A 114199-nucleotide genomic window follows, 5' to 3' on the forward strand; every position below is an offset into this window, starting at 1 on the left:
CCACCTTATACCAAAGTAAGACCTAACCCATCGCTTTTAAAACTTGTGAAGGTTTTGAACAAGGCTTTCAGGAAGCTAAAGCTTGGCCTGGTGATTAGCCCTATAGATACCACTGTAGACATGAATACAATTGAACAGCGAATCAATTACTATCATCTACTGAATACGGTAATACAGAATGGTATAGCGGGTGATGTGGTGGAATTGGGGTGTTTTTCCGGACAGTGCGCGCTGCTTTTTGGGAAAGTTATTGAACAGAACCATTCTGATAAAAAGCTCCACCTTTATGACTCCTTTGAAATTAAGTTTGCGGAGAAAAGAAATGTAGAAGATGTTTTGAAGGAAGGTTTTAGCCAGGCTAAACTCAGACTACCTGAACTGCACAAGGGTTATTTTGAACAGACTTTACCAGACCAACTACCCGAAAAGATAGCTTTTGCACATATTGATTGCGGCCATGGCGGCGATAAGCTGCAGCATAAGGAAATTATGTTATTCTGCCTCGGTCAGATTTACCCTAAAATGTCGCCAGGATCGATATGCGTACTGATGGACTATAACGACCCCAAAATCAACGGCCCGGGGCACGATGCCAACCCTGGAGTTAAACTGGCATGGGATGAGTTTTTTAAAGGTAGGCCGGAGCAAATTGTACCTTTATATGGCAACCAGTATTTTCATGCCTATTTCACAAAACAATAAATAAGGTGTGTATTTCTTCCCCAATTTTGGTGGTGAAAAATATAACAGACAAGCAATTCCTTTTTTTTTGTAAATAACTGTGTTTTAAATCGATACAAGCTTATTATTTCAGTGGTTCCTTTGTATTATTTTTGCGGGAACTAACATTGATCATGATTCTCGTCTATATGTTAGAGGACCCTACGGCTTTAATCACCAGCAAGCTTTAATGAACACTTAATTCACTTATGAGCTCATAAAATCATCCTACCACAAGCTGTCTGATGGTCCAAAGAACAGCCTACGGTAAATTAATTGATAAGAAGATTAAAGCAAAAGAAGAGCAGCAAATATCCAAACAGAAAACCTCTCAACAAGAGATGATCGGCATTCAGTAATTAATTGTATTGATGCCATCATTTCAGATTTTTATTAGGTGAGAACAAAAGCAACAGAGAATTACGAACCAATATTCTGCAAATATTTTCGTGATTTTTATGCAGGTGTGTGCACTTTGCAAAATAATGAGTACTATTTTGCAAATCCGTATCTTTACATCATCAAGTACCAGCTAACTACCATTCACAACCCCTTTGATAAACTCCTTCAGCGTGGTCTTTCCCTTTACCGGGTTGACAGGCATCTTATAATCCTGTTCCAGCGTCAGCTTGGTCATCGTCGCCATAGACTCCGCTGCTTCCAAAGAAAAACCACCCTTTTGCAAATACGATACCCACTCTGCCTCAGGAACAACCGCAACCTCCACCGGTTTACGCAATGCCTCAGCAAAAGCCTCGGCCACATCACCAGGTGAATATGCTTCGGGCCCCTCAATGTAATAACTATCCGTTTTTTCCAAAGGTTCCAACATCAGACCAACTCCAAACTCCCCAATGTCTGCAGGCGACACCATCGGCAATTTAAAATCCGCCGGGTAAAAACTATATAACTTTCCCGTTTCCCGAGCCTGATCCGTCGAAAAAATCCAATTGCTCATATAATAAGCCCCATGCATCACGCTCGCAGGAATACCGATCCTACTTAATGACTGCTCCATCTCATATAACACCCCCAGATCTCCAATCCCTTTACCCGGCTGGGCCCCATACGTAGATTCCGCGACCACCTTCTGAATTTTAGATCCCTGCAAAGCAGCAAGGATCGCCGTTACAGTTTTCTCCTCCTCTTTAACCGTGTCGGTAGAAGGATCAGCAGGCGGGTTCAATAAAAACAAACGTTCCCCGGTATCAAACACCTTCCGCAATTTATCCACCTCCAGCACATTGACCACCGCCACCTGCGCTCCTTTATCCTCCCATTTTTTTTTCTTTTTCTCATCATGAGAAACAATCGTCACTTTTTCTCCCCGTTCCAACAGCCTGGCAGCCAAAACAGATCCGATATTTCCGGTACCTCCTAAAATGATATGCATAAATCTCGTTTTTAAATGAACACTCTCGAAAAAACAAAGCATCCCATTAGAAGGTTTATATTTACGATAGGCAAAAAGAAAAAATGACCATGGCCAAACCGAAAACCTCCATAGCAGCCGTCTACGATAAGGTTGCCAAAAAATATGCCGTTCAGTTCAAAGATGAGTTGCAAGAAAAGCCACTGGACAGATTACTGCTGGAAGCCTTTGCCAAAGAAAACAAAAGAAAAGGCACCCTGATCGATCTCGGATGTGGGCCGGGACAAACCACCAGGTTTCTAAAAGACGCCGGGCAAACCGAAATTACCGGGCTAGACCTCAGCCCGGAAATGATCAGCCAGGCCAAAAAACTGCACCCGGACATCGACTTCCAAACCGGAGACCTGCTGACCCTCACTCTACCCGAAAACACCTACGGATCCGCCATCGCGTTTTATGCCATCGTCCATTTCTATCCGGATCAGCTGCCACAGGTATTCACGCAAGTCCATAAAATCCTCAAACCAAAGGCTCAATTTCTCCTGTCCTTCCATTGCGGGGATAAGTTCATTCACCTGGACGAATGGTTCGACGAAAAAGTAGACATCGACTTCTATATGTTTGACCCGGACCAGGTCATCCAAAGCCTGAAAGATGCCGGATTTGAAATCAAAGATGCGCTCGTGCGTTATCCCTATCCGAGTGAACACCAGACCCAAAGGGCTTATATCAAATGCGTGAAAAGCCGAAAATAACAAGAAAAAATACTATGAAAATCATTCCCCCTCCTACTGACCAGCAGCTACTCAAAGAGGAACCGCCCCTAGCCAGGCTCATACCCGATCACGATCTGTTCCATCATCTGCAAGAAAACATCAAAAAGACCTTTGCCCAGCTACAATATTTAACCGAAGCGCAGCTTCTTTTCCGCTATGCGTCCGGCAAATACAGCATCAAGGAAACCCTGCTGCACATGACCGATATGGAACGCACATACAGCTACCGGATCCTACGCACCGCAAGAAATGATCAGACTCCGATGGAAGGATTCGACGCAGAAGTCTATGTAAAGACATCCGGCGCCGACAGCAGAAACATCAAAGACCTGCTGAACGAATTCGCCAGCCAGAGAAAAGCCACCATAAGCCTACTCCAAAGCATGCCCGAGAAAAGTTTAACCTATACCGGATTACTTTACGGAATCCCAGTCACCATCAGCGCCCTGGCCTACCATATCGCAGGCCATGAACTTCATCACCTGGAGATCATACGTACCCGCTACCTGAATAACCATCGTTAATTAGAAAAAGATATACTTATGAAATCCCTGACACTGCTCAACCCCGCCCAACTCGGCCAAACGATAACCGAAGATTACAGCAACCTGCCAATCAGTCTGGTAAACGACCATGTGGTGCGACTGAGCATCATGACCCAGCCTTATTACTGGCACTTTCATCCTAATTCGGATGAAAGTTTCCTTGGGGTAGAAGGAATATTGGTTATAGAACTGGAAGACCAGATAATTGAACTCTATCCCGGTCAGCTTTTTACCATACCCAGGAACACCCTTCACCAAACACGTCCGAAAGCAGAGCGATCTGTCAATCTCACCTTCGAGCACCAGGACATGGAAACAGTCAAAAAAGAATCTGATCCCAAAAGCGATAATTCTTGAATTACCTCAGGGATAAAATTTGAGCAGGATTCTGCACCAAAACAAAAAATTACCCGTAATATGCAGCAACCTGGCATACCAACCCCTGCCCGTTAAAAGTCATCACCTCTGCTGTTTTTTTACCTGAACCAGTATTCAGGTAGTATAAAGTCAGTCCATCGGTACCGACTAAAACATCCAGTAGCTCAAAATGCAGGTCTGGCATTTTCTCCAGTGCACGGATCCAGTAAGCCCTGACAGCTTCCTTTCCCGAAACGACACCATCCTGCAGATCCAACAGACGGGCTGCCACTGGAGATTTAATGACAAAATCCGCTGAGTAATGACTTAACACCCTTTCCAGGTCATGCGCGTTAAAAGCACTGATCCATTCCTGCGCAAATTCCAGCGCGAATTCTTCTGTTATTTTCATAAAGTATAGTTTAAAAAACCTGCTTAATTTAAAAAATTAAACCAGTCCTTAATAGAAAGTTTGTTAGGTCGGTTAACTCCTGCCTTTTAGTATAGGTATCACAGTCCACTTTTGGTTCGAAATTTCCTCGATGTATTTGTAGTGATTGAAGTGACCACAAAAACCTTCTCTGGAATTAGCCCGTTATGGGCGAACGCATTTTCCATTGAAAGGTAGCTTGGTCCAAGTATGTGGCAAGCAGTGCGCTTTCAGGTCGTCCAGAACCTAGGTACCTACCTGCAATATAAAGTCTTTTTTGACCGGTTCGATCAGACCGTCTGCTTAAAAAAACAATATCTTATCATTTGGTCGTTTATAGTCTTTCAAAAGACCTACCAGGAGCTGATGAGTCAGCGCTGGTTAGATAGTGCGCTTAACGCTGCTTGAATATCCATTGTAAAATATCAATAAGATAAACGATTTAATTTCGTTTATCCTCTTTTATTTTAACAAACCTATCGAATGGTGAAAGTCTAATGTCATAAAGCAATATTTCTATATAAATTACCCGCCCACATGCGCCTTTGTTGGGAATCACCATTATTGTCATCTTACCATTGATCTCGCAGAGGAATGGGATCATAATAAAAAAATTAAAGCAATAATAGTTTATCCTGACATAAGTTCGGAAATCCTGAAATAATTTGTTGCAGGCCCGGAACAACATTGGTCATTCTTCGCAAAATCACGTGTACAAAGAAGATCGTTAATTACCATGTAATTTGACAAATAAAAACTTACTTTACAGGCATGAACGAGCTCAGGAATGGTTATTACGAATTTGACATAGATATTTACCAGGAATGGAAAAGAACAGGCTATCACTATGTGGCTATCATTACCATTAATGCAGACATGTATGAGTACTTGGACGAATCAGCATTTGAAATTATCCCACATGCCAACAGACCAGAAATGGTTGAACAGGTATACGCAATGGACTCGGAGTATCTTTTATCTTGTGCCAATCAAAAGCTTCTGGCAACAACCTTCATCGTACATAAGCGTTACTTATGATTTTTCAATATCTGGTTGTGAAGTCTGTTACTTTAAAACTATTTACGATTGGTTACAGTCCCAGGCAATCAAATGCCTAAATTATACAAGTGCTACACGGGAAGCCTAATTTGGCTACACAACATAAAAGACATTAGGCCAGGGAAGCGGCTGGAAGTGTCAATCCGACTTTTACAGAATATTTTTTCAGCTTTAATAAAGACAGCAACAACGAAATCATTCCAAAACCAGTCAGCGTAACTCCAGGAAGATTTAATTAATTTTCATGGATTGCCTTAAATTACAAAATTACGAATTGAAACAGGTTTACCTGTACCTTTCCGGTTGCCTGATTACATTTCTTACTATATACATTAAATCCTTAACAATATCTCTGAATCTGGTAGATGTCCCATTGTGTTCGAAGGTATGATAGAGTTCTTTGACAGGGTCATAAATGGTAAACAGATGTCGATTCTTTTTAGGTTGATAATAAGCCTCATATCCGTCAAAGGGCTGATAGGCTACTAGATGAGTGGGTTTAGCCTTTGATCTTTTAATGAATTTAAAATTGTGCGTATCCATAATATAAACATGAATTGACTATACCTAATTTACTAAATCCCTGCGAAATTAGCGATCAAACCCTAACAAATGTGCTGACCCCGAGTTTTAACGGCTAATCTTTCAAAGTCGGTCCATGCACCATTAACCTACCATCTTTGGCAACCTCCATTTTGTCAATGAATACCAGTCTTTGATGTCCTGTGGCCTCAGTACGCCCATGATACACGCAAAGCATCTGCTTGCCGTCAGGCGTATAGGTTATGCTGTTGTGCCCGGTTCCGCTTACCTTTCCACTTCTCTGTAAAACAGGATTGTTATCCGCCTTTTTAAATGGTCCTAAAGGACTTTTTGAGGTAGCATAACCTATGGCATAATTCTGCCCGTCAAAGTTATTTGCCGAGTACATCATGTAATAAATTTTATCTTTTTTAAAGATGTAAGAGCCTTCCGTCCATCTTCGGTTTACTTCCTTTGCAGTTACCGAACGGCTTTCCCACTCCTCTTTGATGCTCCCCATTTTAACTGGTGGACGCAGCAGCAGCACAGGCGCCCCTATGGTGCCCGAAAAATCCGTTTTCAGCTCTACCCCATACACCCAGCTTTCTTCCACCTCATTATACCATCCCCTTTTTTTCGCCCACTGCGCGACCTCACTATCCACCGGGTGCTTATAGCAGCATCTGGAATAGTATAAATAGATTTTACCATTTTCAACCAGCAAATTGGCATCGATAATCGGGTACCCCGGATCAAAGATGGGGCGGTCATTCAGGTCGATAAAAGGGCCGGTCGGTTTATCTGAAACGGCCACTCCTATCTTGAAATTTTCTTTTTCCTGATTGGGATTTTGCTTCCACTGGGCGCTATATAACATATAATACTTACCACCTTTCTTGTACACCTCAGGCGCCCAAAAGGAATGTATGCCCCAGCCATTGGGATTATCGTGATGATAAACCTGTCCTTCAAATTTCCATTCTTTTAAATTACTCGATGAATAGGCGCCAAATCCGTTTTTTACGTCGCCTCCAGTGCCGTACATATAGTATTTCCCCTGGTCATACATTACATAAGGATCTCCAAAAGGAATGGGCAAAGGGTTTGCGATAAACTGCGCTTTTGCACCGCCAACAGCCATCAGCAGAGATAACAGGCCAATCCAGATCTTTCTCATCATCTTATTTAAGTTAAATTCGGAAATTTAATATGGGGATATTTTCCCGGATTTTCATCCCTGATCGCATTTTATTGTAATCAGCTTGTCTGATTTGAGATAAAAAAGCAAATTTTAGCTGACGGATGGCACCACTTCAAAGCGGCACGCTTCAATCCTACTTTTAAATTGGTTAAGTATACTTTTTAAAATTTTGCTATTCGCCTTTTGGAACCGGCATGTTATATTTTTTCCTGATACATTTACTATTGTGGCGAATAACCTCACCAAGCACATTTTTTAGTATCTTCAAAGTTTGCCTGACTTTTATAACCATTTATTAAGATCAACCAACAGAAATAATATGGCAGGAATCGTCAGAACGCTCCTAACACTATTTTTTTTACTGGCAGCTTTACATTCCCAGGCACAAGATCCGACTATAGAAAAACGGACACAAAAGCAATTTGAAGGGCTTTGGGAAAATAAAAAAAATACCAGACGCCTGAAAATATCATTCCGACAGGGTTATGCAATGATTACCGACTGGACAGACAGATTCCAAAAGCCGGAAAGCGGCGACATTTATAAAGCATTCTTAAAGAACGGGAAACTCATCATGCCCGAAGAAACCGATCACCGTGCACCATACAGCGAAATCATCTTTAAGAACAACAGACTGATTTACCTCACCAAATCTATACTCCCCCAAACCTGGAACAAAGAAATTTTCACAAGATAACATCAAAGCAGCGGCATCGAAGGTAAAAAACCCACCCTAAACTTGCTGTACTGATCACTAATCACTGGACCTGGCTTTACGCACACACCAGGTAGTCATACTTCTCAGGTTCTGAACATTGGTAGTTTTTATGGGTTCGTGAAGCTCCCCACCAATTTGGCTGGTCAATCTAAGCAGCATCTGCTGATTGACCAGGAAGCGTTCCGATCCGTCGGGAAGAATATACCTCCCATTCCCGATGAACCTGACCAATGATTCGATGCCAATTTCTGAGGCCAGCCGACAGAAAAAATACCCGCCGGGTTTAAGCACCCTCCACATTGACCTGAGCATACGATCAAACTGACCCTGGTTTTCTGCAAAATGTAATACGGCGCTGCTGATGACCAGATCAAAGGTTTCACTTTCGAAGGGTAGCTCTTCTACCGATGCCACCAAAAAGTGTTCATCCGGGTTGACCTGCGGAAATGAGCCAGTAATACTTCTTAGCTGCGCGATCGCATCCGGGTTCCGATCGACACCAAAAACCACTGCACCTGTACTTAAGGCATAAAAGATGTTTCTACCTGTTCCGCAACCAGCATCTAAAATCATCTCACATTCGTCATAGGTACCTTTAAGCATCTGGTCAAATAAATAGATATCTATGTTTCCGAAAGTATCTCGAATGTGCTGGTTTCTCATCGTCAGGCAAAGATAATTACATTATTTCAATTCAGATGTTAATCCTCATCGGCGACACCGGTATCAAATCTAATGCACCCGCTGTTATACTTTTCTCAACTTTTCTATTATGCTCTTTTTTTCCATTTAAACTCTCCATCAGCTGAGCATATAAGTCCTCTTGCTTCTCTTGATGTGGCTTAGGTTTTTTGATGGTTGGGCACTTACCTTTAGCTCAGATACGTTTACCATTACCTGTCCCAGCAGCGAATAACCGGCATTGGAGTACTTAAACTCAGCACCCTGTTTAGTGTTAATTTTCTTTATCTTTAATTCTGAAAGAAGACGTTATCTCTTTAATGATAGCGTTTCGATTGGACTGCCACTAGCGGAGGCTATATTTGCTTTACCGTAATGAAAACTAACTGAATAAAAGACAATCTCTAACCTATGAAAAATCAAATTTGTTTAGCTGGGATGCTCGCAATTTTCACATTAAATCTATTTGGCCAGACCAAGAAGCCGGCAGCTGCAAATTTCACAAAATACGTTGATCCATATATAGGCACAGGTTTTCACGGACATGTCTTTGTGGGTGCCAGTGTACCGTTTGGGGCCGTACAATTGGGGCCGACCAATCTGTCTGAGGGCTGGGACTGGTCGTCTGGTTACCACATATCCGATTCCACCATCATCGGCTTTCAGCACACCCACCTGAGTGGCACGGGTATCGGCGACCTGGGCGACATATCCTTTATGCCCACCACAGGCGCAATTAAAGTGGTCAAAGGTACGATCGAAAATCTTAAAAACGGTTACACCTCCCTTTTTAGCCATGAGGATGAGGTTGTAAAGCCTGGTTATTATAAAGTTAAGCTCAAACGGTATGACATTGGTGTAGAACTGACGGCTAGTACCCGGGTAGGAATGCACAAATACACTTTTCCGGCATCGAAAGAAGCGCACGTGGTCATCGATTTGAAAGAAGGGATCGGCTGGGACGAATCTTCAGAAACTTATATCAAGCAAGTTGATCAGCACACCATTGAGGGCTATCGTTTCTCTAACGGCTGGGCTGAATCCCAGCGGATTTATTTTACTGCAGTCTTTTCAAAACCGATCAAGTCCTTTACTGTCTACGATGATTCTACACAGAAGTTGGGTAACGAACTTAAAGGTAAAAAAGTGAAAGGTGTGTTGAGCTTTCAAACTTTCAAAGAAGAAATCGTATATGTTAAAGTGGGTATCTCTCCTGTCAGTACCGCTAATGCCCTGTTGAATATTAAAGCCGAGATCCCCAAGTGGGACTTTAATAAGGTGATTCAGGATGCTGATCAAGCCTGGAACAAGCAACTGGCTAAGATTGACATCAAAACGGATTCATTAACACAAATGAAGAAATTTTATACGGCATTTTACCACACCATGATCGCTCCTTCCATTTTCAATGATGTCAATGGAGAATATTGGGGAACGGACAAAAAGGTTCATAAAAATACTCGTTTTAATAACGTGACTACATTTTCGTTGTGGGATACCTACAGGGCAAACAATCCGCTGTTTACCATTATCCAGCCTAATCATGTCCATGACATGATCAATTCAATGCTGGCGATTTATCAGCAGCAGGGGACCCTGCCTGTTTGGCATCTCATGGCCAATGAAACCAACACAATGCCTGGAAACAGCGCACTGCCCGTTGTTGCCGACGCATTGCTAAAAGGTTACAAGGGTTTCGACACCAAGCTCGCTTACGAAGCCTTGAAAGCCACCGCTATGAACGATTCCCGGGGCCTCAAGTTTGTAAAAAGCCTCGGATATATTCCGGCCGACAGTGTTGCTGAATCAGTTTCAAAGGGATTGGAATACGCTATCGATGACTGGTGTGTCGCACAAGTAGCGAAAAAGATGGGCAAACAGGATGATTATACCTATTTTAGCAAACGAGCTGAAAACTATAAAAATTATTACGATCCGCAAACAGGTTTTATGCGTGGCCGCCTTTCGGCAAATCAGTGGCGTGCTCCTTACAGCCCTTTCATTTCTATACATGAGCACGGTGATTTCAGCGAAGGTAACGGTTGGCAATATACCTTTATGGTGCCACATGATGTGGAGGGTTTAATTGAGTTATTGGGGGGTCAAGACAAGTTCAATAAAAAGCTTGATTCATTGTTCACTGCAGAAGGTGATATGGGTGAATCCAAATCGGCGGATATATCTGGTTTAATAGGCCAATATGCACATGGTAACGAGCCGGGACATTCCATGGCTTATTTATATGACTACTCGGGCAAGCCTTGGAAAACAGCCGAAAAGGTGCGGTTCATTTTAGATAATTTCTACACGGATAAAGTCGATGGCATTATTGGAAATGAAGATGTTGGTCAGATGTCAGCCTGGTACGTCTTATCGGCCTTAGGCTTTTTCCCGGTAAACCCGGCAAATGGCATGTACGTTTTTGGAAGTCCGACGATTAGCGAAGCTACACTGGCGCTAAACGGAAACAAAAAGTTCCACATAACTGTGAAAAACAACGGTCCGAAAAACAAGTATATCAATGCCATGAAACTTAATGGTGTTGACTTTACAAAAACGTACTTTAAACACACTGACATCATGAACGGTGGCGAACTGGAAATAACTATGGGTAGCAAACCGGGATCTGTTTGGGGCGTGGGGGATGCCAATAAAGCGGTATCTGTTTTATAGTCCTTGTGATCGGGATGAGCCGAGTCTAAAGCACGAATTTCACAAGCTGACTTGGCAGATATGACATAACTTTACCTTTATGATACCACGATAATAAAACCGCTATGAGAAAGATAATATTACTGATGCACGTTTCCCTTGATGGATTTGTTGCAGGACCTAACGGAGCGATGGACTGGATCCGTGTAAGCGAGGAAATGTTCGATACGGTTGGCAAACTTACCGACAATGCAGACGCTGCATTGTATGGCAGAAAGACTTACCAAATGATGGACATTTACTGGCCAACAGCAGCAGATCAGCCCAATGCATCAAAACATGACATTGAGCACTCACAATGGTACAAAAAGGTTGAGAAATTGGTAATCTCGAATTCATTGAAAGATACCAATGCGGCTAATACCCGGTTTATCGGAAATGATGTCGCATCGGAAATCAAGCAGATCAAAGGGCAACCCGGAGGTACTATTCTAATGATAGGAAGCCCCTCTACTTATCATGAACTTGCAGCACATAATCTGGTTGATGAATTCTGGTTATTTTTAAATCCAATATTGATTGGAACCGGGATACCATTATTTAACAATATTAACCACAAAATTGATTTGAAGCTTTTACAAACAAATTCTTTGCCTTCAGGGGTCATCGGCCTGCACTACGAAAAGGTATAGTCATTAAGCAGCGCCTGGCCAGCACTTTGGGGAGGCCTGTGGTCTCGAGGAAAATATCGCGTATTCCGAAGAAAATCAAGGCTGGTTGACTGCAGACTTTTTACCTATGATCACCCTAAATCAACACAAATTTTTAATACGAAAAGGTATCGCGACCAACAATTTGGTGGTCAGCCATCTTCCACGAAAAGTGGAAAGCAGCAGAAACAATCCGATCTACGCGAATCCCAAAGTCGATTGTAAAAGAAACTACGGCTAATCTAGCCTATCACTTTTTAAATTAAGGTAGGCATTGAACACTAACCAAACGGGAAGATTGATTTCCAGCGAATCCAGGCAAGACCGCAAAGTCCAGCCTGAATAAACCAAAAAAAAGGCAGTTAGATTAACCTGCCTTCAAGGTCAAAAATTCCATGAGGTGCTGTTCCAGCAACTCGGTATTGTAAGTGCCATCTGTAGTATGGTCTATAATCTCAAGGTTATTGTCACCGACTGTAATTGTGTACGCATTTCCGTCAATAATTTCCGGGAAGCTAATATTCACAATATCAGCCACGTGGGCAAATTCCACAGCCAGATTGCTACCAAGCTGCTCATTCACGTAAGCAGGAAATTCCGTTTTTAAAAGCTCAAATAAACTTTCAGGGCTTAAAGGTTGTACATTGTCAATTGCTATCATAGGTTTTCCTATAAGCTTCCAATAATGGTGCCCAGAAATCATAAACCCTCCATCAGTGACCAAAGGCAGATAATAGACAACGGCTTTCAAAAAAGTGTACGATCTGGACTAACTATTTCAGCTGGCAGTTGTTTAACTTATAAACCATCACAGGTCATGCAGGAAGAAGAAGAAATTTTTAACGTATCGGTAGCGATCAATACCGGTCTTGAACCCTTAACATTCACGATCACCATGTACTATCCGCCCTCTGACCCAAATCATGAAAGGAACTACCGTGTTGCTCGTGACAACGAAACACTAGGCGTCCTTCATCAAAGTGCAGATGATTGTTGGCATTTACTGGAAGGCAATCTGGAACAGGAAGAAATCCAGGCGATCGGACAGGCAATTGACGCACATTAAGCCTATAAGCAGTCCCCACCTCCAGATGTTTCCTCATCATGATGTCCGTCTGCCCGTCAACTCCTATTTTTAAGGTATGTGTATCAAAAGCCACAAAACCATTTTTCTCGTAAAAGCCGATGGCCCGCGGATTCGTTTCTCAAAAGCGTAGCCAAACCGATAATTTTCCAAGACTGGAAGCAACTTCCAGCATTTGCTCATACAACATTTGACCTAATTTCTTTCCATGGTACGCATTCAGCATATAAATCCATTCAATCTCCAACTTGAAATTCTCTTTTTACTTGGGTCAGGGCTTGTCTAATATCCTCAGCATCAAGTTCTATATACGTGATGATCTGTTCATTTGCTTTGCATAAACCATCATTTTACCCCAAATTATGCATGGATAAATAAAACGTCCCGGCATAATTTCAGCATACTTTAAGAATAATCCACCCGCCACCGTAGAAGAAATTGACCGAAAACGAAAATTCAGCCAAAAAAAAAAACACCCGCTAAAAGCAGGTGATTAATCAATTATGAAGGAAATCTAATTAGCTGATTTTAACATTAATTGCATTCAAGCCTTTTTTACCTTGCTCGATGTCATAGCTTACAGAATCATTCTCACGAATGTTGTCCATTAAACCAGAAGAATGAACAAAGATTTCGCTATCACCATTAGCTGGCACGATAAATCCAAAACCTTTTGTCTCATTGAAAAATTTTACTGTTCCTTGTTGCATTGTATTATATATTAATTGTATCCAAAGATACAAAAATAGTTGAAATATAAAATTTTATTTCGATATAAAACAATAATTAGAATTATATTTCACGTGAAAATTATCTGTCAAAATATTTTTCCGAGATCAAATTTATAGCTAAATCTCTAAATTCAGACGTTTAAAGACCTCTTTGGTAATCAGCCGTACATTCGCTGAGAGCTGCTCATAACTACAATGCCGCAGTCTCTGAGGGAAAGGCACCCCACCCTCCCACTTTACCAGATCCATAGTAATTACCGAATCAACAGAGACCTCATGTTCTGCAAGCAGGGAAGCGTAAAGCCTCCGGGCAAAAGCCTCATCATTACCAAGGTGAAAACAACCATAAGTTTCGATGCCTTTAAGTGTTTTCATGTTCAGAGATATTTCATAACTCGTTTCCATAACAATAAACAAAATGAAATAAAAGAGCCTCTTCCAATAATTTGATAATTTAAGCCTATTATTTCTGAATTTGGTTAATTATAAAGTATTTTGGCTAGGCAAAATTAAATTGAATGAAACTGATTTTCCATTTTATAATTCTGCTTGGTTTGTTCTCGTCATGTAATAGTCATTCTTATATCTATAGAAAACCGGTTATCGGATTGGTATATGATAAAATACCTTTAGCTGATGCTTCAGTTGCTTATGATTCATCTGATGCATTAAGCCCGCAAAATATTATAGCCAATAATGAAGGACAGTTTATTTTACCGAAAATTGAAATAGACAACTATGCGAACTTTATTCGTTCTGTAAAAGGGATAAATTCAGTAATACTCATAAAAAAGAAGGGATAAGCGCTTAAAAAAAATTGATTAAAAAAAATATGATACAAGTAAGGATACAAATAGGGTGGGAAAAATTCATTTAACAAGGAAATTAAGGATGATTGATGATGATCACCGAACTTAGCTACTTAGACAGAACAGAGGATTAAATTAATATTTTAAGACAATAGCATGAAAACAACGAACATCTTATTTTCTCTGGCATTCCTGCTGTTTTCCTGTGGGGCAAAGCATGGTGATAAGCAACTTGATAAAACGAATACCACTGATTCTGTTAAACAAAATAAGATAAGCTCTAAGCCTCCTGAAATAAGTACGCTTGAAAAACTGGCCGATAATATGGTTGCTTCCAGAGAAAGTTATTTAAATAATGGAAATACGGAGGCGGAAAAAATATTCATTAAAGCACTTATAGAGACATTAAAGCAGCCTGCTAGCTTTTATGATGATTTTGTCAACCTAAGAAAATATGAGATTAACCTATTAAGTGCCAACGATCATAAACTTAGGGTATTTTATTGGCTTTCACCATATTCAGGTTCCATGTGGCACGTGCAGAATATTGTTCAGTACCAAGATGAAAATAAGGCAGTAACTGCGATTTCATTTAATGATCTCTATGAGGATAAAGCCGATGAAGGCAGCCCAACTCCTTTTTTTCAACATATATACACCTTAAATACTTCCCCTCAAAAAACATATCTGCTTACAGGTTATGGGCAAATGAGCGGTACTGAGCCTTATAGTGTAAGCCACACATTAGTGATCGATCATTCAGAATTCAGCATCAACAAACCCCTGTTTAAATTGGGAAAATGGTCTAAAAATCAATTATTTGCTTCCGCGACTCTTAAGGAAGATCAAAGCAAAGAAAAACTCACCGCACAGTTAGCAATAATCTATAACGCTCAAGATAAGACCATTAGCTATCCGGAGGTTAGCGAGACTAAAAACGGATCCATTTTTAATGGAAAAAGGAACGTTTTAACCTTTCGGGGCGGAATGTTCAAGTAATAACCAAATTATTGCTGATACTACGAGGATGTATCTGGAAAACTCCATCAACCTTAGACAAGTTCAATAGACCGAATCAATCAATAATGATCATTAAATCCGGTTGTTTATGCGTTTGATGTTAGCGGTAATCTTTATTCAGGTACTTTGTCGTAAATGGTCATGTTTACTGGGATTTTTACTTCTCGTTTAAGTCTTCCAAAAATATTTCCGGGCATTTCAAATTCGATGGTAATGTATCCTTTCAGTCTCTCATAAGTTTTATTAAGCTCTATATCAATCGCTAGATTTTCACATAGAACATTATTGTGTTCCCACAGACCACCTTCTCGCAAGTAGACAGCTCTACCCTTATCTACAAATTGTAGTTTTTCATTTTTTTCATTTACCAAGTTATAGCCTTTAAATATATAAGTGGCAAAATCGGAAATGTCGTTGTCTTTATTTTTTAATGAATGATTATTCTTATTATACTCATCAAGTTTTTCCTTTGATAAAGGATACCTTGTTACTATATATAATTCATCTGTTGGCTGCTTTTCAATTTCTGTAATATTTCCGATTGTCACTTTTGCGTTTTTTACAATTTCATCTAAGAACTGGTTGGTTTCCTGTTTAGTGTATTTGTAAGCGGGTTTACCGCTTCCATCACAACCGATAAGAACAACGGACGAGATGATAAAAAGTAATAGTCGATATATCTTCATTCTTTGGTTATATACTCGGTTTATAAATTTAGTTTACTGTTAAAAGCGCTGAATGTATTTATTTTTGGCAATGGTTTTACAATGTTTTTTTTAATCGTCTTTTTAAGAATTTTCTCCGAGCCAAGTGCTTTTGTAATCTCAATTCTTTTTCCTGTGAGAAGATTAAATTCGGTTTCGGTTGTTAAATTTTTACCATCCCAAGCTACTGAGGATATATTTTGTAGTTCAAAATTCCCATTATTGAATTTAAACTTATGAATAAGGTGATTTTCTTTGACTTCAGAAATCATATACAAGCAGTTATCTTTAATATCAAAATTTGGTATTTGATTTCCGCAATATTTCCCATTTGGATATTGCGGTTCTATTAATTTTTCAGTAGATACGTTAAGTAAATATTTTCCATTTGGTTTTAAAAAAAATATTTGTAATCTCAAAGGCTGAGTTTTACTAATGGTATCCATTGTTACTATAATTTTATCAGTTAAACCATCGCTATTTAAATCGCCTTTTTCAGTTCTAACTGGGTAAGTAAAATTACCTTTTAATTTTTGTGCATGTAAATAGATACTAATTTGAACGAGTGCAAAAATCAATAAAAATATTTTTTTCATCTTTTGATTAGGTTTTTATCTCTTCATCAAACCAGGTACTCAGCAAGCCTTCTCGCTTGAGCTGGCTCATGTGCACTTCCAAGCGATAAACTACCTGTGCAGCAGAATGACTATAAGAAATAAATGCGTGTGCCATATTAAATTTTAATAGAATAAATAAACATAGGTATTTTTTTCAAGCTCCGCATGATTCGACAGTGAGGCTTCTGCGATAGCTCGGCTTGCATCCTGCCTCGTGTCTGAATCTAAAATATGGGTCTTATGAACCGTGATATAATTTAAGGGGTTATTATTCGAACCGCCTTAAATAACCATCCGGTTTCAACAGGTTTTCTCAAAGTATCCGCGTAAAAAACAGTAATTCAAGGAATTGATCACTTGAGAGCGACTTAATAAACACCATTAAGATTACTACTTTAAAAATCCAGTCTTCACTAAATTAAGGTAGAAACACACCTTTTTTTTGTCGTAAATTCCCCCTGGAAATTTACCTAGTAACAACCATATTTACAGGTAGATTAGTCAATTGTATAACCAGAATATTGCGTCATGAATACCCAACCTTCAACCAAACTCGACATTTATATCAACTACCCCGGACATTGTGAGAAAGCATTTCAGTTTTACGAGCAGCATTTAGGGGGAAAAATACATATGATACTGCCTCACCAACTACCACCGCCTAATTTTCCGAAAGAATGGAAGAACCCGATCCTCCATGCAATCATCGAAATAGGCGGCACTAACGTGAGGGGTGCGGACATCCCTCATGCCGAACCGATGCGCAGTGCTTACCTAACACTAGTTCTTGAGACAGCGGAAGAAGCAGAACACATTTATAGGTTATTGTCCAGTGAAGGAGAAGTGTTTATGAAAATGGAGAAAACTCCTTTCGCAAACCGCTTTGCGATGCTCCGCGATAAATTCGGAACCTCCTGGATGCTCCTCAATGAGAATTAAGTATGATGATATATAGAAATGCAAAAAACAAGAAACCTGCATAAAATCCTGGTTTTGATCCTATTTTGATTTACTTTCTAAAAGTAACGCCAATAGCCAGGAAAGAAGTTATAAAATTTCGTATAAGCCAAAATCCAACGAATAGAGATAGTCTTTTTTCGCAATCCTTATTGTTTTTGGATAGGCCATATCCGTACACTTAAATTTCAAGCCATCAAGCTGGTAGTAAGAAAGATAAGCGGGCGTAGGTAATTTACCATTTCTCCAGGCAATCAAAAGATCATCATCAAATTTTGGGATATCTTTTTTAGGCTTTAGGAAATCGACTTTAAACAACTCACTTTGCCTTACAACTAAGGCGTCATTTCTAATCTCAAAAACATTACAGCTTTCTGTATTTACCACCTGGTATTCACAGGGCACTAAGCCATAAGGCTTTAAAAGGTTTTTCTCATACTCCTCAACAGCTTTTGCCCGCAGGCTATCACTTAAATGACTCAAATCTGCCCATTTATTATCAATGCTGTCTTGAAAAACGACAGTTTTAAATTCCTGCATCTTTTTATACAATGGATGAAAATATTTCTTCTGGTTGATATATAGATCGCCGTGGTCATCAATATAAAAAGGAATCTCCCAATCATATTTAGCTTTAAAAATTAGCTTATTTTCGACATCGATTATCTTAAATTCAAGGTTGCTGTTATCAGGCTTCAACAGCACCCGGCCATCTTTTAAGACAATGATTTCGCTTAGAGCGGTCAGATCCATAACCTTCCTGAATTTTGTTTTGTCTTTCAACAAATCGCCAATCATCGGAACCTCTGGATGCGCATCTTTTTTAGGGAAAGGATTACATCCGAATAAAAACAGCAGACTTAAATACAGAAGTGTCAATATATTACTTTTCATAATAATTCATTAAGCTACCTAATTGGGCTTGACAAGCTACTGCTTGTTTTGGATGATTAACCGTTCTAGTTCATCATCCAAGCTTTTGGTTTTTCCGCCACATACATTGAGAATCACTTTTCCATCAGGCCCAATCAATATCTTAGATGGCGTACAAACGACATTTTCCTTCAGCTTGATTTCCTTATTCATCGCTTCAGTATTATCAATTTGTTTAAATTGTAATCTCGACTCCTTGAACAGCTTTTGCGTTGCCTCCTCATCGTCAGAAAAACCTTCGGCGATGCCAATTATCGGAAATTTGTCTCCAAACCGCTGAAAAGTCTCATTTAAATCTGCTACCATATCATAGCCTTCTGATTTTTTAAGTCCCTCTATTTGGTAGACAAAGACGATCCAATATTTACCTTTATTTACTTCAGAGTTAAATATACTCCCATCACTGGTCTTTACAGAAAAATATTTCGGTCTACTCCCTATATTAAAGTCTATGTCCGCTTTGTTAGCAGCGATGAATTGCTTCAAGCGCTCTTCTTTATTTTGCCCGTTGCAACTTAACAAAACAAGGAAGAGTAAAACTGGCATAAAAAGGGCTTTCATTTTCATTTCTGGTCGACAGTTGTGGCTGCTGTAATAAATAACCGGGCCCTAAAATCCGATAATATGATCGCTTGTATACCAAAGGCTGATTCCACTGAGAAGATCATAAATAAGACCAAACTAATGACCGGTTTTTAAGCGCTGTTCGCGCTTATCATTTAGCTTTATCCAAGATAGAGATTTTATTTGAAGATCGAAATATCCATACAGATTACGCTTTAGGAAAGTTTTTCTACTATGCGATTTTATTGACAGCTGAAATGTGTAATTTGTAAAAACTAATTATGATATAAAACATGGTGTTGGTAAAATCAGATGGCTTATGAATAATAAAATTCACATACTCTTCGCATTATTCATTCTTGCATCTTGCCATTCTCAAGACAATAAAATTGTTGATCTAGCAAAAATATCTAATGATTTTGATGCCTCAGAATTTTATCGAAACAAGATTAAAAAGACCAATGAGATCATTTCGAAAGACCCTAAGCGTATGGACAAGAAAGAAGCCTTAAATCTTTTGGACAATGCTTTTTTCGTAAAAGATACTTTAGGTTATTATAAAACGGATGGGAGATTCCCTACAGACCTGTCTTTAGAGCCAACCAATGACTGGATGGTAAGAGATAAAAAACCGACCGAAATATTTGGCTATGGTTACAACGCGGTAGCGTATGATCCTGAAAAAGACAAGATAGCTATTTTAAATGCAGTAGCATTTCCTAAAATGGACATGGTAGAAGACCGTAAAGGCAACTTAATGTATCTTGAAGTGGGAAAGACTTCAAAAAATACAGATGATTTCAATAAGATCAAAGCATACCTCAGTAAAAACTGTAAGCGGGTTGCTGTTGATGATAACGACCCCAAAGCTTCTTATTGGGAAGGTGAATTTTTCTATTATTATCTTTTTAAAGACGATCGAAAAGAAGAGGAGGTCTCTTTTGATTCACAGGGAAATAGAAAATCCAGATCGGTACACAACACAGAAATTAGATTAACGATGTTCGAAAAGTCTTACATTAAAAAAATGGAAGAACTGGGGATTTATTCGGCGGGATATAAATTTTGGAAAAAAACGTTTTGATGCAAACGAATTCATCAAACATAGGTGAAGATAATTATCATTATAATCAGTAATGCTTTTCTATTTCTCTTATAAACTATATTTTTTGTATTTTGACTTGGTGTCACTTCATGAGCATTAAACGATACCAAAGCAACACCATATAACATCATCCTTAACGAAAACAAATTCATATGAAATTTAAAACATTGTTTTTAACGGCAGCAATTGCAGGAGCATTATCAACAGCGAGCTCCTGCTCAAATTTTGAAAGTGGAAAAAACCGTGAAAAAGGAACGCCAGTCGAATCGTCAAAGACGGCAGTACAAAAAATTTTGGCTGACAAAGAGGCTAACGAAGGCAAACGTTTCTCTATTACCGGCTATCTGAATTATTCGGCAGGAATGACGGTTTATGTTGACAGGCCCCAATCGGTATATGTAAATACAGCACCTGGGGATGAGGGAGAAACGATTACTCCCCTGGAGATGAAGTGGGCACAAAATGGTTATAACAGCGTTTTTGTTCCTGAAAATGCGGGACGTGGATCTGATAAAACGATATTTTATGACAATGAAGGCAAACCACTCACAACGAATGATAAGGTAGAAGTTTCATTTGAAGTTGGGAAAGCGTCAATTTACCCTTTTGAAGTGCGAATAGACAAAATAAAATAATACAAAATTGTGGTTTATAGGGTCAATCCGATATCAATAAATTTAACATTATTATATGCAGGTCAATTATTTTATACTCTTATTTACGGGTCTTTTCTTAATAGGCACATACATCAACTATAGGTACACTCAAAAGAAAGGGATGGTATTCAGGTACAAACCTATTGCTTTAATCATTATAGCTGTTTTATTTTTGATTTCATGTTATGGAATTATTGTTGGAAAACCATTTAATGAAATTCTACCTTTTATAGGGTAAAATAATTTTGCGAATTTGTTATTTAAAATTAACCGTTACCCACGGTGGCCTATCTCCTTTTATAAAATACTGCCAACCCGTACATTCGCCATTGTTGTGGTCTCATACCCCTATAGGTTGACAGTTTTGGAATAAAACCTATTCCAAATGAAAGGAAACATGCTGGAGCAGTTTAGACGAGTTTAATGAAAACTGGTATTGTTATTCATGTATCATAATCAATCGGTAAAGAAATAGCCAAAAGTTATAAATTGCTGAATACTTCTATTTTGACTAATTGAATTATTGTCAGTTTAAATGCGGAAAGAGTGACCATTATGGTCGAAAAATCCAATTTAGACCGCTTAGAGATTAATCGATTAAGAAATCCTTCCAACATCAAAAAACCCTTAAAAAGACCTGCTGACATAAGGATTCCCAATACATTATAGTCCACAGTAAAAATAAATTCCCTCCTTCCCAGGTAAAAATCTCAAAATTCCTGACAGTTCTTATATATTGTTGTCCTCCTTTTGTAATTTCAATCGTCATCAGCAGAAAAAACAATTAATTATGAAAGAGTTCGCATTAATTTTCAGACTAAACAATACCACAGACTTCAAACCTTCGCCCGAACAAATGCAGGAGAGAATGAACTGGCTTGCCGGCATTGCCTCACAAAACAAACTGGCAGACAAAGGAAATACCCTTTTGCCAACGCTTGCAGGTGCCAAAACAGTCAGACCTAACAATGTGATATCGGACGGGCCTTATACCGAAATCAAGGAATTTATAAGTGGCTACATTGTGATCAGAACCGACACCATTGAAGAAGCTGTAGAAATCGCAAAATCTAATCCCATTTTCAAAATTGGCGGAAACATTGAAGTGAGAGAAGTTTTAAAACGTGATTAATGAAGCCCATCGTAAAATCGTCTGAGGAACTTTTACCGCACCTATTCCGGCAGGAATATGCTAAAATGACGGCAGTATTGTGCCGTCATTTTGGTTTAGCCCATATTGAACTGGCCGAAGATATTGCTAGTGAAACCTTTTTAAAAGCTTCGGAAAACTGGCCCATTAACGGAATACCGCAAAACCCAACGGCCTGGCTTTATACGGTTGCTAAAAACAAGCTCAAAGACTACTTTAAACACACAGCTATTTTTGAATCGCAGGTCAAAAAACAAATCATTGCATCTCCAATTTCAGACCAGCAAGATTTTGAATTCGATCCTAAAATTATAGCAGATAGCCAGCTAGCCATGATCTTTGCAGTATGCAACCCCGGTAATCCAATGGAAAATCAGATCTGTTTAGCCTTGCAAATACTCTGTGGTTTTAGTGTGGGAGAAATTGCAAATGCCTTTCTAACCAAAACCGAAACCATCAAGAAACGCCTGCTAAGGGCGAGAAACCAGCTTCGAAAAGACCATTTTCGAATCAAAGAGCTGAATGAAAAAGAAATCAGACAACGCCTGGAAACCGTATTGCGAACCTTATACCTGCTTTTTAATGAAGGGTATTTTTCAAAAACCAACAATCAGTTGATCAGAAAAGACCTTTGTTCAGAAGCCACCAGACTTGCCCTGGTGCTGACCGATAACCCGCTGACTAAAACCGCTCAAACTTATGCCTTACTTTCTTTAATGTGTTTTCAGAGCTCAAGACTGGAAGCAAGGACAAACCCTGAGGGAGAAGCCATTCTCTTTGAAGACCAGGACAAAAGTTTATGGGACAATGCATTGATAGAAAAGGGCAATTATTATTTAATCCATGCCTGTAGCGGGGCTGAAGTTACAAAATATCACCTGGAAGCGGGTATTGCTTATTGGCACACCACACCAACGGACCAAAAAAAATGGGAGCATATTTTACAGCTGTATGATCAGCTCATCCTTATAGAAAATTCACCTGTCACTGCGTTGAACCGGCTGTTCGCGTTGGCCAAAGTCTATGGCAATGAAAAAGCGATAACTGAAGCGGAAAAAGTAAATGACAATCATAGCAATTCTTACCATGCATTGCTGGGCTATTTACATGCAGAGCGCAACATTGATACTGCAATCGAACATTATCAGCAAGCAATCAATCTGACAAAATCCGGCACAGAAAAAAAAACCTTGATAAAGGAGATTAAAAGGTTGACCAAAAAGAAAACACACAATAAGATCATCTGACCCCCTGGCCTTGTCCCCATCCGGCCTGCCCGATCGTCATTAGCCCAGATTCACTTAAAACTTAAAAAATGAAAATGAAATCTTTAAACTATTGGCTATATACAGGCCTAATGTCCGCTTTTATGATCTTCGCTGCATGGTATGCCGAGACACATCAGGCAGAGTTTACCAGACGCCTGGGCTTTCCGGCTTACTTTCGGATAGAACTGACCATAGCCAAATTAATCGGTGCCTTAGTACTACTAATACCCCAGGTACCTCAAAGGATCAAAGAATGGGTATATATTGGTTTCTGCATCTGTATGGTCTCTGCTTTTATTGCAAAATGTAATAGCGGTTACGGATTTATTGAAGCCGCACAGCCTGCGTTTTCTTTGATCTTCTACCTGACACTTATCTTGCTCCTCTATAAGCTACCCAAAAAAGAAACTATCCGGACAGCATAGGAAGCTAAGCGGGATTATTCGATAGGAGGCCACCTATATTCGTATAATGTGACCTCCTAGTACGGCCAGGTTGATCAGTCGATTTCGCTTTGAAAGGGGTAATTTTGAAAGTATTATACATCTAAAGCACCGAACGCTTAAAAAGGGATATCATTTTCAAGTCTAATTTTACAGGATTGCATTTGCAGTTATAAAAACAGAGATGGCGGTGAGTAATTTGGTGAGTTGAATTTCCCAGGTCCACTCAGACACTAAACAAGACGGTTTTTAAGCTTAGGTACAAATTCCCCACTCTGCACCAAAAAGGTATCAGAACCGACAAAAAGCCTGCAAATCGCACGAATAGCAGGCATTTTCCTTTTTAGAACATACTATTTAGTGAAAATGCGTAATTTTATCATATGACCTTTTACAAGAAATGTGTTTTGCAGTAAACAAATCACCAATTCTGCCCACAGGATTAACGCGTCTTTAAATATCAATATGGAATCCATAACTATAAAAAGATCAACTCAGCCCTACAGAAGTCTTGTGTGGTTATTTGTGACGTTGATACCAGTTGTCTTGTTTTCCTATGCAATGTTCGAAGCCCATGGAAACAATGATCGTATTGTATTTGGAATTATTGCAATGGTCTTTTTACTTCCTGCGATCGTTGACTTTATTGCAAACAAACTGATTCGGTTAAAAGCAGCAATTATGATATCAGAGCAGGGGCTGATGTTGTCCTCCAGCAAAGGTTTATACGACAGCTTTGCTTTTCTGCAAATATTTCAGTTCCAACGCAAAAAGCTAATTCAATGGCAGAATATCACTGGATTTAGATTATTAGTTCATTATAAGTATCTTACTTCTTATCCAAACGAAGGTGAAGGTACAGCTTCAACAACCTATTCGGTAGCCCAGTATCAGCTCTGTGCTGAAAGTGAAACCAGGAATGAAGACGTCATTTTTTCTGTCCATAATTTAGACAGAACTCCCGATGAAATTCTCATGCATTGTAATGAATTTTTAAAAAAGTATAGGGATAAGATTTGAGGTCACATCAGCTCAGGGGTGTAAATTGTCTATTTCACCAAAGGTGACCAAGAACCATTATCGCCGAAAATACACTAAAGCCCATGCACGGACTGCACTCAATAAAAGCAAAATTACTACATGTATCTGTGATCTCATTTTTTTAATGTTTTACTAAAATTCGGATAAAATTTTGTACTTAAACCGTTCCCCAGAAATTTCGCACTTTTCTTAGGTATCGTTTTTTGAGTTAATTTCGTTGTGATCAAATAGGCAACGAGCAGATTTGGTATCCACGACAACCAGGCTACAATTATATAGGACGTGTCGTAGATACCGATAACTAAAATCAAAATAGGCAGCCAGATTCTTAGTGTAACAGCAGCAAAACAAGCCGCATAACTGTAGATCATCAGTAATTGATGTTTTCCGATTTGTTGTTTCCTGACGGTTAAGTATGCTATTAAGGTGGTACAAAACCAGATTATGCCTAAACAGCTAAATCCAAGTGATGCCCAGAAACCTCCATCCGAAAAAAGCGCTATGTAGAAACCGGAAAGGGAACTGAATAAAGCCGAAACAACATATATTTTTCCAGTAAGCCTGTGTACTTTGATATTTCTGGACCTAAGTTTTGAGCTAAACTGGAGCCATCCCACAAGTAATGCAACCCCTCCAAAAATAATATGTATATAAAAAGCAATATACCAGACGAGGTTGTTTAAAAGCCACTCTGGTTTGTCATTCATTATTCCAACCTTTCCATTTATTAAAAAATATTTAAGTGGATAAAGTCCAATAATAATTGAAAAAAAGCCAAATAAAACCCACAGGATTTTCTTTTTCATATCAGCGTACTATGTTGAAACTAATGGGTGCTGCAGGTACAGCATCTTCCCAAACATTATGCAACAAAAATGTATACTAGCGGGCAAAAAATGGTTCCACTTTGTAAGGTGGCACCTATTATTGTTTAGATTGTAGCTTGCAGACTTATTTTCTGCTGTTTTAAATAGGTTGTTGGCGACACTCCTATCTTCTTTTTGAAGTTTCTATTAAAGGAAGTTTTAGAATTAAAGCCAACCTCATATGCTAAAGCTAATAAGGTGAATTTATGATTTCCGGGCTGCTTCGAAATGAGTTTAAATTCTTCAATTCTAAGTCCATTGACATAATCATAGAAGTTTTTATCTTCCAGTGTATTGATTACCTGAGATAAAGCATTTGGATGGATGTTCAGTCGTTCCGCAAGTTCATTCAAGCTCAGTTCAGGATCTTTAAACAACTTTTCCTGCTGCATTAACTGCGTAACTTGCAAATGTATTTCTGACAAGAGCGTGTACCCCATTGTCGATTTTTGATATTTTACCTTTGCAGTTATTGAAGATTCATCTTCAATGACACCTAATAATCCCATCTCCAAATGGTTAGCAGGTAAAGTAATGACGTTATTGTTGAAAATCCCAACTTGTTTGATGCCAAAATAGCCAATAGACAAGATAAACAGGTCTACTAACGTAAAGGTAGAGATGTCATTGCCCAAGAGAATAGATAACCAGATCAGGGACATGCCGATCATCAGATTTTTTAACCAGTTCAGATTGATCTTTTCCAGATGAGAAACGAGGTTTGAAATATTTTTGCGGTGTCTTTCTATCAGATAAAGCGACATTATGATATAAGCAATACCAGAAGGTAAAATTGCGAAATGGACGATTTTTAATAAGCCCAAATAACCAATGCCATTGTTTTCGTAAATAAATATCTTCTCGCCTGTGGCCAACAAAAAGAACTTCGACAAAGCAATATATGCTAACACTGTAGGAAGAAAATGAAAAGAACAGTACAATTTCCCGATCTTCTTTCCAGTTAACAAAGTAGCATACAAATACAAAAATGGGCCATGAAGCAGTGGCATGGGAATCTCAAGACCCAAAAAGTACGGATATTTCAGAAATTTATCTGATGCAATTAAGTAATAGCAAAGCAGGTGAATAGAGATCAAAAATAGCCAGAAGGCCAATACCAGATCTGCCCTAGATTTACCTTTTTTTGTAAAAAGCAGTATGGAAAGAAATAAAGAAATGACAACTCCAACAATATGTATCATGGCCTATACTAAGTATGGGCTAAATATAAAAGAAAACGGTAGATTTTGAATTATCATCTCTCTTATCTAATCATTCAAATAGTTAATTCATTCATTGTTAGGCACCCGTGCAATTAGAATAAAAAGCGATGGTTTGGACAGCACCCCTTTATATGATTTCATAGAACACAAGGAGGAATTTGATATTTTAAAAGCTGCAGAATGGGTTTCCGTTCACCAGCTGGTCCCGCATGACATCTTGACGTTGATTTAGTATAGCGCAGCAGCTGGCACAAAGACAAATCAGGGCAAAAGGTCTATAAAATAAAAGGCGCCAATCACGTTTATGACGCCTCCCATCCTTATACTTCTGACCGCCTGCCTAATCATTTACAGCAGGCAGGCGAAAAACGTTAAATTTTATTTTACAGTAAACGGCACTGAAATATTGCCCCATTCTAAAACAACCTTACCTGATTTATCGATGGTAAAAGTCATTTTTTCCACGAAGCTTTTTGCTTTTCCAGTTTTGGCATTTACGCGAATGACGTCAGCTGCTTCCTTGTATTCATAAGGACCCGCCGGGTTTGCGGTCTTGTTAAAAATCCACACCCAGTCCTGCGCGCCAGGAATCGAGTGCAATGAGTACTTTCCGGCTGGCAAAGCTTTTCCGTCAATGGTCACATCTTTACCCACTTCAAAAATAGTGGCCTCGTTTGCTCCGGTTCGCCAAACTTTACCGTCAAATGGTGCGATTTCTTTACCTACAGTACGGCCTTTTACCGAAGGTGCGCTGTAATCGATCGTGATTGCTGTGCCTGATTTAGTTGTTCCTTTAGCGATTGCAGGCGGACTCGGGCGTTTACTTTTATCTTCTTTTGGTTTGTCCTGAGCAAATAAAGTTGCTGAAGTAAACAAAGTCACAATTAGAGACAGTACAAATATTTTTTTCATAACATTTAATTTTTTGATTGCTACTAATATAACAAATTTTCATTCGACTGTCATTTGTCCTAAATACACCTTCAATTAACCTAATCATGGAAAAACAAAAAACCCGGCATAGACTGAGTATTATTCCATATGAGGCCACCTCTTTCGCAGAACGCGGCCTCATCTGACAGTCCAAAATTGGGAAAGAACCATATTATGACCTCAGGAATGCTGATTTGATCTACATACTGGAGAAACTCGTGAAAAGCCTTTTAGTGATTGAGAGAAGCTTGTTTTTAAGCCCGACGAAATGCTATGCTCAGGGATGTCAGATATAAATAAAATTCGTCGCCTATATTTGTAATTCGACCACGCAATTTTTGGTAACGCCCGGCAGTCGCTCAGGCGACAATTTTGACCCGAAATGAATGATTTATAAAAAAGTGTTAAAAAACCTCCTACATATTTTCTTGTCGAAAAACTCAGACACGAAATAAGACGTTTTTTTTGCGCTTAGGTACAAATCCCCCACTCTAGGATTTCTGTAATAATATGCTGTTAGCGTATATCCAATTCTTACGGGATAACCATCATGCTCCTTTCTGCAGACTAAAAGATTTTCTTCCGGATTTTTAACTCTTCAAATCCCTCGATTTCTACAAGTATATGCTTCCTATGTATCCGCTTCTTCAGTTTCATCGGCACAGATCTGCTGGTCAACCGTCTGGCAATCCTTTGCATTATAGGCATGTCAAATGAAAGCTGCCGGAACTTTGGATGTAGTCAGTTATTCGAAACTTTCTTACCGTAAAGGTGTTAACTAATTAAACAATCAACAGATGAAATTACTAAACAATGATCAAGCGCCGGCTCCAGGAGCTGGTGTACTTTCAGTATCTTTAAAGGAAACAGAAGATGAACAGTTTGACTCGATTAAAAATCCAGTAAATGAACATGATCTTTGGGAGCTGATCAACCAAGAACTCGTCAGCGATGGTTCACCTGTATGGCGGATGTGGTGCTAACTGGAAAAACTTCCAGGAAATGAGAGTTACCGGGGCAAGCAACAAATTAACTAAGCCTTAAACTATACTGTTTTTCCGGGCTTTTCTGGGATGCTATATAGGCTTGTTCTGCAGGTAATTTTCGATTTGCTCTCCAAGTTGCTCGAGTAAAGCTTCAACAGCCATTCCTTCACCGCACCAGCTTTTGCCACTTCCACCCAACTCCTGCCACATCACACCCAGGGTGGTATGCTGGTCGAAAATGGCATATTTAGGCTCTTCCAAATCAGGAACTACAAGTAGTGGTCTCAGCTCCCCTTCAATGATCACCTGAACCTCAAATGGCTCTCATCCTTCTTCAATATTTCCCATTTAATTAAGTTTTTTCATCACAAAATATAGATACTTGATATTCAGATCATGGCAATAGCAATCGTGGATTGCTATTGCCCCGAATCTTCGAACAGATTTACCAGCTGTCGGCGTAAACGACAAATAATTTTATCATCACACTGAAGCGCTATTTCCTTGAGCCTGGCTCACCCATACGTCTGAACGGAGCAAGTGCATCAGCTGGTGGGCTATCGTCATCCGTATCTGTTTTCGATTCGCTAGGGTTGTTAACTTTACTGTCTTCAAAGTCAGATAAACCTTGTTTTTTACGTTTCTCTTCCAGCTCCTTTGACTGCTGATCTCGAATTTGCTTTTCCATAATAAATAGCTATTAATTAGAATCCTATAAATCGATAACACCTAAATGTTTTTAGAATTGTAAGCCCCATTTTCCCGATCGCTTTTATAGTTCATGGCATCGTCTTCTTTGCCATTCTCCTGCACGCCTGTCTGATCTTTCAGTTGGTCTGCTTTGTCTTTCTGTCCTTCTTCCTGCATTCGAGATATGCTCATCTTAGCATTAATATTATGCTTACGCTTGTTATCCCTGGTTTTCAGTGGCTGTACGGAAGAGGATTTAAGGCTCGCATGAGCGGCATCATTATTAACGTTAGCGTCCTGACTATTTTTGAGGTTTTCCTGGATATTCATAGTGAAAATGTTTAGGTGTAAATACAACAATCTTAAACACTTATGGTTTTAATATTTCAGGAGCCATTGATTCTGCGTTTTATTTTATGCTTTGATGCCCACTTGAGCTGATGAGAGGAAAATCTACTGGACTGCAAAGCGGAAACCTATCGAAATTACAAAATGAAAAAAAATAGGTCAGTATTTCTAGCAAAACGGTAATTTTGGGTAATGTCTTCCAAATTCCAAATCCTTTATTTTTTTGAAAATGCCCGCCTAATGATTGCGGAGATCAAGCGTTTGGATCTTCCAGAAAACGCAAGCTATACTGAAACTTGTCATTGGCTTTATTTCGATAAACAAACGGGCGCACTGATGAAGCTTTGGTTCCATACGATGGATTCCTCTGGAGAAATCGAAGAAAGGTATTTTGAGCAGGGATTTTTGAAATTCAATGGCACCCAGGCCACCTTTATTGAAAAGTACAACTCAGCTCAACATACTCTGGACAGACGTAGTACAAAAGAAGCATCACCTGAACTCATATTGGTGCTGGAAAGCTATTTTAAACACCCGGAAGGGAAAAAAGATTGATTATTTTGCTGAGGCACTGTTGGGGACATTGCCATTGCCTTGTGCATTACCTTAATTTCCTGCTGTCGGCGCTGAACAGGTCGCGGAATTGCTCTTTCCCATGAACCCCAAATTAATAATAGGCATCAGGTTAAGACCTGTCCAAAGATCCACTATCGAAAGTTTCGTATAGCGATGTATGCTTCATCAAAAAAACATCATTACCTTACCTGATCTTGCCAAAACTTTGGGCAATGATAGCAATATGTTCTTTTATTTTTACTTTCTGAAGATGCTCCACTTTTTCCGGCCCACCTAAACTAAGCAAAGGCACATACCCAAAACATTCGTCGTATTGCAGGGCTCCATGGTTTTCCTTGGCGGTGAGGTAATTATGGTCGTTCAAATTAGCCCTTAAAAAGCCCTCATCCGCTAAATCCATATCAAAAAACCATTCCATGTCATCCCCACTTTCTATAATGGAATCCTTGCCATTTCTAAAATATACTGCCCGGATCGCATCACCTGTCCAGGTCAGGAAATCTCCAAGGGCAGTAACCCCAAAAACGATTTCGACATCCGTATTGTCATAGGCTTCATCAAACACAGCTTGAAACTCTAACGGATTAACCAACTTCAGATAGCCATTCATAAAGATTCCAAACCCATAGCTATTCCAAAAGTCAATAAGCTGAGGAGGCAATTTGCCCTCGTACTTATCCGATACATCGCCTGTTGCCTTTAGTACAATCGAATAGTTCGGGTATTTTTCAAAAAATATATCAAACATAGGCCGAAGGGTTGCTTTAATCAGATAAACCATTCCAACAAGAGGTTTACTACTAAAGAAGGGAAATAACAAACATCGCTTTCAACAAATATTCTGAAAACTTCATGAAATATCAAGGGTTATGCTTAAAAACGTTTTGCAGGGCAGCTAAGGCGGAGTACGGGAAAGATAAACCCATCCAGGGTAACAATACTAAGGATGGTACGACAAATGTGTGCACGCCTTACGCTGACTAAACGAATAAATGATTCGCTAAACATTTTTTATAAAGCACGATGAATCCAGCGTTGGTAAGTCAATTCAAATTTAGTTTCGCCATTGGAATAGCTTCCGACCTGAGTCCAGCCTTGAAGCGGATAGAATCGTTCTGCACGTGTATTCGGTGCTGTCCCTAAAACTACCTTGTCCTTAGTCTGCTGAAAATACCAATCGATCATTAGTCGATGCAATTCCTTTCCAATCCCTTTTTCTGCAAACTCCGGATCTACAAACAATGCCCAGACACTCTTTTCCAACAGGTCAATAATTGAAAAACCCACAACCCTACCATCCACCTCACAAACCCACCCCTTACCTCTTTCGGAAATGTAATACGCCACATCTTTATCAGGAACAAGATCGGGATTGCTCAAAGTATTCTCTTTCACCAGATGCCGTACTACCTGCATCTGTTTAATATCTGAAAGTTTCGCGGTTCTAAAAATCATAAAGCAGGTTTTCAATTACAGGTCAAAAATTTTTACTACGCCTTTTTACATGACCTGTCTCATCAGGTAGTCAACCAGCGTATCCCTTTCATGAATTTTGTCATTTAAGGTGGTTTTTATATTTATTTTCCGGTGTTGCCGGAGAATTATGAAATCCGGCTGCGTACATTATAAATATGGATAAGATGTTCGCTGCAAATATAAAAAACAGCGGTGTTCCTTTCAAATATTTTTGGACAGTCTATTCGTTTCTTGTTGAATGCACAGGGTATTTAACTTGTAGTGACAAGTCAAATACCCTGTGTTATTAGTGGAGATTTTGTTTCCTTAATTTTTGTGTGTCTAATCCTATTTTATTGCAACGAAATCAAAATTTCTTATCCTACATCAACTCAATGGCCACAAAAATTTTAGAGCTTTGATTTATCAACGAAAAGCACAACTTAAAAACTAAAATTATGGCTAAGATTATCACAAAAGACGGAACTGAAATTTATTACAAAGATTGGGGAACAGGTCAACCACTGGTATTCCATCATGGCTGGCCACTATCAGGCGACGACTGGGACGCGCAGATGATGTTCTTTCTGCAAAAAGGATACAGAGTAATCGCCCATGACCGCAGGGGGCATGGGAGATCAAGTCAGGTTTCCGGTGGACACGATATGGATACTTATGCAGCAGATGTCGCAGCCCTTAGCGAGGCGCTCGATTTGAGAGATGCTATACATATCGGCCACTCAACAGGCGGCGGCGAAGCGATTCATTACGCTGCAAACCTGGGAAAAAACCGCGTCGCTAAAGTTGTACTTATCAGCGCGGTAACACCATTAATGTTGCAGACAGAAAACAATCCCGATGGTGTACCGATGGCTGTATTTGACGAAATACGTCAGGGTACCGCATTTAACAGGGCACAATATTTCCAGGACTTCACCATCCCCTTCTACGGCTATAACCGTGAAGGTGCCAAAATATCGCAGGGCATCAGGGATAATTGGTGGAGACAGGGAATGATGGGAAGCGTAAAAGCACATCATGATGGTATTAAGGCATTTTCAGAAACAGACTTCACAGAGGACCTTAAAAGTGTGGATATTCCGGTACTGGTTTTGCATGGAGAAGATGACCAGATCGTTCCATTTCCTATCTCGGGAGCAAAAGCCATCAAATTACTAAAAAACGGGAAATTAATTTCATATCCTGGTTTCCCTCATGGCATGCCGGCTACTGAGGCACCCACTATCAACAAAGATCTTCTGGCTTTTATTCAATCTTAAACAGATTTCAATAACTGGAAATTAGCACATTCCGCAACCCAGAAAAGCTGTCATAACTTAATTTGACAGCTTTTTTTTATTGGTAATGAGCCGATTGTTAAAGCAACACTCATGAATAAGATTAACTTTCCCTACCAGATGAGATTTTCAAAATAGCCAAGTGTGTTACTGTCCTGGTTATTAAAACAATTCTAAAGTGTGATCGTTATATAACTGAAGGCTAATGTATCAAGCTTAATTTATTAACCTAAATTTAGAACAATGAAGAACAGACAAGATGCAAGGCATAGCAGTTCGGAACAGGGCAAACCTACCTCAGATCGAATGTATCACAATGCCAAAGACGACAAAAAGCAACAGGGAATTACCAATGGCGGAGGTCAGAGGTCAGACCAGACTTCCAATAAAGACAATCAACGTAAACGAGAAGGTCATTAAAGTGCCTTTTGCGTTTTCGGGTAAATATTCTATTAGCTGTAAAAAGGTGTTCAGGTCAGAACACCTTTTTTGTCTTCTTAGACTTTCAGCGTTTTTAAACATGGAAGCTGAAAATAAGTTAAGAGCGATTTTCCATGAACCAACTGGCGATTAAGCAATTTGAAAAAAACAGGAGCCGGCCGGTGCTTAAACGTACTGGAGCTTCTCCGGGTTTTTAATATTAAAAGCGGCTTAATTGTGGGTAGGAAACGCGAGTTGAACTAAATAAGAATATAAGCAAGATTAGATTGTTATTTTAACAGAAACAGATTTTTTCAATAAAGAACGCTTGGGTCAAGACGCGAACCCCGAACCACCCTGGCCACTGTTATATAGAGATAAACGCTGGTTGACACCAGTGCTTATTAATCTCCTGGCGATGAAAAGTACAGATTTTTCAGGATTCACTTAAGGGAAATGCTATTCAGCAAGAGAAATAGGTAATATTCATTTATATCAATTCTGTTTGAGAAGAACAAACCATTAGCATCATTCGTTTTACGCTGTCAAAAACCGGGAACAACAAAATCTAAAACATTCTGTATTAACCATTGTAGTTATTAAACAGAAAACTAACGTTGAACATTAAAACAATAATCATGGGACAATTAAGCAATCGAACCATAGCCGTTTTATCGGAAAACGGTTTTGAAGAAACAGAATTGACAAGCCCTGTTGAAAGGTTAAAAGAAGAAGGTGCCACAGTTCATATCATCTCGTCTAAATCAGGCAAGATACAGGCAATGAAGGGCGACCATCAGTGGACAATTGAAGTGGATGTAGACAAGACAATCAATGAAGCTAATGCTGATGACTATCATGCATTAGTAATTCCCGGTGGGGTATTAAATCCCGACGCATTAAGAAAGAATGAGGATGCCGTCGACTTTGTAAAAGCTTTTTTTGACCTTGGAAAACCAGTAGCAGCGATCTGTCACGGCCCGCAAGTGCTGATTACAGCTGAAGTTGTAGAAGGTAGAAAGTTGACTTCAACAAAAACCATAAAAATTGACCTGTTGAATGCTGGTGCTGAATGGTATGACCAGGAAGTTGTAGTTGACGCGGGTTTGGTCACCAGCCGAAGCCCAAGAGATCTCCCTGCTTTTAATGACAAGATGGTAGAAGAATTTGCAGAGGGTGTCCATGAAGGGCAACATTCCTAACCCATAAAATTAAGCGGGTATCTAAAAGGTCCCGCTTTGTGTTATTACTGGAAATATCACTCTATACTATTTACCATGACAAAACTTAAAATAGCAGTTCTGGTGGGCAGCCTTCGCAAGGAATCCTGGAACAGAAAAACAGCCAATGCACTCATTGCACTTGCTCCTGACTTACTTACATTGGAGATTATCAGTATCGGCGATCTGCCGCTTTACAACGAAGACCTGGAAACAGCTCCACCTTCGCAATGGACAACCTTCCGTAAACACCTGGCAACTTTTGACGCAGTACTTTTTGTCACTCCAGAATATAACAGGTCTGTTCCCGCAGTACTCAAAAATGCCCTTGATGTCGGCTCTCGTCCATATGGGAAAAGCTGTTGGGATGGAAAACCTGGTGCGGTGATCAGCGTATCTCCTGGCAACATTGGGGCCTTTGGGGCAAATCATCACCTGCGCCAGTCCCTTGTATTTCTGAACGTTCCTGCTATGGCTCAGCCGGAGGCCTATATCGGGGGTGCCGCTAGCTTATTTGACGATAAGGGTATACTCACCAATGAATCTACCAGGGCATTGTTAAAGAAATTTATGGACAGTTTCCAGCTCTGGATCACTAGCAATGTAAAAAAGTAAGAAGATTTTTGTTGCTCCTTCATATTACGCCCATGAGGAATATAGACAAAGGTAAATTCCCCTCTTATGCTATAAGCTTATTTTACATTACCTTCAAACTTTAATTTTTCAAACACATCATGCCCGAAACCCATTAAATTAATCACAATCAATCCTTATCTATGAATGCGCTAATTATTATCGATGTGCAGTATGATTTTTTACCCGGAGGTGCTTTAGCTGTTAACCATGGTGACGAAATCGTCCAAACCATTAACGACTTACAGTCAGAATATGATCTGGTAGTAGCCACGCAAGATTGGCATCCAAGGGGTCATAAAAGTTTCTTTACTTCCCACCCAAATAAAATACCATTTGAAGAAATATCTTTAAACGGATTAAATCAGGTACTATGGCCTGAGCATTGCATACAGGGAACAAAGGGCGCAGAACTGGTTCCAGAACTTTTAACGAATGCTGTTGAGGCTATTTTTAGAAAAGGGATGGATAAAGAAATTGACAGTTACAGCGGCTTTTTTGACAATGGCAGAAAAAAATCTACAGGCATGGCCGATTACCTTAAAGGAAGAGGGGTTACTGAAGTAGCCGTTTGCGGAGTGGCCGCTGATTTTTGTGTGTATTATACTGCAAATGACGCGTTAGACTTAGGTTTTAAATCAAGTATTATAACGCGCGCCGCTAAACCGATAGATCGGGAAAGATATGAACGTGTTAAAAAAGACTTTCAGCTAAAGGGGGGAACTGTTATTTGATCACCCGAACGATCATGCCTGCCGATTGTTAACAGAGCAGTAAATTATTTGACGACAATGACAAAAGAAAATCATTCTGCCACCAATCTAAAAAATCTTGCACGGATAATCTTGGGCCTATTTATGATATTGGCAGGTTTGGGGCATCTAAGTTTTCAGCGGGAAGAATTTCAGGCACAGGTACCAAACTGGATCCCAATGAACCAAGACCTGGTCGTCCTGCTTTCAGGAATTGTGGAGATTTTACTGGGAGTGGCAATGATCTTTTGGCGCAAACAAAGAATTAAAGTCGGCATAGCACTTGCCATCTTTTATATACTGGTTTTCCCTGGCAACATTGCCCAGTACGCTGAACATCGCAACGCATTCGGGCTGGATACCGACACCAAGCGTCTGGCACGGCTTTTCTTCCAGCCTGTGCTCATCATTTGGGCACTATGGTCCAGTGGTGGTCTCAAACGACAAACCGCACCCGAGCGGGAAAACTAATCGTTGCTGCAACCTAAAACCAGACAGAGACCTGAACTACACCTTCAATTAAACAATTTTTCATCTATTCTTTGAAGAAAAGCGCAGTCTTTTTGAGCTTTGCCAATGTTCATGTTCCCTTAATTTTCTGCAAACACGCGAGGTGTAAGAGACTTTGCCACACCCTGTCTCTCCACTCAGCCAATCGACCTTTTAGAATTATTGGCAATTAAATTAGCAATGCTAATGCAGATAAGTTAGATTATTTTGGCATAAACCAGGCCATATCTAATTGCGCTGGATGAGAACCTTGAAAACCACGATGTCATCCATAAATTAAAATCCAATGACAAACCTTTTCAATACGCGTATGTTATTTGATTATGTGCCACTAATTTTTAAACATGAAGTCTAAAGCAAAAGAACGTAGTACCTTTGATTCAGTCAAAAACCCTCCTATAAGCAAGCACACTCATTATTTTCATGCTGATGAAGATTTTAGAGAAGACCGGGACTGGGGGAAAACGGAAACAATTGAGTTCCCCGACAAACAGGATACCTTAAAAATCCATAAAAAAAGAGCATAGTTAAAGTGCTTATTTAGCATCTGAAACCTGAATTTCTGATCAGGTCTTATCCCTATATGGCAGGGTTTATGAGCCATCTGACTGCCCCCCACATCTCAACAAGGAATCAGGATAACTATTGCTATTCAGCAAATTTTACCCTAATTTGAAAAGAAATTAGACGATGAAGCAGCATAACCTGGAAAGATATATTACAGCACAAAAATCGGTCTTTCAAACCGCTCTGACTGAAATTCAAAACGGCAGGAAAAGCAGTCATTGGATGTGGTATGTATTTCCTCAAATCCAGGGGCTTGGTTATACGGAGATTTCGAGATTTTATGCCATTCGAGACATTGATGAGGCCAAAGAATATCTGCAGCATCGGACATTAGGACCTAGACTCATTTTAATGTGCAATAGCTTACTGGAACTTAAAACCAATGACGCACATCGAGTATTTGGCAGTCCGGATGACCTGAAACTAAAATCATGCATGACCCTATTTGCCTCGGTTTCACCTACAGATCCGGTCTTCGAAAAAGTACTTGATAAATTCTATAACGGCTTAAAGGACCACATCACACTGAAAATATTAAACCTGCAACTAAGGAAGTAAGCATCGTCTCTATTTTTAAAAAATCGCAGAAATGACAGGGATGATGCCTCATTCTCCGCCAAAGTATCAAAACCTGTATAAAGCCTGCAAATCAATAATTAGCAGGCTTTATTGTTTATCAAGTTTCCCCTCCCTGATTTATGGAACAACAATTGTTTTACGCTGAACGGTATGGGCACTAAAAAAGCCTAATGCCCCACCATTGATATTAGTAACCGGATTTGCTGGTGCAGCCCCATCGGATGAACCGTTGGCATTGGAGAGGCTAAACATATAAGTGTATACAGAAGCATCAATACAATGCATTTCCGCTGTTAAACGATCTCCTTTAACAATATTTTTGCCATGATCTTTGGTTGTGTTTTCAAAGACCAGATACTCATTTATTTCCTGTCCACTGGTAAATTCATCATTGAGCACTTTATATTCACGTTGAATTTTATCATTGATATATTGCTGGAACCAATAGTAGTTTGCCACCCCGGGCGTATCTTTGAATTTCACCATCGGCGTGGTACGGGTTGAATCGTAATCCTTTGGTTTAAGTGTAAAATCCAGGAAAGGTACGTGCTCAGGCATCGTGCTGGATGCGGTGAACATTTCGCCCTGAATGGTTACAGACAGAAAATAGGTTTGACCAGGAGTACCATTAATCGCGGTTGTGGTATAAATCCCCTTACTGATCTCGTTCAACAATACTGAGGTGCCATTATTCTCAACCTTAACAATAGCTCCGCTGATGCCGTTAAACTGGTTGTCATCACCAAAATTCTTTGTTTGACTCACATTCACCTGACATACACCTGGTTCGTTGGTAATCATACCCTCAATTACGTACTTTGGGGTATTGTCCTTAAGTTTCAGCTCTATGGCATCTTCACAGGACCAAAGCAACACCATCATAGAAAGTAACAGAAAACGATATATAGAATTCATAGGTTAAAATTTAAAATTGTAAGATACGGATGGAATAAAGCGGAATAAGGTGGTTCTTATTGCCTCGGTACGATTGGGGTCTGACTCACTATCCTGGAAGGTAATGCGGAATGGATTTTTCCTGCCATAGGCATTGTACAAGCTAAAGCTCAGTTCAGATGAGAATTTCTTGTTCTGTTTCAAGATTCGCGTAGCACCCAGGTCTAATCGGTGATAAGCAGGCATACGATCTGCATTGCGTTCAGAGAAATAAAAATAGCTTTGACCAAGTAATCGGTATTTTCCATTTGGAAAAGTAACAGCATTTCCAGTAGAATACACCCAATTTGCAGAAACACTCCATTTTTGGCTCAGTTTATATACGCTGACAACAGAAACATCATGAGTTTTATCCTGACGGGCATTATACCATTGATTGTTGTTGATGCCATCGATTTTTCTTTCGGTTTTTGACAGTGTGTAACCTAACCAACCGCTAAGCCTGCCCGCCTTCTTTTTCAACAGCAGCTCCATACCATAAGCACGCCCCTTGCCAAACAGCAACTGCGTTTCAATTGGTCTGTTTGTAAATATATCAGCACCATTGCGGTAATCAATCTGATTTTTCAGCGTCTTATAGTACGTTTCGACCGTTAGCTCATAAGCAGAGCCAATGTTCCGATAGTAACCCAATGACACCTGGTCACTCAATTCAGGTTTAATAATGTTGGTACTGGCCACCCACCTATCGGTCGGAGAAGCGGCGTTAGAATTAGAAATCAAGTGCAGGTTTTGAACATTCCTCACATAAGATGCTTTAACCGATGCCCACTCCCCGACTTGCAGTGCAGCGGCTAAACGCGGTTCTAAATTAACATAAGTTTTTACCAGTTCTCCTCTTTTGTAAGCCGTTGAGCCGATTATATCTCCTGCCTGGTTGATGCTGTAATAGTCACCAGGGCCCAATATGGTGAAAGCTGATACTCTCAATCCATAAGTAAGGGTAAGCGCACTACTGGCCTTCCAGGTATTACTCACATAGACTGCGTTTTCCAATGAGTATCTATTTTGAAGGTTCTGTGAAATGAAACCGGAATTTCCTGTGGCCTGCACTTCTCCAGGTTTTATGGTATGGAATATTGAGTTCAAACCAAAGCTAATCGTATTCTGCTCATTAGCATACCACTGGATATCCTCCTTAACATTCCAATCACGAATCTGCGAGAAGAGTGTCAGTGAATTTTCGTCCGTATTAGCCTGCACCTTATAATTGTAGTTGCTAAAAATTACCGAGGTATTGGAAAATAGTTTATTGTTAAAAACATGATTCCAGCGCATGGTTGCGGTAGCATTACCCCAGTTGATTCCAGAAAGGTTATCCGAGGCCAATACATCCTTTCCAAAATAGCCGGATAAAAACAAACGGTCTTTATCCCCTAATATATAATTGGCCTTGGCATTAACATCATAAAAATAAAGCTGTGTATTGTTGATCGAAGTATCGCTGGAGAGTTTTAGGAACATGTCTGCATAAGTCCTGCGGGCAGAGATGAGAAACGATGACTTATCCTTTTGAATTGGCCCTTCTACATTTAATCGTGCAGCAATAAGGCCAATTCCCCCGCTTACCCCCAACTTTTGATTGTTTCCGTCATTCATTTTAACATCCAGAACTGATGACAGACCACCACCATATTGAGCCGGCATTCCACTTTTATACAGCGTTACATTTTTAATTGCATCAGAATTAAAGGTCGAAAAGAAGCCCAGCAAATGGGAGGCGTTGTATACTGGCGCTTCATCTAATAAGATCATATTCTGGTCTGCCGTTCCGCCGCGCACAAACATGCCACCATTTCCCTCTCCGGCAGTTTTCACGCCAGGTAATAGCTGCAAGGTTTTGATTAAATCCGGCTCTCCCATGAGTACAGGGACCAATTTAGTTTCGCTGATGCTCAATCGTTCCATTCCCATTTGCGGATTTCCGATATTTCGTTGTGCGGAAGTACTATTGATTGTAACCGTTTCCAATAAATTCTGATCATCAGTTAAGGTAGCATTCAGATTCGTATTTTCTTTCAAATCAATCCGGACTCTGTAGGTTTTTGAGCCGACAGCGCTAATCTCCAGATCATAGCTACCCTTTATCAGGGTAATGGAATAAAAGCCATATTCATTGCTGGCTGTAGCTAAATTAGCGCCCACGATCCTTATGGTTGCGGCAATTAAAGTTTCGCCTGTACTTTGCGATTTAACTGTTCCGCTTAGTGTATACTTTTCTTTGCTTTGTGCCGGATTTGCCGCCGGACCGGCCTCGTCCTTTTTTGTTTTTTCGGGATCAAGGCGAATGAATACTTCTTTATCCAGTATACTGAATTGCAGCGGCTTGTCAGCAAAAGCCAATGTCAGAATCTCTTTCAGGCTTTTATCCCGGGCGGTAATGCTGATCTTAATAGAACTGCTTGCAATCTGTTCATTAAAGGTGAATTTTGTACCGGAAATGGAAGTTATTTTATCTAGTGCTTTTTTAAGTTGTTCGTTTTTTAAGCTTATACTTAACTTTTTATCCAATGGACTTTGGGCATGTGCCCGCGACTGTAGGACTATCAGAAATAATAAGACAACGGCAATAAAGGTTAGGAACCCAACAGGTTCTAGTTTTTTCATTGATATGTTTGTTTGACAGTTATGGATTCATAACTTTATAATTAAATATTGATTTCTTATGTCCTGTAGTTCTCAAGGCTCGGACATTTTAAATTAGTTCAGATACTTGCCTGGTTCTGTATAACAGAATCGGGCATTTATTTTAGGATCACATAATGCCCTCCCTCTTTTCGCCATTTAGCTTCCACAACGGTACTTAGCTTGTTTAATGTTTCATCCAGCGGAGCTGACATGTTCAGATTCCCATAAAATATTGCTTCAGATAACTGCTTATCTAATTTAATTTTTATGTTATACTGATTTTCAAGATCTCTGCTGACTTCCTGAATTTCTGCTCCTTTGTATTCATATAAACCTAATCGTTTATTCATAAAGGTAGCAGCGTCAGGATAGTCCACTTTTGAAATACGCGAGGAAATTTTATCAAACACGATGCGCTGATTAGCCAATATCGTGTCTCGTTTGCTGCTGTTTGAACCATTAAGTGAAACAGTTACTCTCCCGGTCACAAGGGTCACATTTATTATGTGTTGTTCTTTGTAGGCCGTTACATTAAATGCAGTGCCAAGTACCGTAGTATTGATTTGGCCACTTTTAATGATAAATGGATGTTTGACATCATGTGCTACTTCAAAAAAAGCCTCCCCTTCCAATGATACTTTACGTTCAGTTCCTTCAAATCTGTCGGAATAACTAAGCTTACTATTGGGACTTAGCCACACTTTGGTGCCATCTGACAAATCAAATTGTTTACGCTCGGTTGATGTTGTGATTGATTTGGATTCCTGCGGAGGATTAAATATCCGAGACACATCGGACCAGTAAAAGCAAATTCCTATTACAATTAACAACGTTGCAGCAATACCTGCAAGCCTCTGCATGCCAAAACTGTTGCGACTTGATATCAGTCGATGTGTGGTCTTTTTATCAGGAAATGGAGGGGTTAACCCTTTCTCTGGACTAATGGCAGTTTGATCCCATGTTGCCGACATTAGCGTCATTACCTGTTCATCATCTTTACTTTTCTCAAGCAACCTGAAAAACAATTTCAGCTCTTCTGCTGTACACTGATTGTTCAGGTACTGATGATACAAATATTCAAATTGAACTTTTTCTTCCACAGTTTAAAAATTTACCGGAGGCTGCTTACCCGGCCGGTTTATTATAATACAACTGAAAAAGATGATAGGACTAGTTGGAACGAAAATAATTTGAGGCAATCAGAAAACAAACGATACTTCCATGTTTGCTGACATAGCTGCGAATAAACTTCGTAGCAACAACCATATGATTTTTAACCGTGTTTTTTGAAATATTCAGCCTTTCGGCAATCTGTTCATGAGTCATCTCTTCATTACGGCTCATTTGATAGATCAATTTCTTTTGTGCCGGCAAAAGTGCAATGGCTTCATCATAGGTTTTGAGTAACTCTTTCTCCAGGAGGCTGTCGTCAGTTGAGTGGCGAATAGCATCCATATAATTTAACACCTCTTCCTGCAGCACCTTGTCGCGTGCTATTTTTTTGAGGTGGTTAAGCACATGGTTTAGTGTAATTTTTCTGATGTAGGCATCAAAATTGAGTTCAGGGTTGATCTGGTCTTTTTTCTGCCAGATCCTGATGAAAACTTCCTGCACAACTTCCTCTGCCGTCTCCGCAGACTTACAAAGGTTGCAGGCATAAAGGTATATTTTACTTCTGTACAGGTTATAGATTTGCGCAAAAGCCAACTGATCACCTTCTCTGAGCTTTTTCAGTAGTTCAATGTCCTCAGTGATATCCGGCAGATGTGTAGGCATAAAAATCTATTGCGCCCAATGTTAGATAAAAATTCTTAGAATTGGAAACAATCGGGTCAACTGTAAAACTTTCCGATCATATGGTCAATACAAATGACAAACCACTTTAAAACCCTTTTGCATATTTTTTGTCTCTTTTGACCAGTTGGGAGCTTTTCTGATAAGACACCTAAATTTTACCTTAAAAAACCATTAAAAGTCAGATCAATAGTTCTCAAAAAGAACAGAATCAAGGGTAGAGAATTTGTTACAAAGAATTAACCCAATAATAACCTAAAGTTGGTATTAATCAAAACCAGCATTCCTAATATTACCCAGACTTTAAATTACTGGAGTCACAAAATAATTCTAGTTCAAAACAAATGAAAAAAATCCTGCTTTTTACAATCCTTCAATTGCTGATCATCAAGGGCATCGCCCAAACGATTAATACCGTAAATTCCGGGGACCCATTTGGTATGACCTCAACTCAGCCATTCCTATTTTCCATAAACACCCTTACCCCTCAAAATACCAAATGGAATATCCATTATTCAGGAAGTTATGGGCAACGGACGACAGGACAGTTCGGATACGATGGTCTGGGGCAGCAGTTTGGCGTAAAAGGCTATTTGGGTAACCGTTTCACTTTATATGCCACTGCGGCAATCGGTTTCGCAAACCGTGGCGGGATAACCTCTGCCGAGCAAGCTGAAGTAATTAGGGATTTAATTGGCGGCACACAACTCAGTGGTTTTAGACTCGGCGCTGGGTTGGGGGTAAGTCGGGATTGGTCAAACGTAAAATCAGCCATCAGTAGGATAACCGCCTCATTTGATCAAATCAATTGGCGTTTGCTGGGTAATTTAAGGTTTGAAAAAGCATTCGACAGTAATAGAGATAAACTGGATTTTATTACCAGTCTGGGTTACCAGCATCGCATTTCTGGCGGACTATATGTGGGTTTTGAAGCCGTAGGTCAGGATCTGGAAGGATTCTGGGAAAAAGATGAAGCAGAAGGAGGTGCCAAAGTATTAGTCGGTCCTGCGATAAACCTTGAACCCGCCCATTCAAAACTATCGTTCTCGCTTTCCGGTGGACCGGTATTTTATGCAACCAGAAGCCAGGTAATCCCATCAGAAGCCATTCGCGATATTGGCACGGTAGCATCAGGAAACGGATATACCATCAGAGCTTTGATCAACTTCAACTTGCGCAATCATTAAAACCTTATTCAATAGTAGTATGAAAAAATTCATTATATTTTTTGCATTTGCATTTGTGATCAACCAGACTCAGGCACAATGGCCGGGAAAGATTGAAAAAACAAGTCAGATCTTATTGCCGAATGGCTGGAAATTAAGTCCTGCAGGCCGCTCGATCAATTTAGGAGATCTGCCACTGAACATGCAACTAAGTTCAACAGGTAAATTCCTTGCAGTCACTAATAACGGGCAAAGCATACAGTCGCTACAGCTAATTGATCCTAAAACTGAAATCATACTTGACGAACAGGTATTGGCCAAATCCTGGTATGGACTCGCTTTCAGTAAAGATGAGCAACATTTGTATGTATCCGGAGGAAACGATAACTGGATTCTGGACTTTCGGATCGAAAACAATAAACTGGGGAAAAGCGATACCATTAAGCTTGGCCCAGTTTGGCCGAAGGGAAAAATAAGCCCTGCAGGTATTGCCGTAAATAAAGCAAATACGCGGCTATATACCGTAACCAAAGAAGACAGCACCCTTTACATCATCAATCCTAATGAAAAAAAGGTGTTGAAAAAAGTGCAGTTACCGGCAATTGCATATAGCTGCCTCCTCTCTCCAGACGGCAGTAAGTTATACATCTCTTTATGGGGCGGGCGGGCTGTAGCGATCGTCAGCACTGCATCAGAAGAAATTGTTCAGCAGGTCCCGGTCGGAGATCATCCAAATGAATTGCTTTTAAATAAAAAAGGTAACTTTTTATTTGTTGCCAATGCGAATGACAATACCGTTTCGGTGATCAATACCCTAACCAATAAGGCAAGTGAAACCATTGCGACAACCCTTTATGCCACCCAGTTAACAGGCTCCACAACCAATGGACTAGCCTTAAGCACCAACGAGAAAACACTTTATATTGCCAATGCCGATAACAATTGCCTTGCAGTTTTTGATGTCAGTCGTCCAGGCAGCAGTCAGAGCCTGGGCTTTATACCCGTAGGATGGTACCCGACCAATGTAAAAACCCTGGGGTCAAAGATCCTGGTTACAAATGGCAAAGGTAATACCTCGCTAGCCAATCCCGAAGGTCCACAGCCCATATCAAAAGCGGACAACAGTGGCTATCAGATGGGCAGTACAGCTAATAATAAACTCCAGTACATCGCCGGTCTGTTTAAAGGAACCTTATCTTTTATTGATGTACCTAAAGCAGAGCAATTAAAATCTTATACAGCTCAAGTTTACGCAAATACGCCATTTAGCGACAAACGAACAATATTGGCCGATGGAGAGGCCGGAAATCCTATTCCGCGAAAACAGGGGCAGAAATCCCCCATAAAGCACGTGTTTTATATCATTAAGGAAAACCGAACCTATGATCAGGTTTTGGGCGATCTCCCTCAGGGTAACGGCGATTCTTCCTTAACACTTTTTGGCAAAAAGATTACGCCTAATCAGCATGCGCTTGCAGAAGACTATGTGCTACTGGACAATTTCTATGTAGATGCCGAAGTAAGTGCCGACGGGCACAACTGGAGTATGGCCGCTTATGCTACTGATGTTATTGAGAAATCCTGGCCAACCGGGTATGGAGGCCGGGGAGGTACGGGGAATTATGAGGGTGGCCGTCCGGTAACGTATCCTAAGGATGGATTTATATGGGATTACTGTCAGCGCGCGGGTATTACCTACCGTAGCTATGGAGAGTTTGGGGATTATGCCAAAGCGAATATCAAATCACTTCAAGGGCATATGTGCCCTGCATCTCCCGGTTTTGATATGGACATTACCGACCAGGTGAGAGCTGATGCCTGGCAGCATGACTTTGATTCTTTATTAAATGTCGGTGCAGTTCCGCAGTTCAGTACCCTAAGGATTTCAAACGACCACACCAGTGGACAGAAAAAAGGCAAGGTATCTCCTCAGGCCGCTGTTGCAGATAATGACCTTGGAGTTGGGCGCATCTTAGAACACCTATCTCACAGTCCGATCTGGAAAGAATCAGTTGTTTTCATTTTAGAGGACGATGCGCAAAATGGACCCGACCATGTAGACGCCCATCGCTCACCGGCTTACGTGGTAGGACCTTATGTAAAACGAAATACAGCAGTACATACCATGTATTCTACTTCGGGCTTTTTAAGAACCATGGAACTGATTTTAGGCCTGCCACCAATGAGCCAGTATGATGCCGCAGCGGTTCCATTATTCGAATGCTTTACAAGTACACCTGATTTTAAACCGTATACGGTAAAGCAGCCTTTAATAGATTTGGACACCCGCAATGTAGCCAACAACGAAAGCAGCCGACGTTCTGAGCAGTTTAATTTTGCAAAAGAAGATGCTGCTCCTGATCTTGATCTGAATGAGGTGGTCTGGAAATCTGTAAAGGGTGAGCATTCAGTGATGCCAGCTCCCAAAAGAAGTGCTTTTGTAATCCTCGAAAAAAAGAAAAAGGATGATGATGACTAAAAACTAGCGAGCTATTTACTTTTCAAGATAGCTAACGGGTTTAACTCGAATTACATCACGATCTTGAATTCTGTCCATTCACCAATAGTTTGCAAAGAAAATTTAAAATTGTGGTTATAAAGGATTTCCCTTGTCAACATCAATCCAATACCTTGTCCATTTTTGGTCGTGCTAAAAAAGGGAGAGAAAAGCTGACGGCTGACCTCATTTGGGATTCCAGGTCCGGTGTTCGAAATGGAAATCATTTGATCTGGTGAAGCAGTTTTGATGCGTATGGTTCCCGAATAGTCCACAGCTTCAATCGCATTTTTCAGAATATTTATGAAGACCTGTTCCAATTGCTGGTAATCAGCAAAGGTTTCAAGCACCAATGCATCCAGGTCCCACTGCCAGCTGACATTTTTTTTTCTGGCAGTAGGTTCCATAAGGAGCACAACTGAGCGAAGCAATGCGATCAGGTCAACAATATGCTTAACGGGTTCAGGAACACGCACAACCCTGGCAAAATTCGACATCAGATCACTCAGGCTATGGTTGCGGCCTATGGAAGTATTTAGGGCCGCATCATAATCTTCCTGATCAGCTTCATCCAGTTGATGTTTGTAATTTAGGCAGCTGTTAAGAATTGAATTGATGGCACCGATAGAATTGTTCACCTCATGAGACATCATCTTAATCACCTTCTCATAAGCATTTTTTTCCTTCAGGTAGATCTCGCGACTAAGTTCTTCAATCGTAATAAAAGTCCGTGAATACCCAAGATCTGTGAAGGTCGATTTGTGGCATTTGTAGGATTTTATTCCATTCAGATTAATTACTTTAGCATCATTCACTTTTACCAGTACCAGTTCTTCAGCAAGTCGTCCGCCAATTTGGCTCAATGATTTACCTAAAATCTCACCACGCTGCAGACCTAATATTTCTGTAGCGGCAGGATTCACTGCCCCAATAATTCCGTTAAACTCAAATATAATGATCCCCGAAGGAGAGGCTTCAATAAGTTTTCCTAAGAAGGAACTTTTCTCCGCCTGAAGCAGGCGCTCATGTCTTAATTGTCCGATCATCATGTTATACACATCGATCAATTCATCCATCTCGGGATGTCCAATCTGGTTCAATCTGGCACTAAAATCCTTGTCTTTCAGCGTTTCTATTCCCGAGGAGATCGTATCAAACGTCTGGCTGATCGAACGATACAACCAATAAGAAAAGATCAGCGAAACAAAAAGCATGCCCTCCCCGATCAGGAAAGCAGTTCTGCTTGCCGCATATAGTTCCGTAAGCAGGTAGATAAATACCGCATGAACAACAAGTGCCACCAATAAAACTTTAGTTTTGAGCTTCATAAGGGATGTTGTATTTCTCCAGTTTGCGGTATAGCGTGCCCCTGCTTAAACCCAGTGCTTTGGCCACTCTGCTAATATTATTTTGATGAAAAGCCATTGCATTCCTGATCATGGAAAGTTCCATTTCATCAATTGATAAAGTTCCCACAGCAGGTAACGTCAGCGAGGCATTTGGTAATCGTTGGGCTTCCAGGTGTTGCTCAAAATCTTTTATATACAAGTAATCCCCTTCGCTGAGCAATACAGTACGTTCAATCAGGTTTTTAAGTTCTCGGATATTACCCGGCAACGGAAGTGATTTTAACCAGTTATAGGTTTTTCTATCTATCTGAAGCTTCGGCCGCTGATAAATTTCTTTAAGGTTTTTCAAGAAATAATTGGCCAAAATCGGAATATCTTCTGTACGTTCCCGAAGCGGTGGCAAACGGATAATGATCAGGTTGATGCGGTAATACAAGTCCTCCCTAAATTTTGCAGCAGAGATCATTTCCCTTAGATCGCGGTTGGTGGCACAGACTACCCTAAGGTCAACGGACCGGGTCCTGCTGTCACCCAACACCTCATACTTGCGGTCCTGTAATACTCTCAGCAGCTTTACCTGGCTGTTTAAATCCAGGTCACCTATTTCATCTAAGAAAATGGTGCCTTTATCGGCCAGTTCAAACCGACCTACTCTGTCGGTGCGCGCATCCGTAAAGGCGCCACGTTTATGACCAAACATCTCACTTTCAAATAAGCTGGAAGAAATTCCTCCAAGATTTACTTTTACAAATGCTTTATTTCTGCGGGAACTGTTTTCATGAATGGCTTCCGCTACGAGTTCTTTCCCAGTGCCACTCTCTCCAATAATGAGTACTGAGGCATCAGTGCTACTGACCCTTGCAATGGTCTGTAATACCTCCAAAAGTTGTGGATCTTCACCAACAATATTCTCAAAACCATATTTTTCATTCAGCTTCTTACGCGTCATTGCCCCTGGCGTATCCAATTCAATTGATAAATCCAGTGCTGTTCTTAATGCCCGCATTAAATGTTCGTTGTCCCAGGGTTTATTGATAAAATCTGCTGCCCCGGCTTTCATGCCCTCCACTGCTAGTTTAATCGATCCCCATCCGGTCATTAAAATAACTGGCAGCAGTGGTCTTGATTTTTTGATCTGCTGCAGCATAGCCAGCCCATCTTCCCCTGTAGTTTCCATAGAAAAGTTCATATCCAACAATACCGCATCTACTGGCTTTTCTTTAAGGTGCTTGAGTGCCTCTTCGGGACCATTTGCCTTGATGGATTTAAACCCATTCTGTTTTAACAACAGGTTTAGGGAAGCACATACAGCAATATCATCATCAATAATCAAAATCATAGGAACAAATTAAATTAGTTTATTCTTCATGTAATGCATCCGAAGGATTCAGCCTGGCTGCTTTTAAACTTGGATAGAAAGCGCAACTCAACATCAGCAAATACAAAAACAATGCAGCCCCCAAAATACTTAAAGTTCCATAATAGGCGTCTAAATATTGCATAATTAACATCTGAATCGCAATTAGCAAGCCCGGTAAAATACCTAAGGTAGTCAGCACTATGGATTCCAGGAGAAATTGCTGCAATATATCAGCCGGGCTTGCCCCCATGGTCACCCGCAGGCCAACTTCTGCTTTGCGTTTTGACAGGTTATAACTAAATACGCCAGAGATTCCCAGGAAAACATTGATCAGCAAAAATGCAAATACCAGCAAGGTAATACTCAACTGAATGTAATCTGTTTTCTGTGCATATTTTTTGACCAGCGTTAAAGAAATATTCTGCCTGATCAGAATTTCCGAAATGCCAACCGAGTTGATGGTTTTCCTGATCTGATCCTCCAGCAACTGGAAATTATCCGTGTTTTTTGATTTAAACAAATAACTTGTTGCAGCAGTTTTCAATGGGATAAAAAATCCCGGGTTCAGATCAGCTCCGGTGTTCTCTCTGACCGCTTCCGATACCCCGACGATCAGGGCCGGCCTGTCGCCAATCAGGATCGTTTTTCCGATCGGGCTCCCCTGTTTGAAATCCCGTTCCGCTAAATCTTCAGTGAGGACCACCGGAATGGCATTTAACACATAGTCTTTTGCCGTAAACCATCGACCTTCGACTAGTTTAATGCCGAGTACCGTTGAATAATTCTCATCTACCTCAAATCCCAGAGCCTTGCTGGTTTGTTTGTTATAGGTGATCTTTTCTTCATTACCCCATTGTTGAAAAGGAATTACCTGAGTGGCACTTACCAACTCGATTTCTTTAACAGCCTGAAGCTTCTGCTGGATTAGCCTGCTGAACTCCAATTTCTTTTCCTCCGGCAGGTGTTGAAAATCGAGTACCACCAACCAGGAATCTTCGTACTGATAACCCAATGGTCTGAAATAGTTACCTAATTTTTTCAAATTCAAACCCAAACAAAGAAAAAGCGCGGTAAAGGTGACAAATAGTTGTAGTAACAGGAAGAAATTCGCTTTTTTCCTGTTCATTATCATTTTAAACAAATGCAAAATCATAAGCTGTTTCCTCCTTTCAATGCGTAAACAACATCCATTCGCGACATTTTCCAGGCGGGATAAATCCCCGAGACCAATCCAAGTAACAGACAGCTAAAAAGACAGAAACCAAACACCCGCCAGCTGATGATAAAACTATCGGTCGGCATTTTGAATAGCGGATCAAAGGTGTTGATAAACTGTACCAGCAACTGTGAGGCGTAAATGGATAAGCCTAGGCCGATCAATCCACCAATTAAGGTAATGATGATGTTTTCTGTTACCAGTTGCCCCACAAGGGTACCGGAAGTTGCACCGAACGACTTACGGATACCGATTTCCTCTGCCCGTTCTCCAATCCTGGTGACATTAATATTCACCAGACTGATTGCCGGGATCAGCATAAAAAGGATCAGCACAATACTAATTACAATCGCGGTTTTCCCATATTCAGGTTCATCATCGTTAAAGGAGCTGCTTTTCGCAAATTGTTCCAAAGCGGTGAATGCATGCACTTTTACCGAATCTGCACCCGAAACCAGATTCGCTTTTTTTAGAATCCCTCTTAGCTCGGCACGCACCTTTTTCAGGTCGTTCGTCTTTGCTAACAGCAGCGCATTATAAGTGCCTTCCAGCGCTTTTTCTGTTCGCTGGGTATTCACATCAGTGGTGTAAGGAACATAAACATCGGAATAAATTCTGCTGAAGGGCGTTGCGGGCTTTACTACACCAATCACTTGGTAAGCTATTCCTTGTATCGGAAAGGTCTTCCCCAGGGCAGCGCCGTCCTTAAAAAAGTATGCTTTTGTTTTTTCACTGATCACGGCAACCCGGGCACCTTTTCTGACCTCGATAATATTAAAAGGTTTTCCTTCCAAAAATTCAAAATCCGTGATCTTCCAGAAATTTTCATCGGTAAACTTAAGGATATGACCCGCAGTTTTTCCATTTAGGAACGAAATAAACTCTCTGGTCGTAAAGTAGGAAATGGTCTCAGTGCTTTGCAAAGCTCGTATATTTTTTTGAAGGAAGCTGATGCTAGGTGCCGCATCTGTCTTTTTATCCCCCTTATAAACAGATACTTTATCAAGGATCAGCGTTCTTTCCCGATGAATTTCCGGCGGATTCGCACTCACAATCTGATCCAGAAAGGATGCGAATACCGTGATGACCATAAGGGTCAGGCTAATGCCCACGAGGGTCAGCGCGGTATAATACTTCTTGCGAAGCATAACTTTAAAAGTGAGTTTTATATAATTTTTTAACATGATTTCTAGGTTATACAGATTAACTGACTTGCTGGCCGTCAAAAAAGTGAATGATCCGCTGTGTTTTTTTTGCCATCTGCTCATCGTGAGTGACCATAACGATTGTTGTACCATCAATTTTATTCAGATGAAGCATTAAGTTCATCACCTCTTCTCCCATAGCACTGTCGAGGTTCCCGGTTGGCTCATCTGCAAGCAGGATTTCGGGATCCCCAATAATAGCACGGGCAATGGCCACGCGCTGACGCTGTCCACCTGAAAGCTGATTGGGGTAGTGCTTGGTGCGGGCACTTAATCCTACTTTCTCCAAAGCGACTAAAGCTCTTTTGCGCCTTTCAGTACCTGAAATACCCTTGCGGTATAAAAGTGGTAGCTCCACATTGTCTATAACCGAAAGGTCATTGATCAGGTGATAACTCTGAAAAATAAAACCCAGCTTAAGATTTCGGAAGGTTGCCAGGCGTTTGCGGCTGAGAGAAGTGACAGGCTGATTGGCAATTGCAATGGATCCGGCAGTGGGCGTATCCAATAGTCCCATTATGTTGAGTAAAGTACTTTTGCCGCAGCCAGAAGGGCCCATAATGGCTACAAATTCCCCTTTGTTAATGTTAAGATTAATGTGGTTCAGGGCAGTGGTTTCGATAGTTTTGGTACGGTAAACTTTTTCTATGTTTGATAATTGTATCATTTCGATTTGAGTTAATAATTGTTATTATAGGATTTTACATTCCGTGACGAGAAATTGAAGCTCCGCTCCTGGTGGTCTAAAAGTTACCACTAATTTTCCATTTTCACCCTTCAAAATAAGTATCAATTGGTCTTGGGGTCATCTGGCATTTTATTGGCAAAGGAATTAAGTTTTTCATATGATTTTGTGGTTTTATGGTGTCATTTATTGATTAGAAGGCTTATATTTTTTTATTGGTGGTAAAATCATAAAGCGTCAGCTGCCGAAGGTTGAAGTAAGCACTCCAAAAGCTTCTTAAGGCAAAGATATAATCACGGCGTGCCTGATCCTTTTCCTGCAAAGCGATGTTCAGATCGGTAATGCTCAAGTCGTTCAGCAGGTATCTTTTCTGCGCGATTTCATAGCGCTGGGTTGCAGTGAGATCTGCTTCTGCGTTGGTTTGCATTTGTTCTTTGATCATCGCAAACTGTCTCAGAATGGTATAGATCTCTTGCTCAAAGTTTATTTGTGCCTGCCTAACGGTTGCGGCTATCAACTTGCGATTGGACTGTGCCGTTTTAATTCTCGAAGCCGAACGTCCCCAGTCCAGAATAGGGATCTGAAAACCCAATCTTATTTCCTGCTGGTCCTTAGCACGGCTATATATTCCCGGAAGCCGATCCGCTACATTGGTCAATCCAAATGTTCCAAAGAGGTTTACTTTCAGGCCGTTTTCTCCCCGTGCTTTGGCAACGTCCTTATCCGCTTCAAGCAAAGCCCGTTTAAACTCTATGGATTTCTGACGGTTATCTTTTGCCTGCTGGACAGCAATTGCAGGATCTACCTCAAAAGTCAGCAGATGTTCAGGAAGGATAAGCTTAATCTGGTTATCCGCAGAAAAACCAATAAAGGATTTTAACTGAAGGTCAGCCGTTTCTGCATCCACATTGGCCTGAGCCACAGCTTTCCTTGCGTTCAACACCCCCAGTTTTAATCGTAGCAGTTCGTCTTTGGACAACCGACCCAGGGCTGCTTTGCCTTCACCGATTTTGTAAATGGTCTCATTGTTCGAGAGATTTTTAACGGCGATATCCTTGTTGATCTGGGCAATCAGCAAACCAAAAAACAGTTCTGAGGCATCTCGGCCCACCACTTCCATGTCTTCTTTGTACTTTTTCTGTGATTCTTCATAACGCAAAGGTTCGATCTTCTGATCCCACAATAGAGAATTGAAGGCAAACAACGGCTGATTCAGGCCGATGATCAATGGATTCCCATTGTAACGGGTTTGTTTGCGGTCGAAATCTGAGAACCTCAATACATTGGAGCCAAGGAATACTTGTCCGCCGGTTAAACTGATATTTTGTGTGAGGCCAAGGTTGATTTGAGAATTATCGTTAATCACGGGCTTAAATTCTACTGTTCCATCTGGCTGGATCACCGGGATATTGGTTTTACTAAATTGTGGCAAAGTCCCATCCAGCGTAAGTTGTGGATTATAATTTGATTTAAATGTTCTATACTGCCAATACTGATTTTCACGAATGGTCTCGGCCTGTACAGCTGCTGTAGAATGCATTTTGGCGATACCGATAACATCGTTCAACTTTAATTTTACGGTATCACTATCCCCCTGACCTTTCCCGAGAATGGGCGTGAGAATCGCTGAAAATAATAGGATGGTTTTGAACATGATTTTGTGTGTCATTTGTTTTAGCTATTTGATCTTAACTTTACTGAGATGAATAAAGTCCTGCATCTCTGAGGTGATGACTTTTTCCCCTGCTTTAAGACCTGAAAGAATTTCCACATAATCGCTATTGCTTTCGCCAACTTTCACCTGGCGGGACACCGCATTGTCGCCCTCAATCACAAATACCTTTTGTTGTTCGGATCCATTAAACGCAGCGCCATTCTTAACTCTTATGGTATGCTCCTTGTAAGAGGTGACGACAAAAACATCAACCTTCAGGTTAGAGCGGAGCAGCTTTGAACTTTTATTGCTTAAGTTAATTGAAAATTTCACGGTTCCATCCTCCACAGCTGGCTGTACATTGCTAATATTCCCGAGCAAGTCCGTTTTAGCGATCCTGACTACAGCCGTTCTACCTGATTTAACCTCATCAGCATACGTATCAGAGATGCTGGCTTCAACCTTAAAACTGCTCAGGTCTGCAATACGCACCAACTCTTCGCCTTCATTGATTTCTGCACCGATCTTACTATTGACCCAGGTGATTACCCCGTTTCTTGGCGAAGAAATGGACGCATTTTTCAGTTTATCACTGATTCCTTTGATGTCCTTCTCCCGAATGTTGATTTCATACCCCAGGCTTTTCAGATCGGCCTGCATTGTTGCCTTCTGATTATCCATTTGGTTTTTGATCTGCTTCAGTTCGAGTTGTGCCACATTTAAGGTTAGGCGGGCCTGTTTGACATTTTCATCCGTACTCCCGCCAATCGCCAAGAGTGATTGTTCGTGATCCAGTGCCGTTTCCAGACTACTGATTTTCATTTGTTTAATGGAATACTGAGTCTTTAACTCATCGAGGGTTTTCTGCAGGCCCAGAGACAATTGGTTTATTTTGTTACGATTGACATGCTGCTCCTCATTCAGTTTTTCAAAGGAGAGCAACGCTGACTCCTTGTTCAGGCGCAAAATGGATTGGCCGGCAAGTACCTTTTCGCCAGCATTAAACATTACCTGCTCAATCCTTGCATCTACCGGTGAGCTGATGGTGAATTCATATTCGGGAGTAATAATCCCTGACGCAGGCACGGTCGCCTCCATCCTGCCTACCTCTGCAACTGAGGTACTGAGCGCACTTCCTTTTACTGCAGGCTCAACGATACTGCTAAATTGAATAAACCCAAAAGCGATTGCCAGGGCAACAACACTACCGATAATGTATATCCTGGTTCTTCGCCTGGCTTGTTCTTTGGATGAAATTTCACGGTCCATATGTATACTAATTTGAACCCTATGTTCCAATAGAAATGCCAGAAGTAACAAGCTAAAAATAAGCAAATTACAATTAAGCTATAAAATTCAACTGTCTCATTGTGGACAGTATGTCTTAAAATGAACAGGAAATGGGCGATTTATAGGAAATTCAAATGGACGCGTCGAGGTAGACATGTCAGACACTACGCTTGCTTTTTTTTTCATCCAATTGCTGAAGGAATTTCTGAAAGCGGCTGATTTGGCTATTCAAATTATGCAGAATTACTTCCTGTTGTTGATTTAATTCGGTTAAATCAACGATCTTACCTTTCAGTTGTTTGATCGTCTCCACATTCAAAGCGATATCCAGTTCTTCAGGATCCAGGTACTGAAAAAAATTTCTTTTAAGCACCCCGGAAATCTGCACCAGGAGATATACATCAATCTTTTCGCTTTTAAATACCTGACTAAGCTTAAGGCCAGGTACATCAAGTTTCTCGGTCAGTTGTAACTGAGTATACCCCTGTGTTTTCATTTCCTTCCAGATGAGATTAGCGATTTTCGAATACATTTGATTGTGTAGCGATTATTTTTATTGTCTATAGATGCAGCCCTACCCATAGTAAAACTAACATTGAATTTAGGAGAAATTCTGAAGTTGGATTTGAAGCCTATTTTCCGTTGACCTGGAAAAATCAAGACAGAATAAGATTTAGGCTAAGGCTATCGGAAAACAATGGCTTATAACTATATTTAACATCAAAGCATAAAATATGTGGTGGATATATGCATTACTTTCTGCATTTTTTGCAGCGCTGACAGCTGTCCTGGCAAAAATTGGAATAAAAGGTATCGATTCAAATCTGGCTACAGCAATCAGAACCGTTGTCATACTGTTATTGGCCTGGGCAATTGTTTTCTTTAAAGGTGGACAGACCGGCATTTCCGGCCTGACCAAACAAAACTGGGTATTTCTGATCCTCTCAGGTCTGGCAACAGGACTGTCCTGGATATTTTATTTTAAGGCCCTTCAAATGGGCAAGGTCTCTCAAGTAGCCCCTGTAGATAAGGCCAGTGTTGCGATCGCCTTAATCTTATCGGTTATCTTTCTTGGGGAGCCATTGACATACAAAACTATAATTGCGGTACTCATGATCATTGGCGGCACAATCATCCTCATTTTTCAATAGCAAAAATTGATCTTTTTCTGGAAATGCCGGATTGATCCAGAGTGCTCTTAGGAACTAAAACTTATAACTGTAACCCAGCCTAAAAACCTGGGTTTCCAGATAGTCGGTGCTGATGAGGCTAAACCCATTGCCCCTCACTTCTCTCCTTGGGTTAAGCGTATTGAACAGATCGGTACCATTTAAAAATAATTCACCCCTGCCATTTTGAACCTGCTTTTTCACACCCATATCAACTGAAAATCTCGACCCTATTTTTCCCTGAGGAATGATATCAGGCGCCAAGTAAACGGCGGAAAATTGCAATTCTGTTTTTTTAGGTAATTTAAACATCCCATTCAGCTTTGAATTCCATGAGGTAATGCTCTCCCTTGGCATGGTATATTGTGTGGGAACAGGGTATCTGTTGTTTATTGTAAATGCATCTATCGTGTTTCGGTATAGGGATACACCCGTATTGAACGAGAACCAGGTGGCCACTTCCTGCTGATAAGTAATCTCCCCACCAGTATTCCGGCTTTCACCTGCATTTTGAAAAATATTGTAGATTAAGGTATTACCAGGCACCACTGTGGCAATCCTGGTAATAGTTGCATCAATCATCTTATGATAAATTGCAGAGTATACACTCCCCTTATTCCATGTTAGTTTATGCCCCAGTTCTATACTTTTGGTAAACTGCGGACGCAAGGTGGGATTGCCTACCTTAATCACCTCTGGTTCATCGTACTTAGGGAAGATCCGGATATCTACTTCATTTGGACGGTCGACCCTTTCATTGTAAAATACCGAAATCTTATTTTTATCGCTCAGTTTATAAGATAATCTCAGATTGGGAAAGGGACGTGTATAGTCATATCCATCACTGCTATATGTATTATGATTTGGGTTCACGTCATACTCGACCTTTACATATTCAAATCTCAGGCCTGCTTCCAGCTCAAAACGATTGCTCTCAAATACATAATTACCATACACTGCAGGAATGGTTTCCTTATAATCGGCCCATCCACCCGCATTTACGTCTAAAGGAGAATTCAGACCAGGAAAGAACTGCATATCCGTGGGGATGGTCCTTCTTCTAAATTTGATTCCGGCTTCCAGCCGGCCATGTTTCAAAGGCCTGATATAATCCAGATTTAAATCTGCTACATGTTCGTCAGAAAGCAGCTTAAAGGAATCCTCACCTGTGAAGCTGGGCATGATATTCGTAAAGAAATACTTTTCATCTTCCCTGTGAAACGTATAGTTGAAACCAGCATTCAGTAAATGCCCTGGCTGAACAAATTTGTGCTGGTACAAAGCTGAGGCTGTCGCGGTATATTTTACCTCGTCTTCGAGGAACTGCCAAAGGCGGTTCCTTACTGAGAAATCACCATTAAAGTAGGGAACATCTCCCCTGTCCAGAATCTTCTCCCTGTTCAGATAAGCTGAAAGTGTGAAGGTATTTCTATCATCCGGGTTCCAGTCCATTCCGGTCTTAATCGTAGAAAATGTAGTGGTCCTGTTCCGCTTCACTTGCTGATTGATTACCGTTCCGTCATCGTAAACACGCTGAGCGAAATCATTTCGGTTCAATGTCTGGGTGTACAACCAGTCGCCCTGCAAAAAAGTATTCATTTTATTTTTACGATAATTGAGTGAGACTGATGGGTTCAGCTTTGGGGTTGCCTGGTATTGCGGACGTATGGTAGGCAGGTTTTCCTTCCTGATCCATAAGGCACCCAGCCCGGTGGTCAGACCTATTTTCCCATTAAACCCTTCCTGTCTGTTCTTTTTATAGATGATGTTAATGATTCCTGCATTCCCATTGGCATCATACCTGGCTGAAGGGTTATTGATAATTTCAATGCTTTCGATTGCAGATGCAGGGATATTGTCTAAACCCGTCTGACTGCCGAAACCTGTTACCGCATTTTGTTTCCCGTCAATCAATACGGCCACCTTATCATTTCCCCTGAGCTGCACTTTTCCATCCTGAATAGTAACCCCGGGAATATTTTGCATCGCCTGCAATACTGAACCTCCGGTTTGTGTTGCATTATTGGCCAGAGTAAAAGTCTTTTTATTCATTCTAGCGGAGACCCCATCGGATTGCCCGGCAACGATTTTTACCTCATTCAGGACCTTGGCATCTTCTTCCAGTTCAATTAAACCAAGATCCAGGAAATTGCTCAATGTGCCCGCTGTAAAGGGCTGTCTGATCGTCTTAAAACTCACCATCGATATTTCCAAGATGTAATTTCCGTTTTTTACGCCGGCCAGGCTGAACCGACCTTCATCGTTTGTAACCGTACCAACTACAAAGCTGCTGTCCTTAGCTGCTTTAAAAACCACATTCAAATACGGAATGGCAATTTTATTGCCATCTCTGATCATTCCAGATACGGTAACGCCTGAACTGGTCTGCGCACTGACAAAGAAAGGAAGTATTAAAAGCAAAAGGGAAATAAATCTATACACGATTATCTTTTTACCCAAAGCTGCATCTCAAATCTGAAGAAATGTTGAACCACATCTTTTTTGTTTTACTTTAGGAATTCTTCTTTTTCCTGAGACTCGAGAATAGCAATATTTTGCGGATCGAGACCATATTTTGGCATGATAATATCGTTTTCGATGCGTATCCAATATTACTTCTCAACTTTTGTTTTCAGGCTAACTGTTATAAAAAAGTTGTATTTCAACGGATTAAGCATTTATATATTCCCCATATTAATTTAATATGAAATATATGTGAATCTTAGTTTGTAGAATCAATTTGAGTTTGTACTTTTGCGCCGGAGAGCTGGCAGAGTGGTCGAATGCGGCAGTCTTGAAAACTGTTGACTGTCATAGGTCCGGGGGTTCGAATCCCTCGCTCTCCGCTAAAAAGGTGTCAAAACCAACAAAAAGCCTGCAAATCGTATGATTAGCAGGCTTTTTGCTTTTTAGGACATACCAAAATATGCATCAATTCACACCTCACTGGTGAGTGATTCGGTGAGTAATTTGGAAATTAAAAATGACTCACCAAATCGACCACATCAAGCTGATAATCAACATGTTCTGACAATGGACATCTTGTAAAAAAGTACCTGTAAAGCTAAATTTGTTAACCATTAATGTAATGCATTATGAAAATCAATTTCAGCTTACTCTTCTATATGAAGAAACAAAAGAATTATCAATCAGGCAAAGCCCCTATTTATCTTCGGATTACCGTTGATGGAAAACGTTGTGAAGTAACCACATGCCGATGCTGTGATCCTGCACAATGGAACCCAACTTCAGGCCGCTGCAATGGCAAAAAAGAGGAGACAAAATCCTTGAATGCTTACCTGGACGATCTCCAGAACAAAGTATTCGAGGCCCATCGGCAATTAACCGAAAAAGATGACGCCATCACCGCCGAGAAATTAAGAGATCAGTTTCAGGGCAAGGTAGCGAAGCAACGTACCTTAATTGACATTTTTAAAGACCACAACCAAAAGATGGAAGCACTTGTAGGAAGAGAGTTCTCTAAAGGAACAGCTGAGCGTTACAGGACATCTTTAAAACATACTGTTGAGTTCTTACAATGGAAATACAAGATTAACGACATCGACATCAGAAAAGTTAACTACGCTTTTATAACTGAGTACGATTTTTATTTGCGATCAGTCCGAAAATGCGCTAACAATTCAACTGTGAAATACTTGAAAAACTTCGGTAAGATTATTCGCATCTGCCTGTCTAACGGATGGCTTACTATTGATCCATTTGCAAGATATAAAAACAAGATTAAAAAGGTTGAGCGCGTTTACCTAACTGAACAGGAAATAGAAACCATAGCCAACAAGCAACTGGCTTCGGAGAGACTGGAACAGATAAGAGACATCTTTTTATTTTGTTGCTTTACCGGCCTCGCCTATATAGATGTTAAAAATCTAAAAAGTTGTAATGTTGTAACTGGCGTTGATGGCGACAAATGGATCTCCATAAAAAGGCAAAAAACCAATACCCCATCTCGCATACCCTTACTGCCAATAGCCTCCGCTCTTCTAAATTCATATCGGGATAACCCGATCTGCTTAAATACCGGAATGCTATTTCCAGTTTCAAGCAATCAGAAAATGAACAGTTACCTTAAAGAAATTGCAGACTTCTGCGGCATCAAGAAACCAATTACCTTCCACATTGCCAGGCATACATTTGCAACAACCGTCACCCTTTTAAATGGAATCCCCATAGAAAGTGTTTCAAAAATGTTGGGACATACTAATATTCAGACCACACAACATTATGCCAAGATACTTGACATTAAAGTTGGTGCTGATATGGCTCTTATAAAGGAGAAATACTTATCCTTATAAAAGTGCCTATATCTTTATTTGATTAGAAAGGGATGCGCATGCGACATCCCTTTCTTTGTTTCCATAGAAATAAATACATGTTATCCAATAAATTATAAATAAAAATCAGATAGGTAGTTTTATAATTCTATTAATTTGATACTGCATAATTCATCGTCACCATAGCACAGGTATTTCGAAGTCTACCGTTCTGGCGCCATTTTCTATTTCTCTTCCTTTCAAACTCATATAGGTTTTTCCAGTCTTTTCCAGTTTTCCTAAAATGAGCTTATACTGTTTCATTTTTAAATTGTTTAAATCTTTAAGTTTATCCGGGTCGAAATCTTTCGGTTCCTCTAAAACCCAACTATAGCCTGTCCACTTGCTTTTTAAAGCATTTTTCTCTGATGTTATATCTAAATTATCTCCAAATGGTAGCTTTAAACGACCAAACAATACAATATTGTTCTTCAAATCTATCTTCAATGAATCCAACAAAGACAGCTTACCCCTTGATTTAAAATGTATCACATCATCTTTGGTCTGTATTGAAATTTCTTCGGCTCCTGTAGAAACAACTTCGATATTATCCATGTAGCCCATAAGTTCGGCATATTCCTCTTTTGTTAGGCCCAAGTTTACATGGTAAGGCATTGGTTGTCCTTGTGGAACAGTTTTCATATAATCCACAAACCATACATAATTCTGTTTTACGGAAGATTGAAGTTTTTTGGATAATTCTACCTGTCTAGGATCTTGACGAACACCGTCCATGATATCTACCTCAATTGTTCCATTCGGCAGAAGAAGCTTCAAATCACTTTTTAAATTTCCTGTGAGCTTGTCGTGTAAGGTACTTGTTTGAGAATGTCCACAACTAGTTAAAAACATCAATAGCAGAATTAAGTAAGGTATGCGTTTCATATACAGATTTTTATAGGTATGCGCTTTAGTTAGTAAATCCCATGTACTTAATTAGCTAATTAAGAAAGATATCAACCACCAATAAATATATCAAAAATCTATTATGATAACTAGTTGTTTGATTTAGGCTCAATTTGATAAACATCACACCCTTGCAATGAAGTCAGCGCTCTAAGTAGTTCTTGCTATCCTCCAATGTAAGATACATCAGAATCATAATTAGTCACAATACACCATTCTTTTGTATCAGGAAATATAGCGGATGGATTATCTCTGATATCTTCTTGAATCCAAAGTTCCTCGAGTTCTGATAATTTTCCTCGATATAAAATCTCATCATTAAACCAGTCTGTAGTCTTTAAAAGACAATAATAATAACACACTTCTATATCGCCATATAGATTAACAATTACGTCTCTAATTCTCTGTAGCTGTGTATCCTCCATGTCTCCTTCTGCAGGAAAAGAAATATGTGATGGCCAGTATTGATCCTTCAATAGCAGTAACCTAATTCCTTCTTGCACTTCGACAGCACTGTATAAATCAAATTCTTCTTTATATAACTTAAAGAAGTGAGGCCAAGTGATTGGTTTATAATCGAACTCTTTGTCACTCGGTTGAAGATTATTATTAGATAGATATTTTTCAGACTTAATCCAAAATGGATGAAAGACTACCGCATAACTTTCAAATAATAAAGGACAAAACAAAGTTAGCAGATACCATAGTCTCTCATTTGAAGCGTACTCAACCCCTACACCTGGCTTAACATGATCCCCTAGTGATGCATGTGTAGCTATCCATTCAGGTAATACAGAACTAATCTTCCTCATTCTCTTTCGCTAAAAATTCTAAACTAACGTTTCTTTTCATCTTTTTTGCATCCATTTATCATGGCAAAACCACATTCTAGTCGAGATGGACAGTTTGAATCTACTGATGAGAATCTACCATTCGCTTTCCAGTTTCTTATCAATCGTCCATGGTATTTTTGCTTCAAACTCCACCTGAACAAGGTTCTCATTGTCATTAAAGTACGCTAGATCACTGGCAATCCTAAAACCAACACTAAATGACTCGTTTATATCGGTCATAGAAAACGTGCCATTCCTGCCATCAGATGTAACAAAGCAATCTTTGCCCTCAAAACTCCCTTTGAAGTGAACGAATCCACTGTAGATATGTACTCCATCTTTATGCTTACACATTCGCCATACTTCGCTTTCCTTTCTATAGTCCACGCCTAACTGATCGAAGGATATGACTACAGTCCGTACTCGGAATTGAGATCTAAAAGATAGTGTCCAGTTATCTCGTAACTGTTCAAATCAACGACTACTGCAACATATTGGTTTGACTTAGAACCTGAAAGCAGTACATGGTCAAATGTTGATGAACCAGTGCGATAAACATATTCAACCTGTTCATCATTAAGAATAGAGTCGGCAATGATACCTTGTTCATTGAGCTGTTTCACATATGGCCAGATATCTAAAACAGGTTCAGCTGATTCAGTTACATCGATCATCCTATTACCAAATGTACTTTTAAATTCTTCTTCAGTTAACTCAGTTGTCATCGTGTACCCAGATAGCTGTTTGCCTTCATTGTTCCATATCCATTTATTATTGTAAAAGCTATTGCTAATAGGGTAAGTCCAGATTACAAATACTTAGTCCCGATGCTGTTCTGACAAACATGGTTCAGCATAATCTATCGTATCTGTACTAACTAGCTCTTCAAGTTTTGACCTTATGAGCTGATAATCTAATTCTACAGGGACATCAATAACAAAGTACCCCTCATTAAACTTTTCAGTAACACATCCTAAAGCATGGAGGGCATCTCTAACATCGTTAGTTGCAACAGATTTATCTATAATGACAACCTGCACTGTAGAATTACCAGAGAAGGCTATTGTTTCCTTGTAAGTTAGCATTTCTTCATCAGGGTTATAAGTTGCTAGTATGGTATCACCAGATGCAACATTTGGAGCGTAGAACGGTACACTATCGAGCTTATAAATCCCTTTACCTTCATCAACGACTTCTGCCCACATTGTTTCTACTGCCTGTTCACCAAGTACATTGCTGTAGAAGTTGAATAAGACCTTTACATAGTTTTCTTTACTTACCATTTCGTCGGATTTAGGTATATTCATATCCATAAAGGTATCAATAATCTATTGTTAAGAGGGCGAGTACGGATTGTGGATATTAATGATCTTTTTACTAAATTTCATTCTCATCATAGATTCTCGTGTAATTTGCAAATTCAGTTCCTATTAGGTTTTCCTCTATTAAACGCGCTGCAATGTCGAAATCAATTACAAAACAGCATACTTCCATTGTGCCACTACCTATACTTCCCCCATCGCAATGACCGAGTCCATTCCAACCTAAAAAGTCATTCATTCTATCTTGCAGCCTGGTTCGTTTTTCTACGTCTTCCGGTGTACCCATTCCATCAACCAGGAACTCAATTAGTAATGTATAATGATCCTCAATCTCAACTTCTTCATAACCGTTTTCAAAGACTCCATCAACTTCTTTTTGTATTTTCTCCCTGAAGGACTCTAGAATGCTTGACTGGACTTCACGATATTCCCCAACTTCTCCTACTATGCCTCGATTTACAGCTCCAGTGTCACTATCAATATCCCAAGTCTCCCAGAATAGGATTTCATCTTCACCCCTTTTATATAACTTCATAGCAATTAATTTGATTTCAATATAGCAATTTACTAATGCTTTCCACATCCACTTTCAGCTAAAAAAGCTACTGCTTATGCAACTATGGAGATACTTTCTTTTAACACTCAAAGGCTTTGCGAAGTTGGTGGCGTAAGATAATCTGCTTAAAACTGTAACGGTTGAAATGTTTCCTCATAACTACTCTTACTTATATAAAGCGCATCAGTGTAACCCGCGCCATTGTTACCCTCCGGCTTTGTGTATAAATCCGGATCTTTTCAATAATTTTATTCGTTTTAGGATCAGACTCCAACATAGATAGTATTTTATTAAAATCTCTTTTTGCCTCTATTAGCTCACTTAAAAATCTACCTGCCAAACTTTCATTGAAATATACAAGTTTGGGCTGAAATGGAGTGTGTACTATCTTCGAAATACATAGTTAAAGGTCGAATAGGTATTCTTCCGATTATTTGGTTTACGTTAAAACAAATCAATGAATCAAAATAGATAGGTTTAATGGAGAAGATTCTATATTTAACAACCATAAACAATTTTAAACGATCACTGTGAAAACACTAATTACCCTTATATTATTATTTCTAACATCTTTTCAAACGTTCGCTCAATTCGACTATGAAATATACGAAGCTTTGACATCGAAGGAACGCCTAGGCCTAAATAGAAAGACTAAACAGATAATAGAATTCCAATCCGAAAAAGGTGGAAAGAAAACTAAAATTTCTACACACCAATTTTTAAAAAATAGTTTTCCTGAAGAGATTATACAGTTTGACAAGCAAGGAATGATTTCAGCAAAGAAGAATTTTGTATATACCTCAGCGGGGAGTTTAAAAAGTATAGAGACCTTTAAAATTGTCACACCCATGAAGCATCAACCGAGTTCATGGTAAACCAAACTGAAAATATTGTAAACTATATTGAATACGGGTATAGTTCTTATGATGGTGACAAAATACTTCTAAGGAAGACTTTTTTAGATTACAATCCAAACGGAACTTTGAAAGAAATAGTTAAGTTTGAAGAACAAGGAAATACAAGTGAAGTAAATTTTTATGACCAATCCGGTTCCCTGATAAAAACACTTTATAACATGCCTGGTTTACGGGAAACAAAAATTGAATATTTGTACAGTAAAGACAGTACAAGAATGTTGGAAAAACACTATGAAGATGAAAAAAAGGTTTATTCGACAATAACACATCGGTATAAAGATAAAAAGGAGGTAGAAAGAGTTGACACATCGACCTCAGAAAAGCCTTTTTACTGGAAATATGATAAAAATGGAAAAGTAATAGAGACAAACGAGAACTTTTTCAACATACTCTATTTCAAATACGATTCCGAAGGACGTTTGACTAATAAAATAGTAGAGGTACATTTTTCTGATTCAGATGAAAAAGATCTTCCAAAAAATAGATTTCTTTTATGAGTATGATGCCTTCTGAAATTAAAAGCAGAAGTGGTGTGAATTAGGGCCAGCTTTGAGAATTAGCTAACAAGATCAATATACGCAGACGTTTCGTGGCGGCAACATATGAAATAATCCCCAGGTAATTTATATCTTGTTGAATATACTACCAATCGAGCATCTCTTTACTATCATTTAACAGTTTAAGAAAATGAATTTGGCCGAGAAAGCGCAATTTTCAAAAGATTTGTCTGGATAGAAAAATATAAAAAATAATACTGAGCTTTACTGCTCAAAAATGAATTTCAAAATCTCCATAGTATATATTGTCATAGTTATAACTTTGATTCAACTAAGTTGTTCAGATGCTTCTAAGGAAATGATACCTGGCAGATATAGCATGAATGGAAATAGTATAGATTCTATTTTTATTTATAATAACGGCACATATAAACAGAAGTATATTGCATCGGATGCAAACATTTTTTATAATAGTGGTAGTTGGAGATTTAACGTCACAAGAATTGTCTTTGACGATTTTATTTTTTTTAATGACCAAGGGCCGAAAAATAGACGAGGTGGGTATTGGGATTCTGAAGTGCGGTTAGCAAACAAAAAAGAAGTGAGACTAATTTATTCTTCTGAGGATGACATCTATTATTACAAAGACGAAAAATAAAGATTGGCTTATTTACTGCCAGAAATATAGTGGCGAAGAACTAAATTCGGTCCCAATATGGAACCAGGTTCTGCGAAAGTGGTGGCCACATACGGAATAATCCTCAGGGAAGTGTGATAAAACAAATTCTGTTTAAATTAGCACAAAAAACCGACAACCACAAAACAGATCAGTTATTAAAAATCAAAATCAATGCTCCTCAAGTCAAAAATTATTTTGATCTTATTATGGGTGCTCAGTTTAGCCAATATAAACTGTAAAAAATCTGATGTACCAAAAAACGGCAGAACACCTTCGGTTGAAGAACCTTAACATAGAACTATGGTTGTCATTGCACCCTCTTATCTCTGCATTTTCTTTATACTTTCATTTCGTTTAACACCTTATTTAACGAGTTTGATATTCGATACTTTGATTGGGGGAAATACCGATTGAATATTTTCCATCTCCTAGATCATTGGCCGTCCAAACGAGCCAAGATGAGCCGGTTTTTTTAATTTTTACCATTACGATATCCTCTAGATCGATGAATATCAGGTTTGTGTTTGGCCAAGATTCCTTTTCGTCAAACATTCGCAGAAATGTACCTTTCCCTGATGAATAGAAAAAGGCACCAAAGAATTTCCCTTTTAGTAGTTGATTGAGCTTGTCCGAACTCGTTTCAATACTATAAATCTTTACAATACCATCAAAAGCTGTTTCATTTTCCAATTTCCGTTTAAATGTAATACCGTTAATTTCTGCAAATGAGTTGTATTTTTCAGACTTGTAGTTGAATTGCATATCTTAAAATAAATTAGGCATGATTCGCAATTGATTCGATTTAATTTTCAATAGTATTTGCTAATAATCCTAGTTGGTAAGTCCATTCAATAATTATATCCTTGTGATTCTCCAGCTCTTCATCTGTCAAATTTGGATCTGCCTCACTCAGTTCAAAATCAATTGTATCTGTCATATAGGTGCTAATGTTGAATATATGACTAACATCTCCATCGCATAGATATTCAAGCAATTCATAAACAGCACAAGAAGCATTTAGCGCATAGCTCCCATCAAAATCACCAAAGTCATCCATATCTGGAATATTTGGTTCTACTTTATCAAGGTAATTTTGAATCTCAAAATTATTTTGATCAAATCCTTTACTTCTTTTACAAAAGTCAATAGAGTTCTTTAATACTTCAACATCGCCCCAACTATGATTTTTCGAAAACGATGCATATTTTGGTAACAGCCGTTCGCAAATGTCCAGGCCAAAATCTATAAGCGCATCTGAACTTGCTTTATCTACTTCTACATTAAATAATGTTATAAATTCTGGACGTGTCATTGTTTTTGCTTCTACTTGTATATTTCGGTAAAAGTGGTTCTTTCCCACTTTTGGTGGTCAATGTGGTGTCAATATTAATCTTTTTCGGAGTAATTCAAAGCTTGCTCTTCCAAAAGCCCAGAAATCAATGACAAATTTTCTTGGTTATCCTGTTTTTGCTATTAAAGATAAAAAACTGGCCTCAGCTTCAAAGCAGCTTCATTGTCAGTCTCAGTCATAAATAAACTCGCGGAATTCATACTCCTGTTTTCCATACAAACTGACCAGTTCATCAAATTTGTCATCCTTTTTGGAGCTCCCCATCCTGCAACAAACCCTTTTTACATTTGGATTTTCCAGTACCGGTATTAAATTCTCTGGCTCCTGATTTTGTGCCAGCACATATGTAAATTCTTCCAGTGCAGGAGCAGATCTTAAACTAAAAAGATCTTTTAGCCCCTTTAAGTTTTCGAGGTATATTCTTCTTAAAGCGGTCAGGTTTTTGAGCTCTGGAACCCTCTCCACCTGAGGTAATGCCTGAACAAATAAATTCTGCAATCCATTTAATTCTGAAATAAAGGAAAGGTCAGCCAGGCCCCTGATTTGCCATAATTCCAGGTACTTCAGATTTGGGAGATTTTTTAAGGCATTAAAGTTTTTGATGCCACCAAGTTTAATGTCGACCGACCATAGTTCCTTAAGGTCACTTAAAACCTCCAGGTTTGGGACAGAGATTGAACGCAAAACAATTCGCTCTAACTTTTTGAGATGGCTTATGGCTTCTATTCCTTTCTGTTGCCCTTCCAGATACAAATATTCTAAATCTTCGAACCTTGCGATGCTATCTATTCTGGGCTTCTTGGACTTGCTTTGCTGAAGGATCAACTCCCTTACAGATGGGGGAATGTCATTCAAAAAATCAAAACTTTCCAGATTAAAAATCCCAACAGAAAGACTGGTCAGATTTTTCAGTTCAGTTACCGCCTCTATCCCTGTCGCCTGATATAAGCAATCGGCGGTAACCTTAGCCAAGGACGGCATATTTACCAGAAACCTCAGGTCACATCCCTCAATATAATGACCATATACCCTTAAGGTGATATCCTTTCTTTTAGAGAAGACCAGAAGTTCTAAGTTTTCTATATCCTTTTCAGCAAGAGGTTTTGAAAATTGGATTACATTGGTATTAGGGTTTTCAACAAGTGCTATCAGATCACTTTCTTTAATTCCCTTCTCAATTTCATATCTGCCACTGATTTCATCTACAGTTCGTATGCTCATTTGATTGCGTTAATTTATTGCAATGTATAAGAAAAATATATAAATACAACGCAGTCATTAAGAATCACCAGTGGCATCTGACTAAACCTTTGATGTACCTGAGAATGCCGCACACCTGCTTACCAGGATGTATTTACCAGAATAATTTTAATACTTTAGATCGTCTCAGCACTAAAATTAACGCCCGCATATTGTTTTCGGTTCATACATATAGAAGAGGTTATATGAGCCCCTCATCAATCAGTGGTTTTACCTCTTCAGGAAATAATTCATGCAGAAGCTTCGCCTTCAGTATTGTCTAATTGTGCTAATGATTTCATGATTTTGGGCATTGTTGTTAATGCAGATTACCATTTAATCTGATAACTTTGATATCGCTTATCATCCCATTGAGGAACACCGACTTAAGTTTTTTCCTTAAAAAACAGTCCAGGTTAATTGGCAAATCATTTTGAACCAACGAATTGTCATACTTTAACTTAAAGCCAAGTAGATCACCATCTAATTCCAAGCAAGAATCTGCTTCAGGAAGCTCTTTTTTTGAGAACTGGTCAAGCCAATTAGATTTCGTATCAGGTAATTCTTTTGACTCTATTAACTTACCATTAGATAGCTTATAAATGGATATTTTTTTTTCAGAATAAGACCAAACAAAAGAGACCGAAATGTTAGTAGACTTTATATAAAAAGCATTACCATTACTTTTATACAAACGCTCAAATAGTCTTCTATTTTCGTTATTATACAAATTACCTGTCATACTGCAAGACAGCATAACCAGCATATGAAGAATTCCAAAAATACAACACACTTTTACTTTCATTTTGTCTGCCTCCAGTTTTCATAAAGTCCAAATACTTAACATTTATCAATGCTTTATCCTTATTATAAAAAGTACCTGATTTCCTGCTCACCGAATAAACTACTGGCTAGAAATACGCTTATGGCTGTAATTGCTATTCAACCAATTTTAAAACAATTTGCCATTATAGTGAATGGGTTTTCCGGTTTAGAGAAATTTGACACACCCTATTCAAGTATCCCCTATCAAACCACCTCCTTTATACGCTATGTACATTATTCTAATAAGTCCCATGTGCTTAATTACGCTAGTGAATAAAGATATCAGCCACCAATAAATATATCAAAAATCTATTACTAAAGAAGCAAGCACAATTTTGCACGAATAATAACTAGTTATTTGATTTAGGCTCAATTTGATAAACATCACACCCTTCCAACGACGTCAACGCGCTAATTAGTTCTTGCGATTCTCTAATGTAAGTTACATCAGAATCATTATTAGTCACAATACACCATTCTTTTGTATCAGGAAATACAGCAGATGGATTATCTCTGATATCTTCCTGAATCCAAAGTTCCTCGAGTTGCCTTGGGCAATTCACTGACACAGGTCATGCTATTCAACCCACCCGATTGCACTGCATACCGATGGCACTTCTTTTTCAGTCCATTTGTTTGTTTTTGACGGCCAGACTTTGACGCCTTCCCTATAATTTATGTCGGGTCCCATACCACTAACCGAATACACTGGTGATTGCCCGCTTTTTAGTTTAGCCTTGAATGACGAATCAAGGTAATAAATACTTATATTTAATTATTAACCATTCTCAATCTATATGAAAATCCATTTAACGCTCTTAATTACGCTAACAATTGCAAGTCAAAGCTTTTCCCAGCAACTCCAGGTTAGCAAAAACAGAACTTTTGAAATCACCAACAGGACGATTGATACCTTAACAGGCAAAACCGATCAGTCCTTGACCTATGCATTTCGCTCACTCGGCAAAAACCAGGAAGGCAATAATGTTTTTGAATGCAGAATCGTAAAAGCACTCATCAAAAATGATAAAAAAGTGTTACTGAATACCGATTCACTGAGAAAAACCAATTTCATGTCAACAGGTGTACTGTTTCCCATTGCCATGCTTAATAAGCCGTTTACACTAATCATAAACACCAAAGGAAAGGTAATTGTTATAGACGATTTACAGGAACAGCTAAAATCTACACTCATCAAATGGAACTTAAATTCTGACATTGAAAAGCAAATACTTAACAACGCAAAGGGCGGGTTTACTGCTGAGATGCAGGGCTTATTCTACCAATTTCCAGACAAAGCGCTAACCGCTCAAACCTCCTGGGAAAATAAAGACACCGGTACCAAGTTTAAAATCATCTCAAATAAGGCCGGAGTACTCAGGCTAAATACTGAAGAAACCCGCGAAGATGGCTCGACCAACAGTTCTAAATACTCATTTGACCCGCAAACCGGTTTAATGCTCAGCCAGTTTTCCAAAACCAATTTCACATCAAAGGTCAAGAACCTATCCTCGGGAACAGAAAAATCAGTGAAGGGTGAAATCATCAATATGAAGAAGCTCAGTAACGCAACGACGATAACAAAGCCCGACTCCAATTGGATAAGCATGGCAGTTAAAATGAGCTACTGGAGTGAAGAACTAAAAACCGGCGGAGAATATGATTCTTTAAAGGTGAAAAAGGCCCTAGCAGCATTTGGCCCTGAATTTAAAAATGATGCTTATTATGCCGTCAAAAAACTCAGTTTAATCCAGGAGACGCGAAATGACCAAAATTACCAGGTGTATTGGGATGCGCTGATGGAAACACCAAATGAATACCTTAAAGATGAAAGCAGCCACCTCCATAACAAGTTAGGAACGGCGCTGGAAAAAGGAAGTGCAGCAGATGCCTATGCAGTCAGCAAATACTTCTACAATACGCCCTCATTTACGGACTGGGTTCAACAGTCTTTTGCCCAGAATTTCATTGGGGAGTACGATTATCCGGGACGTAAAGAAAAGGACCGTAAAAGCGCAGAACTGATCCAGATGTTTGTCTCGAATAAAAATCCGGTTTATCGTCAAAAAACAAGGGCATTAAATTTATGGGTAAAAGCCAAAGCCGACTCAAAAAACACTGCTTTGCAGTTAGAAACTGCAACGGCCTTCAACAAAATGAGCGACCAGGAAATGAAAGAGGGTAACGGCGGTCGCTACGCATTACTGATGTACAACTTGTTACTCGATGTAAACAAAAAAGGTGCAGCAGATTCTTTATTAAGCGCTGCGATTGTAAAGCTTCAAAAATACACCACCGATAGCCTCAACAAAGAACGCTATGAAAGTCAGAACATGCTGGCCCATGCCTATTACTTAAAGTTTCTTTCTGTAGTAAAAACGGATTCCGTTAAAGCGGTGGCTTATCTGGGAAAAGCATCTGAGTATTCACCAAAAAACAATAAGGAGAAAGCGTATGGTAGTTTTTACGACCGGGTATTCTTAAAATCTAAAGAAAGCTATCGGGATGACTACATTGATCAGCTCCTGCTCGCTGGCAATGAACTGGAAGCTTTAAAGTTATTAGCAGTTCAAATTAATTCGAGTCCGGAAACACTCAGCGACATGCAGAAGCGTTTCGAAACCAAGTTTCCCAGTCGGAGCTTTAAAACCTTTTTTACCGAACACATTATTAGTACCTGGCAGAATGCGCCTGAATTTAAGGTAAAAAATATCAATGGCAAGGAGCATACCCTGGCAGATTTCAAAGAAAAATGGCTGGTGCTCGATTTTTGGGGAACCTGGTGCGGGCCCTGCAAGCAGGAACTGCCTGATGTAAACAAATTCTATACGGAACTGACAGAAGGCAAACATGGTGATGCAAACTTCCTGAGTGTTGCCTGTTACGATACCGAAGAAAAAGTAAAAGGTTTTTTAGCCCTCAACAAGTACACCATCCCGGTGGCGATGTCTGACAACAAGATAGAGAAGGATTATCAAGTTAGCGGCTACCCTTCTAAGATCATTATCTCACCAGAGGGGCGTATGCTTAATGTTCAGTTCGGGAAGGACTGGAAAGGGATATTGAAGAAATTCAACGAAATATATGCTAGTAAATAAATACCGGCATTTAATTTTAATTCTTCAATCTTCAGTAGGCTATTATTTAAAATAGTATTGATTAACAAAACACGTTACCTTCAAGCCACTCACCATTATAAAATTAACGCCATGATAGTAATGCCTTTATCATCAAATTTTGTTTCCACTCCCATCCTACAATCCAATATCAATGACACCTCTCTCATTAGTGGACTTATCGGAATCGGAATTTGTATTGCCATTTTTATTGTTTTGCGAGAAGTTGTTATGTGGTATTGGAAGATCAACATCATAGTAACTAATCAAGAGCGACAACTAAAAGCCCAACAGGAGACAAACAACTTATTAAGTGAGCAAATTTCATTACTTAGATCCCAAATTGAATTGACTATTGGGCCATCGGAGGACTTCACAGATAAAGCATAACACCTTAAATTAAAAAACATGGCGAGCAAAGATTGTCCAAATTGCAATAAGAAACTTGACGGCATACTTTCATCAAGATATATACTTTCAAAGCCGTTAACGGATTTTATAAATTCCCAATCCAATAGAACGATGGAAGGATACTGTAGTGATTGTGGAGTTAACGAATATAATGCGATCACCAAAGATCTGGAGAGTAGAAAACAGGAATTGGTTAAAAATATAAAGAAGGATCTACATTTAGTGCCAATAATAACAGTACCAAACCCATCAAACTGGGAATATGAAATTCTTGAAATTGTTACTGGACAATCGGTAACCGGAACAGGGCTTTTAACCGAAATAGCATCCTCGTGGGCTGATTTTTTAGGTGGACAATCTGAATCACTAGCCGGGAAGATCTTAAAAGGAGAAAACATTTGCAAAGAGGCTATCCGATTTAGTTGTTTATTATTGGGTGGAAACGCTATAATTGGCACTGACATAGACTATTCCGAAGTAGGTGGTGGAAAAGGAATGCTGATGGTCTGTATGTCAGGAACTTCAATCAAGGTTAAAAACTGGACTGAAAAACAAAACGATTTCAAAGAAAAAATAAATCACCTTGCAGAAAACGCTACAAAACTAGTCGAACTAAAATCTATAAAAATACCCAGTTTATTGTAACGTATAACATCATATCAGAAATAGCTAACAATGATCTCCACTCAAACCGTGCTGCTTTAGCCTGTTATTAAAATAGCACAAGTGTCATTAAAGTATTGTTTGATAACGTGGTCAATTAAAGTAAATCCAAAAATTATATTCGTTATCAGTTATTCCAGATAGAAACTTGTGGATACAGGAGATCCTGGAGCTAAAACATTTTGCAATTCACGTTTTACACTTAAAAATAGCTTTATAGTGAAGTTTAAATAGTAGATATTAGGAATGAAAAGCTACCTAACGACACTACGGATTACCTTCCCATTAAAATCAAGCTCATATTTGTTCTTCTCCCAATCAACTAATGCAATGTGATCATCATGAATAGCAAAGGTCGTTTCGCCGTCAGGTGAGACAAAAATATCATATCCAGAGAAGGACCATATTATATCTCCCTGACTGTTTAACATGGAGACATTTACCTCACCATGAATAACATACCCACCACCGATACTATAAATCTGGAAGCACGCGGCAATATCAACTTGGGTTTGCCAACTTAACTTCAAGCTTGGCAGCTCTAAGGAAAACACGCTATCTCCACAACAGACTGATAAAGAATCACCATTTAATATGGCTGATGTTGGATGGACCGTTGTGCCACCTGATCCAATAAGCAAACAACTATTTACTTCAAGATCACCCTTAAATAATCTGACACCATGCGGTGTGCCATAAGGATTCTGATACCGGTCAGTAAAGTGATATAATTCATAAACACTTTTATTGTCGGAGCCAGGCGTATATGAAGTATCATCGAATAACTCGACGATCATATCTTTATAGTTGTAGGCTATCTTATTATCCATATCAAACGCCTACCCCATATGTGCAGGCAAGGAACTAAGATAGTAGTTTACTTTCAGTTTTTATATCCGTTTTCGACTTTACAATATGTTGTAAAATGCTGAGTAAAGGTTTTGGATACCATCTTTAATGCCAATCATGCCCACAGTGACGACATTGCCTGGCTGCTGGAGTTCTTGCCAGTCTATTGCATTTTGGACAATAATTCAACACCACCTGATCTTTATATTTCAATAGTATCCTTTCCGCTACTTTTATCTTAAAGCCTTCTTCTCCCAGTTTTACGAGCGTCAACGCATCCTCATCATCTGTCAGCCAACCCATTCTTTTATAAGCCCTGGTTGCTGCATGGAGGTTGGCATCTGGATGCCCTAACTTAATTACCGAAGATATATGTCTGTTTGCCAGCTTCTCTTTGTCATTTTGCAGGCTGGAGAAGTAAGTCATTATATAGTCCGCAGTTTGGTAATCCATTAGATTTCATGCCAATTGTATTCACAAATGTATCCTTAAAAGTCATCACCTGTATCTTTTTGTTCAATTCACTTTAGGAAGAGGCTATATCAGCCCCTCATCCTTAAAAGAGAAATACCCTTGTTTAGTCAGGATGATGTGATCCAAAACCAGCAAGTCCAGTAACTTCCCAGCCTCTTCCAATCTTCTGGTCAGGGAAAGATCTGCCTGGCTGGGCCTCAAATTACCACTGGGGTGATTGTGGCAAAGTATGATCCCGCTGGCGCAGGCTTTCAAAGCAATCCCGAATACCAGCTTCGGATCAACCAGCGTTCCTGAAACTCCGCCGCTGGAAATTTCGGTCATACCGATAACACTATTCGCACGGTTCAGCAGCAGGATGAAGAATTGTTCGCTCATCTGGATTCTTCCATGGTCCCAGTTGTTGAACAATATGTTATATGCATCTTTAGACTGGGTGATCTTAGGCCTTTCACAGGCTTTAAACTTCGGCTGATAAGTTACTTTGATTTCCGATACCATAAACAGGGAATTTTGGATCTGCACTTTCATCGTCTTAAATTTTTAATTGAAAATTTGATTAATTGTGCGCGCCTTCCGGACGGGGCTGAGCAAGCAAAAAATGCAGCGGAATAAATGGAAAAGCGGGAAAAGGCCACCTGAGCGTTTATGCCGAACAATTTTTGCGCCCCAAAAGTCCCGGCCGAACTTAGTGCAGGATGAATAGAATAGTTCCTCCAATTACCGGTCTTCAAATCCATATCTTTTGAGCTGTCAAAACGCCGCCCGCTGGCTAGCGGGCGGCGATCCGGGCTTCAGCCCTTCCTAATGATAAAGCACCTGAACCATTAATTTGAACTTTTCATTGGTACTGATCTTTTCGGCATACTTAATGATCCGGTCATTGACAAACAGCACCTGCAGGTTAAAGCAGAGCTGCTGGGAAAACACCCTGCCGTTATCGATCATTGCAACTTCAAACCGCTCAATTCGCTGCATGCTCTGTCGGGACAAACTCAGCCACTGATCAAAACTAAAAAAGCCAAAGTTCCAGCCCGCCCTGTACTCTTGCTCCCGCTCCTCAAAGTCAGCGCAGACCTGTTTTAAATTTTCAATCAGTGGTTTTACCTCTTCGGGAAATAATTCATGCAAAAGCTTCGCCTTCGCCGTATTGTCTAATTGTGCTAATGATTTCATGATTGTTCGTTGTTGGGCGGAAATCCGCCGGTTGATAATTGGCTTAATTCGCCGGCCTCCAGTTTCGCTTTAAGCCTGCCCAGCTGCTGGAAAATGTCCTTCCAGTAACGCTGACGCTTTTTAGCAAACTCCTGCAAGGCCGGCTCCTGCTGCTGATACAGAATGCAGATATAGCCGGCCGTTTGCCTGATGGCCTCATTCAGGTCGGTCACCTCAATCAGCTGACCTTCCAAATCACGGATGTAAGGATTGCTCGCCATAAAAATGCTTGATTAACTGCGGAACCTGAACAGGCGGGTTCCCCGGCGTTTTAAATAACTGGCGGTATACCCGTTATCCTCAATGATTCCCCGCACCAGCTTTTCCGCAACCTGCGCGGTATGCCGGTCACCGGGGTGCATTGTGGTATCATCCAGACTGATAAAATGCTTCAGCGCTTTGGCCAGTTCAAAAAGCGCCTTTTTCTCTGTTTTCTCACTGTAATTACACATGATCAGAAACTTAAATGGAATCCGGAAAAACAACACTTTGGGCAATCTGCCTTGCCCAATAAAAAGCATTATTGGAAATGTGCCTTTGCCACGCCAGCTGCGACCGGCACCAGCGGAAACCATGTCGTTTTAACTGGCTGATCACCTCCGCCTCAGGCTTATCCTCAAAAAACAACTGCAAACGGTTCGCCTCCCGGTTCTCAAAAATGCGCAGCCCATTAATTTCCACATGCAGGGCAACCCTCTCTGCCTGCACTTTCAGCGCAGCAATCCGCTTTTCAATGCGTCTGATATTCGCATTGTTGTTGCTCAGCGAATAAGCGGCAAAACCCACCCCACCCCATTCAGGGTTCATCAACTTCGTCCATAGCTCAGCGCTGGCAAAGTCCAACATCAAAAACCCCTCCCGGTCCTTCTTCCTCAGACATTTATTAGCCGCCCGCATAAACCCCTGCCTATCTTTCAGCTCCCCCAGCTTCTGCTCCAGCTTTAAAAGCGCCTGGGGATCATCCGAAAAAATCGCATCATTATCCCTAATGCTTTGCGCCTTATCCGCATAATAATCCGCCTTCTTCCCCGCCTCTATAGACCTGCACATCGCACCCTCAATCTTCTCCCTGTACCTCCTGTCCCTTTTCTCCGAATGATGCCCAACCAAAATCGGCTGCCCCATAGGGATCACCCGGGCCATCTCCTTACTCCTGAAATACAGCTGATCAGATTCAGCCTCACTTTTTAACGCCTGATGCTCCGCATACGCAATACGGTTTCCCTTACGCTGATGAAAATCATGTTTCATAATACAAGTGCAATTAACGGCCGCACCACACCGGTTTTAAGGTTTGAAAATCTGTTAAATCTTCCTCCTCTGCCCTTCAAAAAGCTTTTTTCCAAAAGAAAAAAGGACAAAAAAGAAAGCAACAGAAACATGGCAGACCATACCGGAGCGGTATAAGTCCCAAAGGGTGGCGCAGCCATTATGCCCGCGCAGGTGCAGACGGCCATTAGTTTCGCTTTCCTTTTTTTGTCCCCTTTTTTCTGAAAAAGCGTATCCTGCTCACCCGGTATTCACCTCATCCTGCCAGGCAAGCCTCAAAACATAACCGATAAAAATCAGATATAATTCGAAAAAGCCAATTGAAAAGCGAGGCTACTAGACCATAGCAACACCGCAGCACATCTCCCAAAAGAAAAGCAGACCCTACCCTACAACAGAACGGATCCCCGCAGCACTTGAAACCCGGACTTTCTTAACCGGTACCACATTCAACATCGGATACATCCGCATCCCCAGCTCCATCGCAGCCAGAACCGAACAGGTCTTAGCCACACCCATACCCCCAAAGCGGCAAAAATCAGCCAATGCCATATCCGACAACTTCAGCAAATTACCGCCCACGCTATCCAAAATCCGCCCGGCCAGATCCACCGCCGTTTCATGCGGGCTGCCAGAGCCAATCAGCATCGCCAGCAACTCCGCATCGCTCATCGACTCCCGGCCATGCTCCAGCATCTTCTCACGCGGACGAAGCTCCGGCTCCCAGCTCTTGATCCCATTCACCCGCTTTTTAATAGCTTTACCATATAAATCCTGAACGGTAACTTCCTGCTCATCCTGATAAGCCGCAGCCCTGAACAAAGAAGACAAGCAGCCGATCAGCATGTGAAAATCTTCCTCAAAAATCCTGACGCTTTGACGCAGATAACTCCCGTCCGGTTGGGAATCACTCCTGGTGATACAGATATAACTGCTGTTGTTCCTGGCCAGCTTAAAATCCAGAAAGTAATGTTTCCCCGCACTGCAGAAGCTTTCCGAAGCTAAAATGTTGCTGTTTTTCATAACGCTAAAATTTAGTACGACCCAAAGTTCCGGCAACCCCACCCTGATATCCGGTTTTATTTTAACTTACCTGATCCTGATTTCCCTTTATCCGATCCAAACATCAGCTTACCCGATCCCAAAAACTTTAACCGCGATAATTTGTTAATCATCAGAACCATCTAAACAACCAAAATGACCCAGCCAACACAAATCCGGTATTGCAGGCAATGCGACAAACCACTGCATGGACGCTCAGACCAGATCTACTGCAACGATACCTGCCGGAATACCTTCAATAAGCATAAAGAAAAAGAGACAAAAACCCCTCCCCACCCAAACGAGAAACAGATCTTTGCCATCATCAGGCGGAATTATGATATTTTACAGCGCCTGTACCCCTGGCCAATTCGTCCGGGACGCTATGAATATGTCCCAAGACAAAATATGCCACATCATTTCAATCGGAACTTTTTTACAGCAACCCATCATACTTCCGCAGGGGAATGGTTTGTCTGTTTCGACAGAGGATGGATGATTGTCGGAGACCGGTATCATCTTAAGGACTTCCCGGAAAAATCATCTCTAACCGGTTGAGCTTAGAACAAAGCCTACGATTTCGATACATCCAATGCTAGAAAATAAAGACATGGTTACACTCAATCTTTCTCTATTTAATTATATTGTGACAACCAAAATCAACTATTATGGCAGACGCTTTCAGTACTACTTTAGATGGCCTTAGAGCTACAATAACCCCCAATCCCAATGCAGTATATCAAACAACCGATTTTGGCGGCGGCCAGTGGCATTACGACCCTTTAGATTCATCTCCGATAATACAATAATATAAGCAATTAGCCAGACACTTTTAAAATGGCAAAAGGAGTCAATTTACTCTGGTTTGTCCAATCAGCAAAAAACATCAGTAAAAATGGAATAGACTATTTACGTACATACCAATTTCCCTTGTATTTTTTATATAGATTAATATCTTTAGGCGTTGAGCCCGGCAATTTCCGAAGGAGTATTGGTCGCTCAGCTTTATCTGGATTCATGTACATATTCCCCTCGCTATCTACTTGTATAAGACATAACTTATATATCATGTAAGCTTTAAATAATTGTTCTATTTTTTCAGTATTCAAATAATCTTTCCCACAACTTTTCAGGACTAAGTCGTTATTAATACTAATAATTTCTTTATCATCAGCATCAACCATATAAGGGGAACAATCCCCTTTGTATACATTAATAAAATATCTCGTAGTATTATTTTTAGTACCTGGGCTTCTGAGATATATAGAACTATTTCTTAACTCACTAAAATCAACATTATTATATTTCTCAATAATGCTCTCGAAATTCTGACCATTACATGATTGCACAAAGATCACAAAAATTAACGTTGCCTGTAATAATACTAAGTTTTTCATCTTCTTGAAATAGTAACTGATGATAATCCCACACTTGGTGTCCAAGTACGGTATCTTAAAAGTTGTGATTGGGAAAAGTTTATACCTCTACCTATGGAGAATTGATCATCGTTAGCATCTAACTGTGGACGATAACCATTTGTAGAAGAGCTAGCCACACTATTAAAATGGGCCGCACCTTTAAGTAGCAGCTTACTAAATCCCAGTGAGCTACCTGCCGCACCCCACAAATAGTTTCCAGAATTCATCTGATTATGGGCATATCCGTCTCCCTCAGGAAGAAAAAGAGTCGAAGCAGGTTTACTTAGAGGGTCATTACCGGCACCATTTTTAGAAAATTCATTAGGTATTGTCGTATATGAAAAATCTAACACTCCTCCCCCTTTGCTTTCTTTATTCATAAAGCTCAACTTACTCCTTCTATTATCTACAATAAGCGCTCCTGCATTCCCTAGTATTTCTATCATTTTTTCTTTATTAACAAAGGTTACCTTATTAATAGTTCCATTTTCAATATCCTTAGTATCTGATTCAGGATCCGCAAAATTATATGCCTGCTTGCTGCCGGTTTTTGAATTTTCTACTATCAATTTATCTGGTTTATTATTCCTATCAATTCTCTGGAAATCGCCATTCTGATCAAAAATATAATCATCAAAGGGCATCATTCCGTCAGGATCGACAAACCTGATCGGATTATTAAATGCATAAATGTAAGGACTATGTCTCCTCATCTTTTCCGCCAAAGGATCGATCACATTCCACCTGCCAAGCACTGGATCATAGAACCTTGCCCCGTAATCAAACAGCTTCTCCTGCTCCTGTTTCTCCTTACCATTGTACAGGTAAAGGTTCTTCGCACTTGGAACTACCCGCCCGATCTCCAACCCAAAACCATAGTAGTCCATCTCCTGAATTTTAACCGCTGCATTGCTGGCATTAATTTCAAAGTACACCCGTCCATTACCCAGGTGGTCGGCCAAGGTATATTCATAGTTGTAGGCTCCTGCTACGCTTGCGCTCTTTACTACTCTGCCTTCAGCTGTGGACATAAACTTCAGCACTCCAGCCTCGTAATGGATACCGCTAATATAATCATTATTTACTGTTGCACTACCGCTAACCAGCTTCCTTAATTTATTGCCATTGGCATCATAAGTATAAACGATCACCGCACCATTGGCATTGATATTTGTCGGTAGGTTCAAATGGTTGTACGTCATGTCGTACAGGTTGTTGGCTGCACTGGTGGTACTCACTCTGGTGATCATGTTACCATTCAGATCATACCCATAAGTGGTAGTGCCGGGAAGCTGGAATGAAGCCACCGTATTCGCATTGGCATCCGCTACAGTATTCAATCTGTTGCCTGTATTGGTATAATCATACGTCAGTTGATCTACAACAGCAGTCAATGATTTTCTTTGCAGGCTGGTGATGTTACCCATTATATTATAGCCGATGGTTTCATCATTTCCATCGTGGCTCAACGCGGTCAGTAACCGGTTCTGCTTATCGTAGGTATAGACATATTGTTTGCTCAAACTGGTATTGACACCCCATTTCTGCCTGCTGATGTTGCCATTGTATTGCGCTACTAATCCGGCAGAATCCAGTTCATAGGTTAAAGCCTGCGCAAACAAAGGAGAACTCTGACTTTTCAGCCAGCCCCGGGCATTATAGGTGTAATTAACGGTCTGGGCAAAGGTGGTCAAATTGGCACTGTGTAATCCTTTACTGCTCAGCTGGCCAATTTCATTATAGGTATTGCGGCTCAGCAGGATCTCCGGATTGGTCGTGGCCGCAACATCTCCCGTTTTTTGGTAAGTATCTTTTAATCTGCCCATATGGTCATAAATGAACCGGTTAGAGGCATTCAGCTTCTCCACACCTAACACAAAATGCCGTCTCACACTAGCAGTCAATTCACCCGGAAAGTTATACGTATTGGTTGTCTCATCATAACTGTTGGTCGCTACCACTCCTCCTTTATAGTGCTGTTGCCAAACCTTAGCGATCCTTCCTTCTTCATCATAATAGTTCACCGTCCACAGGTAATACCAGCTTAAAACCAATCGTGACATCCCCCTGCATAGAAAGGATACAATCATTTTCCACCTTGTACACCGGTAACAGATTAATTGCTTCCATCACTAAACAGATTTAACACCAACACCAATAGAACCACCCTCATACTTCAAGCCCGTAAACACGCGGCGCGAGCGGAACACAATGCGACTGGGCAAGCCACGTTTTGCCACATACTTCATCAGGCCATGCTCCCCAAACCGATGCGATAAACGAAACACAAAGAAGAACAACGCAAAACCCAGACTCAGCACCAGCGGAAGCAGCACAAACAAAGGCGCCCCCAGGAGATAGCCCAACACAAAACCTAGCAGCAACAATACTAAACCCACTGCCAGATAAGCAATGTACTGCGCCTTTAACCCTTTAAACACAATCGGCTTAGACACCCCTTTATTGATATGATAGACACTAGCCATGATCAGATCCCGAAAAATGATTTCAATACCGTAGCCACCACCACCAGAAAAATACAGGAGCCAAACCAGGCTGCAGCCACCTTATTGGTATCCGGCTCACCCGCATTCCACTTATTGAACACCTTTACCGCACCGATCAGTCCTACTACCGCACCAATGGCATACATCAAATCCAAACCTGTATCAAAATACCCTACCACCTTACTCGTTGCCTCACGGATACCCGCATTGCCGTCCTGTGCAAATGCGGACACTGCAAACACGAAAGAAGAAAGCACCTGATAAACCACTAATACAACACCCAGCAATAAACAGCGGGCAAAGACAGCAAAACACTTAACACACCTCATACACACAGCGACTAAAAATGAAAAGAAAAGAACCTAATACAACCAAACCAAAAACTCGCCTCAACACTAATCCCAAAGCGAATCCAATTCAGACAGACTGATCAGGAAAGGCGCATGGTCTACCACATAAGCATTGACCACTGCAATCCCAGTATGCGAACCGATCCCCGGATAATTCTCCTTCAGACCAGCAATCAATCGGAAAAAGTCCAGTTTAGAGCCATCCTCCCTGGCCAGTCCTGCAAACAATTCCTTCAACTCTGCCAACACATCAGCAATTAATCCATTCTCCTCTACTGCTTCACCAGCGTCTGCAAATGCAATATCTGCGGAGGACATGCGCTCCATTCCTTCCGGCATTTTAGATTTGCCCATTAGTGACTCCCCTGAATCCAGGCCAGGCGCAGAAGCATTACCACCAAAACCCAAACCATCATCAGCACCAACATCACCAGAAACCCCGGCGCCCAACAGCTCTTTCAATGTCCGGGGCGATCCGCCCCGTTCGTCACCAGAGTACACCATCAGCAGCCATACATACCAGGCCGCGGTCAGCGGCCCAAACACCAGAAAAAAATCCAGCCAGCTAAATTGCTCTAACATCGATTTCAAATTTACTCCACCGCCCAATTGCAGCGGAAACCGGGAACAAAGGACAGCAGAACCCAAAACATAACTTCCCACATGGGATATTTTGATAAAAAACCGATCGCAAAACCACATAGAACAAACACCAATGTCCCTTCCCATCTCCAGACGGACCGTAGGATTTATCAATCATTAACTCAACCATTAATAACTTGGCCTGCTACCCCACTCATCCTCCTCATCCATCTTCTTTAATAGTGCTTCCCGGATCTGGTCAGTAAATTCGGTTTTTCTGAGCCGTTTCCTGGCTTTGATGTTATCAAACCCTTTTTTAGGAATACCCAGATTGACCCCAAAAAAGTCACCCAGGCTTGCAAAGAAATCTACAATACCGATACTTCCGTTATTGACCTGTTCTTTCAGGTGGATGCCATGGGCGAGTTCAATCAAATGAATAACCTCACCTGTCCACTGCATTGGTTTAATCAACTTACCTTTTGAATCTACAGAGGTATTGGATAAGCCGGGCTTAGGCGACAATGCATACTGACGTTCGAGCAGTTCGCTGCGCAATTGCTCGTAGGCAATGAACCTGGCGAAGAGCTCGCCGGTTAACGTGCAACTCACCCCTTCCTGACCAGGCATTACAGGAATCAGCACACTATCGTTTGCAATACCCCCGCCGGATCCAAATGCCTTAGTGAAGAACAAACTGTCCAGTTCCGTTGCCTCAAGGCAATAATATTTGTAGTGAAAACTGTGACGCTCAAAGAAGGCGTTGATAAACCCGATTTCCTGCTGGCAGCGTTTACAAAGTGTTTTCTCAGTTCCCGCAACTTTGCAAATATTCCTACCGTAATATTCCTGCCAATAAATTTCCAGGCTTTTAAAAGCGGGATACAAATACTTGTGGTAATTAATCTCGCCCGATTGATCCTGATATGGATATTGATTGCTAAGCCCAGCCAAAACCGGTCTGAGTTCCTTCATTTGGGCTTGTAAAATACTCGCTGGATTTTTGCCAACCTGAGCAATGTACTTTAGCTGATCTTTCAGCTCTTGCAGCGCCTGCTGCGCCTTTGGATTAATGTTGTTGTTCATAGGATGATTTATTTCTACAACAATAACTGCTGAACCCACATGCATTCAGCAGCGGTTAATTAATCCAAATATGGTTCGATAAAGGTCAGATTGTCAATAGGGAATTCTCCCTATTTTGATAAAATAGGGAGAATTCCCTATTCCTCTTTTTAGTACTAAATAACGACTATTAATCATAGAGTTAATACAATGAATCGAAGAAGTCTAAATCTTCTCGATTCAGATCAAAAGTCCATATATTTGATATCATAGATAACCTGCATGACTGTTTTATCTTGTAGTTGAGTAACGGATTGAGTATTCTCATTCGTCATATAATAAAGACCATTATTTAATTCAGAAAATTCAAATGGAAAACCAAAAATTAACAGATCTGCTAGAGAAATTGAATAGTAAAAAATTCTCCGAAACTGAAATTGAAGCACTGAATAAATGGTATCAGCAGTTAGATGATGATTCTAAAATGATTAAAGATTGGATAAATGAGGCGGGAGGCACATCAGAACTTGCCGAATCCCTTCTGGCTGCTTTTAAGAACAAGAATAACATTAAAGATTCGAGTACTTAACACATGTGATTAATCAATAAAGAAAACAGAAGTGCCAATAACTAAAAGAAAATATATTATTCGTAAAATCTTACCTTTGAATTTCGTTCCCTACAAGGGATCAGTCTTTTGCAAGTGGTAAAGCTTTCTGTTTCTCCAACCATCTAGATTACAAACAACGATAATCAAAAGTTCAACACTTAGGCTCAATAATTTCAATCTTTGAAGTTCAAGACAAAAAATGATCGTCAAATTTCTCAGTTAATGATTTTGTTAATTCGAGCCGTTGACTGCCAATAGTGAAAATTTCAGAAATTTTACCTGGTATTTTGTTGTTATTTATTGTTGCATCAGAATAACCAAAATCTTTTTGAACTGATATAAAAGGAAAAATCACCATTTTATTACTAGTTAATTCCGAGATAAAATCGTCCGCTGTAACCTTCTCATCAAAAGGTTCATCCAAAATGGATTGAAAAAATTTCGAATAGACTACAATAAATTGAGTACAATAGAAGTGGTTTATCCAAAATCTATTTTCACTTATTTTAACAGCCTGATTAAATCCCCCTCCTATACCACCCGAAAGTACATCAGCGCCTTGATGATGTGCCTCTATAATATTTTGGAACAATAAATGTTTTGAATAACACTCGGTAAATTGATGGTCATCTTCACAAATAATGATAAGGTCATCGTTGTTTTTAATTGCTATATCGATAATCTTGCGGATTGTTAACCAAAGACCAACTGCTCCGATCCGATGTTCAAAAGCTTCAATCAATGTAACATCGAATTCACTTTTTCCAACAAACTCGCGGGTAATATGGAACCGTCTGTCGGACCTCTTTGGCAAATTGATTATAAAAGTAGGTATTGTGAAATGGTCGAAATTTATTTCATCAATTTGCGGAACAGTTTTATTAAGGGTACTATAGAATGCTTTTACATCTAATATGGATGAGATCGTATCAGAAGAAGCTTGAAAAAGTCCGCGTATCCTACCCGGAACCTCATTTCCACGAGTAACATCGGAATAACCGAACTCTTTTTGTTGCGAAATAAATGGGTATACAACTAATTTAATAGACGAAAGCATACAAATCTTGTGATCAGGCCGATCGTAATTTTCAAATTTAGCGTCCAAAATTACTTTAAATAACCGAGGAAATATCACTGTAAATTGAAACCCACTAAAATTCTCTGTCCACAGTAGTGATTGTGAAAGAGGAATCACATTTTTAACTGAGCTAACTCCTCCGGAGAGAATATCTGCATCTAATTTTGCCGCCCTAAGAATATTTTCATAAAAAGTATCTCTTTCATAGTTAGGAGAAAATTCATGATCGTCCTCACATATTATTATATATTCTTGGTTATCGACCTCGGGTCTCCGCAATATTTCTAATATACTATGCCATAGTCCAATTGCTCCAATTTCATGTTCAACCGCGTCTACAATAGTTAATTTAAACTCAGGCTTATCGGCAAACTCAGACAAGACACTCGATAGTCTATCCGTTCTTTTTTTTAAATTGATCACATAAGTTCGGATTCCCTCACCAAAATTATTGAACATATCAGTTGCTTAATATAAATGATTGACCAGTTACTTAACTCTAATTGCTATCGCCGGCCTCATGCGGTACGTGTTTGTTTGCATAAAAGCCTTAAAAAATTGATTTGACTAATAGCAAAAGTGTCATTAGTTGAAACATTTGCTATTAATCAAAATGTCATTTAGTGCACATTCTTAAAGAGTGCAGTGGATACGTGGGCAAAGCAGTGGATAGCAAACTTGTGCCATATACTTAGTGGACGCTGTATCAGGATTAGTTCCACAGAAGTAGTGTGTCCCGTACACAGGACTAGTACAAGTATACAGTTGCTCCCCAAACCCGCATGAACCATCATCTCCCCCGGTAATTTTCTTTAATTGTTCTCTTGATAAAATTTCTTTAGCACTTGATTCAAGTGCTTTCAAGTTTAGCTTTTTTTTCATTTTCTATATTATTTATGTTTAGGTTTCCTAATTCTACGCCCCGGAAACAATAGGACTCTTTATGTCTCTTAATTTTACGTTCTATTTTCTGCAAGCTGACGAGAACATTTAGTATAAATTATTTCTATGATTTATCAACCTCAGAAAACGAGGCTTTCTTTTGCTTAGCCTCCCTGTAGAGATTTAAGATTCTAGTTCGTTGTATCTTGTTGGTTTGGAATTGTCTAGTATACCAGGAATGATACAGGAAGTTCTTCCCCTCCCACAACAAGATCGTGCTTAATTCATCTCGGTGATCAAGGGCATTCAGGTAAAGCCCTTTGCTGCAATTCATTAGCCAATAAAAAATACTATTAAACGGTTCAAAAAAATCATTCTGAGACACTTGTTTGATGAAATCAGGTTTATGTTTTTCCATCCAGGGAAGAAATTGAAAACCATTGATATCTTCATAATCAGCCATCTTAGCCCTAATAGCCCCGGCATTGAAGATATTAAAAAATGGATTGCAAACAACCCAAGAGTTCTTTCTATGATGGCAAACTCCGTCGTCAGGCATTCCTGAATATTCATAGCCATTTGCAGCCATGAATTCTATCATTTCCATGATGACGGACCAGTCGGTAACAAAGGCATCTTCATCCAGATTAATTATCCAGTCTTCGCCGCATCTCAGTATGAAGTGTAAATAGTTATCCGCATCCTGCCAAGTGTTGAAGTCTAAACACTGTACCCGTTCGATATGTGATGGTAAAAACTCGCTGGATAAACTGTATAATACTGGATCCAATGACCTTGTAAAAATTTGTACTTTCATATTTAGTGATTTATTTTCAGCGCTCTTATCGTATTTCTTATAAGTCGTTGCAACAATGAACTCTCTTCTGTAATAATCTCTGCATCACCCTGCATGCCATTTTTTAAGACGATCTTGAAGCTGGGATCTTTACGTTCAAAATGGTCAAATTTGATTTTCGCAATAAAGACGCTATCTCTTAAGGCGACCTCGGAAATATAACTGACCCCACCTCTTATTATACCGTATTGTTCAAACGGATAACTACGTAATTTTATTAATGCCGCCTGTCCTACCCTAACTTTCCCCATACTATACTGAGGAATTTGAACTTCACCGAAAAAATCGGAATTAGCCGGGTTTACCATAAACAACTCCTGATTCGCATTTACAGTTTGATTTTCTTGCACAATACCCGCGTAGCTTACTGTACCTGAAACAGGGGCCGATAAAACGTATTGATTTAACCAACTATTTATTTCCGTTATCATATTATTTAAACTCTGTGTAAATTTTGCTTTCTCATCTTGAACAATATGCTCCAGTTCAAGTATCTCTTTTTGTTTACCAAGATATGTGCTATTATTATTTAGCAATGATGTAGTTGTTTGCTGCAGCGGATAATTACCTGAATAATATTTATTTTCCTGCTGTGCATACTCGATATTGGAAATAACACCTTTCTCATGTAATTTCTTATAGGCTTCAAATTCCTGAGTGATATTTTTGAATTCTTTCTTTTGAAGTTCCTGCTGTAGCGCTATTTGAATCTTTAACTTTTGTATCTCTTTTAGATCCCGTTCCAGGTACGCCTTCCGTCGTAAATAATATCCTCCCTTCTGGGTTGAAATTAGCTGCAGATATTGCTGGTAGAAATTCTGATAAGATCCCTGCAGTTCCCCGAGATTCAGGTTGACAAGATCAATCTTAGAAGCAATTCCCGTTTTATTTAATGTGTCATTGATTCTTATCAATGCCCCGTAAAGCTTCAACACATCCCTATGTTTGGCCGTGCTCTCCATAAATGCTAGGGAAGTACCTTGCTTAACCTCCATCCCCTCTTCAACCAATAGAGAAATGATTTTACCAGTACCCTTAGTGTAAACGGATTTTGGGGCATTCAATGAGTTTATTTTTAATCCAGTTTTTACCACATCAGGGTACTGAATTAAAGCTGAAAATCCTACAATGGATATCAAGATCAAGAATACAAGGAGCGTGCCCCATCTTACTATCCATGCTGGAACTGCTGTAATAACTTCCTGTACTTCCTCGCTGTTGATGTTAGAGAAATTGAGTTCAATGTCCTTTAGTAATTCATTTTCACCTTTTGTCGTAATCATATTAATTCACGCTAAACATCTAATTCTAATTGATTCTTTACCAGTTCATAATATTCTCCCTTATTATGTGTCAACTGTTGATGCGTCCCTTGTTCTATGACGCGCCCTTTATCTAACACAATAATATTATCTGCATTTTTCACCGTACTTAAACGGTGAGCAACTACTACAACCGTTTTCCCTTTAAAAAATGTCTCCAGGTTCTCCATAATAATCTTTTCATTATTTGCATCTAATGAATTGGTTGCTTCATCAAAAAAAATATACTCTGGATTCTTATAAACTGCCCTTGCAATCAACATTCTTTGACGCTGCCCTTGACTGAGGCCATTACCTGCTGCTCCAATTTTCGTGTTCAAACCTAAGGGTAGTTCGCCTATAAAGTCACTAATATTGGCAATCTTAATTGCGTGACCCAGCTTTGATATGTCAGGATATTCATCACCGACGGCGATGTTCTTCGCTATTGTATCGGAAAAAATAAACCCATCCTGCATTACAATACCACACTTAGCCCGCCAAAACCGATAGCTAATTTGTTGCAAATAGGTACTTCCAACTTTAATGTCGCCCTTTTGCGGTTCATAAAACCTAAGTAAAAGTTTCAAAATAGTCGTTTTACCACTTCCACTCATTCCCACTATCGCCGTGGTTTTACCCTCCGGAATATGGATATTAATATCTTCCAATACGGGTTCGTTACCCGCACCGGGATAGGTAAATTTTATGTTTTGAAGTGAGATGCCTTTATTCATGGGCAAATCCCTTAAAAATTGTTTTTCTGTCGGTTCTTCTTCTTCTAGCTCGTGAATTTCATTAAGGCGCTCCAAACTAATTTTTGCATCTTGGAAGGACTGTAAAAATCCTAAAAGCTGTTCTATTGGACTGTTTAATTGTCCTATGATATATTGAATCGCCATCATTGCTCCCAAAGTCAATTGCCCATCAATTACAGATTTTGTTACGATGAACGTAATCAGGATATTTTTACCTTCATTAATAAAGAAAGTCCCGAACTGTTGATACTGACCAAGAGCCAGGCTCTTTACGCTAAAATTAAACAAAGAGACCTGTATGCGTTCCCATTCCCATCTTTTTTGCTGCTCACAGTTATTGAGTTTAATCTCCTGCATCCCATTGATGAGTTGGACAATGTTATTCTGGTTTTGGGAGGAGATATCAAATCTTTTGAAATCGAGTTCTCTTCTTTTCTTCAAAAAGAACATAACCCACAGGCCATAAATAACACTACTTATCGCAAAAATGATGAAGATACTAACGTTGTAATAAATCAAAACAAATGCAAACACAACTAAATTGAACAGAGAAAAAATGGTGTTTAGTGAAGATCCCGTAAGGAAGGCTTGAATCCTGCTCTGGTCACTCATCCTTTGCATAATGTCACCTGTCATTTTTGTATCAAAAAAACCCATTGGTAATTTCATTAATTTAATGAGAAAATCCGTCAGGATAGAGATATTGATTCTTGTGCTAATGTGAAGTAATATCCAAGACCGAATAAAATCAACACTTAATCGCCCCAGGAAAAGCATTGTCTGAGCGATGACAATTACATAAACAAAATTGAGATTACGGGTATTCACCCCAATATCTACCAATGATTGAGTTAGGAATGGTAATATCAGCTGTAACAAACTGCCCACCCCCAAACCAATAAACAATTGCACAATTAGGCTTTTGTATTGTTTTAGATAGCTAAATAAATAACTCAGATCAATCCCCTTATCGACATCTCCCTGCTGCCTGTAGAATTCAGGTGACGGGGAGATCATTAGGCTAATTCCCTGTTCAGTTTCACCTTGTTTTGTACTTATCCAGTGTCGTCGAAATTCATCCTCGGTATATTCTATAATTCCCTTCGCCGGGTCAGCAACAATATATTTTTTCCGCTTATGTATTTTAGTACTCCCAATTTTATATAAGACGACGAAGTGATTTTGCCTCCAATGCAATAGACAGGGTAACTCAATTGCAGAAAGATCTTCCAAGTTAATTTTTAATCCGGTAGTTCTAAATCCAATTTTCTCAGCAGCCTCGCTAATTCCCAATAACGAAACGCCAGCGCGGTTGATACCTGTAATTTCACGTAGCCGCTCCAAACTATAATTCCGCCCATAATACTTTGAGATCATCCGTAAACAAGTTGGGCCACAGTCCATTTGATCCCGCTGCGAATAATACGGAAACTTTTTTAGCATATCGATGGATTAGATTTTATATATTTTATGTACGCAAATTGGATTTTTTCCAATCGTTCGTTCGCAGTTCCTAACATATTTCTTTCAGCGGGTCGAACCTCTGTTGAACCAATTGGGTCTGAATTGTCAATGTCTCTCTGTTCGGAAATGAAAGGGTAAAGGGTCATTTTGTGACTGGATATATCCGATAATACACGAGTTGCTAAGTCGTTCTTTTTGAATTGGTATGTTACTATATCATTAAAAATCCTACTAAACAACACAACAAACTGTGTTGAGGAGAATGAATCGATCCAATATCTATTTTCTGTTAAAGGCAAGGCCTGACCAAATTTTCCGACTCCACCAGTAAGTAAGGCAACACCTTGTTCGTTAGCTTGTATGATATTACTAAACAGATAATCACGATTATAAAAGCGGGTGAACTGATGTTCATCGGTAGTAATGATGATTACATCCTCAGTATTATGAATAGCGGTTTCAATTATTTCAATAAAATTCTGCCAAAGTTTGGCCTCGCTGGTATTGCTATGCTGATTACTTTTAATTTGCACATCAAATTCAGGTCTATCTGAAAACTGCTCGTGTACATGCCCTAATCCATCAGATCTTTTTCCGGTAACGCTAATAAATGTAGAAATCGATAAATCTAAATATTCACTCTTACTCATAATTATAGATTATAAAAATCATTAACCTTATTTAAGTGTTTAAGTTTCAGGGAAGAATTTTTAAAAAGCCTGCTAACTTTACCGGCTGAATTATTACCTGCTGTGACATCGGAATAGCCAAATTCCTTTTGTTTTGAAATAAATGGAAATGTTACAAACGTATTACTGGTTAGGTCTGAAATCTTATAGTCCGCAGCATCTCCCTTGCTGAAATTCGCGTTTAAAATACTTTTAAAGAATTTCCGAAAGATGACAGTAAACTGTAAGCCTGAAAATTTATCGACCCAAAAAAGACCTGGTGAAACTTGTATTACATCTGAAAACCAACTTACCCCTCCCAAAAGCACATCTGCATTTTTTTCTTTTGCCTTTTTAATTGAATCATTTAAAAACGCCATATTAAAACTATTTGTGAAAGTATGGTCATCTTCACAAACAATTATATAATCTTCTGTTTGATTCATTTGACGTTTTATTATCGTCTTTATGGTCGTCCAAAGGCCAAACGCCCCCGATTCATGCTCAATAGCATTTATTAACACAAAATCGAATCCCTTGCGCGTATTAAACTCGTTAATAATATGCTCTCGACGATCTGTCCTTTTAGTTAAATTAATGATAAAAACAACTATTTTATCTTCCATTATCCTGTGCTATAATGTTTCTATAATAAATTTTCTCCGGAATAACCAAATATAATTTACCGGGTTTTTAAATGACTTCGCAGGTTCACCTCAAACTTGTCACTTGAAGGTGGGTCAAAATTGAAGTCAAGTATTTTGCCTTTCCTATCGATAAGAATATACCGGGGTATGGCTTTGACGTCAAAAAAGGAAATAAATGGTCCCTTGTTTTTATTTTCCAATCTCAAGTTTCTATAATTGACCGATAAATTTTGTTTTTTAAAAGAAGCCAACCAATCTTTTGCCTTTAAATCAGTATCAATGTTAATCCCGATAAACTTTACTTCCTTAGCTCCAAAATGCTTCATTTTAATCTTTAAGTGCGGGAATTCTTCAAGACAAGGCTTGCACCAACTTGCCCAAAAATCAAGTAAGATCAATCCATTATCTAGCAAATCATTAGCTTGCTCTGCCAAGGAATTGTGCTTACCTTTACTATCTGTAAGTTTTGAACCAAATATATTTGGTGTTATCAGATTAGGACCGAAAAAATTTAATCCCTGATTCTTTAAATACTCTACGGTCCGTTTATAATCATCAGTATTTTTATCGCTGCCTTCTAATATTCTGGAAATTAAAGTGGTTTTTAAACCTTGGGGCATTGTAGTTGCTGCCAACTTAACATATCCAAATACTGATTTATCTTTCGATAACCACAACTTATAGTTGATCATATGACTTGACAAGTCATATATCGACAAATCACTGGTTCTCATAAGTTCAGAATAGTTTGCATGGATTTCACGCATTACAGTGTCCAAATATGGATTAGTTGTTATTTCTTTTTGATAGGTAGGGCTTAGGGCTTTAACGAAATAATTTATATCGTTGTATCCCTTAAGAACAACACGTAATTTATTATCTATTCTATTTGAATTTTTAAGGCTATCAATAATAATACTATTGCGATTTTTCAGACCCTCAATTTGTTTATAAAAATGGGGTAATATAGTCTGCGTCAAATTTTCGTTTTTAATATTATCGTATGAACCTATCATCTTTTCAAGAAACACATCCGACTTCTTCAAATAACTTATATCATAGTCCCTGCCTAAAACAAGTGCTACGGTATCCCCTGGAAAAACTGCGAACATGTGTCTAAACTCCTTGTCTTTATTCATCAAATTATACCTGAATATTGTTGGCTTCTGGATTATCAGTATCTTTTTTACAAGGGTTTCATTCCCATTTCGATTCACGAAAGTCGCAGGCGTCATTTGGTAGTTCTCATCCATATACCATATCCTCGTAATGCTATTAGGTGGCATGTGCATTTTGATAAGTGTTTCAGTCGCACCTGCATTAAATTCTAAACCACAAAGGATGCTAAAAAAAAACACTAAAATTCTATTCGTCATAATGATCAATTTGGAAAGGTGCTGTAATTTCATACAGCACCTTGTTATTAAGAACCCCAACCGTCACATTCACAGTCGTAACTACACTGAGTTGCAGCACCGGAACTCAGTAGATTTAAACATGCGGTATTCGCGTTACTACTCGTACCAATGATGTCCGTCTGATAATAGTAGGAACCCTTCCAGTAACTGATTCTGCACAAGCTAGGTAAGTTACAATCACTACTACTTGTTCCGCCTAATACTTTTTTTAGCTGACCTCTGGTCAAAACATCGCCTTTTTTAATTGAGGCAGCACTTAAACTTAGTTTTTTCATTACTTTGCATAAAATTTAGTGATTAAATTTTGTGACCCTATCACGCTGGGTTACTTCAAGCGACATGTTTTTTTAACATCATGCTTGTTATGGGGCTGTTACGTTGCAATCGGCAGCCCCTTTCTTGTACAAGAAATATCTTGAAATCTTTCTAGCTTAATAAATATTTCAGGTCTTCTATCTGATAAGGCTCGACCAACTTATATCCGTTCACAAAAATTGTTGGCGTAAAACTAATTTCCGCCGAATCACACCATTTTCGCTGCTTTTCCGTCGCATTGTCTATCTCACTATTGATGTTTACAGGATATTTTAATGCCCATTTATCGTAATTTTTAGCGCTTCCCATATACCAATCATTTAATGCCGCTTTGATTAATTTTGGATCCGATGATTGGCTTAGCGCCGTGGCATGCTTCGCAACTTTGGTCTTACTATCATCTTCCTGACTGCTAGTAGCGAAAATGACTTTAACTTGTATGTCCTCATTTTCCATTAACCACTTATCCAGTGCCCTATGAGCTGTACTACATGGCCCACAATATGGATTGCTGACCATTGTAATTACCGTTTCCGCGGACGGGTTTCCCAATGCTATATGAATTAGGTCATCTGGTAACATGTACTGTTTCTGTGAAGACAGTAACTGATGAAAGAGTGAAGAGTTAGATTTGATTTTCCTTACCTGGTCTTTTAGGCCTTGTAACTTTTCTGAACTTACAAAAAACGGCTTAAGGAACGACCAAATAGCAACTGGAAATAAAAAAGATATAATATATGGGATTAACGTTGTCCAAGTTAAATTTACATAAAAGGTACTAAAGGCATTGACACCAATAAAAACGGAGATTCCAAGCCAAAGCAGTAGTTGGATGCAACAACAAAGTACGCACCAATTCCTGGTTTTAAACTGATAGCCGATAGAATAAAAGGTAAACGGCAAACAAAGAAGGTTTAGCCAGCTCAAGAAGCCCATACTGATGGGGTTTAATACAAGGCAAATAAAAGACCCTGTAAAATAGAACAGCCCAATCTCACTCCAATTAAGCCAGTGGGTCACTTTTGCCGCGTCAGATTTAAGAATTGAATTACAGCCATTTTTTTTTCCAATGCTACAAAGGCTTTGAATAAACGGATTTTTATTACTAATACTGGATATTAATAATAACACACATAACAGTATACCGGAAAAATTTATAAACAACAACAACAAATAAGCAAAACTAAAAGCATTTTGGCTGATAGCATAAACGGATGTAGTGAGAAGTACAACGAGCAAAAGTGGTAATCTTGCATGGTTTAACACACCCATCGTTAAAGCGCTACTATAGTCCGCTTCGCCGCTCTTCTCATCTTTTTCAGCGAAAAGGGAAACACCGTCCCAATGGTTAAGAAATTCCTCTCTTGGGAATCTCCCATTTGGTGCGAATTCGTCACTGAATTTAACTGTGTTTTGATTGATTTCATTTACCAAAACAAATTTTCCACCATCAATTTGTAGATGAGCTATAAAAGGCAATGGGAGCTCTTCTAATACACAGGTTGTACGATCCAGTTTCAATGCCTGATTCGGCACATTCCAAGAGGTTAGGGAATCACTTATTGAAAGCATGCTTGGATAATCAGGATGTTCAAGCATTTTTTGTGCAATACTAAAAGAAGTCACACGGATTCCTAATTTTCTAATAAATAATCCTAAGACACGGATTGAATTGTGTTGTGAGTTGAGCGTTATCATAAATCAGGGATGATTTAAATACTGATAAATCAATAAATTCTATTTGGTTAAACCGAATTTAATTAAAGAGATTGCAACCGGCAACCTGTACTGTCCTGTAATCAATTATTAGATCAGGAAGAATGGCGGCGTGAAATCAGAATACGAATGAGGTTATTCCACCTATATCTATTAGTAAATTAAGCATTTAAACATCTCCTTAATATCATAGTAAATTTAGGACTATCCAAATTAATAAACCACGGCCTTCAATAAATATTCTAGTAGAATTTTCAGTAATAAATTCCATCTCAAAAAAATACACGAAGGAAAGCATTACTAGACTATTCCTGCAGGTAGCGCTTCTGTCGTCTTCTCATTACGCCCAACCTTGCAAGCATTTCTGCTGAATGTTCCCGCCAACAAATTTCCAGGCTCTTAAAGGCTAGAAATAAATATTTGTAGTAATTGATTTCGCCCGATTGATCCTGATATGGATATTGATTGCTAAGCCCAACCAAAATTGGTCTGAGTTTCTTCATTTGGACTTGTAAGATAATCGCTGGATTTTTGCCAACCTCAGCAATGTACTTTAGCTGATCTTTCAGATCTTGGAGCGCCCGTTGCGCTTTTAATGTTGTTGTTCATAGGATTTATTTCTACAACAATAACTGCTGAACCCACATGCAGTCAGCAGCGGTTAGTTAATCCAATATGGTTCTCTAAAAGTCAGATTTTCAATAGGGAATTCTCCCTATTGGTTTTTTCCGGGTTAGTAAACCCAAGTACAAATATTTAAGGAGTGAAAGCAATGGATTGAAAATCCATGTGTCGCCGGTTCGATCCCGGCCCATACCACACTTAAAAAAGGTCTTTTCCGCAAGATTAAGGCCTTTTTTTGGTTTTTTGATTATATTTGAGCCAATCTTCTATATCAGCCCAGTCGGGCATTTTAGCTATAAAACAGGTATTTTTTGTTGAACTTGACGTAAATGTTTTACAATTGTTTTACGTAAAAACAAAGCATTTACGGTCGCTAAAACCTTATCTAAATGGCAACAGTTCGTGAAGTGGTATTAGAGCACCACAAAAGAAATGACCAAACTTGGAATGTGAAAATCCGGGTTACACACAACAGGAAGGTCACTTACATCGACACAACACACTACGTGTCGCAAAAACAACTCAGGAAAGATTTCACAATCAAAGACACTTTCCTACTCTCGGTAATCAATCCTGTTTTGGATGAATACAGGATGAAAATCAGTAAACTCGGGTCGAAGCTCGAATTTTACACCGTAAAAATGCTGGCAAACTTTCTCATCAAGGGAGAAGTACAGGCAGAAAGCATCAACATTATTGAATTCGGATGGAAACAGGTAGAGATCCTCAACCAAGCCAAACGTCGTGGAAGCCGGGACAACATGAAAGCCGTACTTTACAGTTTGCAGGACTATTTTAGCGGTCCCTACGCTCCGATCACTGAGATTAGGGCAAAAGATGCTCTGGGAATACGAAAAATTCCTTAGAACGCCCCGTATCATGATGCGGCCTAATAAATACAATGTATTAACAGCAAAGCAATCCAAGGGTATGCAGCACGGCGGCGTTAGAAACCACATGCATCCACAACCCATTACAAAGTACTTACACCAGCATGATAAGATTGGGCGATTTGCCGCAGCGCGAGATTGACAATGGATCCGTCCAGGTGCGCTACTACAAAAGCCAAGCTGGTCACAGTAACTACCTGTCCGAAATTAGTTTGATTTGCTGCTTTTTTCAACTTTATGTATTTTCTGAGCGCTAAAAATGAGCGTTGAATTTTCTGGGAACTTATGCAGGATCAAGATGCACCTCTGTTAAACCCAATGGTATCCCTGTAAAACTGCGGCGATATGTCTGTTTTGACCTTAAACACCCTGCTGAAATAAAACTCGTCTTCGTAGCCAAGCTCATAGGCAATCTCTTTTACCGTTTTATCGGTAAGGTATAGCTCTCGTTTAGCCTCCACAATGATCCTTTCCGTAATCAGGTCCGAAAGCGTCTTATTGAAATGACTTTTGGTAACTCTGGCAAGGGCAACCGGTGTGACGTGCAGCATATCGGCATAATCACTTGCAGAATGCAACATCCGGAAATTTTCCTCAATCGCATTGCGCAGTTTTTGTACAATGGCCATTTGTTTGCCACTAAGTGTATATGTCTGCTGGATGGATTGCTGCTTGAGCTTTATCCTGGTGGCGAGTACTAATAATATCTTCAGATAAGAAACAAGCACTTCATCTTTTCTCAAATCATCTGTTTTCAGCTCAGCTACAATTTCCCTGACGATATTGAGCAGCTTATACCTGGCATCTTCCTCCAGGGTGATGAAAGGCTGCTCATAAATATTGTTAAACAGTATCCCATTGGCTGCGATCTCTTTATGGTGCCTGTATATGCAAAAGAAATCATGATGGAACTGAATAGAAATCCCCACCAATGGTCCTTTTGAAATCAGCATAAACGGCTGATATGGGTAAAATGCGAATAACGTATTTTCCTTAAACGGATATTCACAAAGATCCACTTTAGCCAAACCTTCTCCTGAGGTAATGAAGATCAGGGTGAAATAATTATTCCGCTGAATGTGATCGAAATAACTGCTATTGTCAAACTCAAAAACTTTGAACGACAAATTACCATTCTGCTGATTTACAAGGGTGTAAACGGATTGTGATAACATCGTGTTTAGATTTTATTTAGAGTTTTTACAAACTGTTCATTCAGCGCAATACAATCCGAAAGACGGATACCGCTGACCACCTTTGGTCCGGTTCCCCATTTGGGCACATGTTCAGTTGAAAGTAAGCTAAATTGCGAGGTTAATCCACCAACATGAGGTACGGATGTGCCAAATACGATTTCTGGTATATGATGGTGGCGGATCACATAGGAACACATAATACAAGGTTCATGCGTCGTATACATTTGCGCCGAAGCCAGTTGTGCTGCATAGCCATTTTTGATCGCTGAGCGGATTGCCAGGATTTCTGCATGATTGGTGATGTCCCCGGTTGATTTCCCAGCCTCCTGTCCTTCGCCGATCACCTTGCCTTCAAAAACGAGGATCGCACCTACCGGCGGGTTACCCTCTGTTAATGCTGCTCTAGCGATTTCCAAGCACTGATCCATATAATATTGATACTCTTCCTGCATAACTCGTATAATGGTCTTACAAATTTACTTAAAAAAATTCCCCATGGTCTTGAAACTAAAAACTGTCCTTCGCCCGAAAGCAAAGGACAGTTCAAATACCTGATTAAAAAATCAGAATGTCGTAACCATCGTTTCTCAGGTTCAGGAAACTTGGCAATCCAGGAGTACCCGGTACTTCATTATCGTTTAACAGATCATAACCGGAAACTTCAGTACCAAACACCGCAACGCAGCCTTTGGAAAGACCATGCACGTGATCTTTTACTTCCGAATAAAGACCATGAACCGGATGCTCAGATTTCTCCAGTTGCTCCGGCCATCTTACTCCTGCGCCTTGAAAAATGATCTTTACATCTTCATCTGCATGTTTGAATTCATATGCCGATGCCAAAGCGTTAAATACGCGTCCAAGTGCTTCTTCTGAACCAGCCTTGGGATCAGAAAGAATAATTATTGCTGTTTTTTTCATATTAGTATTTATTTATTGTACAAAGTTGTAGTAATTCGGATACCTGGAGAATGGATGATTTTTACTATCTCATGGAGACTTTTTACTTCGGTCGTGCGATTAACGTGAACCCGGACGAACAAAAGTCTGCCAGCCCCGCATGGTTTCAATAAATCGATCGCTTAGTCCTCCCTCGCGCAGGTATTCAGCCGTGACAGGCATTGCCGGGCTTTCGTACATTGGATTCGCTTTGACCTGGAGCGGAAAATCCCGTTGCAATATGCCTGCTCTTGCGATGAGTACAAAGTCACAACCTTCCTCCAGCAGCTCTGCCGCGCGCTGACCGCTGTAGATCTTGCCGGCTGCGCCCAGGCGAACACCTTTACGGGGGATTTCCGTAAAAACGCTCAGCAGGGTCTTTCCTTTAGCCGTTCCGTCCCTGACAACCTGCGCCGAATCCCACAATGCCAGATCCAGGTAATCGATCAGTTCCCGGTCAAAGATCTCAGCAGTGATCTCGCGCAGTTCCTCCAGGCGCAGCCCGTAGCGTTCTATTGACAAGCGCCAGCCTATTTGAAAATCAGGCCTACAGGCCCGGCGAATACCTTCGATAACTTCAAGCGTGAAACGCGCCCGGTTCTCCACGCTGCCGCCATACTTGTCCGTCCGGTCGTTTAAATTAGGAGACAGGAATTCTGAAAGTATCCAGCCGAAAGCACCGTGTACCGATATGCCATCGAAACCGGCCTGGTCCGCTCTTTTTGCGGCAGTGATAAAGCTGTCGCGGATTCGCTCCACCTCTTCGGTTGTGATTGCCTTTACACCCTGCAGAGTTTTACCTGAAGCCGGAGCCGGAATACCACCCACCTCCGGTACCGCACGATGACCAGCATGGTGTAACTGCACAGCGGAGAGTGCACCTCCCTCGCGGATAGCTCTCGCCATTCGGGTAAGCCCCGGTAAATGGACATCGCTATGGATACCCATCTGGCGCTCAAAGGCAATTCCCCCTGCTTCCACAGTAGAAGCACCCGCTTGTATTAACGCATAACCACTCCCGGCAAGTTGCTCAATCCAGAGTTGATCGAACTCAGAAGCAGTTCCGTCATGCTCGCTCTGCTGACTGGTCAGCGGCGCCATCATGAAACGATTTCTCATTTCAGGGCCGTGCAGCAAAGTGAGTGGTTTGAATAAATCAGAAACAGACATTTTCTTATTTTTTATTTATAAATTCTTGTCTGTCAAAGATGGCTGGTTTCCCGCCCGGGAAAAATGGATGTTTTTTACAAACTCATGGACGATTTTTTAATTCGTTTTACTGGCTCAATGTAAATATCATCTTAAGGTCCCCGCTATAGGTTGACCAGCTTTTGTTGCAACTGTTTGGGCGTATCACCGTATTTTTCACGGAAAGATGCGACAAAGTGTGCGGGGGTTTCAAAGCCTACCTCATAGGCAATCTGGGTAATGTTCATTTCTGACCGCAGCAACTGGTAAGCCTCCTCCAGCCTGCGCTGCATGATCCATTTCCCTGGGTTCATTCGGAAGGTCTGATTGAATCTGCGCTTAAAGGTAGACAGGCTGCAATTGGCAAGGAAAGCGTACTGCTCCAGTGAAATATTCTCCTTATAATGACTTTGCATCAGCAGCATCAGGTCTGGATCGATAAAGGTATCCAGGCTGCGCAGCTGCGTTTCAAAATGATGACCTCCCGGACCAGAGACTAACACTTGTAACAATTCCCGGATTTTGACAGGCAAGAACGACTGCAAACGCTCGGGATCTGCATCCATCGTAAAACAGGACAACAGCTGCGAAGTCAATATGTTCATCATATCATCCTTTGGAAGTAAAGCCATATCACGGCATGCTTGAGTGCCTGATGTTGCTCCGTTGGAGCATGCCAGAATACTCTCAGCCTGCGAGCGCAGCCATGCGTCTGAAAAACAAATGATAATGGATTCATAACCGTCATCAGGATCTTCGACTTTATCAGTAACCAGATACGAACCTTTTTTCATAAAAAACCCAGCGCCCGCAGGAACGATCATTTTGCTACCATGGTCAAGGATTTCTTTTATTCCTTTTAGCACGATACTGATCAGGTTCATATGGACATACATATTTGCCAGTCTGATTTCCTGAGGCTGTCTGTAATGCAGAACAAAAATATCCTCGTTCCAGGATAGAACTTCTGGGTTCTCCTTAATGATACTACTGCAATTAAGATCGATCATCATATATAAGTTGCATTCATATTCAGCAAATATCGCTTAACAGTGGACTCAAATGAAGTATTTACCATTCACATGCCTTTGGTCCGTTACGGCCGGTAAATATCGAGATTTCTAAAGTAATGAACAATGGACAAATGCGATATTCCCATGGATAATTTTTACCTGTCCGCCTTTCCAAACTCCTTGAACTTTACACGATAGTTTCTGACCTTTCGAGGAAACGGACTCCTTGATAACAGCGCTAAATTTGTATAATTAAAAAGATAGAAATTATGAAACCCTTAAAAAAAATACAGCGATGAAACTGTTTTATTTCACAGACCCGATGTGTTCATGGTGCTATGGCTTTAGTCCTGCTGTAAAAAAATTAAAAGAGAACTATCCGGAAATCGACCTGCAAATTATCTCAGGCGGCTTTTCACCGTATAGCCAGCAAGTTGTCGACCAAGACTATAAAGAGTTCCTGGCATTTCACTGGACAAATGTAAACCAGCGCAGCGGACAGTTTTTCGACCATTCTATGAAGTTCATTTCTGACTCGTTCCGCTATGATACAGAACCCTCAAGCCGTGCCCTTACCGTCGTGCAGGAATTGTCACCAAAACAGGACTTCGATTATTTGAGCCTGATGCAAAAGGCATTCTATGTGGACGGCAAGGATATTACAAATGATACTGTGCTGGCAGCTCTGGCCGAAGAGCTGGGAATTGAAAAGAATACCTTCCTGGATCGGTTCCATTCCGAAGAAATGAAGCAAAAAACAAACCACGGCTTTCAGTTTAGCAGGCAGCTGGGCGTTCAGGGATTTCCAACACTACTCACTTTGGAAAATGGAACGGTTAAAGTGATCACCCGCGGATTTCAGGACTATCGCAGCTTGAAGGTAACTGTCGACAATTGGCTGAGCAGTGCAAATGTTACAGCGCCAAACAGTGGGCAATCCTGTTCAGGCGACACTTGTGAATGCTGAAATTAACAAAGGCTGGACCTTCATAGAAGGTTTACCTTTACAAATCATTCCGTGAAAAACACAAAAAAACGATACATATGAATGTGCCAGACCTTTTTTCTTTGTTCCAGGAAAAACTTACCCAGAATCTTAAAAAGCCCCTCCCCGGCGAAACCGCTCATATGATGATGGAGGCTTTTACAGCGTCATACCTCGGGGTTCGGCCAACAGAGCAAACCCGGAAAAGCGCTGTCCTACTGCTGCTTTATCCATTCAATGATGAGATCTATATCCCCCTGATCTTAAGAAATTCCTATGAAGGATTTCATTCCGGCGAAGTCGGTTTCCCAGGAGGCAGATATGAACAAACAGATCAGGATCTCGTTCAAACTGCGCTGCGTGAGGCGAACGAAGAGATTGGACTGCGCCCTGAAGATGTAAAGATCTTAGGAACACTCAGCGAGATTTACATAGGTCCTAGCGATTTTCTTGTCCTCCCGGTTGTCGGATACATTCCCTACCGTCCTGAGCTGGTGCCAGACCCCCGGGAAGTTCAGCAGATCCTTGAAGCGAAACTGGCTTATTTTATTGATCCAACGATCATAGGCTGTGCCAAGATCCGGATACCAGGCGATGTGGTCTTAACACCTTACTACGAAATACATGGCCATAAGGCGTGGGGAGCAACGGCTAAAATGATCCGTGAATTGCTGACGGTTATCCGCAACGATCTTCCCTGCATCGAAAAAATGCCGTAACTGACCTTTAAACTAAAGTCAGTTACAGCATTGGATTAAAGCGTATTCCTAATGCTGAGTGACACTCATCTGCAAACTAATATTAGATAAAATTAGTTACTGAACTATTTATCAAAAATTTCAGCAAGCTTTTTGCCCAACTCTTCACCGCGTAGGTCAGACGCAATTATTCTACCTCCCGGATCAAGTAAATAGTTTTGTGGAATCGCAGTGATATTATACAATTTGGATACATCCAGATTCCCAATAGTCAGATTGCCTACCTGAGGCCATAAAAGACCATCCTTACGAATGCCTTCCATCCACTTATCTTTTTCCCGGAGTTTATCTAATGTTACACCCAGTATTTCCAGGCCCTTAACTTTATACTTCTTATAGTTAGCGATATAATTGGGATTTTCTTCAGCCATCGCGTCAAATACCTGCTTAATTTCAGTTAAACCATTTTCTGGTGTGACTGAATTAGAGAGTGCATCAATACTTGAATATGATCTGGGATAGGCTTTGGCATACGCTATATTTCGCTCAATCCACTGCTCATAAGCTGACCTCGTTTTTAAATGAAGCTGGTTAATTTATAATTGCCATCAAAAAGTAAAGCAGAAAAAGTACCATCTTGTGCAACATAAACTGGAATTTTTGATAAGCAATAAAGTCCCTAGTATACGGGCCACCGGTCACTTGAGCATTTTTTACTGAATCGGTAGCTATAATGTTGATTATACCGTCTTCCAGCCTGATTTCCAGGGCATCGGGAAATTTACCACCGGCATAGCCAAACCCACGGTTATCAAAAAAAAAAGAAGCTTTAAGGCGATCAAGCGCGGTGCCTTTAAAAATATATTCTCCATTTTCAAGTTTCGCCGTAGCGAAGACCGGGTGAGGTAGAGATGCATCTGTCGTATTGAAGGGATGTAAGATCTTAGCGTCGCTTTTATAATTGCAAAAAACAAATGTCTTGTCACTTTTTCGCAGATAGTCCCCTAGTACTAAACTATACCGGACATAGTGTTACAGATAACAAATCCGGAAAACACATGGAACGAAAAGAATCTAAAAAAGGATAAACCCCGGACTTAAAAATAATTCATATACCTGAGTGGCAATCTGATCAGTTCAGCCTAATTCCGAGATCAATATAAGCCTATCCATATTAAACTGAAATGGTTCTCTGATAGACCAAAGAAAGACTAACCTCATAATGACGGCATACTCAGTCTGTCCACATCTTTTTCATAGAAACAGGGATTAAGGCAGTGTCTTTTTGAGGTTAAAATAATAATGCCCCTGTATGTACGCTGAGTATTTCTGCAAATGACTCCTCCTCTACCATGTAACCGCACCTCTACACCTGCTGGTATTGTCACTCAACCTACATAAAATCTAAACAGGAGGCTCAGCTAAAATAACAATCAAGCTGCTATCAATAAACACAGACCTTCCAGTCAAATGAACTTATTACGATAGTTTTTGAACCTCACCTGAAACAGCCGCGCTAACTGGCAACCTAATTTTGCTTTATTCAAACACTAACGTATATCAATTTCAATAAGATAAATCAAATGTCCGAATCTAATTTATTCAAGCCGCTCACGCTGCTGCATGGGCCGGCAATGAGAAACCGCTTTATGATGGCGCCACTGACCAACCAGCAAAGTGAGTATGACGGCACCGCGTCCGAGTTCGATCAGACCTGGATGGAGCAACTTGGCCAGGGCGGTTATGCCTTGATCCAGACCTGCGCCACAACCGTAGAAGCAGAAGGCATCGCGTTTGCGCGCCAACTCGGTATTCACAGTGACGACCATTTGCCAGGCCTGACCAGGATGGCTTCCGCTATCCGTGAAGGCGGCGGATTGTCTGCGGTGCAGCTGCACCACGCCGGACACCGGGCCAACCCGCTGCTGGGGGGCGTGCCCGCTCCCGCTTCGAGCAACACTGTGCCAGGAGTCATGGCCATCACTACCAAGGAAGTGGAGCGCATTCGCGACAGCTTCATCACTGCAGCAAAAAGAGCACAATTGGCCGGCTTCGATGGTGTAGCCGTACACGGCGCTTTCGGATGGATTCTTTCGGAATTCATGTCACCTTATCTGAATGACCGCAAGGATAAATATGGAGGAAGCCTGGAGAACCGTGCAAGGCTAACCGTTGAGGTTATTGAAGGCATTCGCAAGGCCTGCGGACCTGATTTCCAAATTGGCTGGCGACTATCGATCGAACGGTATGGACTGGTGCTCGAGGAGCTCAGGGAAGTTACAGCAGAATTTTTTGACCGGGAACTGATCGATTACCTGGACCTGGCACTGTGGGATTCAGCCCAGGTCGTTCGGGAGGGCGCATTTCGCGGAAAAACCATGCTCAGCGTCTTTACGGAAATCCCCCGTAAAGGTGTTCGCTTGGGCGCAGCCGGTAAGATCTACAGCGGTCAGCGCGCCGCAGAGCTATTGGAGGAAGGATGCGACTTTGTGCTGGTCGCCAGAGCAGGCATCATTCAGCGGGACTTCCCGCTTCTGGTCAAAGCAAACCCGATGCACGAAATCCCAAGACTGCCGGTGATGGCCGCATACCTGCGCCAGGGGGGACTTAGCGAACGCTTCATCAACCACTTAAGAGGATGGCAGACCATTGTGCACCCGCATTCTCCGTAACACTTACTGAACTTTTCGCGATAGTTTTTGAGCTTCAGGTGAAATAGTCCCCTACTAAATCAGGGTAAATTTGCTTATCAATAACAAACAAGAATATGAAAACAAAAATGACCACAGCTACCCTCGCTGTTAGGCCCATAACCCGTTTAAGTCATGGGAAGTAAAGAAAGGATACTTCGTCTGAAAGACGAGACCAGGGCAAACATTCTGAATGCTGCATTACACATTGCCCAGGTTGAGGGTTGGCAAGCGCTGAGCATGCGCAAAATTGCAGATCAGATTGAATATACAGCACCCATCATCTATGAATATTTCACCAACAAAGAAGGCATTTTACTGGAGTTAACCAGAAGAGGTTACCAGATTTTGACCAGGGAGATACAGCAGGCACGTGACCGCTACCAAAAGGCAGAAGAGAAAATGGAGGCCATGTGGGTTGCTTACTGGAACTTCGCTTTTTCGCACCAGGAATTTTACCGGCTCATGTACGGGGTAGACATGGTTAGCTGCAGCGATAACAGCCAGTTGCCAGAAATTGACAACCTCTATGCGACACTGTCCGGGGTCATCGAATCCCTGTTCCAAAAAAAACCGGTTACCGAGGACAACATATGCTTAAAATACCACACCTATTGGTCGGTAATTCACGGACTGGTTTCCATCAACCTGGTTCACCTGAATGGAAGAACAACCGACCAGTTAAATCAACAGATTCTAAAAGACGCCATCAAGGGCATCACCTTATCGATCAACAGTTGATTTTTTTTACCCCATGATTTAACGCTGTTAAAAATTATCACACGTAATTCCCTTAAATAAACATTAAAACAAACATTATTATGAATACTATCCATTATTTTTTTGATTCACTTAACGCCGTAAAACGGCTTAATCAGTCCAGACACCTGCTGTTAGCTGTCATAATTGCCATCAGTATAGTCGGCTGTAACGCTTCAGCTGATCAATCCGCAGCTGTACCTCCGCCGGCGTTACCTGTGACTACAGTTAATGAGAGTTCAGAAACTACTTTCGCTGAATATCCTGCTGCGATACAGGGAACTGTTGACATCGACGTGCGTCCGCAGGTGAGCGGATACATTCAAAGCGTACTGGTGAATGAAGGCGCACATGTATCTGCCGGGCAAACCCTGTTTCTAATCAATGCCCAGCCCTACAAAGAGGCTTTAAACAACGCCAAAGCAACCCTTCAAGCTGCCGAAGCTGCAATTTTAAACGCGCAACTGGAGGTTGAAAAACTTACTCCGCTGGTTGAAAACAAAGTTGTTTCAGAATTCCAGCTTAAATCGGCAAAAGCCGCCCATCAGATCGCAAAAGCGAATGCCGAGCAGGCCAAAGCCAGTGTCGCCTCAGCCCAGATTAATTTAGGTTATACCAATGTCAAGGCGACAGTGAGCGGCTACATCGGTCTGATCCCTAAAAAACAGGGGAGTCTGGTTTCACCTGCCGATCCGACGCCCCTAACCCAATTGTCAGACATCGATCAGGTGCATGTTTATTTTGCCCTGGCGGAAAATGATTTCAATCGCTTCAACGAAAACTATCCGGGGAAAACCCCCGCTGAGAGAATTAAACAACTTCCACCCGTAGAATTGCTGTTGTCCGATAATTCCGTATATCCAATTAAAGGAAAGATCGATATGATCAGCGGTCAGTTTGATAAAGGTACCGGCGCGATCACATTAAGGGCTACTTTTCCTAATTCAAGCGGGAATCTGCGCTCAGGAAATACCGGTAAGCTTCGCTTAGGTCTGACCCATGACAAAACGATTCTAGTTCCGCAGTCAGCAACACTAGAGATGCAAGACAAGGTCTTTGTATTTGCCTTGGTTAAAGGGAATAAAGTTGCCAAAACACCGATTTCGGTGATCGGGAAAACCGGAACAAATTACCTGATCAATGAGGGTTTGAAACCTGGTGACCAGATTGTGCTGAGCGGCCTGGACCGCTTGCAGGAAGGACAAGAGATCCAGCCTCAAAAAGCAACCGGCATGGCTGCCCAATTAATTAACAAATAAACTATACAACCATGTTCAAAATATTTATACAAAGGCCAGTCCTTGCCACCGTTATCTCCATTATACTGGTGATACTCGGAGTTATCAGCCTGATTAAGCTGCCCATACAGCAGTTCCCTGACATTGCGCCTCCCTCAGTAGTAGTCAGCGCGCTGTATCCGGGAGCAAATGCCGAAACCGTATTGCGCTCGGTAGCGCCATCACTGGAAGAATCAATCAACGGCGTTGAAGACATGACCTACATGAATTCTACTGCCAGCAACGACGGTACCATATCAATCGCGGTTTATTTTAAACTGGGTACAGACCCGGACCAAGCAGCGATCAACGTTCAGAACCGCGTGTCACAGGCCTTGAGTCATCTGCCTGCCGAAGTGGTTCAGCAAGGGATCACCACCTCCAAACAACATGTTACTTTTATGATGGGTATCGGTTTGTATACCGAAGATGAATCCAGGTATGACCAGACTTTTGTTGGCAACTATGCCGAGATCAACATTCTCCCTGAACTAAAACGTATTCCAGGCGTAGGTTTGGCCAGTATATATGGCGGATCGAAAGATTATTCTATGCGGGTTTGGTTAAATCCATCACAGATGTCTGCCCACCAGGTAACCCCTAATGAAGTAACCCAGGCCATCCAGGATAAAAGTCTGGAAGCAGCGCCGGGTAAATTCGGCCAGCACAGTAAAGAAGTCTTTGAATATGTGATCAAATACAAAGGCAAACTGACCAAGCCGGAAGAATATGAAAATATCGCGATCAGGTCCAATGCAGACGGTTCAGTACTGCGCTTAAAAGATGTTGCAAGAGTAGAACTGGGCACCTTTTCTTACAACAGTATCACTCGTTTAAGCGGCAAAAAGGGCGTCGTTCTGGGTATTCTTCAGTTATCAGGTGCAAACGCCAATGAAACACAGATTGCCGTAAGAAAAGCAATGGAAAAGGCCTCTAAAAGTTTTCCGGCAGGGATAAAACACCAGATCTTTTTTAGCACTAAAATCGCTTTGGATGAATCCATTGCCCAGGTACAGGATACGCTGATCGAAGCCTTTATTTTAGTATTTGTTGTCGTATTTCTTTTCCTGCAGGATTTCCGCTCGACCTTGATCCCGGCTATTGCCGTTCCAGTAGCCATATTAGGCACTTTCTTCTTCATGCACATATTTGGGTTCTCTATCAATTTATTGACCCTGTTTGCCCTGATCCTGGCCATTGGTATTGTGGTGGATGATGCAATCGTGGTCGTCGAGGCGGTCCATGCCAAGATGGAGCACAAGGGCCTGGGACCTAAGGAGGCTACCCATGAGGCCATGCATGAAATTTCCGGAGCGATCATCTCCATCACTTTAGTCATGGCAGCAGTGTTCGTGCCAGTAGGTTCAATGGAAGGTTCTACAGGATTGTTCTATCGGCAGTTTGCCTTTACGATGGCCATAGCTATCGTCATCTCAGCTGTAAATGCTTTGACCTTAAGTCCGGCACTGGCCGCTTTGTTCCTGAAAGATGTCCATGGTACGCATCAAAATGAAGAAGGCGTTACGGTTAAAAGAGGGTTTAAAGAGAAGTTTTTCATCGGCTTTAACAGCAGTTTTAATGCGATCACCAATCGTTATGTGGGCGGTTTAAGGTTCCTGATTAATCATAAATGGCTCAGTATGGCCGGTTTAGCCCTGGTGACCGTGGCTACGGTAGTGATGATAAAGTTTACCCCCTCCGCCTTTATACCCACAGAAGATCAGGGATTTATCGCCATTGCGTTAAACACCCCCTCGGGAACAACCCTTGACGGCACCCAAAAAGTAATGAAGCAGGCAGAAACTTCCTTAAAGAAATTAGACGCTGTACGCTTTGTAACCGCCATTTCTGGTTTTGATGTGCTCACCAACTCGATGAGTCCGTCTAAAGGAATCATCTACATTTTATTAAAACCGAGCAAAGAGCGGGGTGAGGTGAAAAATCTTGATGCCATTATGGACCAGGCAAGAGGTAAAATGAGTGAAATTACCGGGGCAGGTGCGTTTGTTTTCAGTTTCCCAACAGTTCCCGGATTCAGTAGCGTGGAAGCTTTGGATCTTGTGCTGCAGGATAAAACAGGTGGCAAACTGGATAAGTTCAGTGGCATTTCCCAGCAATTTATTGCCGAATTGATGAAACGCCCCGAAATTGGTGTAGCCTTTACCAGCTTTAAAGCGGATTACCCGCAATTGCAAATGGAAATTAATGACGATAAAGCTGGTCAGTTGGGTGTCAACGTGAAAGACATCCTGGAAACCATGCAGGCATATTTCGGCAGTGCCCAGGCATCAGATTTTAACCGCTTTGGTAAATATTACAGGGTGATGGTACAGGCGGATATTACTGACCGTGCGGACCCATCCGCTATAGACCGTGTTTTCGTTAAAAACAAAGCCGGAGATATGGTGCCGATGAACACGCTTGTAAAACTAAGCCGGGTATATGGCTCGGAGACTGTATCAAGATATAACATGTTTAACTCGATCTCAGTCAATGCGATTCCAAAGCCTGGTTTCAGTTCAGGTGCGGCCATCAAAGCGGTGGAGGAAGTGGCTGCTCAGCAGCTGCCAGAGGGATACACCTATGAATTTTCCGGTCAGACGCGAGAAGAGATTGCATCCGGAGGGCAGTCCACCTTGGTCTTTATCCTGTGCCTGGTGTTCGTTTATTTCCTGCTGGCAGCACAGTACGAAAGCTATATCCTTCCGCTGGCGGTAATCTTATCTCTGCCTGCCGGGATATTCGGTGTCTTTGTCGCTATTGGGTTGACTGGGATCTCCAACAGTATCTATGTACAGGTAGCGCTGATTATGCTGGTCGGTTTGCTCGCTAAGAATGCGATCCTTATCGTCGAATTCGCGGTGCAGCGAAGAAAGGCCGGTCTGTCCCTATTCGACGCGGCCATAGAGGCAGCGAAGCTAAGGCTCCGCCCGATCATCATGACCTCACTGGCTTTTGTAGCTGGTTTATTCCCGATGAGCATTGCCACAGGTCCATCTGCTCAGGGTAACCATTCGATCAGCGTCGGGGCTGCAGGAGGCATGGTATCCGGTGTGTTATTAGGACTGTTCATTATCCCGGTCCTGTTCGTCATCTTCCAGCACCTGCAGGAGAAAGTTAGCGGTAAACCAGTTCAAAAACATCCGGATAAAGCTGACAACGAGCATGCCATCAAACAATTAGAACCGGAATTATTATAATATCCTGCCATACTCTTGCCTTCTCCGGATTCGGAGGGGCATGGGTAGGCAAACATCGAAGAGGAACAAATGAAACCATCACGATTTTAATTATCGGAGTGAGATAGATAGTCTGATAGTTTCATCACAAAAAAAAACTACAAACAGATGAAAACGATATTAAGCGCAGTAACCTTATTAATGATCATAAGTGCCTGCAACGTTTCCAGGAAAATGGAAACACCAAAACCAGCGTTGCCTGTTGCCTTCAGAAATGCAGCAACTACAACCGATACCAGCAGCATTGCTGAGGTGCAGTGGAAAGACTTTTTTAATGATGCGATCCTGCAAAAACTGATTGATAGTGCGATCAGAAACAATTATGATATGCAGATCGCATTAAAAAACATGGAATCCTCGAAACTTCAGTTTAAGCAAATCAAATTTAATCATACACCCCAGGTCAGTTTAAATGTTTCTGCCAATACCAACCGTCCCTCAGACAACAGCTTGAATGGTTTTACTTTGAGCCAGTTTTTAGGCACTAACCACATCGAAGACTATAACGCTAATCTTTCCCTGTCATGGGAGGCAGATATCTGGGGCAAAATCCGCAATCAAAGCAAAGCCGCCCTGGCACAATACCTGCAAACAGCCGAAGCCCGGAAGGCGATCCAGACCAATATTGTGTCATCTGTTTCGCAAGGATACTACAACTTATTAATGCTTGATGAGCAGCTGGATGTTGCCCGGCGCAACCTCAGACTGAATGACAGTACACTACAAATTATCAAGTTGCAGATGCAAGCAGGACAAGTTAGTTCTCTGGCTGTTCAGCAGGCAGAAGCGCAGCAGCTGGCAGCTGAACAGCTGATTCCGGAATTTGAGCAGAACATCACGGTACAGGAAAATGCCTTGCGCGTTATCAGCGGAGCGTTGCCTACTCGTATTGAGCGCAATACGCGTTTGAAGCAGCTTAACCCTGCAGAACGCATTCCTACTGGTTTGCCATCGGAAGTGATAAGCCGCAGACCCGATGTACACCATGCCGAGTTAGCACTTAATGTGGCGAATGCGAACGTAGGTTTCAATAAAGCCAGCATGTATCCGGTACTCAATATAACAGCCGCGGCCGGGGTAAACACTTTGAAAGCCAGTAACTGGTTCAATATACCGGCATCTCTGTTCGGCACAGTGGCTGGAAGTGTTTTACAACCTGTTTTAAATCGCAAAAAACTAAAAACTCAGTATGAAGTATCAAAAATTGAGCGTGAAAAAGTGGTGCTGCAATTCCGGCAGTCTGTGCTCAATGCTGTAGGTGAAGTCTCCGATGCGCTGGTAAAAATCGAGAAACTGAAATCACGGCAGGAGATTGCTGCAAATCGCGTACGCACTTTACAACAAACCACAGGCAATGCCAGTTTATTGTTTAAAAATGGAATAGCCAACTACCTGGAAGTAATCACCGCCCAAAGTAATGTATTACAAAGCGAGCTGGAACTGGCCTCCATAAAGCGTCAGCAGCTAAGCGCTGTAGCAGAACTTTACCGCTCGCTTGGTGGCGGCTGGAAATGATCATGTCCGCTAGGATCTAAATACGCATCCAAACTTTTGTACACAATTTCACTATAAAATGAAAACATTAATCATCGTTATCCATCCTGATATTCAAAATTCCGTAATCAATAAAAGATGGGTCAAAGAATTAGAAAAATTCCCAGAACAGTTTCATGTGCACCAGTTACATGAGATCTATCCTACCCAGCAATTTGATATAGCTGCGG

Annotated in this window: 126 protein-coding genes and 1 tRNA gene (2 of these 127 cut by a window edge); 50 read left to right on the top strand and 77 right to left on the bottom strand. The window is 40.4% G+C overall.

What is annotated here, in order from left to right:
* Window positions 1-702: the 3' portion of a TylF/MycF/NovP-related O-methyltransferase gene (locus HQN86_RS24070; protein ID WP_172663396.1), read on the top strand. 24 nt of this gene lie to the left of the window's left edge; the window shows 702 of its 726 coding nt (coding positions 25-726); the start codon falls outside the window, past its left edge; it ends in the stop codon at window positions 700-702.
* A gap of 550 nt (window positions 703-1252) precedes the next feature.
* Here the strand turns inward: HQN86_RS24070 and HQN86_RS24075 are convergent.
* Window positions 1253-2113, bottom strand: coding sequence for an NmrA family NAD(P)-binding protein (locus HQN86_RS24075; protein ID WP_172663397.1), 861 nt, complete (start codon window positions 2111-2113; stop codon window positions 1253-1255).
* 89 nt (window positions 2114-2202) lie between these two features.
* On the opposite strand from HQN86_RS24075, the gene HQN86_RS24080 reads away from it, so the two are divergent.
* Genes HQN86_RS24080 through HQN86_RS24090 form a run of 3 tightly spaced genes read left to right on the top strand, consistent with a single transcriptional unit; the run spans window position 2203 to window position 3770 of the window.
* A complete protein-coding gene (locus HQN86_RS24080) occupies window positions 2203-2847 on the top strand; it encodes a class I SAM-dependent DNA methyltransferase (protein ID WP_172663398.1) in 645 nt (214 codons plus the stop codon).
* Between the two features lie 14 nt (window positions 2848-2861).
* The gene (locus HQN86_RS24085; RefSeq protein ID WP_172663399.1) at window positions 2862-3392 is read left to right on the top strand and encodes a DinB family protein; all 531 of its coding nucleotides are present in this window, start codon (window positions 2862-2864) and stop codon (window positions 3390-3392) included.
* A gap of 18 nt (window positions 3393-3410) precedes the next feature.
* Window positions 3411-3770 (top strand): cupin domain-containing protein, encoded by a 360-nt coding sequence (locus tag HQN86_RS24090; RefSeq protein WP_172663400.1) that lies wholly within the window; start codon window positions 3411-3413, stop codon window positions 3768-3770.
* Window positions 3771-3819: 49 nt separating this feature from the next.
* Here HQN86_RS24090 and HQN86_RS24095 read toward each other — a convergent pair whose 3' ends face one another.
* Window positions 3820-4182, bottom strand: coding sequence for a nuclear transport factor 2 family protein (locus HQN86_RS24095; RefSeq protein WP_172663401.1), 363 nt, complete (start codon window positions 4180-4182; stop codon window positions 3820-3822).
* Window positions 4183-4971: 789 nt separating this feature from the next.
* On the opposite strand from HQN86_RS24095, the gene HQN86_RS24100 reads away from it, so the two are divergent.
* A complete protein-coding gene (locus HQN86_RS24100) occupies window positions 4972-5238 on the top strand; it encodes a hypothetical protein (protein WP_172663402.1) in 267 nt (88 codons plus the stop codon).
* A 306-nt stretch (window positions 5239-5544) separates the two neighbouring features.
* Here HQN86_RS24100 and HQN86_RS24105 read toward each other — a convergent pair whose 3' ends face one another.
* A complete protein-coding gene (locus HQN86_RS24105; RefSeq protein WP_172663403.1) occupies window positions 5545-5802 on the bottom strand; it encodes a hypothetical protein in 258 nt (85 codons plus the stop codon).
* Between the two features lie 94 nt (window positions 5803-5896).
* On the bottom strand, window positions 5897-6961 hold the full coding sequence (locus tag HQN86_RS24110; protein ID WP_216854500.1) for a glycoside hydrolase family 43 protein: 1065 nt from the start codon (window positions 6959-6961) through the stop codon (window positions 5897-5899).
* Between the two features lie 340 nt (window positions 6962-7301).
* Here HQN86_RS24110 and HQN86_RS24115 point away from each other — a divergent pair, with 340 nt between their 5' ends.
* A complete protein-coding gene (locus tag HQN86_RS24115) occupies window positions 7302-7679 on the top strand; it encodes a hypothetical protein (protein ID WP_172663404.1) in 378 nt (125 codons plus the stop codon).
* A gap of 57 nt (window positions 7680-7736) precedes the next feature.
* Here the strand turns inward: HQN86_RS24115 and HQN86_RS24120 are convergent, their stop codons facing one another.
* Complete coding sequence (locus HQN86_RS24120; protein ID WP_172663405.1) at window positions 7737-8363, bottom strand: class I SAM-dependent methyltransferase; 627 nt, start codon at window positions 8361-8363, stop codon at window positions 7737-7739.
* A gap of 429 nt (window positions 8364-8792) precedes the next feature.
* Here HQN86_RS24120 and HQN86_RS24125 point away from each other — a divergent pair, with 429 nt between their 5' ends.
* Window positions 8793-11054, top strand: coding sequence for a GH92 family glycosyl hydrolase (locus HQN86_RS24125; protein WP_172663406.1), 2262 nt, complete (start codon window positions 8793-8795; stop codon window positions 11052-11054).
* A gap of 104 nt (window positions 11055-11158) precedes the next feature.
* Window positions 11159-11725, top strand: coding sequence for a dihydrofolate reductase family protein (locus tag HQN86_RS24130; protein WP_172663407.1), 567 nt, complete (start codon window positions 11159-11161; stop codon window positions 11723-11725).
* A gap of 385 nt (window positions 11726-12110) precedes the next feature.
* Here the strand turns inward: HQN86_RS24130 and HQN86_RS24135 are convergent, their stop codons facing one another.
* Complete coding sequence (locus HQN86_RS24135; RefSeq protein ID WP_172663408.1) at window positions 12111-12404, bottom strand: hypothetical protein; 294 nt, start codon at window positions 12402-12404, stop codon at window positions 12111-12113.
* Window positions 12405-12560: 156 nt separating this feature from the next.
* Here HQN86_RS24135 and HQN86_RS24140 point away from each other — a divergent pair, with 156 nt between their 5' ends.
* A complete protein-coding gene (locus HQN86_RS24140) occupies window positions 12561-12809 on the top strand; it encodes a hypothetical protein (RefSeq protein WP_172663409.1) in 249 nt (82 codons plus the stop codon).
* Between the two features lie 139 nt (window positions 12810-12948).
* Here HQN86_RS24140 and HQN86_RS27195 read toward each other — a convergent pair whose 3' ends face one another.
* The 3 genes from HQN86_RS27195 to HQN86_RS24150 form a co-directional block, all read right to left on the bottom strand.
* Window positions 12949-13074: a GNAT family N-acetyltransferase gene (locus HQN86_RS27195; protein WP_353935614.1), complete on the bottom strand. Its 126-nt coding sequence runs from the start codon at window positions 13072-13074 to the stop codon at window positions 12949-12951.
* 271 nt (window positions 13075-13345) lie between these two features.
* Complete coding sequence (locus tag HQN86_RS24145) at window positions 13346-13537, bottom strand: cold-shock protein (RefSeq protein WP_048905418.1); 192 nt, start codon at window positions 13535-13537, stop codon at window positions 13346-13348.
* Between the two features lie 138 nt (window positions 13538-13675).
* A complete protein-coding gene (locus HQN86_RS24150) occupies window positions 13676-13933 on the bottom strand; it encodes a hypothetical protein (RefSeq protein WP_172663410.1) in 258 nt (85 codons plus the stop codon).
* A 143-nt stretch (window positions 13934-14076) separates the two neighbouring features.
* Between HQN86_RS24150 and HQN86_RS24155 the strand changes: the two genes are divergently transcribed.
* Both HQN86_RS24155 and HQN86_RS24160 read left to right on the top strand, forming a co-directional pair.
* A complete protein-coding gene (locus HQN86_RS24155; RefSeq protein ID WP_172663411.1) occupies window positions 14077-14361 on the top strand; it encodes a hypothetical protein in 285 nt (94 codons plus the stop codon).
* 162 nt (window positions 14362-14523) lie between these two features.
* A complete protein-coding gene (locus HQN86_RS24160) occupies window positions 14524-15366 on the top strand; it encodes a hypothetical protein (protein ID WP_172663412.1) in 843 nt (280 codons plus the stop codon).
* A 134-nt stretch (window positions 15367-15500) separates the two neighbouring features.
* Here the strand turns inward: HQN86_RS24160 and HQN86_RS24165 are convergent, their stop codons facing one another.
* From HQN86_RS24165 to HQN86_RS27015, 3 genes are read right to left on the bottom strand one after another with little or no spacing between them, the layout of a single operon-like run.
* Entirely contained in the window at window positions 15501-16073 is a 573-nt protein-coding gene (locus HQN86_RS24165; protein ID WP_172663413.1) for a hypothetical protein, read from the bottom strand.
* 20 nt (window positions 16074-16093) lie between these two features.
* Entirely contained in the window at window positions 16094-16687 is a 594-nt protein-coding gene (locus tag HQN86_RS24170; RefSeq protein ID WP_172663414.1) for a hypothetical protein, read from the bottom strand.
* A gap of 7 nt (window positions 16688-16694) precedes the next feature.
* Window positions 16695-16823, bottom strand: a complete 129-nt coding sequence (locus HQN86_RS27015; protein ID WP_262889311.1) for a hypothetical protein — start codon at window positions 16821-16823, stop codon at window positions 16695-16697.
* Window positions 16824-17236: 413 nt separating this feature from the next.
* On the opposite strand from HQN86_RS27015, the gene HQN86_RS24175 reads away from it, so the two are divergent.
* On the top strand, window positions 17237-17647 hold the full coding sequence (locus HQN86_RS24175; RefSeq protein WP_172663415.1) for a VOC family protein: 411 nt from the start codon (window positions 17237-17239) through the stop codon (window positions 17645-17647).
* Window positions 17648-17755: 108 nt separating this feature from the next.
* Here HQN86_RS24175 and HQN86_RS24180 read toward each other — a convergent pair whose 3' ends face one another.
* Together HQN86_RS24180 and HQN86_RS24185 are read right to left on the bottom strand one after the other, a co-directional pair.
* The gene (locus tag HQN86_RS24180) at window positions 17756-18559 is read right to left on the bottom strand and encodes a hypothetical protein (protein ID WP_172663416.1); all 804 of its coding nucleotides are present in this window, start codon (window positions 18557-18559) and stop codon (window positions 17756-17758) included.
* 36 nt (window positions 18560-18595) lie between these two features.
* Complete coding sequence (locus tag HQN86_RS24185) at window positions 18596-19165, bottom strand: peroxiredoxin family protein (RefSeq protein ID WP_172663417.1); 570 nt, start codon at window positions 19163-19165, stop codon at window positions 18596-18598.
* A gap of 316 nt (window positions 19166-19481) precedes the next feature.
* Between HQN86_RS24185 and HQN86_RS24190 the strand changes: the two genes are divergently transcribed.
* The 6 genes from HQN86_RS24190 (at window position 19482) to HQN86_RS24215 (ending at window position 24804) form a co-directional block, all read left to right on the top strand.
* Window positions 19482-20246 (top strand): hypothetical protein, encoded by a 765-nt coding sequence (locus HQN86_RS24190; RefSeq protein ID WP_172663418.1) that lies wholly within the window; start codon window positions 19482-19484, stop codon window positions 20244-20246.
* Between the two features lie 173 nt (window positions 20247-20419).
* Window positions 20420-20902, top strand: a complete 483-nt coding sequence (locus HQN86_RS24195) for a hypothetical protein (RefSeq protein WP_172663419.1) — start codon at window positions 20420-20422, stop codon at window positions 20900-20902.
* 811 nt (window positions 20903-21713) lie between these two features.
* Entirely contained in the window at window positions 21714-22055 is a 342-nt protein-coding gene (locus HQN86_RS24200; protein ID WP_172663420.1) for a YciI family protein, read from the top strand.
* The gene (locus tag HQN86_RS24205; RefSeq protein ID WP_216854501.1) at window positions 22055-23320 is read left to right on the top strand and encodes an RNA polymerase sigma factor; all 1266 of its coding nucleotides are present in this window, start codon (window positions 22055-22057) and stop codon (window positions 23318-23320) included. Before HQN86_RS24200 ends, HQN86_RS24205 begins: the two co-directional genes overlap by 1 nt.
* Before the next feature lie 68 nt (window positions 23321-23388).
* On the top strand, window positions 23389-23766 hold the full coding sequence (locus tag HQN86_RS24210; RefSeq protein WP_172663421.1) for a DoxX family protein: 378 nt from the start codon (window positions 23389-23391) through the stop codon (window positions 23764-23766).
* A 483-nt stretch (window positions 23767-24249) separates the two neighbouring features.
* On the top strand, window positions 24250-24804 hold the full coding sequence (locus HQN86_RS24215; RefSeq protein ID WP_172663422.1) for a hypothetical protein: 555 nt from the start codon (window positions 24250-24252) through the stop codon (window positions 24802-24804).
* 134 nt (window positions 24805-24938) lie between these two features.
* Here HQN86_RS24215 and HQN86_RS24220 read toward each other — a convergent pair whose 3' ends face one another.
* The 3 genes from HQN86_RS24220 to HQN86_RS24230 all read right to left on the bottom strand — a co-directional run bounded on the left by HQN86_RS24220 (window position 24939) and on the right by HQN86_RS24230 (window position 27826).
* Window positions 24939-25631 (bottom strand): DUF2306 domain-containing protein, encoded by a 693-nt coding sequence (locus HQN86_RS24220; RefSeq protein WP_172663423.1) that lies wholly within the window; start codon window positions 25629-25631, stop codon window positions 24939-24941.
* 125 nt (window positions 25632-25756) lie between these two features.
* On the bottom strand, window positions 25757-26893 hold the full coding sequence (locus HQN86_RS24225; protein ID WP_172663424.1) for a helix-turn-helix domain-containing protein: 1137 nt from the start codon (window positions 26891-26893) through the stop codon (window positions 25757-25759).
* Between the two features lie 399 nt (window positions 26894-27292).
* The gene (locus HQN86_RS24230; protein WP_172663425.1) at window positions 27293-27826 is read right to left on the bottom strand and encodes a DUF2911 domain-containing protein; all 534 of its coding nucleotides are present in this window, start codon (window positions 27824-27826) and stop codon (window positions 27293-27295) included.
* Window positions 27827-28644: 818 nt separating this feature from the next.
* On the opposite strand from HQN86_RS24230, the gene HQN86_RS24235 reads away from it, so the two are divergent.
* On the top strand, window positions 28645-28830 hold the full coding sequence (locus tag HQN86_RS24235) for a hypothetical protein (protein WP_172663426.1): 186 nt from the start codon (window positions 28645-28647) through the stop codon (window positions 28828-28830).
* A gap of 93 nt (window positions 28831-28923) precedes the next feature.
* Here the strand turns inward: HQN86_RS24235 and HQN86_RS24240 are convergent, their stop codons facing one another.
* The 3 genes from HQN86_RS24240 to HQN86_RS24250 all read right to left on the bottom strand — a co-directional run bounded on the left by HQN86_RS24240 (window position 28924) and on the right by HQN86_RS24250 (window position 29853).
* Window positions 28924-29139 carry a hypothetical protein gene (locus HQN86_RS24240; RefSeq protein ID WP_172663427.1) on the bottom strand — a complete coding sequence of 72 codons (216 nt, stop codon included), beginning with the start codon at window positions 29137-29139 and terminating at the stop codon, window positions 28924-28926.
* Between the two features lie 190 nt (window positions 29140-29329).
* Window positions 29330-29521, bottom strand: a complete 192-nt coding sequence (locus HQN86_RS24245) for a hypothetical protein (protein WP_172663428.1) — start codon at window positions 29519-29521, stop codon at window positions 29330-29332.
* Between the two features lie 41 nt (window positions 29522-29562).
* Window positions 29563-29853 (bottom strand): hypothetical protein, encoded by a 291-nt coding sequence (locus HQN86_RS24250; protein ID WP_172663429.1) that lies wholly within the window; start codon window positions 29851-29853, stop codon window positions 29563-29565.
* Window positions 29854-30063: 210 nt separating this feature from the next.
* Between HQN86_RS24250 and HQN86_RS24255 the strand changes: the two genes are divergently transcribed.
* The gene (locus HQN86_RS24255) at window positions 30064-30426 is read left to right on the top strand and encodes a hypothetical protein (protein ID WP_172663430.1); all 363 of its coding nucleotides are present in this window, start codon (window positions 30064-30066) and stop codon (window positions 30424-30426) included.
* A 205-nt stretch (window positions 30427-30631) separates the two neighbouring features.
* On the opposite strand, the gene HQN86_RS24260 is transcribed toward HQN86_RS24255, so the two are convergent.
* Together HQN86_RS24260 and HQN86_RS24265 are read right to left on the bottom strand one after the other, a co-directional pair.
* Window positions 30632-31195, bottom strand: a complete 564-nt coding sequence (locus HQN86_RS24260; protein WP_172663431.1) for a T6SS immunity protein Tdi1 domain-containing protein — start codon at window positions 31193-31195, stop codon at window positions 30632-30634.
* Between the two features lie 263 nt (window positions 31196-31458).
* On the bottom strand, window positions 31459-31902 hold the full coding sequence (locus tag HQN86_RS24265) for a GNAT family N-acetyltransferase (RefSeq protein ID WP_172663432.1): 444 nt from the start codon (window positions 31900-31902) through the stop codon (window positions 31459-31461).
* Between the two features lie 458 nt (window positions 31903-32360).
* Between HQN86_RS24265 and HQN86_RS24270 the strand changes: the two genes are divergently transcribed.
* From HQN86_RS24270 to HQN86_RS24305, 8 genes are all read left to right on the top strand, one after another.
* Window positions 32361-33182, top strand: coding sequence for an alpha/beta fold hydrolase (locus HQN86_RS24270; RefSeq protein WP_172663433.1), 822 nt, complete (start codon window positions 32361-32363; stop codon window positions 33180-33182).
* Between the two features lie 261 nt (window positions 33183-33443).
* Window positions 33444-33620 (top strand): hypothetical protein, encoded by a 177-nt coding sequence (locus HQN86_RS24275; protein ID WP_172663434.1) that lies wholly within the window; start codon window positions 33444-33446, stop codon window positions 33618-33620.
* Between the two features lie 638 nt (window positions 33621-34258).
* Window positions 34259-34822 carry a type 1 glutamine amidotransferase domain-containing protein gene (locus tag HQN86_RS24280; protein WP_172663435.1) on the top strand — a complete coding sequence of 188 codons (564 nt, stop codon included), beginning with the start codon at window positions 34259-34261 and terminating at the stop codon, window positions 34820-34822.
* Window positions 34823-34897: 75 nt separating this feature from the next.
* A complete protein-coding gene (locus HQN86_RS24285; protein ID WP_172663436.1) occupies window positions 34898-35455 on the top strand; it encodes an NADPH-dependent FMN reductase in 558 nt (185 codons plus the stop codon).
* 161 nt (window positions 35456-35616) lie between these two features.
* Window positions 35617-36207 carry a bifunctional nicotinamidase/pyrazinamidase gene (gene pncA, locus HQN86_RS24290; protein WP_172663437.1) on the top strand — a complete coding sequence of 197 codons (591 nt, stop codon included), beginning with the start codon at window positions 35617-35619 and terminating at the stop codon, window positions 36205-36207.
* A 57-nt stretch (window positions 36208-36264) separates the two neighbouring features.
* A complete protein-coding gene (locus HQN86_RS24295) occupies window positions 36265-36696 on the top strand; it encodes a DoxX family protein (protein WP_172663438.1) in 432 nt (143 codons plus the stop codon).
* A 383-nt stretch (window positions 36697-37079) separates the two neighbouring features.
* Window positions 37080-37262: a hypothetical protein gene (locus HQN86_RS24300; protein WP_172663439.1), complete on the top strand. Its 183-nt coding sequence runs from the start codon at window positions 37080-37082 to the stop codon at window positions 37260-37262.
* Between the two features lie 163 nt (window positions 37263-37425).
* Window positions 37426-37860: a DUF1810 domain-containing protein gene (locus HQN86_RS24305; protein ID WP_172663440.1), complete on the top strand. Its 435-nt coding sequence runs from the start codon at window positions 37426-37428 to the stop codon at window positions 37858-37860.
* 138 nt (window positions 37861-37998) lie between these two features.
* On the opposite strand, the gene HQN86_RS24310 is transcribed toward HQN86_RS24305, so the two are convergent.
* The 4 genes from HQN86_RS24310 to HQN86_RS24325 form a co-directional block, all read right to left on the bottom strand.
* Window positions 37999-38796: a DUF4249 domain-containing protein gene (locus HQN86_RS24310; protein ID WP_172663441.1), complete on the bottom strand. Its 798-nt coding sequence runs from the start codon at window positions 38794-38796 to the stop codon at window positions 37999-38001.
* A 3-nt stretch (window positions 38797-38799) separates the two neighbouring features.
* Window positions 38800-41442, bottom strand: coding sequence for a TonB-dependent receptor (locus tag HQN86_RS24315; protein ID WP_172663442.1), 2643 nt, complete (start codon window positions 41440-41442; stop codon window positions 38800-38802).
* 137 nt (window positions 41443-41579) lie between these two features.
* On the bottom strand, window positions 41580-42563 hold the full coding sequence (locus HQN86_RS24320; RefSeq protein WP_172663443.1) for a FecR family protein: 984 nt from the start codon (window positions 42561-42563) through the stop codon (window positions 41580-41582).
* 70 nt (window positions 42564-42633) lie between these two features.
* Window positions 42634-43239, bottom strand: coding sequence for an RNA polymerase sigma factor (locus HQN86_RS24325; protein ID WP_172663444.1), 606 nt, complete (start codon window positions 43237-43239; stop codon window positions 42634-42636).
* A gap of 362 nt (window positions 43240-43601) precedes the next feature.
* Between HQN86_RS24325 and HQN86_RS24330 the strand changes: the two genes are divergently transcribed.
* Both HQN86_RS24330 and HQN86_RS24335 read left to right on the top strand, forming a co-directional pair.
* Window positions 43602-44444, top strand: coding sequence for a hypothetical protein (locus HQN86_RS24330; RefSeq protein ID WP_172663445.1), 843 nt, complete (start codon window positions 43602-43604; stop codon window positions 44442-44444).
* A 19-nt stretch (window positions 44445-44463) separates the two neighbouring features.
* Complete coding sequence (locus HQN86_RS24335) at window positions 44464-46902, top strand: bifunctional YncE family protein/alkaline phosphatase family protein (RefSeq protein ID WP_172663446.1); 2439 nt, start codon at window positions 44464-44466, stop codon at window positions 46900-46902.
* 50 nt (window positions 46903-46952) lie between these two features.
* Here the strand turns inward: HQN86_RS24335 and HQN86_RS24340 are convergent, their stop codons facing one another.
* The 8 genes from HQN86_RS24340 to HQN86_RS24375 all read right to left on the bottom strand — a co-directional run bounded on the left by HQN86_RS24340 (window position 46953) and on the right by HQN86_RS24375 (window position 56211).
* The gene (locus HQN86_RS24340; protein WP_172663447.1) at window positions 46953-48248 is read right to left on the bottom strand and encodes a sensor histidine kinase; all 1296 of its coding nucleotides are present in this window, start codon (window positions 48246-48248) and stop codon (window positions 46953-46955) included.
* On the bottom strand, window positions 48232-49608 hold the full coding sequence (locus HQN86_RS24345; protein WP_172663448.1) for a sigma-54-dependent transcriptional regulator: 1377 nt from the start codon (window positions 49606-49608) through the stop codon (window positions 48232-48234). The genes HQN86_RS24340 and HQN86_RS24345 overlap by 17 nt, the downstream gene beginning before the upstream one ends.
* Window positions 49609-49627: 19 nt before the next feature.
* Entirely contained in the window at window positions 49628-50755 is a 1128-nt protein-coding gene (locus tag HQN86_RS24350; protein ID WP_172663449.1) for an ABC transporter permease, read from the bottom strand.
* Between the two features lie 23 nt (window positions 50756-50778).
* Window positions 50779-52029 (bottom strand): ABC transporter permease, encoded by a 1251-nt coding sequence (locus tag HQN86_RS24355; RefSeq protein ID WP_172663450.1) that lies wholly within the window; start codon window positions 52027-52029, stop codon window positions 50779-50781.
* A gap of 19 nt (window positions 52030-52048) precedes the next feature.
* Complete coding sequence (locus HQN86_RS24360; protein WP_172663451.1) at window positions 52049-52717, bottom strand: ABC transporter ATP-binding protein; 669 nt, start codon at window positions 52715-52717, stop codon at window positions 52049-52051.
* A gap of 220 nt (window positions 52718-52937) precedes the next feature.
* Window positions 52938-54404, bottom strand: a complete 1467-nt coding sequence (locus HQN86_RS24365; RefSeq protein ID WP_216854502.1) for a TolC family protein — start codon at window positions 54402-54404, stop codon at window positions 52938-52940.
* A gap of 9 nt (window positions 54405-54413) precedes the next feature.
* Window positions 54414-55658 carry an efflux RND transporter periplasmic adaptor subunit gene (locus HQN86_RS24370; RefSeq protein WP_172663452.1) on the bottom strand — a complete coding sequence of 415 codons (1245 nt, stop codon included), beginning with the start codon at window positions 55656-55658 and terminating at the stop codon, window positions 54414-54416.
* 178 nt (window positions 55659-55836) lie between these two features.
* Window positions 55837-56211: a hypothetical protein gene (locus tag HQN86_RS24375; protein ID WP_172663453.1), complete on the bottom strand. Its 375-nt coding sequence runs from the start codon at window positions 56209-56211 to the stop codon at window positions 55837-55839.
* Window positions 56212-56413: 202 nt separating this feature from the next.
* Here HQN86_RS24375 and HQN86_RS24380 point away from each other — a divergent pair, with 202 nt between their 5' ends.
* The gene (locus tag HQN86_RS24380) at window positions 56414-56830 is read left to right on the top strand and encodes an EamA family transporter (RefSeq protein ID WP_172663454.1); all 417 of its coding nucleotides are present in this window, start codon (window positions 56414-56416) and stop codon (window positions 56828-56830) included.
* Between the two features lie 54 nt (window positions 56831-56884).
* Here HQN86_RS24380 and HQN86_RS24385 read toward each other — a convergent pair whose 3' ends face one another.
* On the bottom strand, window positions 56885-59290 hold the full coding sequence (locus HQN86_RS24385; protein ID WP_317171741.1) for a TonB-dependent receptor domain-containing protein: 2406 nt from the start codon (window positions 59288-59290) through the stop codon (window positions 56885-56887).
* A gap of 319 nt (window positions 59291-59609) precedes the next feature.
* Here HQN86_RS24385 and HQN86_RS24390 point away from each other — a divergent pair.
* Both HQN86_RS24390 and HQN86_RS24395 read left to right on the top strand, forming a co-directional pair.
* Window positions 59610-59694: transfer RNA gene (locus HQN86_RS24390), tRNA-Ser, on the top strand.
* A 279-nt stretch (window positions 59695-59973) separates the two neighbouring features.
* Window positions 59974-61161 carry a site-specific integrase gene (locus HQN86_RS24395; RefSeq protein WP_246269731.1) on the top strand — a complete coding sequence of 396 codons (1188 nt, stop codon included), beginning with the start codon at window positions 59974-59976 and terminating at the stop codon, window positions 61159-61161.
* A gap of 156 nt (window positions 61162-61317) precedes the next feature.
* On the opposite strand, the gene HQN86_RS24400 is transcribed toward HQN86_RS24395, so the two are convergent.
* The 6 genes from HQN86_RS24400 to HQN86_RS24425 form a co-directional block, all read right to left on the bottom strand.
* Entirely contained in the window at window positions 61318-62064 is a 747-nt protein-coding gene (locus tag HQN86_RS24400) for a hypothetical protein (RefSeq protein ID WP_172663456.1), read from the bottom strand.
* 185 nt (window positions 62065-62249) lie between these two features.
* Window positions 62250-62897, bottom strand: coding sequence for a hypothetical protein (locus tag HQN86_RS24405; RefSeq protein ID WP_172663457.1), 648 nt, complete (start codon window positions 62895-62897; stop codon window positions 62250-62252).
* Between the two features lie 114 nt (window positions 62898-63011).
* The gene (locus HQN86_RS24410) at window positions 63012-63305 is read right to left on the bottom strand and encodes a hypothetical protein (protein ID WP_216854503.1); all 294 of its coding nucleotides are present in this window, start codon (window positions 63303-63305) and stop codon (window positions 63012-63014) included.
* 23 nt (window positions 63306-63328) lie between these two features.
* Complete coding sequence (locus tag HQN86_RS24415; protein ID WP_172663458.1) at window positions 63329-63643, bottom strand: hypothetical protein; 315 nt, start codon at window positions 63641-63643, stop codon at window positions 63329-63331.
* Window positions 63644-63736: 93 nt separating this feature from the next.
* On the bottom strand, window positions 63737-64225 hold the full coding sequence (locus tag HQN86_RS24420) for a DUF4265 domain-containing protein (protein ID WP_216854504.1): 489 nt from the start codon (window positions 64223-64225) through the stop codon (window positions 63737-63739).
* A 70-nt stretch (window positions 64226-64295) separates the two neighbouring features.
* Entirely contained in the window at window positions 64296-64775 is a 480-nt protein-coding gene (locus tag HQN86_RS24425) for a hypothetical protein (RefSeq protein ID WP_172663459.1), read from the bottom strand.
* A gap of 551 nt (window positions 64776-65326) precedes the next feature.
* Here HQN86_RS24425 and HQN86_RS24430 point away from each other — a divergent pair.
* The 3 genes from HQN86_RS24430 to HQN86_RS24440 all read left to right on the top strand — a co-directional run bounded on the left by HQN86_RS24430 (window position 65327) and on the right by HQN86_RS24440 (window position 66868).
* On the top strand, window positions 65327-65671 hold the full coding sequence (locus HQN86_RS24430) for a hypothetical protein (RefSeq protein ID WP_172663460.1): 345 nt from the start codon (window positions 65327-65329) through the stop codon (window positions 65669-65671).
* Window positions 65665-66210 carry a hypothetical protein gene (locus HQN86_RS24435; RefSeq protein ID WP_172663461.1) on the top strand — a complete coding sequence of 182 codons (546 nt, stop codon included), beginning with the start codon at window positions 65665-65667 and terminating at the stop codon, window positions 66208-66210. The genes HQN86_RS24430 and HQN86_RS24435 overlap by 7 nt, the downstream gene beginning before the upstream one ends.
* A gap of 277 nt (window positions 66211-66487) precedes the next feature.
* Complete coding sequence (locus tag HQN86_RS24440; RefSeq protein ID WP_172663462.1) at window positions 66488-66868, top strand: hypothetical protein; 381 nt, start codon at window positions 66488-66490, stop codon at window positions 66866-66868.
* A 387-nt stretch (window positions 66869-67255) separates the two neighbouring features.
* Here HQN86_RS24440 and HQN86_RS24445 read toward each other — a convergent pair whose 3' ends face one another.
* The 5 genes from HQN86_RS24445 to HQN86_RS24465 form a co-directional block, all read right to left on the bottom strand.
* Complete coding sequence (locus HQN86_RS24445; protein WP_172663463.1) at window positions 67256-67651, bottom strand: hypothetical protein; 396 nt, start codon at window positions 67649-67651, stop codon at window positions 67256-67258.
* Window positions 67652-67691: 40 nt separating this feature from the next.
* Window positions 67692-68201, bottom strand: coding sequence for a DUF416 family protein (locus tag HQN86_RS24450; protein WP_172663464.1), 510 nt, complete (start codon window positions 68199-68201; stop codon window positions 67692-67694).
* Between the two features lie 210 nt (window positions 68202-68411).
* Complete coding sequence (locus HQN86_RS24455; RefSeq protein ID WP_172663465.1) at window positions 68412-69461, bottom strand: leucine-rich repeat domain-containing protein; 1050 nt, start codon at window positions 69459-69461, stop codon at window positions 68412-68414.
* A 337-nt stretch (window positions 69462-69798) separates the two neighbouring features.
* Window positions 69799-70284, bottom strand: coding sequence for a hypothetical protein (locus HQN86_RS24460; protein WP_172663466.1), 486 nt, complete (start codon window positions 70282-70284; stop codon window positions 69799-69801).
* 370 nt (window positions 70285-70654) lie between these two features.
* Window positions 70655-70873, bottom strand: coding sequence for a hypothetical protein (locus tag HQN86_RS24465; protein WP_172663467.1), 219 nt, complete (start codon window positions 70871-70873; stop codon window positions 70655-70657).
* Window positions 70874-71101: 228 nt separating this feature from the next.
* On the opposite strand from HQN86_RS24465, the gene HQN86_RS24470 reads away from it, so the two are divergent.
* Together HQN86_RS24470 and HQN86_RS24475 are read left to right on the top strand one after the other, a co-directional pair.
* Entirely contained in the window at window positions 71102-73402 is a 2301-nt protein-coding gene (locus tag HQN86_RS24470; RefSeq protein WP_172663468.1) for a redoxin domain-containing protein, read from the top strand.
* Between the two features lie 426 nt (window positions 73403-73828).
* Window positions 73829-74476, top strand: coding sequence for a heavy metal-binding domain-containing protein (locus HQN86_RS24475; protein ID WP_172663469.1), 648 nt, complete (start codon window positions 73829-73831; stop codon window positions 74474-74476).
* Window positions 74477-74748: 272 nt separating this feature from the next.
* Here HQN86_RS24475 and HQN86_RS24480 read toward each other — a convergent pair whose 3' ends face one another.
* The 7 genes from HQN86_RS24480 to HQN86_RS24510 form a co-directional block, all read right to left on the bottom strand.
* A complete protein-coding gene (locus tag HQN86_RS24480; RefSeq protein ID WP_172663470.1) occupies window positions 74749-75324 on the bottom strand; it encodes a hypothetical protein in 576 nt (191 codons plus the stop codon).
* Between the two features lie 124 nt (window positions 75325-75448).
* Complete coding sequence (locus HQN86_RS24485; protein ID WP_216854505.1) at window positions 75449-75769, bottom strand: hypothetical protein; 321 nt, start codon at window positions 75767-75769, stop codon at window positions 75449-75451.
* A gap of 111 nt (window positions 75770-75880) precedes the next feature.
* Window positions 75881-76348: a JAB domain-containing protein gene (locus HQN86_RS24490; RefSeq protein WP_172663472.1), complete on the bottom strand. Its 468-nt coding sequence runs from the start codon at window positions 76346-76348 to the stop codon at window positions 75881-75883.
* Between the two features lie 273 nt (window positions 76349-76621).
* Entirely contained in the window at window positions 76622-76993 is a 372-nt protein-coding gene (locus HQN86_RS24495; protein WP_172663473.1) for a hypothetical protein, read from the bottom strand.
* Window positions 76990-77253 (bottom strand): hypothetical protein, encoded by a 264-nt coding sequence (locus HQN86_RS24500; protein WP_172663474.1) that lies wholly within the window; start codon window positions 77251-77253, stop codon window positions 76990-76992. The genes HQN86_RS24495 and HQN86_RS24500 overlap by 4 nt, the downstream gene beginning before the upstream one ends.
* 12 nt (window positions 77254-77265) lie before the next feature.
* Window positions 77266-77484: a hypothetical protein gene (locus HQN86_RS24505; RefSeq protein WP_172663475.1), complete on the bottom strand. Its 219-nt coding sequence runs from the start codon at window positions 77482-77484 to the stop codon at window positions 77266-77268.
* Between the two features lie 10 nt (window positions 77485-77494).
* Window positions 77495-78283 (bottom strand): DUF3560 domain-containing protein, encoded by a 789-nt coding sequence (locus HQN86_RS24510; RefSeq protein ID WP_172663476.1) that lies wholly within the window; start codon window positions 78281-78283, stop codon window positions 77495-77497.
* Here HQN86_RS24510 and HQN86_RS24515 point away from each other — a divergent pair.
* A complete protein-coding gene (locus tag HQN86_RS24515) occupies window positions 78275-78439 on the top strand; it encodes a hypothetical protein (RefSeq protein ID WP_172663477.1) in 165 nt (54 codons plus the stop codon). The two genes, HQN86_RS24510 and HQN86_RS24515, sit on opposite strands and share 9 nt — an antisense overlap.
* 246 nt (window positions 78440-78685) lie before the next feature.
* Here the strand turns inward: HQN86_RS24515 and HQN86_RS24520 are convergent, their stop codons facing one another.
* A complete protein-coding gene (locus HQN86_RS24520; RefSeq protein WP_172663478.1) occupies window positions 78686-79324 on the bottom strand; it encodes a UPF0758 domain-containing protein in 639 nt (212 codons plus the stop codon).
* A gap of 686 nt (window positions 79325-80010) precedes the next feature.
* Between HQN86_RS24520 and HQN86_RS24525 the strand changes: the two genes are divergently transcribed.
* Window positions 80011-80151, top strand: a complete 141-nt coding sequence (locus HQN86_RS24525; RefSeq protein ID WP_172663479.1) for a hypothetical protein — start codon at window positions 80011-80013, stop codon at window positions 80149-80151.
* Between the two features lie 96 nt (window positions 80152-80247).
* On the opposite strand, the gene HQN86_RS24530 is transcribed toward HQN86_RS24525, so the two are convergent.
* From HQN86_RS24530 to HQN86_RS24560, 7 genes are all read right to left on the bottom strand, one after another.
* Entirely contained in the window at window positions 80248-80739 is a 492-nt protein-coding gene (locus HQN86_RS24530; protein ID WP_172663480.1) for a hypothetical protein, read from the bottom strand.
* A complete protein-coding gene (locus HQN86_RS24535) occupies window positions 80736-82823 on the bottom strand; it encodes an RHS repeat domain-containing protein (protein WP_172663481.1) in 2088 nt (695 codons plus the stop codon). Before HQN86_RS24535 ends, HQN86_RS24530 begins: the two co-directional genes overlap by 4 nt.
* Window positions 82771-82890, bottom strand: coding sequence for a DUF3875 domain-containing protein (locus tag HQN86_RS27200; RefSeq protein WP_172663482.1), 120 nt, complete (start codon window positions 82888-82890; stop codon window positions 82771-82773). Before HQN86_RS27200 ends, HQN86_RS24535 begins: the two co-directional genes overlap by 53 nt.
* Window positions 82891-82892: 2 nt before the next feature.
* Entirely contained in the window at window positions 82893-83246 is a 354-nt protein-coding gene (locus HQN86_RS24545; RefSeq protein WP_172663483.1) for a DUF4133 domain-containing protein, read from the bottom strand.
* A 2-nt stretch (window positions 83247-83248) separates the two neighbouring features.
* Window positions 83249-83596: a DUF4134 domain-containing protein gene (locus HQN86_RS24550; RefSeq protein ID WP_172663484.1), complete on the bottom strand. Its 348-nt coding sequence runs from the start codon at window positions 83594-83596 to the stop codon at window positions 83249-83251.
* Window positions 83597-83662: 66 nt separating this feature from the next.
* The gene (locus tag HQN86_RS24555; protein WP_172663485.1) at window positions 83663-84121 is read right to left on the bottom strand and encodes a hypothetical protein; all 459 of its coding nucleotides are present in this window, start codon (window positions 84119-84121) and stop codon (window positions 83663-83665) included.
* Between the two features lie 267 nt (window positions 84122-84388).
* A complete protein-coding gene (locus HQN86_RS24560) occupies window positions 84389-85330 on the bottom strand; it encodes an RteC domain-containing protein (protein WP_172663486.1) in 942 nt (313 codons plus the stop codon).
* A 304-nt stretch (window positions 85331-85634) separates the two neighbouring features.
* On the opposite strand from HQN86_RS24560, the gene HQN86_RS24565 reads away from it, so the two are divergent.
* A complete protein-coding gene (locus HQN86_RS24565; RefSeq protein ID WP_172663487.1) occupies window positions 85635-85853 on the top strand; it encodes a hypothetical protein in 219 nt (72 codons plus the stop codon).
* Between the two features lie 208 nt (window positions 85854-86061).
* On the opposite strand, the gene HQN86_RS24570 is transcribed toward HQN86_RS24565, so the two are convergent.
* From HQN86_RS24570 to HQN86_RS24610, 9 genes are all read right to left on the bottom strand, one after another.
* Window positions 86062-87411 carry a glycosyltransferase family 25 protein gene (locus tag HQN86_RS24570; RefSeq protein ID WP_172663488.1) on the bottom strand — a complete coding sequence of 450 codons (1350 nt, stop codon included), beginning with the start codon at window positions 87409-87411 and terminating at the stop codon, window positions 86062-86064.
* Window positions 87412-87958: 547 nt separating this feature from the next.
* Window positions 87959-88651 carry a hypothetical protein gene (locus HQN86_RS24575; RefSeq protein WP_172663489.1) on the bottom strand — a complete coding sequence of 231 codons (693 nt, stop codon included), beginning with the start codon at window positions 88649-88651 and terminating at the stop codon, window positions 87959-87961.
* Between the two features lie 2 nt (window positions 88652-88653).
* Window positions 88654-89973, bottom strand: a complete 1320-nt coding sequence (locus HQN86_RS24580; RefSeq protein ID WP_172663490.1) for an HlyD family secretion protein — start codon at window positions 89971-89973, stop codon at window positions 88654-88656.
* An 11-nt stretch (window positions 89974-89984) separates the two neighbouring features.
* Window positions 89985-92192 carry a peptidase domain-containing ABC transporter gene (locus HQN86_RS24585; RefSeq protein ID WP_172663491.1) on the bottom strand — a complete coding sequence of 736 codons (2208 nt, stop codon included), beginning with the start codon at window positions 92190-92192 and terminating at the stop codon, window positions 89985-89987.
* Window positions 92186-92863, bottom strand: coding sequence for a glycosyl transferase (locus HQN86_RS24590; RefSeq protein WP_172663492.1), 678 nt, complete (start codon window positions 92861-92863; stop codon window positions 92186-92188). Before HQN86_RS24590 ends, HQN86_RS24585 begins: the two co-directional genes overlap by 7 nt.
* A 2-nt stretch (window positions 92864-92865) precedes the next feature.
* Complete coding sequence (locus tag HQN86_RS24595) at window positions 92866-93507, bottom strand: glycosyltransferase family 25 protein (RefSeq protein WP_172663493.1); 642 nt, start codon at window positions 93505-93507, stop codon at window positions 92866-92868.
* Between the two features lie 56 nt (window positions 93508-93563).
* Complete coding sequence (locus HQN86_RS24600; protein ID WP_172663494.1) at window positions 93564-94667, bottom strand: TlpA family protein disulfide reductase; 1104 nt, start codon at window positions 94665-94667, stop codon at window positions 93564-93566.
* 705 nt (window positions 94668-95372) lie between these two features.
* The gene (locus HQN86_RS24605; protein ID WP_172663495.1) at window positions 95373-96959 is read right to left on the bottom strand and encodes a thioredoxin domain-containing protein; all 1587 of its coding nucleotides are present in this window, start codon (window positions 96957-96959) and stop codon (window positions 95373-95375) included.
* 323 nt (window positions 96960-97282) lie between these two features.
* Entirely contained in the window at window positions 97283-97480 is a 198-nt protein-coding gene (locus tag HQN86_RS24610) for a hypothetical protein (RefSeq protein ID WP_172663496.1), read from the bottom strand.
* A 510-nt stretch (window positions 97481-97990) separates the two neighbouring features.
* On the opposite strand from HQN86_RS24610, the gene HQN86_RS24615 reads away from it, so the two are divergent.
* A complete protein-coding gene (locus HQN86_RS24615) occupies window positions 97991-98467 on the top strand; it encodes a hypothetical protein (RefSeq protein WP_172663497.1) in 477 nt (158 codons plus the stop codon).
* Window positions 98468-98784: 317 nt separating this feature from the next.
* Here HQN86_RS24615 and HQN86_RS24620 read toward each other — a convergent pair whose 3' ends face one another.
* The 5 genes from HQN86_RS24620 to HQN86_RS24640 all read right to left on the bottom strand — a co-directional run bounded on the left by HQN86_RS24620 (window position 98785) and on the right by HQN86_RS24640 (window position 102698).
* Complete coding sequence (locus HQN86_RS24620) at window positions 98785-99666, bottom strand: helix-turn-helix domain-containing protein (RefSeq protein ID WP_172663498.1); 882 nt, start codon at window positions 99664-99666, stop codon at window positions 98785-98787.
* A 5-nt stretch (window positions 99667-99671) separates the two neighbouring features.
* Complete coding sequence (locus tag HQN86_RS24625; protein WP_172663499.1) at window positions 99672-100139, bottom strand: nucleoside deaminase; 468 nt, start codon at window positions 100137-100139, stop codon at window positions 99672-99674.
* Window positions 100140-100242: 103 nt separating this feature from the next.
* A complete protein-coding gene (locus HQN86_RS24630; protein ID WP_172663500.1) occupies window positions 100243-100608 on the bottom strand; it encodes a DsrE family protein in 366 nt (121 codons plus the stop codon).
* Between the two features lie 99 nt (window positions 100609-100707).
* Entirely contained in the window at window positions 100708-101796 is a 1089-nt protein-coding gene (locus tag HQN86_RS24635; RefSeq protein WP_172663501.1) for an NADH:flavin oxidoreductase, read from the bottom strand.
* Window positions 101797-101939: 143 nt separating this feature from the next.
* Window positions 101940-102698, bottom strand: coding sequence for an AraC family transcriptional regulator (locus tag HQN86_RS24640; protein ID WP_172663502.1), 759 nt, complete (start codon window positions 102696-102698; stop codon window positions 101940-101942).
* Window positions 102699-103122: 424 nt separating this feature from the next.
* Between HQN86_RS24640 and HQN86_RS24645 the strand changes: the two genes are divergently transcribed.
* Both HQN86_RS24645 and HQN86_RS24650 read left to right on the top strand, forming a co-directional pair.
* The gene (locus HQN86_RS24645) at window positions 103123-103794 is read left to right on the top strand and encodes a DsbA family protein (protein ID WP_172663503.1); all 672 of its coding nucleotides are present in this window, start codon (window positions 103123-103125) and stop codon (window positions 103792-103794) included.
* A 77-nt stretch (window positions 103795-103871) separates the two neighbouring features.
* Window positions 103872-104531, top strand: a complete 660-nt coding sequence (locus HQN86_RS24650; RefSeq protein WP_172663504.1) for an NUDIX hydrolase — start codon at window positions 103872-103874, stop codon at window positions 104529-104531.
* Between the two features lie 104 nt (window positions 104532-104635).
* Here the strand turns inward: HQN86_RS24650 and HQN86_RS24655 are convergent, their stop codons facing one another.
* Both HQN86_RS24655 and HQN86_RS27205 read right to left on the bottom strand, forming a co-directional pair.
* Window positions 104636-104941 carry a peroxiredoxin family protein gene (locus tag HQN86_RS24655; RefSeq protein WP_172663505.1) on the bottom strand — a complete coding sequence of 102 codons (306 nt, stop codon included), beginning with the start codon at window positions 104939-104941 and terminating at the stop codon, window positions 104636-104638.
* Between the two features lie 146 nt (window positions 104942-105087).
* Window positions 105088-105168, bottom strand: a complete 81-nt coding sequence (locus tag HQN86_RS27205; RefSeq protein WP_394367900.1) for a DUF3823 domain-containing protein — start codon at window positions 105166-105168, stop codon at window positions 105088-105090.
* A gap of 925 nt (window positions 105169-106093) precedes the next feature.
* On the opposite strand from HQN86_RS27205, the gene HQN86_RS24665 reads away from it, so the two are divergent.
* The 6 genes from HQN86_RS24665 to HQN86_RS24690 form a co-directional block, all read left to right on the top strand.
* Window positions 106094-107182: an NADH:flavin oxidoreductase gene (locus tag HQN86_RS24665; protein WP_172663506.1), complete on the top strand. Its 1089-nt coding sequence runs from the start codon at window positions 106094-106096 to the stop codon at window positions 107180-107182.
* A gap of 153 nt (window positions 107183-107335) precedes the next feature.
* Window positions 107336-107941 carry a TetR/AcrR family transcriptional regulator gene (locus HQN86_RS24670; protein ID WP_172663507.1) on the top strand — a complete coding sequence of 202 codons (606 nt, stop codon included), beginning with the start codon at window positions 107336-107338 and terminating at the stop codon, window positions 107939-107941.
* Between the two features lie 80 nt (window positions 107942-108021).
* Entirely contained in the window at window positions 108022-109218 is a 1197-nt protein-coding gene (locus tag HQN86_RS24675) for an efflux RND transporter periplasmic adaptor subunit (protein ID WP_172663508.1), read from the top strand.
* Between the two features lie 11 nt (window positions 109219-109229).
* Complete coding sequence (locus HQN86_RS24680) at window positions 109230-112436, top strand: efflux RND transporter permease subunit (RefSeq protein ID WP_172663509.1); 3207 nt, start codon at window positions 109230-109232, stop codon at window positions 112434-112436.
* Between the two features lie 147 nt (window positions 112437-112583).
* Window positions 112584-113990, top strand: a complete 1407-nt coding sequence (locus HQN86_RS24685; protein WP_172663510.1) for an efflux transporter outer membrane subunit — start codon at window positions 112584-112586, stop codon at window positions 113988-113990.
* Window positions 113991-114048: 58 nt separating this feature from the next.
* Window positions 114049-114199, top strand: partial view of an NAD(P)H-dependent oxidoreductase gene (locus HQN86_RS24690; RefSeq protein ID WP_172663511.1) — the 5' portion only. Its footprint extends 419 nt past the window's final position; only the first 151 of its 570 coding nucleotides appear in the window; its start codon is at window positions 114049-114051; its stop codon lies beyond the right edge, outside the window.

Origin of the sequence: Pedobacter panaciterrae (assembly GCF_013204795.1) — a bacterium.
GTDB classification, from domain to species: domain Bacteria; phylum Bacteroidota; class Bacteroidia; order Sphingobacteriales; family Sphingobacteriaceae; genus Pedobacter; species Pedobacter panaciterrae.

Coding starts and splice junctions, on each gene's coding strand:
- HQN86_RS24075 (WP_172663397.1), bottom strand. CDS start 2,113: ATGCATATCATTTTAGGAGGTACCGGAAATATCGGATCTGTTTTGGCT.
- HQN86_RS24080 (WP_172663398.1), top strand. CDS start 2,203: ATGGCCAAACCGAAAACCTCCATAGCAGCCGTCTACGATAAGGTTGCC.
- HQN86_RS24085 (WP_172663399.1), top strand. CDS start 2,862: ATGAAAATCATTCCCCCTCCTACTGACCAGCAGCTACTCAAAGAGGAA.
- HQN86_RS24090 (WP_172663400.1), top strand. CDS start 3,411: ATGAAATCCCTGACACTGCTCAACCCCGCCCAACTCGGCCAAACGATA.
- HQN86_RS24095 (WP_172663401.1), bottom strand. CDS start 4,182: ATGAAAATAACAGAAGAATTCGCGCTGGAATTTGCGCAGGAATGGATC.
- HQN86_RS24100 (WP_172663402.1), top strand. CDS start 4,972: ATGAACGAGCTCAGGAATGGTTATTACGAATTTGACATAGATATTTAC.
- HQN86_RS24105 (WP_172663403.1), bottom strand. CDS start 5,802: ATGGATACGCACAATTTTAAATTCATTAAAAGATCAAAGGCTAAACCC.
- HQN86_RS24110 (WP_216854500.1), bottom strand. CDS start 6,961: ATGATGAGAAAGATCTGGATTGGCCTGTTATCTCTGCTGATGGCTGTT.
- HQN86_RS24115 (WP_172663404.1), top strand. CDS start 7,302: ATGGCAGGAATCGTCAGAACGCTCCTAACACTATTTTTTTTACTGGCA.
- HQN86_RS24120 (WP_172663405.1), bottom strand. CDS start 8,363: ATGAGAAACCAGCACATTCGAGATACTTTCGGAAACATAGATATCTAT.
- HQN86_RS24125 (WP_172663406.1), top strand. CDS start 8,793: ATGAAAAATCAAATTTGTTTAGCTGGGATGCTCGCAATTTTCACATTA.
- HQN86_RS24130 (WP_172663407.1), top strand. CDS start 11,159: ATGAGAAAGATAATATTACTGATGCACGTTTCCCTTGATGGATTTGTT.
- HQN86_RS24135 (WP_172663408.1), bottom strand. CDS start 12,404: ATGATAGCAATTGACAATGTACAACCTTTAAGCCCTGAAAGTTTATTT.
- HQN86_RS24140 (WP_172663409.1), top strand. CDS start 12,561: ATGCAGGAAGAAGAAGAAATTTTTAACGTATCGGTAGCGATCAATACC.
- HQN86_RS24145 (WP_048905418.1), bottom strand. CDS start 13,537: ATGCAACAAGGAACAGTAAAATTTTTCAATGAGACAAAAGGTTTTGGA.
- HQN86_RS24150 (WP_172663410.1), bottom strand. CDS start 13,933: ATGAAAACACTTAAAGGCATCGAAACTTATGGTTGTTTTCACCTTGGT.
- HQN86_RS24155 (WP_172663411.1), top strand. CDS start 14,077: ATGAAACTGATTTTCCATTTTATAATTCTGCTTGGTTTGTTCTCGTCA.
- HQN86_RS24160 (WP_172663412.1), top strand. CDS start 14,524: ATGAAAACAACGAACATCTTATTTTCTCTGGCATTCCTGCTGTTTTCC.
- HQN86_RS24165 (WP_172663413.1), bottom strand. CDS start 16,073: ATGAAGATATATCGACTATTACTTTTTATCATCTCGTCCGTTGTTCTT.
- HQN86_RS24170 (WP_172663414.1), bottom strand. CDS start 16,687: ATGAAAAAAATATTTTTATTGATTTTTGCACTCGTTCAAATTAGTATC.
- HQN86_RS27015 (WP_262889311.1), bottom strand. CDS start 16,823: ATGGCACACGCATTTATTTCTTATAGTCATTCTGCTGCACAGGTAGTT.
- HQN86_RS24175 (WP_172663415.1), top strand. CDS start 17,237: ATGAATACCCAACCTTCAACCAAACTCGACATTTATATCAACTACCCC.
- HQN86_RS24180 (WP_172663416.1), bottom strand. CDS start 18,559: ATGAAAAGTAATATATTGACACTTCTGTATTTAAGTCTGCTGTTTTTA.
- HQN86_RS24185 (WP_172663417.1), bottom strand. CDS start 19,165: ATGAAAATGAAAGCCCTTTTTATGCCAGTTTTACTCTTCCTTGTTTTG.
- HQN86_RS24190 (WP_172663418.1), top strand. CDS start 19,482: ATGAATAATAAAATTCACATACTCTTCGCATTATTCATTCTTGCATCT.
- HQN86_RS24195 (WP_172663419.1), top strand. CDS start 20,420: ATGAAATTTAAAACATTGTTTTTAACGGCAGCAATTGCAGGAGCATTA.
- HQN86_RS24200 (WP_172663420.1), top strand. CDS start 21,714: ATGAAAGAGTTCGCATTAATTTTCAGACTAAACAATACCACAGACTTC.
- HQN86_RS24205 (WP_216854501.1), top strand. CDS start 22,055: ATGAAGCCCATCGTAAAATCGTCTGAGGAACTTTTACCGCACCTATTC.
- HQN86_RS24210 (WP_172663421.1), top strand. CDS start 23,389: ATGAAAATGAAATCTTTAAACTATTGGCTATATACAGGCCTAATGTCC.
- HQN86_RS24215 (WP_172663422.1), top strand. CDS start 24,250: ATGGAATCCATAACTATAAAAAGATCAACTCAGCCCTACAGAAGTCTT.
- HQN86_RS24220 (WP_172663423.1), bottom strand. CDS start 25,631: ATGAAAAAGAAAATCCTGTGGGTTTTATTTGGCTTTTTTTCAATTATT.
- HQN86_RS24225 (WP_172663424.1), bottom strand. CDS start 26,893: ATGATACATATTGTTGGAGTTGTCATTTCTTTATTTCTTTCCATACTG.
- HQN86_RS24230 (WP_172663425.1), bottom strand. CDS start 27,826: ATGAAAAAAATATTTGTACTGTCTCTAATTGTGACTTTGTTTACTTCA.
- HQN86_RS24235 (WP_172663426.1), top strand. CDS start 28,645: ATGAAATTACTAAACAATGATCAAGCGCCGGCTCCAGGAGCTGGTGTA.
- HQN86_RS24245 (WP_172663428.1), bottom strand. CDS start 29,521: ATGGAAAAGCAAATTCGAGATCAGCAGTCAAAGGAGCTGGAAGAGAAA.
- HQN86_RS24250 (WP_172663429.1), bottom strand. CDS start 29,853: ATGAATATCCAGGAAAACCTCAAAAATAGTCAGGACGCTAACGTTAAT.
- HQN86_RS24255 (WP_172663430.1), top strand. CDS start 30,064: ATGTCTTCCAAATTCCAAATCCTTTATTTTTTTGAAAATGCCCGCCTA.
- HQN86_RS24260 (WP_172663431.1), bottom strand. CDS start 31,195: ATGTTTGATATATTTTTTGAAAAATACCCGAACTATTCGATTGTACTA.
- HQN86_RS24265 (WP_172663432.1), bottom strand. CDS start 31,902: ATGATTTTTAGAACCGCGAAACTTTCAGATATTAAACAGATGCAGGTA.
- HQN86_RS24270 (WP_172663433.1), top strand. CDS start 32,361: ATGGCTAAGATTATCACAAAAGACGGAACTGAAATTTATTACAAAGAT.
- HQN86_RS24275 (WP_172663434.1), top strand. CDS start 33,444: ATGAAGAACAGACAAGATGCAAGGCATAGCAGTTCGGAACAGGGCAAA.
- HQN86_RS24280 (WP_172663435.1), top strand. CDS start 34,259: ATGGGACAATTAAGCAATCGAACCATAGCCGTTTTATCGGAAAACGGT.
- HQN86_RS24285 (WP_172663436.1), top strand. CDS start 34,898: ATGACAAAACTTAAAATAGCAGTTCTGGTGGGCAGCCTTCGCAAGGAA.
- pncA (WP_172663437.1), top strand. CDS start 35,617: ATGAATGCGCTAATTATTATCGATGTGCAGTATGATTTTTTACCCGGA.
- HQN86_RS24295 (WP_172663438.1), top strand. CDS start 36,265: ATGACAAAAGAAAATCATTCTGCCACCAATCTAAAAAATCTTGCACGG.
- HQN86_RS24300 (WP_172663439.1), top strand. CDS start 37,080: ATGAAGTCTAAAGCAAAAGAACGTAGTACCTTTGATTCAGTCAAAAAC.
- HQN86_RS24305 (WP_172663440.1), top strand. CDS start 37,426: ATGAAGCAGCATAACCTGGAAAGATATATTACAGCACAAAAATCGGTC.
- HQN86_RS24310 (WP_172663441.1), bottom strand. CDS start 38,796: ATGAATTCTATATATCGTTTTCTGTTACTTTCTATGATGGTGTTGCTT.
- HQN86_RS24315 (WP_172663442.1), bottom strand. CDS start 41,442: ATGAAAAAACTAGAACCTGTTGGGTTCCTAACCTTTATTGCCGTTGTC.
- HQN86_RS24325 (WP_172663444.1), bottom strand. CDS start 43,239: ATGCCTACACATCTGCCGGATATCACTGAGGACATTGAACTACTGAAA.
- HQN86_RS24330 (WP_172663445.1), top strand. CDS start 43,602: ATGAAAAAAATCCTGCTTTTTACAATCCTTCAATTGCTGATCATCAAG.
- HQN86_RS24335 (WP_172663446.1), top strand. CDS start 44,464: ATGAAAAAATTCATTATATTTTTTGCATTTGCATTTGTGATCAACCAG.
- HQN86_RS24340 (WP_172663447.1), bottom strand. CDS start 48,248: ATGAAGCTCAAAACTAAAGTTTTATTGGTGGCACTTGTTGTTCATGCG.
- HQN86_RS24345 (WP_172663448.1), bottom strand. CDS start 49,608: ATGATTTTGATTATTGATGATGATATTGCTGTATGTGCTTCCCTAAAC.
- HQN86_RS24350 (WP_172663449.1), bottom strand. CDS start 50,755: ATGAACAGGAAAAAAGCGAATTTCTTCCTGTTACTACAACTATTTGTC.
- HQN86_RS24355 (WP_172663450.1), bottom strand. CDS start 52,029: ATGTTAAAAAATTATATAAAACTCACTTTTAAAGTTATGCTTCGCAAG.
- HQN86_RS24360 (WP_172663451.1), bottom strand. CDS start 52,717: ATGATACAATTATCAAACATAGAAAAAGTTTACCGTACCAAAACTATC.
- HQN86_RS24365 (WP_216854502.1), bottom strand. CDS start 54,404: ATGACACACAAAATCATGTTCAAAACCATCCTATTATTTTCAGCGATT.
- HQN86_RS24370 (WP_172663452.1), bottom strand. CDS start 55,658: ATGGACCGTGAAATTTCATCCAAAGAACAAGCCAGGCGAAGAACCAGG.
- HQN86_RS24375 (WP_172663453.1), bottom strand. CDS start 56,211: ATGTATTCGAAAATCGCTAATCTCATCTGGAAGGAAATGAAAACACAG.
- HQN86_RS24380 (WP_172663454.1), top strand. CDS start 56,414: ATGTGGTGGATATATGCATTACTTTCTGCATTTTTTGCAGCGCTGACA.
- HQN86_RS24395 (WP_246269731.1), top strand. CDS start 59,974: ATGAAGAAACAAAAGAATTATCAATCAGGCAAAGCCCCTATTTATCTT.
- HQN86_RS24400 (WP_172663456.1), bottom strand. CDS start 62,064: ATGAAACGCATACCTTACTTAATTCTGCTATTGATGTTTTTAACTAGT.
- HQN86_RS24405 (WP_172663457.1), bottom strand. CDS start 62,897: ATGAGGAAGATTAGTTCTGTATTACCTGAATGGATAGCTACACATGCA.
- HQN86_RS24415 (WP_172663458.1), bottom strand. CDS start 63,643: ATGACAACTGAGTTAACTGAAGAAGAATTTAAAAGTACATTTGGTAAT.
- HQN86_RS24420 (WP_216854504.1), bottom strand. CDS start 64,225: ATGAATATACCTAAATCCGACGAAATGGTAAGTAAAGAAAACTATGTA.
- HQN86_RS24425 (WP_172663459.1), bottom strand. CDS start 64,775: ATGAAGTTATATAAAAGGGGTGAAGATGAAATCCTATTCTGGGAGACT.
- HQN86_RS24435 (WP_172663461.1), top strand. CDS start 65,665: ATGGTAAACCAAACTGAAAATATTGTAAACTATATTGAATACGGGTAT.
- HQN86_RS24440 (WP_172663462.1), top strand. CDS start 66,488: ATGAATTTCAAAATCTCCATAGTATATATTGTCATAGTTATAACTTTG.
- HQN86_RS24445 (WP_172663463.1), bottom strand. CDS start 67,651: ATGCAATTCAACTACAAGTCTGAAAAATACAACTCATTTGCAGAAATT.
- HQN86_RS24450 (WP_172663464.1), bottom strand. CDS start 68,201: ATGACACGTCCAGAATTTATAACATTATTTAATGTAGAAGTAGATAAA.
- HQN86_RS24455 (WP_172663465.1), bottom strand. CDS start 69,461: ATGAGCATACGAACTGTAGATGAAATCAGTGGCAGATATGAAATTGAG.
- HQN86_RS24460 (WP_172663466.1), bottom strand. CDS start 70,284: ATGAAAGTAAAAGTGTGTTGTATTTTTGGAATTCTTCATATGCTGGTT.
- HQN86_RS24470 (WP_172663468.1), top strand. CDS start 71,102: ATGAAAATCCATTTAACGCTCTTAATTACGCTAACAATTGCAAGTCAA.
- HQN86_RS24475 (WP_172663469.1), top strand. CDS start 73,829: ATGGCGAGCAAAGATTGTCCAAATTGCAATAAGAAACTTGACGGCATA.
- HQN86_RS24480 (WP_172663470.1), bottom strand. CDS start 75,324: ATGGATAATAAGATAGCCTACAACTATAAAGATATGATCGTCGAGTTA.
- HQN86_RS24485 (WP_216854505.1), bottom strand. CDS start 75,769: ATGACTTACTTCTCCAGCCTGCAAAATGACAAAGAGAAGCTGGCAAAC.
- HQN86_RS24490 (WP_172663472.1), bottom strand. CDS start 76,348: ATGAAAGTGCAGATCCAAAATTCCCTGTTTATGGTATCGGAAATCAAA.
- HQN86_RS24495 (WP_172663473.1), bottom strand. CDS start 76,993: ATGAAATCATTAGCACAATTAGACAATACGGCGAAGGCGAAGCTTTTG.
- HQN86_RS24500 (WP_172663474.1), bottom strand. CDS start 77,253: ATGGCGAGCAATCCTTACATCCGTGATTTGGAAGGTCAGCTGATTGAG.
- HQN86_RS24505 (WP_172663475.1), bottom strand. CDS start 77,484: ATGTGTAATTACAGTGAGAAAACAGAGAAAAAGGCGCTTTTTGAACTG.
- HQN86_RS24515 (WP_172663477.1), top strand. CDS start 78,275: ATGTTTCATAATACAAGTGCAATTAACGGCCGCACCACACCGGTTTTA.
- HQN86_RS24510 (WP_172663476.1), bottom strand. CDS start 78,283: ATGAAACATGATTTTCATCAGCGTAAGGGAAACCGTATTGCGTATGCG.
- HQN86_RS24520 (WP_172663478.1), bottom strand. CDS start 79,324: ATGAAAAACAGCAACATTTTAGCTTCGGAAAGCTTCTGCAGTGCGGGG.
- HQN86_RS24525 (WP_172663479.1), top strand. CDS start 80,011: ATGGCAGACGCTTTCAGTACTACTTTAGATGGCCTTAGAGCTACAATA.
- HQN86_RS24530 (WP_172663480.1), bottom strand. CDS start 80,739: ATGAAAAACTTAGTATTATTACAGGCAACGTTAATTTTTGTGATCTTT.
- HQN86_RS24535 (WP_172663481.1), bottom strand. CDS start 82,823: ATGTCACGATTGGTTTTAAGCTGGTATTACCTGTGGACGGTGAACTAT.
- HQN86_RS27200 (WP_172663482.1), bottom strand. CDS start 82,890: ATGGAAGCAATTAATCTGTTACCGGTGTACAAGGTGGAAAATGATTGT.
- HQN86_RS24545 (WP_172663483.1), bottom strand. CDS start 83,246: ATGGCTAGTGTCTATCATATCAATAAAGGGGTGTCTAAGCCGATTGTG.
- HQN86_RS24550 (WP_172663484.1), bottom strand. CDS start 83,596: ATGAGGTGTGTTAAGTGTTTTGCTGTCTTTGCCCGCTGTTTATTGCTG.
- HQN86_RS24555 (WP_172663485.1), bottom strand. CDS start 84,121: ATGGTGTACTCTGGTGACGAACGGGGCGGATCGCCCCGGACATTGAAA.
- HQN86_RS24560 (WP_172663486.1), bottom strand. CDS start 85,330: ATGCATGTGGGTTCAGCAGTTATTGTTGTAGAAATAAATCATCCTATG.
- HQN86_RS24565 (WP_172663487.1), top strand. CDS start 85,635: ATGGAAAACCAAAAATTAACAGATCTGCTAGAGAAATTGAATAGTAAA.
- HQN86_RS24570 (WP_172663488.1), bottom strand. CDS start 87,411: ATGTTCAATAATTTTGGTGAGGGAATCCGAACTTATGTGATCAATTTA.
- HQN86_RS24575 (WP_172663489.1), bottom strand. CDS start 88,651: ATGAAAGTACAAATTTTTACAAGGTCATTGGATCCAGTATTATACAGT.
- HQN86_RS24580 (WP_172663490.1), bottom strand. CDS start 89,973: ATGATTACGACAAAAGGTGAAAATGAATTACTAAAGGACATTGAACTC.
- HQN86_RS24585 (WP_172663491.1), bottom strand. CDS start 92,192: ATGCTAAAAAAGTTTCCGTATTATTCGCAGCGGGATCAAATGGACTGT.
- HQN86_RS24590 (WP_172663492.1), bottom strand. CDS start 92,863: ATGAGTAAGAGTGAATATTTAGATTTATCGATTTCTACATTTATTAGC.
- HQN86_RS24595 (WP_172663493.1), bottom strand. CDS start 93,507: ATGGAAGATAAAATAGTTGTTTTTATCATTAATTTAACTAAAAGGACA.
- HQN86_RS24600 (WP_172663494.1), bottom strand. CDS start 94,667: ATGAATAAAGACAAGGAGTTTAGACACATGTTCGCAGTTTTTCCAGGG.
- HQN86_RS24605 (WP_172663495.1), bottom strand. CDS start 96,959: ATGATAACGCTCAACTCACAACACAATTCAATCCGTGTCTTAGGATTA.
- HQN86_RS24610 (WP_172663496.1), bottom strand. CDS start 97,480: ATGAAGAAACTCAGACCAATTTTGGTTGGGCTTAGCAATCAATATCCA.
- HQN86_RS24615 (WP_172663497.1), top strand. CDS start 97,991: ATGGCAACAGTTCGTGAAGTGGTATTAGAGCACCACAAAAGAAATGAC.
- HQN86_RS24620 (WP_172663498.1), bottom strand. CDS start 99,666: ATGTTATCACAATCCGTTTACACCCTTGTAAATCAGCAGAATGGTAAT.
- HQN86_RS24625 (WP_172663499.1), bottom strand. CDS start 100,139: ATGCAGGAAGAGTATCAATATTATATGGATCAGTGCTTGGAAATCGCT.
- HQN86_RS24630 (WP_172663500.1), bottom strand. CDS start 100,608: ATGAAAAAAACAGCAATAATTATTCTTTCTGATCCCAAGGCTGGTTCA.
- HQN86_RS24635 (WP_172663501.1), bottom strand. CDS start 101,796: ATGTCTGTTTCTGATTTATTCAAACCACTCACTTTGCTGCACGGCCCT.
- HQN86_RS24640 (WP_172663502.1), bottom strand. CDS start 102,698: ATGAACCTGATCAGTATCGTGCTAAAAGGAATAAAAGAAATCCTTGAC.
- HQN86_RS24645 (WP_172663503.1), top strand. CDS start 103,123: ATGAAACTGTTTTATTTCACAGACCCGATGTGTTCATGGTGCTATGGC.
- HQN86_RS24650 (WP_172663504.1), top strand. CDS start 103,872: ATGAATGTGCCAGACCTTTTTTCTTTGTTCCAGGAAAAACTTACCCAG.
- HQN86_RS24655 (WP_172663505.1), bottom strand. CDS start 104,941: ATGGCTGAAGAAAATCCCAATTATATCGCTAACTATAAGAAGTATAAA.
- HQN86_RS24665 (WP_172663506.1), top strand. CDS start 106,094: ATGTCCGAATCTAATTTATTCAAGCCGCTCACGCTGCTGCATGGGCCG.
- HQN86_RS24670 (WP_172663507.1), top strand. CDS start 107,336: ATGGGAAGTAAAGAAAGGATACTTCGTCTGAAAGACGAGACCAGGGCA.
- HQN86_RS24675 (WP_172663508.1), top strand. CDS start 108,022: ATGAATACTATCCATTATTTTTTTGATTCACTTAACGCCGTAAAACGG.
- HQN86_RS24680 (WP_172663509.1), top strand. CDS start 109,230: ATGTTCAAAATATTTATACAAAGGCCAGTCCTTGCCACCGTTATCTCC.
- HQN86_RS24685 (WP_172663510.1), top strand. CDS start 112,584: ATGAAAACGATATTAAGCGCAGTAACCTTATTAATGATCATAAGTGCC.